Annotated in this window: 96 protein-coding genes, 3 tRNA genes and 3 pseudogenes (2 of these 102 cut by a window edge); 24 read left to right on the forward strand and 78 right to left on the reverse strand. The window is 52.8% G+C overall.

All coding sequences use genetic code 11. From position 1 onward, the window contains the following. The 6 genes from pepN to Q8W32_RS03680 form a co-directional block, all read right to left on the reverse strand. Window positions 1-1,130: the start of an aminopeptidase N gene (gene pepN, locus Q8W32_RS03655; RefSeq protein ID WP_305413746.1), read on the reverse strand. Its footprint begins 1,516 nt before the window's first position; only the first 1,130 of its 2,646 coding nucleotides appear in the window; it begins with the start codon at window positions 1,128-1,130; its stop codon lies beyond the left edge, outside the window. Between the two features lie 85 nt (window positions 1,131-1,215). Beyond that, complete coding sequence (locus Q8W32_RS03660) at window positions 1,216-2,067, reverse strand: DUF2797 domain-containing protein (protein WP_305413747.1); 852 nt, start codon at window positions 2,065-2,067, stop codon at window positions 1,216-1,218. A gap of 4 nt (window positions 2,068-2,071) precedes the next feature. Then, the gene (locus Q8W32_RS03665) at window positions 2,072-2,335 is read right to left on the reverse strand and encodes a YeaC family protein (protein ID WP_303434649.1); all 264 of its coding nucleotides are present in this window, start codon (window positions 2,333-2,335) and stop codon (window positions 2,072-2,074) included. Window positions 2,336-2,354: 19 nt separating this feature from the next. Next, window positions 2,355-3,200, reverse strand: coding sequence for a rhomboid family intramembrane serine protease (locus Q8W32_RS03670; protein WP_303434650.1), 846 nt, complete (start codon window positions 3,198-3,200; stop codon window positions 2,355-2,357). Continuing rightward, window positions 3,200-4,156 (reverse strand): metallophosphoesterase, encoded by a 957-nt coding sequence (locus tag Q8W32_RS03675; protein ID WP_303434651.1) that lies wholly within the window; start codon window positions 4,154-4,156, stop codon window positions 3,200-3,202. The genes Q8W32_RS03670 and Q8W32_RS03675 overlap by 1 nt, the downstream gene beginning before the upstream one ends. Before the next feature lie 2 nt (window positions 4,157-4,158). Beyond that, window positions 4,159-5,043, reverse strand: a complete 885-nt coding sequence (locus Q8W32_RS03680; protein ID WP_303434652.1) for an NAD(+) kinase — start codon at window positions 5,041-5,043, stop codon at window positions 4,159-4,161. A gap of 149 nt (window positions 5,044-5,192) precedes the next feature. Between Q8W32_RS03680 and Q8W32_RS03685 the strand changes: the two genes are divergently transcribed. Beyond that, complete coding sequence (locus Q8W32_RS03685; protein ID WP_305413749.1) at window positions 5,193-6,053, forward strand: DUF1853 family protein; 861 nt, start codon at window positions 5,193-5,195, stop codon at window positions 6,051-6,053. On the opposite strand, the gene Q8W32_RS03690 is transcribed toward Q8W32_RS03685, so the two are convergent. Further along, a complete protein-coding gene (locus Q8W32_RS03690) occupies window positions 6,029-7,030 on the reverse strand; it encodes a hypothetical protein (protein ID WP_305413750.1) in 1,002 nt (333 codons plus the stop codon). The two genes, Q8W32_RS03685 and Q8W32_RS03690, sit on opposite strands and share 25 nt — an antisense overlap. A 470-nt stretch (window positions 7,031-7,500) precedes the next feature. Here Q8W32_RS03690 and topA point away from each other — a divergent pair, with 470 nt between their 5' ends. Then, window positions 7,501-10,164 (forward strand): type I DNA topoisomerase, encoded by a 2,664-nt coding sequence (gene topA / locus Q8W32_RS03695; RefSeq protein ID WP_303434655.1) that lies wholly within the window; start codon window positions 7,501-7,503, stop codon window positions 10,162-10,164. Between the two features lie 115 nt (window positions 10,165-10,279). Next, on the forward strand, window positions 10,280-10,747 hold the full coding sequence (locus tag Q8W32_RS03700) for a ComEA family DNA-binding protein (protein ID WP_370693288.1): 468 nt from the start codon (window positions 10,280-10,282) through the stop codon (window positions 10,745-10,747). A 28-nt stretch (window positions 10,748-10,775) separates the two neighbouring features. Here the strand turns inward: Q8W32_RS03700 and Q8W32_RS03705 are convergent, their stop codons facing one another. From Q8W32_RS03705 to Q8W32_RS03745, 9 genes are all read right to left on the reverse strand, one after another. Further along, on the reverse strand, window positions 10,776-11,465 hold the full coding sequence (locus Q8W32_RS03705; RefSeq protein ID WP_305413753.1) for a phosphatase PAP2 family protein: 690 nt from the start codon (window positions 11,463-11,465) through the stop codon (window positions 10,776-10,778). Window positions 11,466-11,547: 82 nt separating this feature from the next. After that, complete coding sequence (locus Q8W32_RS03710; protein WP_305413754.1) at window positions 11,548-12,006, reverse strand: YbaN family protein; 459 nt, start codon at window positions 12,004-12,006, stop codon at window positions 11,548-11,550. Between the two features lie 280 nt (window positions 12,007-12,286). After that, window positions 12,287-13,648: a DUF2726 domain-containing protein gene (locus tag Q8W32_RS03715; protein WP_305413755.1), complete on the reverse strand. Its 1,362-nt coding sequence runs from the start codon at window positions 13,646-13,648 to the stop codon at window positions 12,287-12,289. A 264-nt stretch (window positions 13,649-13,912) separates the two neighbouring features. Further along, entirely contained in the window at window positions 13,913-15,052 is a 1,140-nt protein-coding gene (locus Q8W32_RS03720) for a DUF2726 domain-containing protein (protein WP_305413756.1), read from the reverse strand. A 648-nt stretch (window positions 15,053-15,700) separates the two neighbouring features. Further along, window positions 15,701-16,795 carry an iron-sulfur cluster carrier protein ApbC gene (apbC, locus tag Q8W32_RS03725; protein ID WP_303434660.1) on the reverse strand — a complete coding sequence of 365 codons (1,095 nt, stop codon included), beginning with the start codon at window positions 16,793-16,795 and terminating at the stop codon, window positions 15,701-15,703. Between the two features lie 102 nt (window positions 16,796-16,897). Then, entirely contained in the window at window positions 16,898-18,517 is a 1,620-nt protein-coding gene (locus Q8W32_RS03730; RefSeq protein WP_305413758.1) for an ABC transporter ATP-binding protein, read from the reverse strand. A gap of 5 nt (window positions 18,518-18,522) precedes the next feature. After that, entirely contained in the window at window positions 18,523-19,962 is a 1,440-nt protein-coding gene (locus Q8W32_RS03735) for an ABC transporter permease (protein WP_303434662.1), read from the reverse strand. Continuing rightward, the gene (locus tag Q8W32_RS03740) at window positions 19,962-20,939 is read right to left on the reverse strand and encodes an ABC transporter permease (RefSeq protein WP_303434663.1); all 978 of its coding nucleotides are present in this window, start codon (window positions 20,937-20,939) and stop codon (window positions 19,962-19,964) included. Before Q8W32_RS03740 ends, Q8W32_RS03735 begins: the two co-directional genes overlap by 1 nt. Continuing rightward, window positions 20,939-23,314 carry an ABC transporter substrate-binding protein gene (locus Q8W32_RS03745; RefSeq protein WP_305413759.1) on the reverse strand — a complete coding sequence of 792 codons (2,376 nt, stop codon included), beginning with the start codon at window positions 23,312-23,314 and terminating at the stop codon, window positions 20,939-20,941. The genes Q8W32_RS03740 and Q8W32_RS03745 overlap by 1 nt, the downstream gene beginning before the upstream one ends. A gap of 441 nt (window positions 23,315-23,755) precedes the next feature. Between Q8W32_RS03745 and Q8W32_RS03750 the strand changes: the two genes are divergently transcribed. The 3 genes from Q8W32_RS03750 to Q8W32_RS03760 are packed head-to-tail and all read left to right on the forward strand — an operon-like array spanning window position 23,756 to window position 28,524. After that, window positions 23,756-24,835, forward strand: a complete 1,080-nt coding sequence (locus tag Q8W32_RS03750) for a MoxR family ATPase (RefSeq protein WP_305413760.1) — start codon at window positions 23,756-23,758, stop codon at window positions 24,833-24,835. Between the two features lies 1 nt (window position 24,836). Further along, complete coding sequence (locus Q8W32_RS03755) at window positions 24,837-26,048, forward strand: DUF58 domain-containing protein (protein WP_305413761.1); 1,212 nt, start codon at window positions 24,837-24,839, stop codon at window positions 26,046-26,048. Next, window positions 26,035-28,524, forward strand: a complete 2,490-nt coding sequence (locus Q8W32_RS03760; protein ID WP_305413762.1) for a transglutaminase domain-containing protein — start codon at window positions 26,035-26,037, stop codon at window positions 28,522-28,524. The genes Q8W32_RS03755 and Q8W32_RS03760 overlap by 14 nt, the downstream gene beginning before the upstream one ends. Before the next feature lie 103 nt (window positions 28,525-28,627). On the opposite strand, the gene Q8W32_RS03765 is transcribed toward Q8W32_RS03760, so the two are convergent. Continuing rightward, window positions 28,628-29,131, reverse strand: a complete 504-nt coding sequence (locus Q8W32_RS03765) for a GNAT family N-acetyltransferase (RefSeq protein WP_303434949.1) — start codon at window positions 29,129-29,131, stop codon at window positions 28,628-28,630. A gap of 160 nt (window positions 29,132-29,291) precedes the next feature. Here Q8W32_RS03765 and Q8W32_RS03770 point away from each other — a divergent pair. Both Q8W32_RS03770 and Q8W32_RS03775 read left to right on the forward strand, forming a co-directional pair. Next, window positions 29,292-29,570: pseudogene (locus Q8W32_RS03770) on the forward strand (integrase core domain-containing protein); the annotation flags it as partial. A gap of 5 nt (window positions 29,571-29,575) precedes the next feature. After that, a pseudogene (locus Q8W32_RS03775) lies at window positions 29,576-29,746 on the forward strand (IS256 family transposase); the annotation flags it as partial. A 282-nt stretch (window positions 29,747-30,028) separates the two neighbouring features. On the opposite strand, the gene Q8W32_RS03780 reads toward Q8W32_RS03775, so the two are convergent. The 3 genes from Q8W32_RS03780 to Q8W32_RS03790 all read right to left on the reverse strand — a co-directional run bounded on the left by Q8W32_RS03780 (window position 30,029) and on the right by Q8W32_RS03790 (window position 32,147). Beyond that, window positions 30,029-30,316, reverse strand: a complete 288-nt coding sequence (locus tag Q8W32_RS03780; RefSeq protein ID WP_305413764.1) for a hypothetical protein — start codon at window positions 30,314-30,316, stop codon at window positions 30,029-30,031. A 126-nt stretch (window positions 30,317-30,442) separates the two neighbouring features. Beyond that, complete coding sequence (locus Q8W32_RS03785; protein ID WP_305413766.1) at window positions 30,443-31,288, reverse strand: abortive infection system antitoxin AbiGi family protein; 846 nt, start codon at window positions 31,286-31,288, stop codon at window positions 30,443-30,445. A 112-nt stretch (window positions 31,289-31,400) separates the two neighbouring features. After that, window positions 31,401-32,147 carry a DUF2971 domain-containing protein gene (locus Q8W32_RS03790; protein WP_305413768.1) on the reverse strand — a complete coding sequence of 249 codons (747 nt, stop codon included), beginning with the start codon at window positions 32,145-32,147 and terminating at the stop codon, window positions 31,401-31,403. A gap of 267 nt (window positions 32,148-32,414) precedes the next feature. On the opposite strand from Q8W32_RS03790, the gene Q8W32_RS16570 reads away from it, so the two are divergent. Continuing rightward, a complete protein-coding gene (locus Q8W32_RS16570) occupies window positions 32,415-32,648 on the forward strand; it encodes a hypothetical protein (protein ID WP_370693667.1) in 234 nt (77 codons plus the stop codon). Here Q8W32_RS16570 and Q8W32_RS03795 read toward each other — a convergent pair. The 13 genes and pseudogenes from Q8W32_RS03795 to thrS all read right to left on the reverse strand — a co-directional run. Next, window positions 32,556-32,836: pseudogene (locus Q8W32_RS03795) on the reverse strand (transposase); the annotation flags it as partial. The gene Q8W32_RS16570 and the pseudogene Q8W32_RS03795 sit on opposite strands and share 93 nt — an antisense overlap. Window positions 32,837-32,993: 157 nt before the next feature. After that, window positions 32,994-38,828, reverse strand: coding sequence for a DUF5017 domain-containing protein (locus Q8W32_RS03800; RefSeq protein WP_305413770.1), 5,835 nt, complete (start codon window positions 38,826-38,828; stop codon window positions 32,994-32,996). A 55-nt stretch (window positions 38,829-38,883) separates the two neighbouring features. Next, entirely contained in the window at window positions 38,884-40,659 is a 1,776-nt protein-coding gene (locus tag Q8W32_RS03805) for a hypothetical protein (protein WP_305413772.1), read from the reverse strand. A gap of 491 nt (window positions 40,660-41,150) precedes the next feature. After that, entirely contained in the window at window positions 41,151-41,765 is a 615-nt protein-coding gene (locus Q8W32_RS03810; RefSeq protein WP_305413774.1) for a hypothetical protein, read from the reverse strand. A 370-nt stretch (window positions 41,766-42,135) separates the two neighbouring features. Continuing rightward, window positions 42,136-42,212: transfer RNA gene (locus Q8W32_RS03815), tRNA-Pro, on the reverse strand. Window positions 42,213-42,280: 68 nt separating this feature from the next. Next, the gene (locus Q8W32_RS03820; RefSeq protein WP_303433709.1) at window positions 42,281-42,640 is read right to left on the reverse strand and encodes a MerR family transcriptional regulator; all 360 of its coding nucleotides are present in this window, start codon (window positions 42,638-42,640) and stop codon (window positions 42,281-42,283) included. Beyond that, window positions 42,618-42,923 carry an integration host factor subunit alpha gene (gene ihfA / locus Q8W32_RS03825; RefSeq protein ID WP_303433711.1) on the reverse strand — a complete coding sequence of 102 codons (306 nt, stop codon included), beginning with the start codon at window positions 42,921-42,923 and terminating at the stop codon, window positions 42,618-42,620. The genes Q8W32_RS03820 and ihfA overlap by 23 nt, the downstream gene beginning before the upstream one ends. Window position 42,924: 1 nt before the next feature. Continuing rightward, window positions 42,925-45,312, reverse strand: a complete 2,388-nt coding sequence (pheT, locus tag Q8W32_RS03830; protein ID WP_305413776.1) for a phenylalanine--tRNA ligase subunit beta — start codon at window positions 45,310-45,312, stop codon at window positions 42,925-42,927. Window positions 45,313-45,339: 27 nt separating this feature from the next. Next, complete coding sequence (pheS, locus tag Q8W32_RS03835) at window positions 45,340-46,344, reverse strand: phenylalanine--tRNA ligase subunit alpha (protein WP_303433715.1); 1,005 nt, start codon at window positions 46,342-46,344, stop codon at window positions 45,340-45,342. Window positions 46,345-46,512: 168 nt separating this feature from the next. Further along, on the reverse strand, window positions 46,513-46,866 hold the full coding sequence (gene rplT, locus Q8W32_RS03840) for a 50S ribosomal protein L20 (protein ID WP_303433717.1): 354 nt from the start codon (window positions 46,864-46,866) through the stop codon (window positions 46,513-46,515). 16 nt (window positions 46,867-46,882) lie between these two features. Continuing rightward, complete coding sequence (gene rpmI, locus Q8W32_RS03845; RefSeq protein ID WP_303433719.1) at window positions 46,883-47,077, reverse strand: 50S ribosomal protein L35; 195 nt, start codon at window positions 47,075-47,077, stop codon at window positions 46,883-46,885. 168 nt (window positions 47,078-47,245) lie between these two features. Further along, window positions 47,246-47,788 (reverse strand): translation initiation factor IF-3, encoded by a 543-nt coding sequence (infC, locus tag Q8W32_RS03850; RefSeq protein WP_303433845.1) that lies wholly within the window; start codon window positions 47,786-47,788, stop codon window positions 47,246-47,248. 2 nt (window positions 47,789-47,790) lie between these two features. Beyond that, the gene (gene thrS / locus Q8W32_RS03855) at window positions 47,791-49,722 is read right to left on the reverse strand and encodes a threonine--tRNA ligase (RefSeq protein ID WP_305413779.1); all 1,932 of its coding nucleotides are present in this window, start codon (window positions 49,720-49,722) and stop codon (window positions 47,791-47,793) included. Window positions 49,723-50,185: 463 nt separating this feature from the next. On the opposite strand from thrS, the gene Q8W32_RS03860 reads away from it, so the two are divergent. Beyond that, a complete protein-coding gene (locus tag Q8W32_RS03860) occupies window positions 50,186-51,208 on the forward strand; it encodes a helix-turn-helix domain-containing protein (RefSeq protein WP_305413781.1) in 1,023 nt (340 codons plus the stop codon). On the opposite strand, the gene Q8W32_RS03865 is transcribed toward Q8W32_RS03860, so the two are convergent. Both Q8W32_RS03865 and Q8W32_RS03870 read right to left on the reverse strand, forming a co-directional pair. Further along, complete coding sequence (locus Q8W32_RS03865) at window positions 51,186-51,992, reverse strand: cytochrome c oxidase assembly protein (RefSeq protein ID WP_305413783.1); 807 nt, start codon at window positions 51,990-51,992, stop codon at window positions 51,186-51,188. The two genes, Q8W32_RS03860 and Q8W32_RS03865, sit on opposite strands and share 23 nt — an antisense overlap. A 111-nt stretch (window positions 51,993-52,103) precedes the next feature. Next, window positions 52,104-54,116, reverse strand: a complete 2,013-nt coding sequence (locus tag Q8W32_RS03870; protein WP_305413785.1) for a primary-amine oxidase — start codon at window positions 54,114-54,116, stop codon at window positions 52,104-52,106. A gap of 207 nt (window positions 54,117-54,323) precedes the next feature. On the opposite strand from Q8W32_RS03870, the gene Q8W32_RS03875 reads away from it, so the two are divergent. Further along, a complete protein-coding gene (locus tag Q8W32_RS03875) occupies window positions 54,324-54,887 on the forward strand; it encodes a DJ-1 family glyoxalase III (protein ID WP_305413786.1) in 564 nt (187 codons plus the stop codon). A gap of 88 nt (window positions 54,888-54,975) precedes the next feature. Here the strand turns inward: Q8W32_RS03875 and Q8W32_RS03880 are convergent, their stop codons facing one another. From Q8W32_RS03880 to Q8W32_RS03890, 3 genes are read right to left on the reverse strand one after another with little or no spacing between them, the layout of a single operon-like run. Then, a complete protein-coding gene (locus Q8W32_RS03880) occupies window positions 54,976-55,635 on the reverse strand; it encodes a response regulator transcription factor (protein ID WP_303433729.1) in 660 nt (219 codons plus the stop codon). Between the two features lie 16 nt (window positions 55,636-55,651). Continuing rightward, complete coding sequence (locus tag Q8W32_RS03885) at window positions 55,652-56,923, reverse strand: sensor histidine kinase (protein ID WP_305413790.1); 1,272 nt, start codon at window positions 56,921-56,923, stop codon at window positions 55,652-55,654. A gap of 57 nt (window positions 56,924-56,980) precedes the next feature. Continuing rightward, window positions 56,981-59,371 carry a TonB-dependent receptor gene (locus tag Q8W32_RS03890; protein ID WP_305413792.1) on the reverse strand — a complete coding sequence of 797 codons (2,391 nt, stop codon included), beginning with the start codon at window positions 59,369-59,371 and terminating at the stop codon, window positions 56,981-56,983. Window positions 59,372-59,702: 331 nt separating this feature from the next. On the opposite strand from Q8W32_RS03890, the gene Q8W32_RS03895 reads away from it, so the two are divergent. After that, window positions 59,703-60,515: a response regulator transcription factor gene (locus tag Q8W32_RS03895; RefSeq protein ID WP_305413794.1), complete on the forward strand. Its 813-nt coding sequence runs from the start codon at window positions 59,703-59,705 to the stop codon at window positions 60,513-60,515. Window positions 60,516-60,696: 181 nt separating this feature from the next. Here Q8W32_RS03895 and Q8W32_RS03900 read toward each other — a convergent pair whose 3' ends face one another. Continuing rightward, the gene (locus tag Q8W32_RS03900) at window positions 60,697-62,958 is read right to left on the reverse strand and encodes an OsmC domain/YcaO domain-containing protein (protein WP_305413796.1); all 2,262 of its coding nucleotides are present in this window, start codon (window positions 62,956-62,958) and stop codon (window positions 60,697-60,699) included. Window positions 62,959-63,267: 309 nt separating this feature from the next. On the opposite strand from Q8W32_RS03900, the gene Q8W32_RS03905 reads away from it, so the two are divergent. Continuing rightward, window positions 63,268-63,777, forward strand: coding sequence for a TlpA disulfide reductase family protein (locus tag Q8W32_RS03905; protein WP_303433739.1), 510 nt, complete (start codon window positions 63,268-63,270; stop codon window positions 63,775-63,777). 111 nt (window positions 63,778-63,888) lie between these two features. Here Q8W32_RS03905 and zapE read toward each other — a convergent pair whose 3' ends face one another. After that, window positions 63,889-65,004 (reverse strand): cell division protein ZapE, encoded by a 1,116-nt coding sequence (zapE, locus tag Q8W32_RS03910; RefSeq protein WP_303433741.1) that lies wholly within the window; start codon window positions 65,002-65,004, stop codon window positions 63,889-63,891. A 138-nt stretch (window positions 65,005-65,142) separates the two neighbouring features. Further along, window positions 65,143-65,772, reverse strand: a complete 630-nt coding sequence (locus Q8W32_RS03915; protein ID WP_305413799.1) for an alpha/beta hydrolase — start codon at window positions 65,770-65,772, stop codon at window positions 65,143-65,145. Between the two features lie 239 nt (window positions 65,773-66,011). On the opposite strand from Q8W32_RS03915, the gene cysD reads away from it, so the two are divergent. Beyond that, window positions 66,012-66,950: a sulfate adenylyltransferase subunit CysD gene (gene cysD, locus Q8W32_RS03920; RefSeq protein WP_303433847.1), complete on the forward strand. Its 939-nt coding sequence runs from the start codon at window positions 66,012-66,014 to the stop codon at window positions 66,948-66,950. Continuing rightward, window positions 66,951-68,558 carry a sulfate adenylyltransferase subunit CysN gene (gene cysN, locus Q8W32_RS03925; RefSeq protein ID WP_303433745.1) on the forward strand — a complete coding sequence of 536 codons (1,608 nt, stop codon included), beginning with the start codon at window positions 66,951-66,953 and terminating at the stop codon, window positions 68,556-68,558. It begins immediately after the preceding gene. Window positions 68,559-68,713: 155 nt separating this feature from the next. On the opposite strand, the gene Q8W32_RS03930 is transcribed toward cysN, so the two are convergent. From Q8W32_RS03930 to Q8W32_RS03960, 7 genes are all read right to left on the reverse strand, one after another. Further along, window positions 68,714-69,460: a TIGR04219 family outer membrane beta-barrel protein gene (locus tag Q8W32_RS03930; RefSeq protein WP_305413800.1), complete on the reverse strand. Its 747-nt coding sequence runs from the start codon at window positions 69,458-69,460 to the stop codon at window positions 68,714-68,716. Window positions 69,461-69,708: 248 nt separating this feature from the next. Then, window positions 69,709-70,419, reverse strand: a complete 711-nt coding sequence (purC, locus tag Q8W32_RS03935) for a phosphoribosylaminoimidazolesuccinocarboxamide synthase (RefSeq protein ID WP_303433749.1) — start codon at window positions 70,417-70,419, stop codon at window positions 69,709-69,711. A gap of 111 nt (window positions 70,420-70,530) precedes the next feature. Next, on the reverse strand, window positions 70,531-71,289 hold the full coding sequence (locus tag Q8W32_RS03940; RefSeq protein WP_305413803.1) for an MBL fold metallo-hydrolase: 759 nt from the start codon (window positions 71,287-71,289) through the stop codon (window positions 70,531-70,533). Beyond that, a complete protein-coding gene (gene bamC / locus Q8W32_RS03945) occupies window positions 71,286-71,945 on the reverse strand; it encodes an outer membrane protein assembly factor BamC (protein ID WP_303433753.1) in 660 nt (219 codons plus the stop codon). The genes Q8W32_RS03940 and bamC overlap by 4 nt, the downstream gene beginning before the upstream one ends. A 4-nt stretch (window positions 71,946-71,949) precedes the next feature. After that, complete coding sequence (dapA, locus tag Q8W32_RS03950) at window positions 71,950-72,825, reverse strand: 4-hydroxy-tetrahydrodipicolinate synthase (RefSeq protein ID WP_303433754.1); 876 nt, start codon at window positions 72,823-72,825, stop codon at window positions 71,950-71,952. Between the two features lie 217 nt (window positions 72,826-73,042). After that, window positions 73,043-74,101, reverse strand: coding sequence for an AI-2E family transporter (locus tag Q8W32_RS03955; RefSeq protein WP_303433756.1), 1,059 nt, complete (start codon window positions 74,099-74,101; stop codon window positions 73,043-73,045). Then, on the reverse strand, window positions 74,098-74,346 hold the full coding sequence (locus Q8W32_RS03960; RefSeq protein WP_303433758.1) for a sulfurtransferase TusA family protein: 249 nt from the start codon (window positions 74,344-74,346) through the stop codon (window positions 74,098-74,100). Before Q8W32_RS03960 ends, Q8W32_RS03955 begins: the two co-directional genes overlap by 4 nt. A gap of 157 nt (window positions 74,347-74,503) precedes the next feature. Here Q8W32_RS03960 and Q8W32_RS03965 point away from each other — a divergent pair, with 157 nt between their 5' ends. Further along, a complete protein-coding gene (locus tag Q8W32_RS03965) occupies window positions 74,504-75,952 on the forward strand; it encodes a M48 family metalloprotease (protein WP_305413806.1) in 1,449 nt (482 codons plus the stop codon). A 13-nt stretch (window positions 75,953-75,965) separates the two neighbouring features. Here the strand turns inward: Q8W32_RS03965 and nadA are convergent, their stop codons facing one another. The 15 genes from nadA to clpB form a co-directional block, all read right to left on the reverse strand. Next, window positions 75,966-77,000: a quinolinate synthase NadA gene (gene nadA, locus Q8W32_RS03970; protein ID WP_303433762.1), complete on the reverse strand. Its 1,035-nt coding sequence runs from the start codon at window positions 76,998-77,000 to the stop codon at window positions 75,966-75,968. Window positions 77,001-77,135: 135 nt separating this feature from the next. Continuing rightward, window positions 77,136-77,211 (reverse strand) — tRNA-Lys (locus tag Q8W32_RS03975). 154 nt (window positions 77,212-77,365) lie between these two features. After that, window positions 77,366-77,441: transfer RNA gene (locus Q8W32_RS03980), tRNA-Lys, on the reverse strand. 59 nt (window positions 77,442-77,500) lie between these two features. Continuing rightward, complete coding sequence (ybgF, locus tag Q8W32_RS03985) at window positions 77,501-78,268, reverse strand: tol-pal system protein YbgF (protein WP_303433763.1); 768 nt, start codon at window positions 78,266-78,268, stop codon at window positions 77,501-77,503. 8 nt (window positions 78,269-78,276) lie between these two features. Beyond that, window positions 78,277-78,840, reverse strand: coding sequence for a peptidoglycan-associated lipoprotein Pal (gene pal / locus Q8W32_RS03990; RefSeq protein ID WP_303433765.1), 564 nt, complete (start codon window positions 78,838-78,840; stop codon window positions 78,277-78,279). Between the two features lie 28 nt (window positions 78,841-78,868). Then, complete coding sequence (gene tolB, locus Q8W32_RS03995; RefSeq protein ID WP_303433767.1) at window positions 78,869-80,128, reverse strand: Tol-Pal system beta propeller repeat protein TolB; 1,260 nt, start codon at window positions 80,126-80,128, stop codon at window positions 78,869-78,871. Between the two features lie 20 nt (window positions 80,129-80,148). Beyond that, the gene (gene tolA / locus Q8W32_RS04000; RefSeq protein ID WP_303433769.1) at window positions 80,149-80,994 is read right to left on the reverse strand and encodes a cell envelope integrity protein TolA; all 846 of its coding nucleotides are present in this window, start codon (window positions 80,992-80,994) and stop codon (window positions 80,149-80,151) included. Continuing rightward, complete coding sequence (gene tolR, locus Q8W32_RS04005; RefSeq protein ID WP_303433770.1) at window positions 80,991-81,440, reverse strand: protein TolR; 450 nt, start codon at window positions 81,438-81,440, stop codon at window positions 80,991-80,993. The genes tolA and tolR overlap by 4 nt, the downstream gene beginning before the upstream one ends. Further along, a complete protein-coding gene (gene tolQ, locus Q8W32_RS04010) occupies window positions 81,440-82,150 on the reverse strand; it encodes a protein TolQ (RefSeq protein ID WP_303433772.1) in 711 nt (236 codons plus the stop codon). Before tolQ ends, tolR begins: the two co-directional genes overlap by 1 nt. A 2-nt stretch (window positions 82,151-82,152) precedes the next feature. Further along, window positions 82,153-82,599 (reverse strand): YbgC/FadM family acyl-CoA thioesterase, encoded by a 447-nt coding sequence (locus tag Q8W32_RS04015; protein ID WP_303433774.1) that lies wholly within the window; start codon window positions 82,597-82,599, stop codon window positions 82,153-82,155. After that, the gene (gene ruvB, locus Q8W32_RS04020) at window positions 82,586-83,617 is read right to left on the reverse strand and encodes a Holliday junction branch migration DNA helicase RuvB (protein WP_303433776.1); all 1,032 of its coding nucleotides are present in this window, start codon (window positions 83,615-83,617) and stop codon (window positions 82,586-82,588) included. Before ruvB ends, Q8W32_RS04015 begins: the two co-directional genes overlap by 14 nt. Beyond that, a complete protein-coding gene (gene ruvA / locus Q8W32_RS04025; RefSeq protein ID WP_303433778.1) occupies window positions 83,614-84,225 on the reverse strand; it encodes a Holliday junction branch migration protein RuvA in 612 nt (203 codons plus the stop codon). Before ruvA ends, ruvB begins: the two co-directional genes overlap by 4 nt. An 81-nt stretch (window positions 84,226-84,306) precedes the next feature. Further along, on the reverse strand, window positions 84,307-84,837 hold the full coding sequence (gene ruvC, locus Q8W32_RS04030) for a crossover junction endodeoxyribonuclease RuvC (protein ID WP_303433779.1): 531 nt from the start codon (window positions 84,835-84,837) through the stop codon (window positions 84,307-84,309). 8 nt (window positions 84,838-84,845) lie between these two features. Continuing rightward, window positions 84,846-85,280, reverse strand: coding sequence for a protease complex subunit PrcB family protein (locus Q8W32_RS04035; RefSeq protein ID WP_305413810.1), 435 nt, complete (start codon window positions 85,278-85,280; stop codon window positions 84,846-84,848). Between the two features lie 200 nt (window positions 85,281-85,480). After that, on the reverse strand, window positions 85,481-88,099 hold the full coding sequence (gene clpB / locus Q8W32_RS04040; RefSeq protein WP_303433783.1) for an ATP-dependent chaperone ClpB: 2,619 nt from the start codon (window positions 88,097-88,099) through the stop codon (window positions 85,481-85,483). A gap of 333 nt (window positions 88,100-88,432) precedes the next feature. Here clpB and Q8W32_RS04045 point away from each other — a divergent pair, with 333 nt between their 5' ends. Together Q8W32_RS04045 and Q8W32_RS04050 are read left to right on the forward strand one after the other, a co-directional pair. Next, window positions 88,433-89,350: a DMT family transporter gene (locus Q8W32_RS04045; protein ID WP_305413813.1), complete on the forward strand. Its 918-nt coding sequence runs from the start codon at window positions 88,433-88,435 to the stop codon at window positions 89,348-89,350. A gap of 166 nt (window positions 89,351-89,516) precedes the next feature. Beyond that, window positions 89,517-90,434, forward strand: a complete 918-nt coding sequence (locus Q8W32_RS04050) for a LysR family transcriptional regulator (protein ID WP_303433786.1) — start codon at window positions 89,517-89,519, stop codon at window positions 90,432-90,434. A gap of 65 nt (window positions 90,435-90,499) precedes the next feature. Here the strand turns inward: Q8W32_RS04050 and Q8W32_RS04055 are convergent, their stop codons facing one another. Continuing rightward, a complete protein-coding gene (locus Q8W32_RS04055) occupies window positions 90,500-90,937 on the reverse strand; it encodes a thioesterase family protein (RefSeq protein ID WP_305413815.1) in 438 nt (145 codons plus the stop codon). A gap of 328 nt (window positions 90,938-91,265) precedes the next feature. On the opposite strand from Q8W32_RS04055, the gene Q8W32_RS04060 reads away from it, so the two are divergent. From Q8W32_RS04060 to Q8W32_RS04070, 3 genes are all read left to right on the forward strand, one after another. Next, on the forward strand, window positions 91,266-93,392 hold the full coding sequence (locus Q8W32_RS04060; RefSeq protein ID WP_305413817.1) for a carboxy terminal-processing peptidase: 2,127 nt from the start codon (window positions 91,266-91,268) through the stop codon (window positions 93,390-93,392). A 338-nt stretch (window positions 93,393-93,730) separates the two neighbouring features. After that, window positions 93,731-95,602, forward strand: coding sequence for a methanol/ethanol family PQQ-dependent dehydrogenase (locus tag Q8W32_RS04065; RefSeq protein ID WP_305413818.1), 1,872 nt, complete (start codon window positions 93,731-93,733; stop codon window positions 95,600-95,602). Between the two features lie 115 nt (window positions 95,603-95,717). Further along, a complete protein-coding gene (locus Q8W32_RS04070) occupies window positions 95,718-96,395 on the forward strand; it encodes a pentapeptide repeat-containing protein (protein WP_305413819.1) in 678 nt (225 codons plus the stop codon). 7 nt (window positions 96,396-96,402) lie between these two features. On the opposite strand, the gene Q8W32_RS04075 is transcribed toward Q8W32_RS04070, so the two are convergent. From Q8W32_RS04075 to Q8W32_RS04095, 5 genes are all read right to left on the reverse strand, one after another. After that, entirely contained in the window at window positions 96,403-97,050 is a 648-nt protein-coding gene (locus tag Q8W32_RS04075) for a response regulator transcription factor (RefSeq protein WP_303433796.1), read from the reverse strand. A 239-nt stretch (window positions 97,051-97,289) separates the two neighbouring features. Beyond that, window positions 97,290-99,068, reverse strand: a complete 1,779-nt coding sequence (locus Q8W32_RS04080; protein ID WP_303433797.1) for a PQQ-dependent methanol/ethanol family dehydrogenase — start codon at window positions 99,066-99,068, stop codon at window positions 97,290-97,292. Between the two features lie 484 nt (window positions 99,069-99,552). Next, a complete protein-coding gene (locus tag Q8W32_RS04085; protein ID WP_305413820.1) occupies window positions 99,553-101,280 on the reverse strand; it encodes a bifunctional protein-serine/threonine kinase/phosphatase in 1,728 nt (575 codons plus the stop codon). 523 nt (window positions 101,281-101,803) lie between these two features. Continuing rightward, a complete protein-coding gene (locus Q8W32_RS04090; RefSeq protein WP_303433801.1) occupies window positions 101,804-102,841 on the reverse strand; it encodes a hypothetical protein in 1,038 nt (345 codons plus the stop codon). Beyond that, window positions 102,838-103,560 carry a hypothetical protein gene (locus Q8W32_RS04095; protein WP_305413822.1) on the reverse strand — a complete coding sequence of 241 codons (723 nt, stop codon included), beginning with the start codon at window positions 103,558-103,560 and terminating at the stop codon, window positions 102,838-102,840. The genes Q8W32_RS04090 and Q8W32_RS04095 overlap by 4 nt, the downstream gene beginning before the upstream one ends. A gap of 346 nt (window positions 103,561-103,906) precedes the next feature. Between Q8W32_RS04095 and Q8W32_RS04100 the strand changes: the two genes are divergently transcribed. Next, entirely contained in the window at window positions 103,907-104,335 is a 429-nt protein-coding gene (locus Q8W32_RS04100; protein WP_303433804.1) for a hypothetical protein, read from the forward strand. Between the two features lie 102 nt (window positions 104,336-104,437). Then, window positions 104,438-105,190, forward strand: coding sequence for an enoyl-CoA hydratase/isomerase family protein (locus Q8W32_RS04105; RefSeq protein ID WP_303433806.1), 753 nt, complete (start codon window positions 104,438-104,440; stop codon window positions 105,188-105,190). A gap of 245 nt (window positions 105,191-105,435) precedes the next feature. Here Q8W32_RS04105 and Q8W32_RS04110 read toward each other — a convergent pair whose 3' ends face one another. Together Q8W32_RS04110 and Q8W32_RS04115 are read right to left on the reverse strand one after the other, a co-directional pair. Further along, entirely contained in the window at window positions 105,436-107,031 is a 1,596-nt protein-coding gene (locus Q8W32_RS04110; RefSeq protein WP_305413823.1) for an isocitrate lyase, read from the reverse strand. 269 nt (window positions 107,032-107,300) lie between these two features. Continuing rightward, window positions 107,301-108,506, reverse strand: coding sequence for an NAD(P)/FAD-dependent oxidoreductase (locus tag Q8W32_RS04115; RefSeq protein ID WP_305413824.1), 1,206 nt, complete (start codon window positions 108,504-108,506; stop codon window positions 107,301-107,303). A gap of 98 nt (window positions 108,507-108,604) precedes the next feature. On the opposite strand from Q8W32_RS04115, the gene Q8W32_RS04120 reads away from it, so the two are divergent. Further along, a complete protein-coding gene (locus tag Q8W32_RS04120; protein WP_303433812.1) occupies window positions 108,605-109,426 on the forward strand; it encodes a lysophospholipid acyltransferase family protein in 822 nt (273 codons plus the stop codon). 19 nt (window positions 109,427-109,445) lie between these two features. On the opposite strand, the gene rnhB is transcribed toward Q8W32_RS04120, so the two are convergent. The 7 genes in view from rnhB to bamA are tightly spaced (at most 41 nt apart) and all read right to left on the reverse strand, a layout consistent with a single transcriptional unit that may run on beyond the window. Next, window positions 109,446-110,045: a ribonuclease HII gene (gene rnhB, locus Q8W32_RS04125; RefSeq protein ID WP_303433814.1), complete on the reverse strand. Its 600-nt coding sequence runs from the start codon at window positions 110,043-110,045 to the stop codon at window positions 109,446-109,448. A 12-nt stretch (window positions 110,046-110,057) separates the two neighbouring features. Next, entirely contained in the window at window positions 110,058-111,239 is a 1,182-nt protein-coding gene (gene lpxB, locus Q8W32_RS04130; RefSeq protein WP_305413825.1) for a lipid-A-disaccharide synthase, read from the reverse strand. Next, the gene (gene lpxA, locus Q8W32_RS04135) at window positions 111,239-112,009 is read right to left on the reverse strand and encodes an acyl-ACP--UDP-N-acetylglucosamine O-acyltransferase (RefSeq protein WP_305413827.1); all 771 of its coding nucleotides are present in this window, start codon (window positions 112,007-112,009) and stop codon (window positions 111,239-111,241) included. The genes lpxB and lpxA overlap by 1 nt, the downstream gene beginning before the upstream one ends. Continuing rightward, window positions 112,006-112,470, reverse strand: a complete 465-nt coding sequence (gene fabZ, locus Q8W32_RS04140) for a 3-hydroxyacyl-ACP dehydratase FabZ (RefSeq protein WP_303433818.1) — start codon at window positions 112,468-112,470, stop codon at window positions 112,006-112,008. The genes lpxA and fabZ overlap by 4 nt, the downstream gene beginning before the upstream one ends. Beyond that, window positions 112,470-113,492, reverse strand: coding sequence for a UDP-3-O-(3-hydroxymyristoyl)glucosamine N-acyltransferase (lpxD, locus tag Q8W32_RS04145; protein ID WP_305413829.1), 1,023 nt, complete (start codon window positions 113,490-113,492; stop codon window positions 112,470-112,472). The genes fabZ and lpxD overlap by 1 nt, the downstream gene beginning before the upstream one ends. A 32-nt stretch (window positions 113,493-113,524) precedes the next feature. Beyond that, window positions 113,525-114,016, reverse strand: a complete 492-nt coding sequence (locus Q8W32_RS04150) for an OmpH family outer membrane protein (RefSeq protein ID WP_303433822.1) — start codon at window positions 114,014-114,016, stop codon at window positions 113,525-113,527. A gap of 41 nt (window positions 114,017-114,057) precedes the next feature. Then, window positions 114,058-115,343, reverse strand: the 3' portion of a protein-coding gene (bamA, locus tag Q8W32_RS04155) for an outer membrane protein assembly factor BamA (protein WP_305413830.1). It continues 1,276 nt past the right edge of the window; 1,286 of the gene's 2,562 nt are visible here — the last part of the coding sequence; its start codon lies beyond the right edge, outside the window — the gene reads right to left on this strand; the stop codon is at window positions 114,058-114,060.

Raw genomic sequence — 115,343 nt, forward strand, 5'->3', positions numbered from 1 at the left:
ATTTCAATAAAGGAATCCGGCTGTACCGGATGCGCCATCGGGCCGCCGTCTTCAGCAAACTGTACCGTACGCACCATACGGGCATCTTCGATACGCTTGACTGTGGCTGAGTGCATATCCGCCGAGAAGCTGGCATCCCGGAAAACAGTAAACCCTTCTTTCAGGCTGAGCTGGAACCAGTCGCGGCAGGTTACCCGGTTGCCCGACCAGTTGTGGAAGTATTCATGGGCGACAATGGCTTCGATACGTTGATAGGCGGCATCGGTGGCAGTAGCCGGGTTGGCCAGTACACAGGAGGAGTTAAAGACGTTTAAGCCCTTGTTTTCCATTGCGCCCATATTGAAGTCATCCACGGCCACAATCATAAAGATATCCAGATCGTACTCACGACCATAGACTTCTTCGTCCCAGCGCATGGAACGCTTGAGTGCGTCTAGCGCATATTCCGTCTTGTCGATATTCTGTGGTTCAACAAAAATTCTCAGGGTGACATCGCGACCACTCATGGTGGTGAAATGGTCTTCCTTGTGCAGCAGATCTCCCGCCACCAGCGCAAACAGATAGGCCGGTTTACGGTGTGGGTCAAGCCAGCTTACCTGGCGGCGACCGTCGGCCAGGGTTTCGTCCGCGATACAGTTGCCGTTCGACAGCATTACCGGGTAACGCTCGCCGTCGGCAATAATATGGGTGGTGAACACCGACATCACATCCGGGCGATCCAGATAATAGGTAATACGGCGGAACCCTTCCGCTTCACACTGGGTACAGTACATGCCACCGGAGCGGTACAGACCTTCCAGCGCGGTATTCGCTGCCGGATCAATACGCGTCACAATGCTCAGCTGGTGCTGTTGTGCCAGACCGGTGATGGTTAATGAATCGTCGGTCACAGTGTAGGCATCCGCCGCCAGCGTGGTGCCATCCAGCGTCAGTTGCAGCAGCTCCAGCTGTTGACCCTGTAATTCCAGCACACCGGACTGATTGCCGGCGTTGTTGGCTTCCAACGTCAATACCGCGGTCACAACGGTGGCATCCTCTTGCAGCTCAAACGTCAGTTCCGTCTGGTTGATCCAGTATTCCGGCTGACAATAGTCTTTCAGGTAAATACTTTGGGGTTGGGCATCACGCATGGATATTTTTCCTTCTGAAGTCGGTTCACTCCGCCGCCCTGGCCATCGAATCATGAAAGGCCTTGTGATCAGGCGGGCGTATTAATCAGATCGCATCAATATGAGTCAGAGTGACCTGATAACTGGTGTATTTGCGCAGATTGATGACGCCACTATCCAGCATCAGATACTGCCCCTTGATACCAAGTAGCCGCCCTTGCAGCTCTGGTGTCTTGTCCAGGTTGTGGCTGGTTACCTTGGTGGGGTATTCCAGCACAGGGTAATGAAAACTGTGCGACACAGTACGACTGGCGGGTAACCATTCAATGGCATCGTCGCCCAACTGGTCGGTCAGTGCGCGAATCGGGTCGTCGAGCTCGGCCAGCAAGTCATCCCGGGCGGCGCCCAGGTCGAGTAACGGGTTCTGGCCTTTCAGCATCGTCCGCCAGTTGGTTTTGTCGGCAACCCGTTGACGCAGCAGGTCTTCCAGCATTCCGGACACACGACGGCTGGCAACTCTGGCAATGGCCATGCCCTGTACGGCCCCCTGATCCAGCCAGCGGGTGGGCAGCTGACCGGCACGGGTAATACCGACCTTGATGCCGGACGAGTTGGCCAGGTAAACATAATGAGGCTGAAAACATACCTGTTCTGCCCAGTCCGGCTCGCGGCAGGTACCCAGATGAAAATGACAGGTTTCCGGGCTCATCATGCAGCGGTCGCACTGGGCCAGTTTGCTGAAACAGGGATAACAATACCCCTGGCTGAAACTTTTCCGGGTGCTGCGGCCACAGGCACAACAGTGAATGGCACCTTGCCAGCTCAATGCCACACGCTGGCCGATCAGGGCATTCATATCGATCTGGTCACGCCCCAGTGACAAGCGGTAAGCCACTTGTCCATCAGCCGCAGCCGTCGCGGCCATTTTGCTGAGCGCACCCTGGTAACGGTCGGTCATGGGCTTACTGCAGCGTCAATGGCTGAACGTCATCATCACGGCCAATGGTCTCAACGTTGCCACTGGCACAGGCGCCACCGACATAACCTACCCGTTGTTCGGCCGGTACCTGATGGGTAATTTCATAGTGCAGAATGGCTTCCATACACAGTTCGCGCTGGCCTTCCTGCAACGCGGTGCCATTGGGCCATTTGCCCAGCGCCACGGCGTTTTTGAGGTTTTCATAGACGGCCGGGGTCAGCGACTGGATCAGATCTTGTAATGTCATCGTTTTATCTCCAAACAATTTACGTATCGGGGGCAGCTGGTCGCTTGCTCGGCCACACCGTGGCCAGCAACATGCCGGCGATCAAGCCACCCAGGTGCGCACCATGAGCAATACCGGTCAGGCCCGGTATCAGACTGTCACTCATCATGGTCAGCAGCAGCCAGCCCACCATCACAGGCAGCAGCATGGCCGGGATGGAGTACGACAGCTTGCGCTGATATTGCCGCCAGCCGACCCAACCCAGCAGTCCCAGAGTGACACCGGACAGCCCACCAAAACCGGGGCCGCCATACCACCACTGCACCAGGTTGCCCACCAATCCTGTGATCAGGGTCAACAGTAGCAACATGCGCGAGCCATCATGCTGTTCGATACTGCGCCCCAGAATCCACCACCACATGCTGTTAAACACCAAATGGACCAGCGAAAAATGCACCAGTATCGGTTTAAGCCAGGCCAGCAAGCCGATGTCCAGATAGGTGGCCAGCTGCATCCGCTGCTCCGGCCACAGGCCATCTCCGGGTTGCACCCAGGCCAACCAGTCGGTCGAAATGTGCATCCAGCCAAAAATCAGTACCAGTACCAGGCTCATTGCCAGAGTCACCGGTACTTGCGCCAGGGTCAGAATAAACGCCACCAGCGGCCGGGGCTTACCGGTCTCGACCTCTGGTTTGCCCAGCTGGCCTTCCCGCCACTGCTCGACCCAGCTCCGTACCTGGGCAATATCAGCCTCATGGGCCAGGTACAGGTGTTGCTGACCCTCCACCATGATCACCCGGTGCGCGATACGATGCGCCCATAATTGTTGTGTGAGCGGCGACAGATCAACCGCCGCATCCGCCACCAGTACCAGCAAAGCTTCCATCAGCGCTCGTTCTTGTCCACTCTGACCCAGGTGAATTTATTGGGCTGTAGTTGATGTTCAGTATCCATGCGATAGGCCACCAGGCGGCCATATTTCACGGCACTATAATCGATACACGCCAGATTGGTACTCAAGGGTGACGGAATACCTGACATCCAGTAATGACCAAAAAACAGCGGTTTTTCTTCCGTGCTGTAATACAGCAGCTGACGTTTCTCTGCCTCACTCAACAGCGAATGCTGTAAATCCTCTGGTAAGGGATCGGGCTGAAACAGGACATCACTGTAGCGCTGGGGGTCATGCTCCCAGAACTTGGTGCGGAAAAATTGCCGTACAAAGCCATCGGTAGCGGTCATGGAGCGGCCTTGTGGCAGCTTCAGCGAGGTGCCACGCAGCATCCGGTCAAGGAACTTGTGCAGGAAGCTGGCAGGATCAACCGATTCCAGCAGCAGCTGGCGATCCAGCTGATTACCACCGTAGCGGGCGATATATTCGGCGATCATATCGCTGTCCCAGCAAGCGTGTACAACCCGAAAATGGTCGTATTCGGCAAACAGTGGCCGCTCCAGAAACCAGTCGAGCATATCGTTCAGCTCTTGCGGATGGTGGGCAAATTGCTCCATCGTGGCTTCAACAATATGGCTGTTGCGGCGTGTGTGTTCACGCAAAAACGGTTGCCGCATACCGGCGGGAGCCTTGGTACAGTAGGTAATCAGGTTGTACTCGTGATTCCCCATCAGCATTTCTGCTTCACCGGCCTCGACCATATTCCGCACGACTTCACAGGCCAGTCGAATATGAGGGCCACGATCCACAACATCACCCACAAACACGGCCTTGCGCGTATTATGACGATAAACGCCATGCTGCTTGCGATAACCCATTTGCTCCAGCAAGGTAACAAGGGTATCGCCACAGCCATGTATATCCCCGATCAGATCATATCCCTGGTGCATATTCAGTCTCCAAGGTTACTGCTCCAGCCCAATTTGGTGCGGCATATCTCGTAGAAGTTATGCCCTTTGGGGTGAATCAATTTAAACTTGTGCGCTTTTTTCCGGATGGTAATCACATCACCGGGCGCACATGGAAGATGGGTTTGACCATCACAGCTGAGCGTTGGATAAATATCCAGATCGCCATCAATATGGATTTTGATTTCGCTTTTGCCATCCACCACTATAGGCCGACTCGACAAGGTATGTGGAAACATCGGTACCAGTACCAGAGCATCCAGTTTGGGATGCATGATCGGCCCGCCACCGGATAACGAATACGCCGTCGAACCGGTCGGAGTGGACACAATCAAGCCGTCTGACCGCAGGTTATAAACGTACTGTCCTTCGATATACAGGTCGAAAGCAATCATGCGAGCCGACTTGCCCGGGTGTAACACCACATCATTCAGGGCCGCAGCCCCACCGATCGGATTACCATCCCGTTTGACTTCTGCATCCAGCAAAAATCGCAGTTCACTGGTGTATTCGCCATGCAAAACCGCAAGCACTTCGTCACACATGGTGTCGCCAGGGCTGATGTCGGTCAGAAAACCAAGACGGCCACGGTTAATACCCAGTACCGGAATATGGTACTTGGCCAAAGCACGAGCCGCCCCAAGCAAGCTGCCATCACCTCCGACCACAATCACCAGGTCGCAGATTTCACCCAGCAAATTGACCTTGCTGACCTGCATATTATGGCCCGGAATCACCTCAGCAATGCGATCGTCGAGAATGACGTAATATCCCTCATCGGTCAGAAAGCGGGATAATCGCTTGACGGTTTCAATGACCTTGTTACTGTTCAAGCGGCCGATAAGGCCTATATTACGAAACTCTTCCATCACCTTAACCCAAGTCGTTGTTATCGATGCAGCCTGTAACCGGCGCTGCGATGCCACCCAATCCTGCCAAATGGATACTGCCAGTGTCGGGAGAGTGAAGTGCGCGATTTATATCACAGCAACTACCAAAAGGCTTGTTGACCTGACGCATGCAAATCTCCGAAGACGCCTTTTTCCAACTGCCAGACAAACACATCCGTGATTTGACCTGGGCGCTGACATCGCCCTCATTACTGGCCTGCCCCTGGTCACCATCCCAGCCACCATGGCTGGAATCCCTCTGTCAGCAGGCCGGTTGCCCGACCCAGTGGCATCACACCAGACGCAGTGAACAGAGCCGCCTCGGGCTGGTGTTTGAGTCGCTCTGGCACGAATGGCTACAGCACAGCGGCTGGCGCTGGGATGCCAATATCCAGATCGCCGGACGCGATCGTACCCTCGGTGAACTTGATCTGCTGATCGATAACGGTCAGCAACAATGGCACCTTGAACTGGCCCTAAAGTTTTATCTTGGCATTGGCAATGACTGGATCGGTGCCAATCGCCGGGATCGACTGGCGAACAAATTGCGCCACACCTATGAACAGCAACTCCCTCTGGCCCGCCATCCACAGGCACAGCCACTGCTGGCGACACGGGGCTGGTTTCCGCGCCGGTCGGAAGCCGTCTTCCGTGGTTGCCTGTTCTACCCGGCCAATCCTGCCATCACTGCCCAGCGACCGGCGGAAGTGAATCCTCACCACTGGCAAGGTCGCTGGTGTCATGCCAGTGAGTTGCAAGAACATATCCGCACTGGCCATTGGGTCATTCTGGCCCGCGATGAATGGCTCAGCCCGGTCTTGTCTCCGGTGGCCGCCAGCGCAGCCGATATCGTGCAATTGCTGCAGTGCCATTTTCGTTATCTGGATATCCCGCTCTGCCTGGCCCGGGTCAGGCCACAGCAGCCATACTGGGCAGAGCAGCAACGCTGGATGGTTGTTGCAGATCATTGGCCCAACGAACGGACCTGAGCGACCTGGCCGCCAGCAGATACATCGACATCCAGGCCGATCCCCCGTCGGCCCTGCAACCCGCCGCCATGAATCAGCAGAACGGATTGCCCCTGCCACAACGCAGCATGCTGTAACCAGGTGTCGACCAGGGGCGCACCGTACACCGGATCGAGCGGTAACCCCTGACGGTCAAAGGCGGTGATTTGCCCTCGCAACGCATCGGATTGCGCCCCGAAACGGCGCATGCTGCTGGCAACAATCTGCCATGACCGACCGGCAAACAACCGCTGCCAGCGTTGCGCCAGAGCGCCATGATCGGCAACGGTATTCACCGCCACCAGATGTACATCAGCGGGCAGCCTTGGCAACAAGCGCTCGGCTGTTGTCCCGCTGCCGGCTGCCAGCCACACCTGATCATATCCGGCACAGACAGCCGCCAAGGCCGCAAATGCCTGCGCCCCGGGATCTTGCTGGTCATCGCCATCAAGCCCTGACAACAGCGCCATCTCTGTCGATGCCGCCCAGGCCCCACCCTCGCCGATAAAATAGCTGTCAGTCGCCGCCGACCAGTGGCGCTGCCAGTCCTGGTCATAGCGCTGGCGATAATCAACTCTGGACTGGAATACCAGCTGCATGCCCCAATCGACACAATCCTGCAAGGTTGCCGTCAACGGCACATCGTCATAACCCCGTACCAGGCCGGTTGTACGAACCCCAGCCCACTGCCCCAGAAATGCCACCGCATGCAAATGATTTGACCAGACACCTCCCGGCGTTACCCAGCCGGAACGGCCACTGCCCTGCCAGGGCTGCCAGTGACACAACAGTTTGAACAGCTTGTTACCCGACAGCACCGGATGGATACGATCCAGCCGCAACACAGACACACCGGATGTATCGATATCAGCCTGAAGCGGAAAACGTTCCACCTCCAGATCATGGCACAAAGACAGCAACTTCTGGGCAGCCCCAAAACCCGTCAAAGAAGAAAACACAGCAGTCATTCCTTATCGGCTGTTACCCCAAAAGGTCAATCAACCCGTATTGAACGCCACAGCACAGTGAATAATTTGTCGCCGCCATCATACTCCTATTAAAGAAGGCTCTGGCCAGAGTCGGATAGCTTAATTGGCAAGCTGGTCAGCAGCCCCTGAAATCAGTATTTGGCCAGCACTCACTAACCGGCAACAAGTCAGGCAGCATAAGCCTGACAGCACAGCCGCAGCATCAACCCAGAACAACAAATCCCCCTACTGGGGATACCCCGAACCATTCATAAAAGTTACTTAAAAATACTTGGTCAAAATTGATATTTTGCGTAAAAAACGACCTCGTTTTTTACTGTTCATGGCAGAGAATGTGCAGAAGTTCCTTGCTTCAGGCTTGACCAAACCCAGGGGTCTACCTATAAAGTGTCGCCACAACTGGGCTGAGTTAACACGTATTTAAGGGTAAAACGGAGAATATGGGCAGATCGCTGGTAATTGTGGAATCGCCTGCCAAGGCGAAAACCATCAATAAGTACTTGGGTAAGGACTTTATCGTCAAGTCCAGCGTCGGCCACGTGCGCGATTTGCCTACATCCGGTTCCGCGTCAACAAGCGATCCGAAGGAGCGTGCCAAACAGGCCGCCCTGACGCGCAAAATGTCGCCGGAGAAAAAAGCGATCTACAAGGCTCGCAAAGCCAAGGAACAGCTGATCAACCGCATGGGCATCGACCCGGAAAACGGTTGGGAAGCCCACTACCAGATTTTGCCGGGCAAGGAAAAGGTCGTCGACGAACTCAAACGCCTGGCCAAGGATGCCGACCAGATTTATCTGGCGACGGATTTGGACCGCGAGGGAGAAGCCATCGCCTGGCACCTTCGTGAGATTATTGGCGGCCAAGACGAGCAATATCGTCGAGTGGTATTTAACGAGATCACCAAAAAAGCCATTCAAAAAGCCTTTGAACAGCCCTCCGACCTGAATATGAACCGCGTCAATGCCCAACAGGCACGGCGCTTCCTCGATCGCGTGGTGGGCTTTATGCTGTCGCCACTGCTGTGGAGCAAAATTGCCCGCGGCCTGTCAGCCGGACGTGTGCAATCGGTAGCCGTGCGCCTGATTGTCGAGCGCGAGCGGGAAATCCGCGCCTTTATTCCAGAAGAATTCTGGGAAGCCTTTGCCAACCTCAGTACCGACAGCGGTGAAGTGTTACGGGCGCAGCTGATTCGCTATCAAGGCAAGGAATTCCGCCCCACCAATGCCGCCGATACCCATGCCCTGATCGACCAGCTGAGCAAATTGCCCTTTGCCGTCAGCAAGCGTGAAGACAAGCCCACCAGCTCCAGGCCGGCAGCGCCATTTATTACCTCCACCCTGCAACAAGCGGCCAGCACCCGCATGGGCTTCAGCGTCAAGAAAACCATGACCCTGGCCCAACGGCTGTACGAGGCCGGTTACATCACCTATATGCGTACCGACTCCACCAATCTGAGTCAGGATGCTGTCGCCAGTGTGCGTGACTACATCCAGGACAAGTTAGGGGAGCAATACCTGCCCGACCAACCACGCATTTACAGCAGCAAGGCAGGTGCACAAGAGGCGCACGAAGCCATCCGGGTTTCCGATGTCACCCTGCGGGCCGCCGACCTCAGCAGCATGGAACCGGATGCCCAGCGCCTTTACGATCTGATCTGGCGTCGTTTTGTTGCCTGTCAAACCGCCGATGCCAAATTCACCAGCTCCAGTATTACCACCAGTGCTGGCGATTTCGATTTAAAAACCCGTGGCCGGGTTATCCGCTTTGATGGTCATTTGCGCGTACTGACCTCCGGTGGTGGCAAGGACGATGACGTCTTGCTGCCCGATGTGGCCGAAGGTGATCACCTCAATCTGATTGAGCTGGAACCCAAGCAGCATTTCACCAAACCATCGCCGCGCTTCTCTGAAGCCGCCCTGGTAAAAGAGCTCGAAAAACGTGGTATTGGTCGCCCATCCACCTACGCCTCGATTATTTCCACCATTCAGGAACGTGGTTACGTCAGCCTCAAGGGCCGTCGTTTTTACGCTGAAAAAATGGGCGATATCGTCACCAGTCGTCTGGTCGAAAACTTCGATGACCTGATGGATTTTGGCTTTACCGCCAGCATGGAAGAAAAGCTCGACCATATTGCCGATGGCGACAGCAACTGGACCGAAGTACTGGACAATTTTTACGGCGGCTTCCAGAAAAAACTGGACAGTGCCGGTGAAGACGGTGGCATGCGTCCGAATACCCCGGTCGATACCGATATTCCCTGCCCGACCTGTGGTCGCCATATGCAGATCCGCACCGGCTCCACGGGTGTCTTCCTCGGCTGCTCCGGCTACTCACTGCCGCCCAAGGAACGCTGCACCCAGACGCTGAACCTGATCCCCGGCGAAGAAGCCATCTCCGCCGATGAAGACGAAGAAGCAGAAAGCCGTCGCCTGATGGAAAAACGTCGCTGCCCGATCTGCGACAACGCCATGGACAGCTACCTGCTTGATGAACAGCGCAAGGTACATATTTGCGGCAACAACCCGGATTGCGTCGGCGTTGAAGTCGAAACGGGCCAGTTCAAGATCAAGGGATACGACGGCCCGACACTGGAATGCGACAAATGCGGCAGTGAAATGCAGCTCAAATCTGGCCGCTTTGGCAAATACTTTGGCTGCACCAACAGTGAATGTAAAAACACCCGCAAGTTGCTCAAAAGCGGGGAAGCTGCGCCACCGAAAATGGACCCGGTCCCCATGCCGGAACTGAAGTGCCTGAAAGTCGACGATACCTATGTATTGCGAGACGGCGCATCGGGCCTGTTCCTGGCCGCCAGCCAGTTCCCGAAAAACCGCGAAACCCGTCCGCCACAAGTACAAGAGTTATTAGCTCATCAGGCGGAACTGCCACAAAAGTACCACTTCCTGCTGGATGCTCCGCGAACCGACAAGGACAACAACCCTTCCGTCATTCGCTACAGTCGCAAAAGCAAGGAACAGTACGTGATGTCGGAAGTTGAAGGTAAGGCTACCGGCTGGTCAGCCTGGTATAAAGACGGACAATGGGTTGAAGAAACCAAGAAAAAAGCCTCACCCAAAAAGACGACAAAAGCCGCTGACAAGTAGCGATAAATCGCCCTTTAGACTGAACCGGCGGCTCTTCGGATAAGAGTTTCGCCGGATTCAAAACCGGATAGTTGATTGCTAGTTTGACATCTCACCCCATCAAGGAGATGTCGACATGATGTCATTTAAAACCGATCCGACGACTTCATTATTCCAGCGAACCCTGCAAACCCTGCTCATGGCCCTGTTGTTGGCCACCGCCACCGCCGCCTACAGTGACGCCAGTAGCAACCCCTTCTCCACGACCTTCAGCATCCCCGGCCTTACCGACCTCAGTGGCGCACAACCACCACAACCACAGAAACAAGGGGCTGCCCTGCTCGCAGTCAACGATAGCTCTGGAAACACGCCCAGTGCCGTTGAAGCCACGACGACCACAGCCATGGCCAGTAAAATCAATATCAACACCGCCAGCGTCGATGCGCTGACGCACCTTCAAGGTATAGGCACCGTCAAGGCCGAAGCCATCGTGCGTTACCGCCAGGAAAATGGCCCGTTCAACAGCATCGAAGACCTCGCTCAGGTACGAGGCATTGGCAGTGCCACCATTGAAAAGAACCGCTGGCTGGTAACGACCCAGTGATGGCTAAACCGTCCACTGACAACGGGGATCAAGCTGTACCCCGTGTTGACTCCAGTTGGCCAATCCGGCTATGCCCCAGCAGCCAATAGCTGAACAACCGATAGATGAAGTAACAAATAAATCCGGCAAAAATCGTATCGCTGAGAAAATGCCCGCCCTGGGTAATCCTCACCACACTGACACTGACTCCCACCGCAACCCCAAGATACAGCCAGACTTTACGTCGGCTCCACCAGGCAAACACCATCAGCCAGAACCCCATCGCCGAGTGACCACTAACAAACGACCGGCATTTGCCATGGCACTGATCCGCAATCACAAAGGCAGGACTGAAACCACTTTTGCCGCCAAATTCCACTACCTGCTTTGGCCGTGGCCGCTCAAAACCTTCTTTAAATATATTGTGTACCAGAATGCCAGGGCCAATCAGCAAGGTCAGCAACAGGAACAACCAGACCTTCCTCTGGCTACGGGGCAAGCCACGAGACCAGAAGGTCAACCCCAACCCAATCATCAACAAAGGCACCAAGGCATAGGGCAAATAACGGAACAAGCCATACAAGGCCAGATTCACCGGATTGTCCCGATATGGCCAGCTGGCCGAGGCGTCATCGTAAAACCAATGGCTGACCACAAGATCCAGCTCTGGCCAAAGCAAAAAAACCAGCACCAGCAGCACAAAAAGCAACCAGTCAGCATGCTGTTTCAGAAAAAACACGTGTTACCCCTCAACCAATAAATGCGGCGCAAAGCATAGCGGCAAGCACACAGGAAAAGCCATCAAATCCCGTTGCCAGGTATTATTCCAACCTTGATTGATTGCTACCCTGGTGTGGCGCTGTCACCAGCGTCAAAGTGGGTAAACGAAGAATGTACCAACTCACTCCCAAGCCGGTCAGCGACAGTGTGATTTGTACCCAAACAGAGGGCACCAGAACCAGTGCCGTCAACAACAGCGATGCCCACATCAGCAACAGGGTATAAATCTTGGCTTTTTTGGGCATTCCCTTGCCGTCGAGGTAATACAGTACATAACTGCCCAGTTTCGGATGCCCGACCAGCCAATGATAAAAACCCGGCGAACTGCGCACAAAACAGGCGGCAGCCAGTAACAAGAAAGGTGTGGTCGGCAACACCGGCAGAAATATCCCGACAGTTCCCAACGCCACAGCCAGCCACCCCACCGCCAGCAAGCACCAACGTAATACCGGATTGGCAACCTGGCGACGACCCGGCTCTGACGATTCAGGAACAGGCATAAGTTCAACCTCGTAATACAAAACAGTCGAAGATATTGTTGTGGTAATCATGATGTGGCGGAATCCATACCACCGCAATACAACAGTACAAGCCTGGTTGACCGAGGCGGCTGACATCAGATTAAACAACCAGTCCAGCACCAGCGATAACGGCCATAGAGTCGGGCATAACCTTGCTGGAAGCCGGGCCGTCGTCTCTCAGGTCACAGTGAACTGCTTCACGACTGAAAGACAAAGGCGCCGGTGTGGCCAGGGGTTGATAACAGGTGTTACGGACGGTTTATTGCGGCGGCGAAATCGGTGCAACGTAAGGGCATTCAGGTAATTTGGTACAAATCCAGAAGTACTGGCCAGCAAATTCACCCGTTGTCGCCAATGATAGTTTCAGGGGTGACTGACAACGAGGACAGACATTTTTATGTGCTGTCTCTGTCTCTGCCGCCGGAGCCGGCGACGTGTCATTCCCGGAAGCAGCAACAGGAGACACAGGAGTCTCAGCAACAGCTTCTGTTGCAGCAGTAACCGCCACAGTCTCTTGCTCATCTTCGCCGCTGTCCACACTGGAATCAGGGGCGCTGTCCGGCTCCTCAGACACGCCGTTATCCGCCAGTGTCACGGTGATTTCTTCCTCCTCCTGATAGATATCAGGCGTATCATCAACCGCTTCATGTTCAATCGTTCCTTCATAACCACCGCTATCCCTAGGCAGCAAATAATTCACCTGTTCCCGTATCTCCCTGATGGTATAACCACGCTTCATATCCACCAGCAAGACCGGCAAATTAGCCGATTCTGCCGACTTGCGTAATATCTCGCGCTGAATCTTGCGCAGCCCTTCACGCTCGCCCATACCATCCAGTTCGATAACACCAATCACTGAAAAATCGCGGGCATCACACAAGACAAAATCGAAGCGCTGGGTCGCTAGCTGGTCGGCAGCAAAATAAGAATCTTCAAGGCTCAGGTCGGATCTGGGATTCAGAATATCGGATGCTCGAACCTTACAAAAAATCTCGGTGTTATCCGAAATCGATGTTTTGAGATCACCATAAAACAGACGTTCCAGCGGCGTCAGCAGCGGGCCGCCAGCCATATAGGGGTAGTTATCATCGTTACGACGTGCTGGTGTTGCCAGCTTGATTTCTTCCAGTGGTCGCCGCAGCGTATCCTCCGGAATAGTGGCTCGCTCCACGGGAGCAACGGGAGCCGCGGGACGTTTCTCTTCGGTACTGCGGGTGTCTGGCTGTTTGGCAGGAGCAGGACTCTCCGCTTTTGGCTCAACCTCGGCAGGCTCGTTATTCACCGGGGCCGGGCCGGCTTTCGATAACAGCTCTTCGATCGTTGGTGGTACATCAAGCTCGATCTCTTCATCCAGAATTTCATCCTCATCCTTATCCACAGGCGCGGCAGTATCGTTGGACGTGGTTACCGGCCCCACAGGAGGTGGAGAGATAAGATCCATAACCGATCCGATTGAAGCTGGCTCGGTTGCCTCAGATTCTGCAGCTGGACTGGGCTTGGCTTGGGAAGCCTTGGCGCGTTTGCTGGATGCCAGTGCCTGAACCGATACCAGCACCACTGCCACAATCAAGGCAATGAGTACCAAAGCGATCAATAACACCAATATCTCGAGTACATCCATAATCCTGAAACCTCATGACTGACAGCGGAAATGATAGTGATTGTCCAAAGAACAAGAGACCAGAATCACTGCAATCTTGCCAAACCAGGCATACCCGATAACAGTGACCGTCAATGAACAGACAGATAGCTAATTATCATAGCAGAAAGCACAATTTGTTCCTCTCTATGGCACGATTGCGCGACATTGCCAAAGAGATTACCAAAAGAGTCGCTTTCTTTACGCTGTAAAATTCCCGCCAGAGCAGTGCATGAGGCGGCCGGATCAGCCCGTGCCGCGATTCAGCTGTGGTTCATCATGGGCATCAAAAGGCGCGGCATAACGACACTCAGGAAAGGTGCTACAGATCCACAACAACTGACCCACCAATTTGCCGGATTTTGGCGTGTGTTGCACCAGGGGCGCATGGCAACGGGGACAATGTGGTTCGGTAACAGCATGCAGAGGCTTGGCAGCTGGCCGTGGTATGTGCTGATGATGAGAAGTGTCTGCCTCAACAACAGCTTCTGGTGTTGCAGCGGGTTCTGGCACCACAGGCGCCGGGGATGGTGCTGCCGCTACCGCCTCTGCCTCTGCTGCTGGTGCAGATTCTGCCGCTGCGGGTGTATCCTCGATACCGGAAGCCAACACACTGTCAGAGCTTTCTTCACTGCCCCATGAGGCAATATCGCTGTCAAAGTCCGAGCCGGTTTCTTCTGGTACCGGATCAGAGATCAGGGAAGACAAAGAGAAAGGATCTTCTTCTTCATGTTGCGGAGCCGCAGCTTCTGGCATCAAATTGGTTTCAGGCAAGACCGGAGACAGCGGCGCCTGCTCGCTATTCTGAGGCTCGGTTACCGTATGGTCATGATCGGTATTACCAACCAACGCCGGATCGGCAGCCTCGGCCGTCTCAGGAACCACTTCCGTCTGTTCAGGAAGCGGGCTTTCCAGCGCTCTCAGCTCCTCAACCGACAAGGATTGCTGAACGTCCACCAGGCGCATGTTGACAGCAGCAGACTGGCAAGCAGAGACCAGCAGCTCGTTATTTTGCCGCCGCTCTTTATCTGATTCACCATGATCCAGCCGAATGACACAACGTACAGACAAATTGTCTGGGTCACACAAGACAAAATCGAACTCATTGGGTGCGATACGTTCGAGCAGAGCCTGGCTTACGTCCTGCTTCAGCCCTTCTTCTGGCTGAATAATATCCGCGGCCCGGACTTTACATAAAATCAGTGCCGTATTGTCGTATGCAGACTGTAAAGCCCGATAAAAATCCAGCTCTACAGATGACAGAACCGGCCCTGCGGCTGCATAAGAAAAATGACTGGCTGACCCTTTTCTGGAAGAAATCATCCAGACAATCACGCCCACAGCAAGCAGAATGCCGCCTCCAAGACCAACAATCAGGTAATCCATGTGTATCTCCATATAACACCCGGTACATTAGCAACGGACTCTACAAAAAATTACCGTCAATAAATACCCGGAGCGTGACGTTCCCATGACCAAACAGCCCAAACGCCAAAACAATAATACCAATGTGCTCTGGTCTCCATGCCATCACCACCGCGTAGCACAAAGACCCTCAAAAAGCACCAAACCAGCGCATATAATACACATGAGGAACTATTACGGTTATCCCAATCCTGCAAAAAACAGTAAAAACCTGGCTGAAATCAACGCCTTTGAAGACAGTAACCGGAGGCTCTTTATCATATCGTCGTCGGCAGTCAAACCCGCCTATATCAAGAGTGATCAGTTATTAACCCGGAAGTGAGCCAGCCCTTCAGCCACAATGGGGGACATACGATACTGGTACGATCCGGTATCTATAAACTGATAGGTACAATCGTCTGGAAAAAGGTTGCTTTTTTCACACTGGTGAGGCAGCAGCCAGTAACGACAATATATGCCGTACCACGGAAATATGGCTTATCAAAATGGCCAATCGGGAGTTTGATATAACGCCGAGAGCACGACGTTATTGCGATCATGACCCGACACCTGACGTATCAGGTATCAGGTATCAGGTATCAGGTATCAGGTATCATATTTTCTGGAACCTTAATCTTCGGAGATACTGATTTCCGGCATCGCTTCCGCTGCTTCACCACCACGAGCCAGTGCTACCGCCAGACGACGGGCAGCATGACGATACATCATCGCCACTTCCGAACTCTCATCAGCGGCCACCACCGGCACACCAGCATCCGATTGTTCCCGGATATAGGTCGCCAGCGGCAAGGAACCCAGCACCTTGGTGTGGTAGGTCGTCGCCAGACGTTCGGCGCCATCCTGGCCAAAGATATGTTCTGCATGACCACAGTTGGAGCAAATGTGCATGCTCATGTTTTCGATCATGCCCAGCACCGGAATCCCCACCTTACGGAACATTTCCACGCCTTTTTTGGCATCGGCCAGGGCAATGTCTTGTGGAGTCGTAACAATTACCGAACCCGACACCGGGTATTTCTGGCTCAGGGTAAGCTGGATATCACCGGTTCCCGGTGGCATATCGATCAGTAAATAATCCAGTTCGCCCCATTGGGTCTGGGTCAGAATCTGGGTCAATGCCCCCGCTACCATAGGGCCACGCCACACCATCGGTGTTTGCTCTGTCACCAGATAGGCCATCGACATGGTTTTGATACCATGGGCTTCTACTGGCACAAACCACTTGTTATCAATGGTGTCCGGTCGTGTGCCATCGGCAACACCAAGCATGATGCCCTGGCTCGGGCCATAAATATCCGCATCCAGCAGACCGACTTTGGCACCGTCCTGAGCCAGGGCAATCGCCAGATTGACTGCCGTCGTGGATTTCCCCACACCGCCTTTGCCGGATGAAATCGCGACGATGTTTTTTACCGCAGCCAGGGATTCACCACCATCATGGCTCTTGTGAGCTTCCACATGCCAGCCCAATGTGACATTGGCGTCATCACAACCATCGAGGTTTTCCAGTGCGGTCGTTAACAGTTGCGTCACACCGCCGCTGAGAAATTCCGACGGATAATCCAGTTCCAGCACCACCGCAACGTTGCCGCCGTTAATCTGGACAGACTGCAAGGCACCGGCAGATACCAGATCCATTTCCAAATATGGGTCGATGTAGCTCGCCAGGGCTTGTTCTACCTGGGCTTGGGTCAGTTGGGACACAACAAACTCCTGAATCGGTCAGACGGTTTACACCGCAAAAAATAAAGAAATGCGTTCTGGTGCTCTAAATGGTGACAATCACACCGAGAAACAAGGTCGTGATTATAAACCCGTACATATAACCGGTGCCGCTGCCAGCAGAGCCTGAGTATAAGAGTCTTGAGGCTGGTTCATCACGCTGGCGCACTCCCCTTGCTCAACCAGGACCCCCTGACTCATCACCGCCACCCGATGAGCCAGATGTGGAATAATCGACAGGTCGTGGGTAATAAATAGATAGCTCAACCCCATTTCTTGCTGCAGCTCCTGCAGCAACGCCAATACCTGACCGCGGATACTGACATCCAGCGCACTGGTGGGTTCATCACAGATAATCAGATCAGGCTCGACTGCAATCGCCCGGGCAATGGCGATTCGCTGACGCTGGCCCCCGGAAAATTCATGGGGATAGCGGTCGAGGTGCTCCACCGCCATACCAACCCGCAGCAACAGTGTTTGCAGCTTGGCTTCACGCTGTTGATGGTCATCGGCCAGGCCCAGACTGATCATGCCTTCGGCAAGAATCTCACGAATGGTCATACGCGGATTCATGGAAGAAAACGGGTCCTGGAAAATCACTTGAATACGTTTGCGGTAAGCACGAAATTCAGCCTGGCTCAGCTGGTCAATCCGCTGGCCGTCGAAAGTGATACACCCCGCATACAGAGGTTCCAGAGCCAGAATGGCCCGACCTACCGTCGATTTGCCGGAACCGGATTCTCCCACCAGTGCCAGGGTTTCACCTTTATGAATCTGGAATGATACGCCATCCACTGCGCGGGTATGGCCTACCACCCGCTGCAGCACACCATGGCGTTGTGGAAACCAGACCTTCAACCCCTCCACCGTCAGCAACGGCTCGGGGGTGGTCAATGGCTGACGGAAGTCTCGCCGTGGCAACGAGTGAATCAGCTGGCGACTGTATTCGTGTTGCGGCGACACGAAGAACTCATCACCAGGACGGTACTCCAGAATCTCACCATGGCGCATCACCGCCACCCGGTCGGCCATTTCCGACACCACACCCATATCGTGAGTAATCAGCAAGACCCCTAGTTTCCGGGCGCGACGGATCTGGTTCAGCAAATCCAGAATCTGCTTCTGGATGGTGACATCCAGTGCAGTGGTCGGTTCATCCGCCACCAGCAGCTCCGGCTCACAGGCCAGAGCCATGGCGATCATTACTCGCTGCTTCTGACCGCCGGACAACTGATGCGGATACCAGCTCAGACGCTGGCGAGGGTCAGGAATACCAACTTCTTCCAACAGATTGATAACCGCTGTTTTTAGCGCCGCACCGGTCAGGCCCTTGTGTAAAACCAGTACTTCACCAATCTGTTGCAACAGGGTTTGGACCGGATTCAGCGCACTTTGCGGCTCCTGAAAAATCATCGCTGCGCGATAACCCCGAACCGCATTCATCTGCCGTTCGGTCCGTTCAAACAGATTATCGCCAGCCAGCTCAATCACACCGCCGGTGATACTCAGGGTATCGGGCAACAATCGTAAAATAGCCAGTGCCGTCAGCGATTTGCCGGAGCCACTTTCCCCGACCAGCGCCAGGATTTCACCGGCGGCAATGCTAAAGGAAATCCCGTTGACCAGCGGCTGCCGCTGGGCTTGCCGGGCATTGACCAAGGCAGGTAATTCGATCGTCAGATCACGTACAGTTAACAATGACATTGCCACTACCCTGCCGACCGGGGGTCAAATGCATCACGAACCTTGTCGGCGAACAGGTTAGCGGCCAAAACCAGAATAAACATCAACACAAACGCGGCTGCCACCGACCACCACACCACTGGCTCACGGGACAATTCTGCCCGGGCTTCGTTAATCATATTGCCCCAGCTGGCCATCGACGGATCAACCCCGACCCCAATATAGGACAGCACCGCTTCGGCCAGTACAAACCCGCTGAAGTCGAGCACCAACGCAATCAGAATCAGATGGGTCACATTGGGCAGGATATGACGGCCGATAATACGGCCATGCCGCACCCCGAAGGCCCGCGCCGCCTGCACATAATCCAGCTGGCTGACCTTCAGGGTTTCGGCCCGCAACAAGCGACACAGCCCGGTCCAGCTGGTCATGCCAAGAATGAAACACAACGCCAGGAACTTGAAATCTGCCCGTTCCGTGGTGAGCTGGAACTGTTCGGGATGGGTTTCGATATACACATCAATCAACAGCACCGAAGCCGCGATCAGCAAAATGCCCGGAATCGAACTCAGGGTGGTGTATACATACTGCACCAGATCATCCACCCAACCGCGGAAATAACCGGCCGAGATACCCAGCAAAATCGCCAGTGGCAAGGTCAACAGGGTAGCCAATGTACCAATCAGAACCCCAGTCCGAATGGCTTTCAACCCCTGATACAACACATCCTGGCCGACCTTGTCGGTGCCAAGAATATGGTAATACTGGCCCAGCTCCAGCACCCAGCAAGCGCCTACGACCAGCACTCCCAGGGTGATATAAATTGTTTTCCATGGCAGCACAGCCCCCATGTCGTCACTCTTTAGGCCACAGCCCTGTGCCGTGCAGCGTAAACGCCATTGCCAATGCAGGATCACCAGGGCAGCCATTATTGCCACCCCCGTCAGAACAGACTTGAGAGAGCGCTGCCATACATCGGCCGCAACACTGTCACCCTCTTGCAAGTGACTGCCCGCATGGGCCAGCCGAGGAAACGCCCGCACGACGTTGCCGTCGTCCGAGGTCTGGTTTTCACGGGCAAACGAGTAAATCGAAAACGGTTCGGAATAGGTGGTTTCATCCTGTCCGTGTAACCCTGCCAGCACCGCATCCAGGACACTTTTGACTTCCTGGCTGTAGTGCACCACTGGCTCGGTCATGGTTTCCGAGGCCGGCTCTGCAACAGACCCGGACGTAGCAATGGCGGGTAATGGCTCGCGGTAATGCAATGAATCCAGCAAGGCCATCAGGACATAAAACAAAATCACCAGAAACGCCGCCGACCCGATACGGGATACAAACACCGAACGCCAGCGCCCTCTGGCCAGAGGGTCCCTGGCCAACTGCACAAAAAACAGTATCAGTGCAGCCACCAGGGCAAAAATCAATAAATCACTCAGCAAAACAACCGGTTGAACAGCCAGCATTACGACAACCTCACGCGTGGATCAACCAGGGTATAGGAGATATCGGTCAGAATCAGACCGATGATATAAAGCACCGATCCCAGAAATACCATACTGCGCACAATGGCAAAATCCTGCGCCTGAATGGCATCCAGGGTATAGCTGCCCAGGCCGGGGATACCAAAAAACGACTCGGTCAGCAGGCTGCCCATAAACAGCGACGGAATTACCACCACCACACTGGTCAGAATCGGAATCAGGCCGTTGGGCAAAATATGCCGGAACAACACGGTCAGTTCAGGCACCCCCTTGGCTCGGGCAGTACGCACATAATCCTTGTTGGCTTCTTCCAGAAACAGGGTGCGGTACAAACGCGTACCGCCGCCGATACCACTGATCACCCCGATAATCACCGGTAATATCAGGAAACGAACAGCGTCGATGCCCGCCAGATAACCGGAGATCGGCACCAGATTCCAGGTTTTGGCAAAAAAATACTGCCCGGCAAATACGTAAAACACCCCGGAAATCGACATCAGCACCACACAGGCCACCATCGCTGCAGTATCAAACAGGCTGGCGCGAAACATCACCACAAACAGCGCAAAGGCGATATTCACCGTCAGCCCGACAATAAAGGTCGGCAACGCCACCGCCAGGCTGGGCCACATGCGCTGCTGGATATCATCACCAATGGCACGGCCTTCGTCGGATTTACCAAAATCCAGCACAAACAGGCGCATCGATTTATCAAAGAAAATGGTATCCGTCAGCAATCCCTGACTGTCGTCCCGATCGTTTATAAACAGCGGTTTGTCATACCCCCGTTGTACTTTCCACTGCTCCACCGCCTGTGGATCAATATGTTTGTCGCCCAGTTGCACCAGTGCCATCTGATCGGGAGAGTTGACCACAAAAAACAGCGCAAAGGTCAGTACGTTCACCCCAACCAGAATCGGCACGGCATACAGCAAACGGCGGATAATATAAGCCAGCATCAGTGTTGCCCTCCGGTAGTCGCCCGCGATCCGGTTATCACTCGAGCCTGTTGCCGCCGCTGATAAGCACGATAACCGGGGATCATTAACAGCACGACCAAAGCCGCCACCAGCATCAACGGCCACCACACCGGCCGGTTACGCTCTGCCCGGGCCTGTTGCCGTTCAACATTATCAATGCCGTAATATTTCAGTACCGCCTTACTGATGCCGTGAGCCTTGGTGTTCTTCACCCAGGGATTGTTCAGCACATAGGAGTGGGGATGCCAGCCTGACGCCCAGGGTGCATCGTGATGATAAATCGCCAGCATTTGCTTGATAATGGTCATACGCTCGGGAGAATCCGGCATCAGTTTCATCGCTTCAAACAAACGGTCGTAATCGGCGTTGGCATAGTTGCTGGAGTTCACCCCGGCACCGCCAGTCACTACCTGGCCATTGGCGCTGTATAACAGGAACAGGAAGTTTTCCGCATCCGGGTAATCGGCGATCCAGCCCCACTGGAACAACTGGGCATTACCCGAGCGCATTTTTTCCTTGAAGCGGTTGTAATCAGTACCGCGGATATTGAGCTGGATACCCAGTTTCTTGAACTGCTTGATCATCCAGATTTGCATGGCACTGGCACTCCCACCACCACTGGGGGTATCCAGATTCAGTACCAGCGGCTCACCGGTAACGGCATCACGACCGCCAGGATAACCGGCTTCGGCCAGCAAACGCCGGGCTTCATCCAGTGATTTGCGTACCGGTGCACCGGCCGTTTTGGAGCCAGTCAAACGAGCGTTGGCGTCCCAGTCGAAAACATAGGGATTCATCCCTTGTGGCCCCGACTGATAACCAAAAATCCCGGGAGAAATCGGGCTTTGTGCTACTTCACCACGGCCATTGGCAAAAATGGAAATGGCCTCTTCCTGGTTGTAGGCAATAGCGATGGCCTGACGTAATTTACGCGCCCGCTCCTGCTGCAGCGGATCAGGAGCCGTATTCATGTCAGCACCAGCAGTATCCGGCGAAGGCAAACCACCCACCACAGGGTCCAGCATATTAAAGGCCAGATAATAGGTACCGGGCACTACTTCGATTTCCATCCTGATACCCATATCCTGCATTTCCTGACTCAGATGGATGCCCGCAGCACCGATTGAGATGGCCTGGTCAAAACTGTCGCTGGCAATGCCAGAGCGATCGTAATAGCCCTGCAAGAATTTGGTCCATAGCGGGATCGATTCTTTTTCCAGCCGGTACACCGCCTTGTCAATCAATGGCAAGCGAGCACCGGCGGCATCCAGCAATCCGGCTGCGGCGTCACCGGGTTCACCTTCGGCGGGATAAAAGTCGTCGCGGTAATTGGGGTTACGCTGCAGGATAATGGCTTCGTTAGGATCGTTTTTGGTCATCATGAATGGCCCGGTACCCACCGGATACCAGTCCAGCACAATATTGCGGTCGGCCAGTCCGGGCTGGTGATAGAACTCGTCCACCAAGGCTGGCAGCGGCGCAAAAAAGTGCATCGCCAGCCAGTATTTGAACTGCGGGTATTTGCCATTCAGGCGCACGCTGAACTGGTAATCACCCAGCTGCTCGACGCCGGATAACGGGTAATTATCCAGATTCAGCCAGCCGGTTTGTTGATAACGCTCGTCGCTGTCGGCCAGTTGCTGCCGGGCAGCAGTCACGGTATCGGCAAAATCGGCCATACCGACAATGTACTCCGCCAGCAACCCCCGAATCGGGGATAGATTGGCAGGGTCAGCCAGCCGCTTGATCTGATAGATATAATCGGCGGCAACCAGTTCACGGCTATCGTGCTGATCAAAATCATCCAGCCCGAGAAAACCGGCGCTGTCGGCGGCCGTCTCAAACCGGTACCGCGGCGTGCCATCGGCATTCCGGGCAAACGCCGGGTGCGGCTGATAATAAATACCCGGCTTGAGGGTAAATACATAGGTACTGAACGCCAGATCCTCGGCATCTTCTGCAACCGGCTCCCCATCGGCATTGCTGTACACGATCTCAGGCAGGCCAGTCAGGGTATTGGCTTCCAGTTGGTACGGGCGCTTCAGATAATGGTATTGCAGCGGCGGATCATAGATCTGGTCGATAAAGCGGCCTTCGTCGGAGCTGTAGGAGCGGGCCGGGTCAAGGTGTTTCGGGCGTTCGGAGAAACTGGAATACAGTACGATGTCATCCGCGTCTTCACCTCCGGGATGGGGGCTGTTAATGGCACTGTCAGAGCAACCGGCCAGACTGGCCAGCATGGTGACGACCAGCATCATCGCTCCCGCAATGCGCCGATGCCGGGACCATAATCCCATTGCATCCAGTACGCTGGTCGTCTTGCCCGTCACCGACTTCAACCGATAAATCGCCATAATCATCCGCTAGAAAAAAACCTGCCACAGTGTGCCATCAAATCAGAAACAGGCAAGTATCCCCCCTGAAGCGCTCGATATTCTGTCTGAACAGTCGATCAATAAACATTCAGGGGCCATTAATGGCTTCAACCGCCACTTCACTGACCATTACTTGCGCTGCCTCACAGTACCGCCTTTGCGCCGCATGGCGTGCTTGATTAGTATTCCTGCCCGGGCGCCAGCATAAACAGGCAACAGAGGGGGCAAAATGTTTCCAGGTCATGAGAAAAAAGCCTGCAGTCGCCCCATTACCGGTTATCCCCATGCCCTGCGCTCACGTTGTCCAGCTCATGAACATGGATCACCGACCAGCACCCAGTCAGACACCCGGCTTTGCCAGGATCACGACATGTCGACTGCGTTTACATCCAACCGCTTATCCATCCAAGGAATTTGTCTGTGAGTAACCCCGCCCTCTCCCTGCAGCAACTACACAAAAACCTCGCCAAAGTCATCCATTGTCAGCCGCAGTCATTGCTGTTCACCCTTACGACTCTGCTGTGCCGCGGTCACTTGCTGATTGAAGATGTGCCGGGGTTGGGGAAGACCACACTGGCCCGGGCGCTGGCCAAATCGGTACAGGTGGATATGCGGCGTTTGCAGTGTACGCCGGACGTTATGCCCTCCGATATCACTGGGGTATCGGTGTTTAATCCGCAAGATCAATCCTTCCATTTGTCACCTGGGCCGATTTTCACCAACCTGCTGCTGGTCGACGAAATCAACCGGGCCACCCCCAGAACCCAGTCAGCCTTGCTCGAAGCCATGGCTGAAGGCACCGTCAGTATCGATCGTGAGATCCATGCCTTGCCGGCTGTCTTTATGGTGATTGCGACCCAGAACCCGGTGGAGTTCAGCGGGACTTACCCGCTGCCAGAAGCCCAGCTGGACCGCTTTTTTATGCGTATTTCACTGGGCTACCCCAGCGAAGAACAGGAACTGGGCATCCTGCAAGCACAACTGAGCGGTCATCCACTGGATACACTCGAGGCCGTGATGTCAGACAAAGCGCTGCAAGCATTACAAGCCCATTGTGAAAAAATCCCCCTCAGCGAAGCACTGCTGGGTTACATCAACCAGCTGGTACGTGCCACTCGTGAACATCCCAAGGTGCAGCTGGGAGCCAGCCCCCGGGGAGCACTGGCACTGATGCGGGCAGCCCGAGCCATGACACTGTTAACCGGCAAAAAACAGGTCACGCCCCACACCGTGCAGCTGCTGGTTGATCCGGTGCTCAGTCATCGGCTGATATTCCGCAACCCCGGCATGAACCAAGCGGAACAACGTCAGGCATTCTGGGATGACCTGCTGGCACAAATACCGGTACCAGACTTTGCCAGCACCCCCCAAACCCAGGCACCAGCCGCAGAATCATCCTCCGACCAGACCAGGGAAACGGAGAGCAAAACCACCCAAGACACCAACACCAACACCCCCAGAGGCAGAGTCAAAGCCCGCCCTGGTAGTGAGAGCCGCTGATATGTCCTTATCCAACGGCCCAGGCCGATGGTTACAACAACACCTCACCGCCCAGCATTTTTTATGGCTACTGGCGCTGGCCAGCCTGCTTATTGCCTGGAACCGGGGCCTGGCGCTGCTGTACGGCATGCTGGCACTGGTACTGGCGACCTTGTTGGTGTCCTGGTTATTACCCTGGCTGGCACTGCGGCAGATCCAGGTATCCGTACGGCAGATCGACAGTGCCAGCGCCGGGGGCGAGGTGACACTGGAGTATCAGTTCCAACTCCCCAAAACCCGCTACCTGATGCTGTTACGGGAAGATCTGGAATATATCGACCAGCCCGTCACCCACAGAATCCCGATGCTGGCCAATGGCGATCGCCTGCGCACCTATAGTCATTGCCCTTATCGTGGTGTATTTCCGATACAAAGCGTTGAGATTGGCTGTTGCTGGCCCTTCGGTTTTGTCAGTCAGTATCGACAGCTGGAGATTCCCGAACGTCAGATTATTGTCGCCCCCCAGGTCGTGGCGGTGCAGACCTTGCCCGGCGGAGCCGGTAACGATAACGCCCTGATTGAATATCAGCACACCAGCCAGCCCCACGCTCAGGAAGAATACTGTGGCTTGCGCGAATACCGGCCTCACGACTCACTCAAACACGTGCACTGGTCCGCGTCGGCCCGTCACCAGCAATTACTGGTACGAGAGTACAACAGCCATGCCCAGCCAGACTTTTTACTGGTACTGGATAACGATCGGGCTGACGACATCGGCGAAGCACCACTCTCCACCTTTGAATTTGCCGTATCGCTGGCAGCCTCGCTGATGGAATGGGCCAAACACCAGCAGCAACCCATGCGGCTGCTGGTCCACGGCAACCACGCCACCGATATCGCCATTGGTGGTCACCATCGCGGCAGCAGTGATTATTTATCGGCGCTGGCCTGGACCCAGGCAGATGACGATGAGCCTTACGGCGCACGCGTAGAACAGGCACTGATGAAATACCCCAACAGCGCCACCCTGATCACCGTGCGGAACCTCAGCCAACCGGCGGTATTACCCGATATTCATGGCGGCCATATCGACATACTTATTGCTGATCAGAGCTTTATTTACCCAATGCAATCCTGGCAAGAAGGCTGGAGCCAACCCTCAGCCAACCACTACCAGCTTCACCTTCATGCCAGCAGCAAGCTAGAGAGACAATTCCGTTATGGCGCATTCTGAACGTCGTCCCCACAGCACCGATCTGGCTTGCTCGGTACGCACCACCATTGGCTGGTTTTCGGCACAACTGGCGCTGGCCGTTGCCGGAGCAGGTATCACCCTGTTCGGACCATGGCCAGGGCTGGGGATGGGATTACTGGCGCTGGTCAGCAGCTTGCTGACCCTCGGCCTCGGCCAACTGCCCGCCAGCCTGGCCGAGGCAGCCAACCGCTCCGGAAAGAACCAACAGACCCGCAATGCAGCACCCACTCTGGATGCGGAAGCATCCACTAAAAGCAAGGCCAAGACCGTCTCTGACAGCCTCGCCATCATCGGCCTGATCACCTTTGGTGGACTGATCTTCACCGTTGCTATCCTGCCCGCACTGATGGCCTTGCTGCTATTGGCACAACTGGCCATTAACCTGGTATCCGCAGATACCTCACGGCTGTTCTATGGCTTGATGAACGGCTTTGCCTTTTTACTGATTGGGGCAGCAGAGTCCACCAGCGGTGGCTATTTACTGATCATGGTCGGATATGCCTTTTGTGTGGTAATGACCCTATCGATGCTCTGGTGCATACAGGCCATGACCACCAGCCAGGTCACCCGCCTGGCATCGTCGGCCAACGACCAACAACCCCACTTCCTTATGGCAGCCGAAGCGGACACCCCGACACCCGGTGCAACGTCCAGACGCTTCAATAAGCGTTTTTTCCAACCCGCTGCCGCGACCGGAGCCGCTCTGCTGCTGGTTGCCATTGCCGGAGCCATTTACCTGTTTATGCCACGCTTGCCCGCCGCCAACCTCGGCGGCCAGTTAGCCAGCGCCGACAGCCTCTACGACAACGCCAGCTGGCAAACACAGGCCAAACGCAGCGGCCAACCCAGCCCGACCGATCCCCAGAACCTGCAGGACGACCAGCAGAGTGATGGCCCGATCCCGTTATGGGAAGGACTCGATCCCAGCGCCCCACAGTTCGACTACCGGAGTTTTCGTGATGAGATGAACCTCAATGACAACCCCTATGGCAACCAGAGCACCACTGCCGCAGACCTGAACCAGGTTATTGCCCTGATGAAAGCCCCTCACGGCAGCTACCTGAAAGTACGCACCTTCGACCATTTTGATGGACTGCGCTGGAGTTCATCAACCACCGCCTTCCATAAACACAACACCAATCAGCAGGGCAAGGTGATACTGCCCGGAGAACAAGAAAATCGCGGCAACTTCCAACAACAAATCACCATAAAACAAGGCATGACAGCCCAATTACCTGCCGCCGGAGACCCTGTCGCCCTGTGGTTGCCTGCCACCGTCATCGCCACCGACCCATTCGGCCAACCGCTCTTGCCAGCACCGCTCAAACCCGGCACCCAATACACGGTGCTGTCGCAACAACAATGGCTTGACCAGCGCCCGGCCTCTCATGCCCCCAAACCCCGCGACAATGACCTGCAGCTCCCCTACAGCCTGGACAAACGGATTCCGACGCTGGCCCGCAGCGTAACCGCCAACGCCGACACCCCTTACGCCCAGGCCCAGGCACTGGAACAGCACCTGCGCAGCGACTATCGTTACAGCTTTGAATCGGCGCTGACCTCGCAAGGCATCACCCCATTGCCCTCCTTTCTGTTTGAGCGTCGTGAAGGCCACTGCGAATACTTTGCCAGCGCCATGGTGGTGCTGTTACGCACACTGGATATTCCGGCACGTCTGGTGACGGGCTTCTCCGCCAATCAGCAAAACCCGCTCACCGGCTATTTTGAAATACGGGGCATCGATGGCCACGCCTGGGCAGAAGCCTGGATCGACCAGCGCTGGGTAACATTTGAGCCCACGGCGTTTTACCAACTGCCCAGCACCACATCCAGCTCGCTCAGTGCCGACCAGATCAACGACTACGTCGACAGCCTCAGCCAACGGCAGCACGCGCTGCCCGGTGATTCGGCATTCTCTTTCGACCAGATTCTGACCACCCTCTGGAACGCCTTGTACCTGCTGTTGATCTTGCCCTTGAGCTACCTGCTGCGAGGCATATTCTGGCTCTGGCCCCTATGGCTGGTACTGGCGCTGGTACTGGCGATAGTTGCCGCAGTTGCCTACCCCAGCCGCCAACGTTGGTGGCGTACTCTCGTAGGACGCTGGGTGACCTTGCGCCTGCAACGTTATCGCGCCAAAGATCCGGCAACCGCACTGACCTTTTACCAGCGCCAGCTGCAACAACTCAGCGCTGCCTGTGGCATTCAACGCTCTCCCGGCCAGCCGCTGGAAGTATGGAGCCAGGCCCTGCAGGACTACCTGCTTGCCAGAGCCAATCAGGGCACTGCCGCAGACACCAGCAAGCCAGAACCAACGGCCGCCTTGCAACAACTGGTCGCCTTGCTCAACACCTGCTGGTATGGCGACCCGGAAACCAGCACCGCCATCCAGTTACCAGAAACACTGCAACCCGGCCTGATCGAATTGGCGAACAGACTGACGGCACGTGCGTAATAACCCGAGCCGGTATTCACTGGCTATTCCATACTGATTCCATACTGGCCTGTTATCCATTCGCTACAGGCCTGGGAGTACAGGGGACATATATAGATACAGATCAGTGATCCAGCATTTTCTGCCAGAACAAGGCATGGCCAGCTTGCGGGTCGAGTTCGTAACCGGCAAAGCCGTATTTCAGGTAGGCGTTTTGCGCTATCTGGTTATTGGATAATACTTCCAGCGTCACTTTACAGCAGCCCAGTGCGCGGGCTGTTTGCTCAGCTGCGGCCAGCAGTTTCTGGCTTAATCCCAGACCGCGGAAATCTGCATTTACCGCCAGATCGTGTACGTTCAGTAAGGGTTGTGCCTTGAAGGTCGAGAAACCCTCAAAAGCGTTCAGCAGCCCAGCTGGCTGGTCATCGACATAGGCTATCCAGCTGTGTGCGTGGGGTAACTCGGCCAACCGTGCCACCAGTGTTTGTCGACAGGTATCACTCAGAGGCTCAGCGCCGCCCATGGGATCGGTTGCGTAGGCGTTTAGCAGCTCAACCAGGTCAGTTGCATGACGAGGGTTTGAATAATCAACTGCGGTGATTGCAATTACGGCGTGCGCTTGGGTCATTGTCTTACTCCTTTTTACAAGCCGTACAGATTATCACATTGGTTATTCTCCCATTATTCTGGCACTGGAAAATCACTTTACCTGCTCTCATACCTCACCGGTTCCGCAGCCACCCTCCTCTCCACACAAGCCCATAGCGATAAAAAAACATAAAAATGCCAGTCGTAAGTTCCGTCAGAGGCTATGGCGTTATCGAATGACCCAAAGCATGAGCCGTCGTGGCAACTGCTGGGATAACGCACCGATGGAAAGACTGTTCCGAAGTCTGAAATCCGAGTGGATACCGGCCCTAGGCTATCGCAACCTAGCCGAGGCCAAGAAGGATGTTGGTGGTTATCTGATGGACTACTACAACCGGCAGCGACCTCATACATTCAACGACGGCATTTCGCCCGTTGCAGCTGAGGAAAACTTTAAAATACTCTCCGGGATTAGTTGACCACTACAAAGACCAAAGGTGGCTTCGCCAATGAAAACGCGTTGCTCAAGCTGCTGTACGCAGGTACGTTGAAGGCATCCGAAAAGTGGACGCATCCGGTGCAAAACTGGAACCTGACGCTGTCGCAGCTAAGCATCCACTTCGAAGGACGGATCGACGGCTACGTGGATCTGTAAGTAATGGGTGACACAGAACTATGAACACCCTCGAAGCGAAACGTAGCCAACTGTTACGTGTCCTTGTTTATTTTCTTGTTAAATATCCTTTTTCTCATCAGTAATAACCGAAGAGACTGTTAACTGACTGCCAGAAATATTAGCAAATTTATTTACGATGAACTCAGCCTATTTTAATACTTTTTCGGCTATTTTCTTCGCTTTGAATTGCCCTCGATGAACAACATTATTTCTTTCATCGTTAATATCTTTGGAGCGTTTCTTTACTTCTTTTAATGCATTTTAAGAATCGATGTTTTTGTATATAGGTAACAATAACCGACCTACTTTACCTATTAATCCATTTGCCCACATCATCAGGTTATCGACGAAGTGCTCAGGGAGTTTTCGATTGTGCTGAAATTCATGCTTCACTAACAAATTTGCAGCAAGCTCTACAGTCGTTGCAGCTCGAATAATAACAGTGGAAAACTCACCTCGTCTCATTAACTCGATGGTTTTATGCCAATTCGAATGAATTTTTTCTTCTAGCGCACGTTCATTGTACGGCTTACTAGATTTATCACCCATACTTTCCTTGGATACTTAACGCCGCCATAAGTTGCGGCTTTGGAGTTGTTTGGTTTGTGGTAGCGTAGCGTTAAGCCACAAAAAAACAGCGGAAAAGACGTCAATCTTGATGGCCTTGTTAGATGATTAGTGTTCAATAAGATCTTCCCAACATGCAATGGTGACTGTTTTAGGTAAATTCACTTCCTTCAAGAAACGCTCGTAAAAGCGTTCACCTTCTTGTTCTTTTGGTAGAACTATAATAGCGATATCATCAGTATTGAATGAATAATTTTTTGTGCTTCGCCATTCTCGTTCACAGTATATTGAATCAAATTCTGTTGTATCGAATGTTTTTATATATGCTAAAAAATTCTGAAAGCTTTCATCTATTGTTTCTTGAGCAGTTTGAATCCATTCCAGCTCGAAAATCACGCTAGATGTATCTACAGAACCATCTAGATCATTATCTTCGATGATCTTATCAATATCGTCTTGAACTGACTCCGTTTCGCTTATTGCGCTGTAGGGGTGGACATCATCAACTTTTGAATACCCCTGATAGATGCTATTAAGTAAAGCTGTATCTTCAAGTGTGTACATAACGGGATTAAAGCCAGATTTGACAATTGAATCTCTGTGAAATCCAATCGCTATTTTCCCATATCTGTTCGAATGGTATTCAATATGCTGAAGAGGAATGTCAGCGACACAACATGCTGGCATTGATTTAACAGTAACAGGGTGATTTTTTAAAACATGGATTTCTTTTGTTTTTAAATCAAATCGCCTCTTTTCAGGTACGATTACCTTAACTATTTCACGATATCGACCTACTCTTAGCTCCAGAGATTCCAAGATCGATTTGAGAGCTTCGTATCCGTTTTTCGCCGGCTTAAGCTCATTAAGTTGCTTGTTGGTGACATCGTCCCATACCGGGCCACCAGTAAAATGCCAAAGTATTTTCGATACTGTTCCTGGTCTAGATGCCATAACTTTCCCTTATCATATAACGCCCTGTTAACAGGCAAAAAATAGTTGGTTAAAATTAGCGGCGAAGGAGCAAAGCCAACTGTTTTTTGTCCTTGCCTAACAGTTTTTTAGGCTACTTTGCATCGATTATCAAGTCTTCTGGTAAAGCATACAATAATGAGCGTTTTATCGAACCTTTAAAACCAACTTTTTTAGTAATTTGTTTTTTTATTATTTCTGCTTCACTAGCATCTAGACGGGGATCTAACATTAACTGATCAATTACGTCATGAGCATCAAATTTATATTGAAATAGTTGTTCATTATATTTATTAACGTCATGTTCGAAATAAATTAATCTAACCTCATTTTCATGTTTGAAAGCAGGTCTTTTTACACATAATGAAGATGCTAAAGAGTAGGTCTTAGTACCTGCTTGCTCACTAAAAATTTCAGATGCAAATACTTTCAACTGACTACTTGGCAAATATTTTACTTTACCAATAAAACACTTTTCATCTCTTAGTCCTTTATTAGACTGCGAACCATATAAGCTATTAAATAACTTCCTTATTGTTGTTCTGATTCGTACCGACCGTTTATCTAAAGAGTAAATTCTCCACATAGCATCGGATGCTTTACTCCTTGTCCAACACTGTCCATAAAATCCATTTTGATGATTAAAACCGTATGTTTTACCATTTTTAAAGCGAACTCTAGATTTTAAAATAAAGTTCTCAAAAGGGTCTTCCCACAAACTAGGTTTAACTAAAACATTTTCTTTGTTTTCGAACAACTCATAAAGTCTCGATAAAGGCATAATTCTGTATATGTATTGTTCTCGTTCAGAATCTAGAATATTGATAAAATTATGATTCATATACACCTTGTAGCCTAACAGTTTATTAGTGCGCATGCGCGGTTTCTGGGCAAGCCGGTTCCTGGGAAATCACCGTAACTACTTGAATGATAGGAAGTAAAATCGATTTCCAGATCAGTCCATTGTGTGAAAGCGAGCATGCGCATTAACTCCTTTGTCCCTTGTGCATTAATCTGTAAACCTGCGCAACAACTTTCCGTGTATCAATGCCTTGACGATAACAACGTCCGGGAAAGCGCGCAAGGCTTCCAGATCAAGGAGTGATCCATGACTTCCAGCCCCTTTCTCAATGACATTCGCCGCTTTATGCGCACCCGCGGCTACAGCCTGCGAATCGAGAAAACCTGTGTTTACTGGATTCGGTTCTTTATTCGTTACCAAAAGCGGAGACATCCCAAAGAGATGGGCTTCATCGATGCTCAGGCCGACAAACCAGCGATAGAGCATGTTGTACTGAATCTGCTCGACCAGCTGCCGTTCGCTGCGAATACTAAATACTGAAGAGGATTTGCAGCAGCAAGGCTCTCAATAAACGCTCCGGAGGAATAGATCAGGCTGAGTTTCCAATCGATGTGGGTGAGTGCCTGATCGAACAGGGTTTTGATGGATCGTAAAGGGTGATCGTGTGGAACCCGTTCATCCAGTTTGATGGTGGCGATATTACCACCTACGTTGGTGTCCGGAATCATTGAACGACTACACGGTGCCGGAGTCATGGTGAAATAAAAAAACCGCGACCCAAGGGTCACGGCTTTTAATGTCATGCCAAGGTGCAACCACCACTGGCATTAACCGGTCATGATCGCCACAGCGATACGCTCACCATGGCATGACATCGCCGCTGGATTATTCGTCCACGGCCACGGGGATCGGCCCGAAGTAGCCAATTTCAGCTTCATTACCAGCGCTAGGGTCAACCGAGATATCACCTGGATGCTGCACAACATTGGTGATGTAGGCAAAACCGTTAATCTGGTTGAACATGTAAGGGCCGGTGTTTTCAGCGCCATTGGGAGCAGAGAAAATACGGGTCACTTGCTTGCTTTCCAGATTGTAAGACCAGACGAAGTTGTTGGCGTGCAAGCCTGTGTCTTCGGTGATAATCAGGGTGTTATAACCGACGTAGGCGACGTTGTCCGGGCCGGACAAGCCGTCAACAGAACAGGCATAACCGTCCGCTGTGCCTGCGACTTCTCCCTTGGCAGCGCCAATCACAAAGTCAGAACCAATCTCGGCATTGCTGCCCATCGACAGTTCGTAGATACCACCACACTGGTTGGCAGTCACTTGCATGTGGTTGGGTCCACCGGTCTCGCTGGAACCATTCAGCATGCCTTTGCTGACGTTGGCAATGGCGATATAGGCTTTATGGTTATGCGGGTTGTAGGTAAAACCTTCTTCTTTGGCAAACTCAACCGTGGCATCAAGATAAGCAGCATAACGACGGGTTTCCAGTCGTGAGGCCGCTTGTTCCATTCCGGGTTTCAGGCTCAGGCATTCCTGGCTACCCAGGAAGTTGATGCTTTTGTAACCCAGGGCACACGCACCACCGGTCGGTTCCACGGCATCAAAGATATCGGCAAACGACAGTGGGTTGTCACCATTTACCAGCTCTGAGATATCAGCGTTGGTGGCATGGCCGAGACTGATCCACTCGATGTCCGCCGCGCCCATAAAGGCGTTATCGTCGCTACCGGAATCGGTCTGGTTCCATTTCATGGCGTACAGAGTACCCGCACTCAGGTCTTCTGCTTCGTCGGCAATGTACATAAACAAACCGCCACCGGTTGACTGGTCGTCGGTCAGATACATGGTTTTGCGATCCGGCATGACATAAGGCACTTCCAGTGACACACGGGCCACGGAGTAGTGTTTGACGATGTCGGTCCGCACATCGGTTCCTTCAACGTTTACCACCACTTCCACCGGGTAGCCGTACCAGTACGGGTTGACCTGTAACAGGCTCAGGTCGGTGTGGTAATCGGCAATGGAGTCGTAGTAGCTGTCGATCGAGCCGGTTGCGGCCGAGCGGGCACGGGCATTGGGTTCATACTCTTCTGACGCCAGGTGGGTGTTCCATGGTGTCACAACAGCAGCACAGTGGTTGTAGCCGCCATGAATGGCAGAGAAGTCCAGCACTTCGGTGGTCATCGGCGTCAGTTCGCCCGTGATGCTGTCCTGGCTCAGTTCCAGCAGGTTCATGCCACCGGGAATATTCTCAAACTGGCTGACGGCAAAGATGCGGTCGCCAATCGGCAGAATCGACATAAACTCGTTGTAGTTGGAGACAAACAGGTCGGAGCCAGCACTGTCCCGTACCTGGGCGTAGACGTTGCCATCCACCAGCTGGCCAGACTTCACCAGGGTTTTGTAGCCCGAGTTGGCAACCGCTGCGCCATTCACACTCAAGCCGGTAGAGCCAATGGCAATGTACGAGTCGGCAGAACCTTCTACCGGCGCTGCAACAGCCTCAAACGACAAGGTGCCTTCGCTCCGCTGGTTCACTGCGTTCAGGGCCGTATAGGACGGGGCAGTCTCTGCGATCTCGGTGGTGCCCGTTGTGTTGCTGCTGTCGGTATCAACTACCGTGCTGGTTTTTTCTTGAATCAGGAAATTGGCAATTTCCCAGGTCGCGGAATTGGCCGGGTCACTGGTGTAAACAAACGCGACATAAATCGTCTGACCAACATACGCAGACAGATCGATCTCACCGGAGCTGATGGCATCGGTATAACCTGACGACGGTTGGGCCGCCCAGTTCACCAGATGACTCAGGTCATCCCAGGTCGCTGTGGCGGTATCGGAACCATCAAAGTCGGTTGAGACCATCAAAGCAATTTCAGAAGCATCCGACGGGCCATAGCTGTTGCGCAGGCTGTCGAATGTCAGCACAGGCACATTGGCACTGGTCAGATCAGCGCTTTTGATCAGCCAGTCGTTGCAGTTTTCTGCACCGTTGTAACAAGAGATTTTGGCGTATTGCAAATCACCGTAGCTGCTGGCGTACCAGTCGTTACCGTCGGCACCACCATTAATTACGGTAGCGTCATCAAGGCTGGCGAAATCATCTTCGGCATAAGGGGCAAGCTGCCCAGTCACTTTGAAATTGGCAATTTCCCAGGTCGCGGAATTGGCCGGATCACTGCTGTATACGATGGCGATATATACCGTCTGTCCTTCATACGCTGACAGGTCGATATCACCAGAGCTGATGGCATCGGTATAACCCGACGATGGTTGTGTTGCCCAGTTTACCTGGCCACTCAGGTCATCCCAGGTTGCCGTGGTGGTATCGGTGCCATCAAAGTCGGTTGAGATCATCAAAGCGATTTCAGAAGCATCCGACGGGCCATAGCTGTTGCGCAGGCTGTCAAACGTCAGTACTGGCGTATTGGCAGTGGTCAGGTCAACGCTTTTGATCAGCCAGTCGTTACAGTTTTCTGCACCGTTGTAACAAGAGATTTTGGCGTATTGCAGATCGCCGTAGCTGCTGGCGTACCAGTTATTGCTGTCGGCACCCTGATCCAGCACGATGAAGCCATCCAGGCTGTCAAAATGGTCAGCGGCCAGCTCTACACCATTGTTGCCAGTACCTGTATCACCGCCACCAATGGCTGTTGTGCCGTCGGTAAGGGTCAGATCCATCCACACCATGCGGTGGTCGGAGCTGGCAATATCGGTGCTGTCGATAGCTTCTATCAGGTAGTTCAGGTTATCGGCGCTGGATGGCCAGAAGACACCTCCCTGCGCGACTTCCAGACCAAAGGCCGATGGCAGTACATAGTCCGCCCGCATCGCCCAGCTGGCTGTATGCGTGGATGAGTAAATGCTATCCGGGGTATTTTCGGTACCGGCAACGGACGTCGGTGCCTGGAAGGTGGTGCTGTCTTCGTGCAGGTTGGGGTTAACCAACTCGGACAAGGTCAGTTGTTCAATCGCCCGGACACCGTCCTTGGTGTAAGCGTCGCCTTCTTTGGCGGAGGCGTTCTCATCACCCAGAATCACAAAACGGGTGTTTTCTGCCAGCGTGACGCTAACGCCATCATCGTCGTACAAGTAGCTGCTGGCTGGGTCGATGTAATCAGCCCACATCCGGATTTCATCGAAGTTACGCATGCCGTTGCGGTCTTCGTTGCCATCAAACGTAGGAGGCGTCGGATGCGAGGCCAACACGTGAACGGTGGTGCCATCAATGGTGACCGGCAGGTCGATATGAGTTTTGGAAGACAGACGGAATACCGTCATTTCTTCGTCGGTGTACCAGTTGCCATCGGTTACATTACCGTCGCTGTCCACGGCGGAAGGCACCAGATAGTCTGGCATATCGGCCCATTTGAATTCCTGGAAGGTGCGGATATTGGCTTCATCAATGGGGTACTTGGAGAAAATCGCCATGCAGTACTGGCCATTGTAGTTACCAAAACCGTAACGATCTTCCGGATCCAGGCTGTCGCCGTCCTTGTTGAAGTCGATTTCGATGCCTTCTTCAATCGGCGCACCGGTGTTGCAGTAGTTGGTGTTGCCGTTGTCGCCGTAATACACATAAGGGTATACCGCCGCATCCACGTCATCTGCTTGCGCGACTTGCAGGTATGCCTCATTGAATGTGTTTACTGTAGCTCCATCGTCGTTACCGTCGATTTCGTTCAGCAACAGAACATCCGGGTTGGCTCGCTGGATGATTTCGGCCACTTTCTGGGCTTTGCGGTACTCGCCGCCGCTGAAAGCAGTGTTCTGCTCGCCGACAGCGGATTGCAGATCAAAGCCGGCATTAAAAGTCGCAATACGGAAGTCACCGCTTTTCTCCGGTACGGTATACACAGAACCGGTCGCTACATCGATAAACAGGCTGCTGGTCTCGGTATCACCGTCGTTATCGCTTACGGTCAATGTCACTTCGTAGCGACCCGCTTCGGTAAAGGTGTGATTGGCGACCGCATCGGTTGCACTGGCACCATCACCAAAGTTCCAGGCATAGGTGTACGGTTCACCGGCACCGTTCACGGCAGCACCCGTAAACTTGATACTGCGTTCGGTGTAGAACTCATCGCCAGCGACACTGATTTCTGCCGCGAGCGGGAAGTCTCCGGTGCCATTACCCTTGATCAACACATCATCAATTTCCCATTTGCTGGCATCGCTGACCGGATGGGCATAGTGGAACGCCACATACACTGGCTGGCCAACAAAGTCCGACAGATCAACCGTACCGGATTCGACAAACTCAAAGCTGCCCGGGGACCAGGTCGCCCGATCAGAAATATCCGTCCAGGTGGCGGTGCTGACATCCCCATCGTAGTTGGTAGAAACCATCAACGACATCTGATCAGTACCGGTACCATAGTTCCAGGCACTGTTGAAGGTCATTTGCAGATCTTCAAAGTTGGTCACATCCAGTGCCGGTGTCATCATCCAGGCATCACACTCACCGGCGCTGCCGTAGCAGTTGGCGACGGCAAACAGGTCTCCGGCATAGCTCTCGGTGAGCCATGAGTTGCTGCCAGCAATACTGTTGATCACAGTCCATTTGGCGGTGGAAGCGGATTCGAAGTCATCTTCAAACAGTTTGATTTCGCGCGGCTCTTCCGTTTCGCCAGCATCATCAACGCGGTTAATCGCCAGCGTGAAGGTTTTTTCCAGGCTGTTAACACCATCGGAGACAGTGACTGTGGCGCTCAGCTCCGTCAGGTTGAGATCATCATCGTTGATCGCCTCAACACCTGCTTCAGACAAGGTGATCTGATTGCCTGTCAGGGTGAAATAGCTGATGTTCACACCCTCGATATGAACACTCAACGTATCCTGCTCAGGGTCTGACGCTTCCACGGTTGCCACTTGGGTATCAGTAGTGACATCGTCTTCAGTCAGGCTGCTAACCGCGTCAACGCTCAGGACTGGCGCATCGTTAACACGCGTCACATTGATCGTCAGCGTTTGCTGGGCAGACAACTGGTTGTCGCTGACCACCAGCGTGACACTCAATGCCGTCAGGCTCAGGCTGTCGTCATTGATGGCCGTCACACCGGCGCTGGTCAACACAACCGTCGAACCGGAAATCATGAAGTAACCATCGCTGTTATCGTCCAGACGATAGAACAGCTCGTCACCTTCGGCATCGGTGGCATCAAATGTCGCTACAACCGTGGTGCTGCTGACGCTGTCTTCGGTCAGGCTATTGGTCGTGGCGCTCAATTCAGGGGCGGTGTTATCGGCCACGGTATCGTCAATACGTGTAATCGCCACGGTGGCGGAGTCGGTCGCCGACAGCTCACCATCCGAGACAGTCACGGTCACAGACAATGATGAAAGGTTGAGGCTGTCATCATTAACAGCGTTAACCCCCTGGCTGTTCAGCTGGACAGTATCACCAGAAATGGTGGCGTAGGTGTTGTCGCTGAGGCTGTAGCTGAGTGTATCGCCATCGGCATCCGTGGCGGTGATGGTTGCCAATACGGCACCTGCCGAGACACTGTCTTCGACCAGCGTATCACCTGCCGTCAGAACCAGCTCGGGGGCCGTATTCACGCTGACGTCATTATCATTATCGTTATTGTTGTTGTCGTCATCAGAGCCACAACTTGCCAGTGCCAGAGAAGCAACCAGCACAGACATCGGCAATAGCCGTTTGGTCAGTGCAGGCGTTCCGGACAGCAGCAAACCGTCATCGGTTGCTTGAGTCATCGGGATTTCCTCGTTTCTTTAACGTGTGTTGGGTTTGAACGTCCTGACCTGCGGCTCAGCCGCAGGCAACCTGGCGGATACGACGCCGCAGCATCGCCACCAAAGTCAGCAACACCCCCAGGGCAGCAAAAGACCATGCACCACCATGAGCAGCACCAGCGTCATGCCTGGCCTGGCTGGCATCTGCAGCGCTTTCATTACGGTGGGAGTCGGGGGATGAAATATCTGCGGCCACCATGGCCGGACTGAGATCGGGCCATTGCAGCCGGAGGTCGTAGTGATACTGACGACTGGCTGGCAATACCGGAACATGGTCCTGATCGACCGTCGCAAACACATTGACGGGATCGCCCAACACGGCATCTCTGCCCAGATAAAAGGATTGTTCCAACACGGTGCGCTGATAGGCTTTGTTAAGCGCCAGCGCACGTTCAGAAGAAGGGATTAACAAGGTATACACATCGGCCGTTGCAACGGCGGCTTTCTTCACCGAACCATCGCCGTTAAACCAGCGCTCGATCATCTCACCGTTTTGACGAAACTCATCGCCACCACCGACCCGCTCAAAATAGCTCGCTATCTCACCGAGAGAATCACCGTAGTTCGCAACGTCATTCATACCTTTGAGGTTGATATAACCCCAGCCAGCAGCACCGGTCACTTTGCGTGGAAATGCCAGAGTGCTGTCAATATGAGTGCCTGTTGTGGTATGGCAGCCCATACAAAATGCGTTTTCTTCGTAGTTCTGCAGACGCAGATCGCCAGATTCATTTTCAATCCAACCCTGAATCTGCCAGCCCAATTTGTTGTTCATCCCTGCTTGTGGCGCGGGTTGTGCCCAGGAGTAATGCGGCAGTTTTTCTTCTGCTTTTTCCCGATGCTCCTGATTAAACGCATAACGTAGCGCCACTTCAGACAGCTGGCGATACTTGCGGCTGTAACGGAGTTCTTTCAAGCGCCGCGACGGCTCAATATCACCATGGCGACTGATATCCAGATAACGAACCGTGTGAATAAATTCGGTGCCAACCGGATATTGCTGACGTACCAGGTCGATCGTGGCTGCAGCACCCAGATATTGCTCGCGCCGCTGCATGCGTACCGCCATGCCCAGGGTATTGTCGCCATCCAGATCCAGCCCCAGCAGGGATTCATCCGTTACCGGGATCGAGATGTTATCGAGATCCTTGATTGTCATTTCCAGCAAGGACAAATTCAGTAAATACAGCGATCGACTGTCATTACCACCGGTATCCTGCCGGAACACTGGCGGCAAGCGGATCATCACATCATCAAAACTGCCATTGGTCGGCCAAAACGTACTCGGCAACGGCTTGTAATTAAAGGCTACCCAGCCAGAGCCATCGCGGGCAAACCCCTGTCCATCAAATGCCAGCCGAGGATCAGCCAGATGCGTTAAGTCCGGCGTATACCCTGCATTTGGAGTCGCCATCAGCGCGCTGTAGTTATCCTGGCGGACATAATCAAGAATATATTCATCCGACACATTGGCGATTTCTGCCAGCCGGGGTTTGAACAGATTGCTCCAGTGATTGGTCTCTCCCAGTTCAGAAAAGCTGTAATCCCCCTGGATATCACCATCATCCATATAGTTAATGCGCGTGCCTTGCGGGTGGCTTTGGTGGCAAACATAACAAGGGTTGAACTTGCCTTCTGTTTGGGTATAGCACTGCGGTGGAATCACCGCTTCGTGGTTGTGCATGGTCTCGGCAGACGCCAGCAACGGCCCACCGGCGATCACCATGCATATCAGCTGCTGCAATTGTTGCTGCTGTCCTCTGCCCCACACCTTGCTCAACACCATAACCATCCCGCTGCGCCTACTGCTCACCGGTCGCCAACAGACGAATAGTTTGACCTTGCGTGACAAAGCGCCACACAAACCTTCATAACTTGACCGGGACGTGCACTGTGAAGGTGCAAGATGAAAGGTTCGTGTGATTTATATTTCACTCAGGTTAAAATTTTTATTCTTCTTGTTAATAATATAATGAGATAAAGGGTATCGAAGACTGAAGAAGATCAGCATAAATGCCAAGGTTTTGAGTTGGGTTCAGGGGTAGAGTTGGGTATTTAAAGGGAGTGTTCAAACTGTGCGTATAGTATAAATATCATACACAAGTATTTATATAATGGGGTGTATTTATATATGGTAGTACATTCAGACAATGGCCCGTCAACCGAAGAATAATTTAACGCCAGCGCATATTAATAATATCATCAGATCAATATGGCCATTTTTATCAGTATATTATTATAATTAAATTCATGACAAAAAAGCATTAATATTTTTCTATTTTATTACCATTGTTCAACACAGTAGAGTACTTCTCGCTTACTCAATGAGACAGCGGTATATGCTATCAGATTATGATTCCAATTCTCCTGGATGTCCTCGAGGTCGGAATCAAAGAGAAAAATTCTGAAACCTTCAGGTAATTCGCTGAGCTTCCCCAGACCATTTTCTTCTGAAGATTTTTCAATCCTATAATCCGGATAACAATTTGATACAGAAATATCGCCAAAATCACTGACTTCCATTCGACCGCTTTGCTCCAGATCATTCAATAACCGGGAAATTTTCTCTTTGGGTAAACGCTGTCGCAAACCGAGTACATCATTACCCTGCAGAATACCTGGAATATGAAAAAATGCCGTGGCTTCTGCTTCAGTATCAATCACGCTTGGAAGGAATAAATAACTGGATGAGTATTTCACTTTGGTTGAAATAATTTCTTCATAATCCTCCAGGGAGACCTTTGGCTCGAGATCAGAGAGACCCCAGACCAACAGATTTGAAAGAAACAAAAAAAACCAAAAAGGAATCCATATAGATCCAGCAATCCCGAAGGTAATCAGGATTGCGATAATGGCACCAATCGACTTAACAGTACGTTTCATTTTTACAGCAAACATGAGGTGAGCTTCCCTGGTACCTTTTACATCCTGAATTCAGATAATAACCATAACACTTGAACGCTGACAGGAAAAAGAAATGATCGGACTCGTTGACAAAGCCCCGTGTCGACAGACTCTACCAGGTTCCTTGAGCTGCAGTGGGTGATCACAGTACCTCTTTGAAAACCATATCATTGACAGGGCAGATCCCGCGCGCCTTTAATCCACCAATAAACACGGTAAATCGGAGTCTATATTGTGATTGTGCAGCATCCAGACCAAGGAAAACCTGTATGGATCTACAACTGTATATTAGGAAATAATATTAGGAAGCAGCTAGTTTGGGAAAATAGCGAAAATATAAGCCACTGATTTTTAAAGGAAAAATTGGTCGGGACGGAGTGATTCGAACACTCGACCCCTTGCACCCCATGCAAGTGCGCTACCAGGCTGCGCTACGCCCCGACACTCTGAAACAGAGGCTGTTCCAGAAGCACGCATTATACTCAAGTAGTTGATAGATGGAAGTTTTTTTACCATTCCGAGAGCAGAGTCTCGATTTCCTTCAACTCGATAATCATGGATTTTATCAATGCCTGATCCATGGCGGCGGTATTCTCGCTTGCTCCGTATTCCAGGCGCTGACGTGCCCCCTGAATGGTGTAGCCTTCGCCATACAGCAGTTCACGAATTTCACGTACCAGGATCACATCCTGACGCTGGTAATAACGACGATTGCCGCGACGCTTGACCGGGCTAAGCTGTGGGAATTCCTGCTCCCAGTAGCGCAGCACATGTGGTTTGACGTCGCAGAGATCGCTGACTTCACCGATGGCAAAGTATCGTTTTGCCGGAATGGCTGGCAATTCGTTATTGTGGCTGGGTTCCAGCATAAGCTTCTACTCGAACCTTCAGTTTCTGGCCGGGTTTGAAGGTAACAACGCGGCGAGCGGAGATCGGAATCTCCTCGCCGGTTTTTGGGTTACGCCCTGGCCTTTGGCTTTTGTCGCGCAGGTCAAAATTACCGAAACCGGATAATTTGACCTGTTCGTTTCGGCGCAGACTATCGCGGATCTCATCAAAAAAGAGATCGACCATGTCCTTGGCCTCACGTTTGTTGAGACCAAGTTCCTCGAACAGTTTTTCTGCCAGTTCCGCTTTGGTCAAGGCTGTCATGCTAACCCCGCAACGTTGCTCCAAGTGTTTGCTCCAAGTGTGACAAAACAGCATCCACTGAATCGTTCACTTCTTGGTCAGTAAGAGTGCGCGATGGATGTTGCCAGGTCAAGCCCAGAGCCAGGCTTTTTCTATCTGGATCAATGCCTTTACCTTCGTATACATCAAACAGATTAAGCTTGGCGAGGTACTCTCCGGCCTGGCTGCGAATCTGCTCCAGTACGTCGTCAACGGCAAGATGCTTGTCGACCACCAAGGCGAGGTCCCGACGCATTTCCGGGTACTTGGATAACTCTTCAAAAGCCGGAATGGTGGTTTGCAGCAACAGGCTCATATCCAGCTGAACCACAAACAGGGTTTGCTTGATATCCACCTGTTTCTGGGTTTCCGGGTGTAATGCCCCCATCCAGCCCAGTTCCGTCCACTCACCATCAATCAGCTTGTCGATTCGGGCGGTTTGTCCCGGATGCAAGGCTGAGTGCTTGTCGGCCACAAAGCGGAATTCATCCAGACTGCCGGTTCTTGTCAGCAGGGCTTCGACGTCCCCTTTGACATCAAAGAAGTCGACGGGAGTTTCTGTGGCAGACCAGTTTTGTTGCAACCGATTGCCCGTCGCCAGCATGGCCAGTGTTGGCAACTGCTTCAGGCCATCTTCCGATGGCACAAACCGCAAGCCGGTTTCAAACAGACGCACTCGTGGCTGTTGGCGCTTGAGGTTGTAACCTGCGGCCGGTACCAGTCCGGCCCACAGATTGGTGCGCATGACAGACATTTCCGAAGAAATCGGGTTCAACAATGCCAGACCGGCAAGATCAGGGTCCAGCGCCTGTTGCATCGCCGGATCAACAAAGCTGTAGGTGATGGCTTCGTGATAACCCCGTGCCACCATCATGCGGCGAACATCGCTGATGGTGTAGCGGTTTTCTGGCACGATAGCCAGAGGCATCGCGGCTTCCGGTGTACGCACAGGCAAGCGGTTGTAACCGTAGATCCGGGCCAGCTCTTCGATCAGGTCAGGTTCAATGGCCATATCAAAACGGTAGCTGGGGGCGACGGCTTTCCAGCCGTCATCAGTGCGTGTCACGCTCATGCCCAGGCGCGCAAGGATATCTTCTACTTCTGCATCCTCAAACGTCAGGCCCAGAATCAGCTCGATACGGGCTTTACGCAGATGAATTTCAGCGGCTTTGGGCAGGTGCTCTGCTGCTGCAATGTCAACGACCGGGCCAGGCTGGCCGCCACAGATATCCAGAATCAACCGGGTTGCACGTTCCATGGCTTGTACAGCCAGGTCGTAGTCCACCCCACGCTCAAAGCGATGGGAAGAGTCTGTGTGTAATCCATGGGCACGGGCTTTACCGGCGATAATGATCGGATTAAAAAATGCCGCTTCCAGTAACAGGTCAACCGTTGTATTACTGACGCCGGAATGCTCACCGCCCATCACACCGGCCATGGCCAGCGGTTTGTTATGGTCGGCAATCATCAGGGTATCGGAACCGGGTTCTATTTCCTGGCCGTCGAGCAGGGTCAGTTTTTCGCCTTGTTCGGCCATGCGGACACGGATACCACCGTCGATACGGGAGTAGTCAAAGGCGTGCATGGGCTGGCCCAGTTCCAACAGAATAAAGTTGGTAATGTCGACCACTGGATCGATTGAGCGGACACCGCTACGACGTAATTTCTCGACCATCCACAATGGAGTTTCGGCTTTGACATCGACCCCTTTGATGATGCGACTCACATAACGAGGGCATGCTTCTGGCGCAACCACGTCGATAACAGGTACATCGTCAATCACGGCGGCAACCGGCTCGATCGCTGGTCCCTGCACTGCGGCCTTGAACAGCAGGCCGGTTTCACGTGCCAGGCCGGCAATGCTCAGACAATCACCCCGGTTGGGGGTCAGGTCCACATCAATAACGACGTCGTCCAGATTCATGTAGACACGGAAATCTTCACCGACAGGAGCCGATGCTGGCAGCTCCATCAGGCCATCAGAACTTTCTGACAGGCCCAGTTCGGCTTCGGCACACAACATGCCGAACGATTCGACGCCGCGTAATTTGGCTTTCTTGATTTTGAAGTTGCCGGGCAAAACGGCACCAATCTTGGCGAACGGGATTTTTAACCCTTCGCGTACATTGGGAGCACCACAGACAATCTGGAAAGTCTCGTTGCCGTCGGTCACCTGGCACAAGCTGAGCTTGTCGGCATCAGGGTGTTGTTCTCGTGTGACAACCTGGCCAACCACAACGCCAGAGAAATCACCGGCGACGGCTTCAGTGCCATCCACTTCCAGGCCCGCCATCGTGATCTGATCAACCAGTTGCTGGGTGTCTGCTTCAGGCTGCACCCATTCGCGCAACCACTGTTCGCTGAATTTCATGTGTTTACCTTTTTCGATGAGCCTGAATTAACGGAATTGCTGCAGGAAGCGCAGATCGTTCTCGAAGAACAAGCGCAGGTCGTTGACGCCATAACGCAACATCGCCAGACGCTCTACCCCCATGCCAAAGGCAAAACCGGTGTACTCATCCGGGTCAATCCCTACGTGTTTGAACACGTTCGGGTGAACCATGCCGCAGCCCCCCACTTCGAGCCAGCGACGCTTGGTGCCTTCCGGTGTTTCGATAACCCATTCGATGTCGATTTCGGCAGATGGCTCAGTAAACGGAAAATAGGAAGGCCGCAGGCGAACTACCAGTTCTTTTTCGAAAAACACGCTCAAAAACTGCTGGATCGTACCCTTCAGGTCAGCAAAGCTGACGCCCTTGTCGACCAGCAGCCCTTCCACCTGGTGGAACATCGGTGAGTGGGTCTGATCGTAGTCACAACGGTATACCCGGCCAGGGCAAATAATCCGTACCGGTGGCTGACGGGCTTCCATGGTGCGAATCTGTACCGGTGAAGTATGAGTCCGCAACAGGGTGTTCGCATCAAAGTAGAAGGTATCGTGCATCGCACGGGCCGGATGATGCGATGGAATGTTCAAGGCTTCAAAATTATGGAAATCGTCTTCAATTTCTGGCCCTTCTTCAACCTGGTATCCGGCATTACGGAAGAAGGTTTCGATACGCTCCAGGGTGCGGGTCACAGGATGCAGACTGCCTTCCTGCTGCGCTCGACCTGGCAGGGTAACGTCGATTTTTTCTGCCGCCAGCCGGGCTTCCAGGGCTGCGGATTCCAGCGCTTGCTTGCGGCTGTTGATCGCGTCCTGAACCTGGCTTTTGGCTTCATTGATCACCGCACCGATTTTGGGGCGATCTTCCGCAGACACTTTGCCCAGGTTTTTCATCAGGGAAGTAATTTCCCCTTTTTTACCCAGAAACTGAACTCGAACCTGATCCAGCGCGGCCACATCCTGCGCATCGGATACAGCGGCCAGGGCTTGCTGAGTCAGGGCCTCAAGGTTTTCCATCGCTGATTCCATCGTTGTCTTGAATTTGGACAAAAAAATAGGGGAATCGCCTTGGCTATTCCCCTATTTTCGTTGCTTCCAACCATAACAGAAGTTATCGCCAGAAGCTGAATTTGGCATTACCTTGCTGTCTGGATTATATCCATCAGGCAAGGCAACCCAGAGAAATTACAGGCTAACTTTGGCTTTCTCAACCAGAGCTGCAAATGCTGCTTTCTCGTTTACTGCCAGGTCGGCCAGTACTTTACGGTCAATTTCAACAGAGGCTTTTTTCAGGCCGTTGATGAATTTGCTGTAAGACAGTCCGTTCTGACGAGCACCCGCATTGATACGAGCAATCCACAGTTGACGGAACTGACGCTTCCTTTGACGACGGTCACGGTAAGCATACTGACCAGCTTTGATCACGGCTTGTTTGGCAACACGGAATACACGTGAACGTGCACCGTAATAACCTTTGGCCAGTTTCAGAATTTTTTTGTGACGACGACGAGCGACTACACCACGTTTTACGCGAGCCATATTCTATCTCCTGGACTTAAAGGTTAGGCAACATGCGGATAACAAGCTTTTTATCTGAGGCATTGACTTGATTCATGCCGCGCAGATGACGCTTACGCTTGGTGCTCTTTTTGGTCAGGATGTGGCTGCGGAATGCATTACGGTGTTTGAAGCCGTTTGCAGTCTTTTTAAAACGCTTGGCTGCCGCGCGCTTAGTTTTGATTTTAGGCATTTTGGTACTCCAATAGTAATGGCGCGCACAGAAACTAAGACCCTGTACTACACCTGCCGTTACACCCGCTCTGGCCCTTGGGCACGGACGGGATCTGTTCAGTAGTCGGTAGAAAAACAGAAACCCCGGCTAACGCAGGGGTTTCTGGATGTCGTTTGCAGAACCGGACTACTTCTTCTTACCTGGTGCGATCACCATAACCATCTGGCGACCTTCCATTTTGGGATGTTGCTCAACAACACCCATCTCAGCAAGATCAGCTTCGATGCGTCTCATCAGCTCCATACCGATATTCTGGTGGGCCATTTCTCGGCCACGGAAACGCAGGGAGACTTTCGCCTTGTCGCCGCCTTCCAGGAATCGAGTGAGGTTACGCAGCTTGATCTGGTAATCCCCTTCTTCAGTACCAGGGCGGAATTTCATTTCCTTGATCTGAACCTGGTGCTGTTTTTTCTTGGCTTCGGCTTTCTGCTTTTTCTCTTCGTAAAGCTTCTTGCCAAAGTCCATGACTTTACAAACAATCGGGTCACCGTCTGAGATCTGAACAAGATCCAGCTCGGATTCTTCCGCTATTTGCAGAGCTTCCTGGATGCTAACTACCCCGACCTGATTGCCATCGGCGCCGATCAGTCGGACTTCGGTTGCACGTATCTGATCGTTAATAGCAGCCCGATCGTCGTTGCGGCTGCCTCTTCTATTGTCGCGTCTGATATTCAGTTCTCCATTCCAAACCGTCCGCGCTGTTCTATAGCACTATCGAGGAGGGCTTGGAATGCGTCAATAGTCATTACGCCTAGATCATCTCCCTTACGAGTGCGCACAGCTACGGTGTTTGCTTCAACTTCTTTATCCCCTACCACAAGCAGATAGGGTACCTTGTGCAAAGTGTGCTCACGAATTTTAAAGCCGATCTTCTCGTTTCTCAAGTCCGCATTCGCCCGATAGCCTCTTGATTTGAGTGTTTTTGCCAAATTCTGGCAATATTCACCCTGATTATCGGTAATATTCAGAACGGCAACCTGCTGCGGAGCCAACCAGGGTGGCATGGCACCGGCATAATGCTCGATCAGAATACCAACAAAGCGCTCAAACGAGCCAAGAATCGCCCGGTGCAACATCACTGGTGTTTTGCGTTCGTTGTCTTCATCGACATATTGCGCGCCCAGTCGTTCTGGCAGCATAAAGTCGAGCTGGACGGTACCACACTGCCAAACCCGACCAATACAATCCCGCAATGAGAATTCGATTTTCGGTCCGTAGAAGGCTCCTTCGCCAGGCTGCAGTTCCCAGTCCAGGCCGGCATCATTCAAGGCATCTTCCAATGCCGATTCTGCCTGATCCCACAATGTATCATCACCGATACGGCCTTCAGGTCGGGTCGACAGCTTCATCTCAACCACGTCAAAGCCGAAATCTTTGTAAACATCCAGCGTCAGACGGATAAAGTCGGCCGCTTCCTGGCGAATCTGGCTTTCGGTAACAAAGATATGGGCGTCATCCTGGGTAAAACCACGTACACGCATAATGCCGTGCAAGGCACCGGATGGTTCGTTGCGGTGACAGGAACCAAATTCGGCCAGACGCAGCGGCAGGTCACGATAGCTTTTCAGCCCCTGGTTAAAGACCTGGATATGACACGGGCAGTTCATCGGCTTGACCGCGTAAGTGCGTTTTTCCGATTCAGTGGTAAACATCGCGTCGGCGTAGTGTTCCCAGTGCCCGGATTTTTCCCACAGCGTGCGGTCAACAACTTGCGGGGTTTTAATTTCCAGATAACCGGCATCGTTCTGCACTTTGCGCATGTACTGTTCCAGCACCTGATAAATGGTCCAGCCATTCGGATGCCAGAACACCATACCCGGTGCTTCTTCCTGCAGGTGGAACAAGTCCAGTTGTTTGGCCAGTTTACGGTGATCCCGTTTTTCCGCTTCTTCCAGGCGCACGAGATATTCTTTCATCGCCTTCTTGTCGTTCCAGGCGGTACCGTAAATACGCTGCAACTGCTTGTTGTTGGAATCGCCACGCCAGTAGGCACCGGACACACGCTGCAACTTGAAGATGCGCATGACTCGGGTATTCGGCACGTGAGGGCCAACACACATATCAATGTATTCTTCGTGGTGGTAGAGGCCGACGCTGGTTTCACCTTTTTCAATCAGGCCATCAACCAGTTCAACCTTGTACTCTTCGCCACGTTCAACAAACACCTGCCGAGCCTGCTCGATAGGTGTCATTTCCTTGATCACGGGATAGTCTTTTTTGACCAGCTCCTTGATACGCTTTTCGATCGCTGCCACGTCTTCCGGTGTAAATGGACGCTCATAATCGATGTCGTAATAGAAGCCGTTCTCGATCACTGGACCAATCGCCATTTTGGCGGTTGGGTACAGTTGCTTGACCGCATGGCCAACCAGGTGAGCAAAGGAGTGACGAATCACTTCCAGACCTTCCGTATCCCGGCCGGTAATCAGCGTGACATCCGCATCATCGGTAATCAGTTCACAAGCATCCACCAGCGTGCCGTTGATACGGCCGCAAACGGTGGCCTTCGCCAGACCCGGGCCAATATCTTCGGCCACTTGCATCAGAGTTACCGGTTGCTCGAACGTACGTTGAGAACCATCGGGAAGGGTAATAACAGGCATAGTATTTCCTTGGTCAGTGGTGGCCCCTACGACAGGCCACGTGCGATCACAAAATTCAGGCGGGGTACTCTAACGCCACACTGGCGGGCTGTAAACCGGACAGCGGCCCTCACGCCCTCAGACAGGGCATTATCCTGTATCCGTAACATTACAGTGCAGCGACAATAACCAGTGAAAAGTCATATATCTGTCTTTGAATAGTCTCTGAACTGTCTTTCATCTGCCATCGAAGGGTATCAACACTAAAAATCGAACCACTGTCATTGCTTTTGCAGGCAGACAAGCAGTGACAATTCGCCGCATCCCAATCAAATGATGAGAAGGCCGGATTATGCTAGCCACTCCGACCTTATTCTTGCTCTCCTGTCACCTCTGGCAGCCATCAAGGTGATCAAGACCAGCCGGTATTTGTGGCGTGGCTCTTGCTGTTTGAAGCAGATACTCTTTTATTGGCAGTTGCGGCATGACAAGTGTTCAGCCTCGTATCGAAAACACGGTTTGTAACGAAGTCAATTCCTTCGCCCATTCACTTTCTTCCTGGCCGCAGCAATACGACCAGGTAGTGCCAGGGCATTTCCATGGCCGCTTGCAGGATGTCGAACTGCCATCGGTCCGGCTGTTCCGGGAAACCATGAATCTGTCGGTGGCCCAGCACACCCACACTCCAACAGGCAAGATCAGTGTCCTGATTCCGATCTCGTTCCATAATGCCAAAACCTCGGATCAGGCGCGTAATATCGCCAGTGACGGCGTCACCCTGCTGCCCTATCAGAATGAGTTCTTTTTTGTTGGCCCGGCCAATACCGACTACATCGTGATTTCACTGGATCAACAGGAACTGACCGCGTTATTGACAGAAGAGGATATGAACCAGCTGCTGTCGGCCCAACGCAGTTACGAAGTACCCGTAAATACGCGCCATCTGGCCAGACTGCAAAGCCAGGCAATCTCTTTGCTGAACCAGCTGCTGGCGCTGCAATCCGAAGACGACGAGCACACGGTTGTCTTTCCGGACGAGGCCGAACTCTCGCATCAGGAGGAACGCAAGGCCACGCGCCGGGCGGCACTCGAGCACACCATCCAGCACCAGCTGATCAGTATGACGCTGGATCTGTTTATACCGTCAACTGACCATAACCGGCCGATGCGCCCCTTGGGCAACCAGCATCATTATCTGGTGCGCAGCTGCCATCAGCATGTACTCTCGGAACAAGGTGCCGACGACAGTATTCTGGATATCTGCAAGACGCTGAACGTACCTCGGCGGACGCTGAATTACAGTTTTGAACGGGTGGCAGGTTGTTCTCCGGCGCAGTATCTGCGCGCCGTCAAACTGAATGCGGCACGGCGGGAATTATTATCCAGTGAGTTACCGATTGGTTCGGTTGCCGCCAATTACGGGTTTTACCATGGCGGCTATTTTGGGCAGGAATATCGACGTCTGTTTGGTGAAACGCCCAGCGCTACCCGCACAGGACGCCCGTAGTCTTCGGCGGCATGATTCCACTGCTCACCGGCTCTGAGCCAGACCCCGAAGGATCTGACAAAGGACCATGCACGACCCGACTCATTAACCAATAACTGAATGCGCCGCTCAGTAACACGGCCCCTCCCAGCCATTGGTCGACAATGCCAGGCAGTGCCAGGGGTAGCCATGCCAGCAACGGAGCAGCCTCGGGATAGGCCGTGATTGCCGTCGTCATACGATACATCAACGGGTTAAACACCATCGCCAGACCCAGCCCTACCAAGGGTAGCAACATCACCAGGGCAACCGGCAAGGCATGCTGTTGCAGGCGTTGAGGATTCAGACACAGCCATACCCCCCCCAGCGCCATGGCCCATTTTCCCAGGGCATACAGCACCGGACTGTCCATCAAGGGTTGATGCCAGGCTGGCAACATGCCGATCCAGGATAGCAGCCCCGCCAGAGTCAATCCGAGCCAGAATGGCAGTGATGTCTCTTTATGCTGCTGGCAATCACCTTTGCTGTCCGCTTCCTCAGCACGCTTGGCTGAGAGACCAGCCTCGGCAAAAACCGCCAGCCAAAGCATGGGAACCAGATGGTGGACAACCACACTTTGCCAGCTGTGCAACCAAATGGAATGACGTGCCAGGGTGTCCAGCCAAGGGTTCATGGCCACCACAAACAGTGCCACGGCGAACCAGAACAAGGGCTGCTTCCAGCCACCGGATTGCCGGGCGATCCAGACCACAACCAGCAAAATAAACCCACACTCCAGCCAGAACTGATTATTCAGTGCAAACATGGCGCTCTCCATCATATTTGGCGCAAAGGCCAACCCGCCGCTTTCCCGGTTGGCTGGCCTTCGGTCAGGACATCGTCTCAATCATGTATTGATCGTTTCGATGCTCATGTCCTAGCTGGCACAGCAATCACCACCATCTCCACCATCACTGTCGTCATCGGCGACGCCGACACTGCGATGATCCTTGCCGGCTGGCAGGTCCATGGCCGGGTTGGCGTCGAAGAAATTGTTGGGCTTGAGCTTGAAGCCAACGTATTCCACCGGCATCACCGGGAAATCTTCCGGCTTGCAGATATGGGTATGGCCGTAGGTGTGCCACAACACAATATCGGTATTTTCGACATTCCGGTCTTGTTGGGTATACACCGGCAAGCCATCCCCCTTGTTCTGGTTCGGGTAGTTGCCGGTGCCGTAACGCTCCGATGGCTCGTAAGGGGTTACCCATACGTGTTTGGCGGCAAAACCGGCACGCTGACCAATATAACTGTCGGCCTGGGCCAGCATGACGGGGTTATGCTCCGCCATCAGTTTGTAACCAGGATGATTGCCCACGGCATTGGTTTTGTTGGGGTTGATCACCTTCCAGAAGCGGCCGCTCTGGCCATTGGCTTCCCGGGCAGCTTGCTGTTCGGTGGTCAAGGTCGTGACATCGGTATTGAAAGCATTCCCCCAAGGGTTGTCTTCCCCCGCAGGCTTGGCGCTGAAATTGGTTTCCAGAACCGAGTTTTGTTCCCCATCCAGCATCATATGCAAACGGGCATTAAAGAAATGCTGGTGTGAAGGGCCATAAATTTCCGGAGTCACCAGGCCACCACCACATGCCGGTTTGGTGCCAGGAACCATACCGGCCGTCTGGATAATACCGGTCAGTTTGGTTTCCATTTCAATGGTGCCATCCTGGTACAGATACCAGTAAAAACCATAATCATAGTTGCCAACGGTACAGAAAAAGCTGATCACCAGACGACGTGAACGGCGGACTTCAAATACATCGGTACGGAATTCGTAATGCTTCCACAAGGTGCCGTAATCTTCTTCATGCATACATACGGCGTTCTTCATGGTGAAGGGTTCGCCCTTGTCATCGACCGCCGGAATATCAAAATAATGGATCGCACCCAGGCAATCACAGCCCAGCTCCAGCTGGTTGGCCAGTCGCCCCAGGCCATACTCGCCGCCGTCGAAGGCGCATTTCCAGTAATGGTTCAACGCCGTGTCGGAATAAGGTACCGCCATGTCCGTGACACTGGCGCGGTAGATGATGGGACGGGTTTCGCCCTTGTCGTTATAACCCAATTGATGCAATACCAGGCCTTCCCGTGGCGTAAAGCCGACCCGGAATTCCCAGTTTTGCCAGTTAACTTTCCAGCCATCCACTTCAAAGCTCACGCCTTCCGGTTGCACAATATGCAGCGGTTTGACATCGCTACGAGGCTCCCCCAACGATGGTGTGTCGTAGTTACGCTTGGTTTTCGGAATCGGGGTATCACGGCCATCGTCAAGCAGCTCGATAACCTTGCCTTCGTTCAAATCAATAATGGCTACCAGACCTTCAATCGGATGGGCATAGCCGTTATCGGTAAACTGGTCACGATAAAACGCCACGCCACGCATCAGGCGCTTGCCTTTGTATTTGGGGTCATCCCCAAAGTACCCGAACGACCAGGGATCAATCTGGATGTTTTCAATATCGGCATCGGTCAGGCCACGACGTTTGACCGCAGCGCGCCAGTCAGCATCGTTCTGGACGATATCCACACAGGTAAAGAATTCTTCGATCATGATCGGGGCTTGCCCGGTCACTTCAGGGTCCAGTTGCTGCCAGTCGGTGACGGTTTCTGCAACCAGATCCACCATGGCTTCAAACATCGCACCGTTGCTTTTATCCAGCACGGTGGCAAAGACACGACGGGAAAAGGCCTTTCCTGCTTCAAATGCCAGCACTTCGGCTTTGGGCGGCTCTTCCAGTTGTAAATACGGAAACCGGCAGCTATCGCCAAGCTGCTGCGTTTGTTTCAGAATCGCCGCGGCCTGTGCCAGTTCGTCCTGGGTCAAGGGATCCAGTGGATGAACCGGGGTTGGTATCGTGGTAGATGCCTTGGATGCGCAACAGGTCTCGCTCATGATGTATTCCTCGTGATTCAGTGAATACAGCCATGCTAAGCAGAAGCACCGGGGACGTTATCGCAAAGTGGCAAAATAACCCGTGTCAGAAAAAACCAGCGGATAACACCGACAAACCATGACATTTGCCCCCGTAACTCTCACACTGCGCCCGTTACTTGTTTGTCTTGATCGTATCTCTTGCTATTTCAATATGAGGACTCTGCCATGAACGCCCTGATTGCTATTGCCAATGGTAACGAAGAACTGGAAGTCATTACCCTGGTAAACGTACTGCGCCGAGCTGGAATCACCGTCACACTGGCGTCGACTGGCCCGGAACGCAGCGTACGTTGCGCTCGCGCCACCGTGATTGAAGCCGATTGCGTACTGGGCAAGCTGGCGATTGATCACCCATTTGATCTGATTGCCATACCGGGCGGTATGCCGGGGGCTGCCAATCTGGCTACGTCGCTGGGGTTGTTACACCGTTTGCAGCAACAAAACCGGGCCGGAAAGTGGATCGCTGCGATTTGTGCCGCACCGGCGGTGGTATTGGGTGCTGCCGGTATTACCGCAGGCCGGGTTATGACCGGTTATCCCAGCTTTGATCCGCTGCTGACCCAGGCAGGAGCCTGCATCAATCATGATGATGACGTGGTCGTGGATGGCAATCTGATTACCAGCCGCGGGCCAGCAACCGCCCTGCCCCTGGCACTGACTCTGGTGGAGTTATTGTGTGGCAAGCTGGTGCGCGACGATGTCGCTGCTGCCATGCTGTATCAAGGCTGATACCTCACGTCCTGAGACCTTGTGCCCTGCTGGCTGATGACGTTTCTTGCTAACGCGGGGCAATCTGTCGTCATCCAGCAATGATCCGTCAGCCCAGAATCTTGCGCATCAGCTCGGCGGTGCTGCCAACGCCAAACTTCTGCCGGATCACCGTAGCGCGATTGGCAACGGTTTTGGCACTGATGCCAAGCTCGGTGGCAATAACCTGATTGTTTTTGCCTTCCAAGAGTCGCTCGGCAATTTCACGTTCCCGGGTTGCCAGCGACGCCAGCGGGTCAATCACTGCAGCACCACAGTTAGTCGGGTCGGCCATACGCTTGCGCTCGGTAGAGCGACAGCCCACTGCCAACAATGATTCAAATCTCGGTTCCATAAAGGACTGTCCAGCAGCCACCTGAGTAACCGCCTGCAACATCACTGCCGGTGGGCTCGACTTGGATAAGTACCCCAATGCACCCGCGTTTAATGCTTCCCGAATCACCGTCGCTTCTTCATACATACTGAAGATAAGAATACGGGCATCCGGCTTGGCGCCTATCAACTGGCGACACACTTCGATGCCCGACATATCTGCCATATTCACATCCAGAATCAGAATATCGGGGGCATGCTGAAAAAACAGCAAGGCGGCATCCGTCCCCGAACCCGCCTCGATAAACTGCACCTCATCAATCATGGCCGCCAACAGGGAGCCATAACCTTGCCGTACCACGGCGTGATCATCTGCCAGTAAAATTGTCAGAGCCATCCAGCCACTTCCTTTGTTAAGTACCCTGCGGGCAAGGGTCTTTGTCCTCGGCATCTTGAGGATAAGGCAAATGCGCGCTGACCTTCGTTCCCTCAGCGGCAAAGTCGACCGTCAGGGTACCACCCAGCAATCGGGCACGCTCAGCCATGGAGCGCATACCAAACCCGGCCACTGCCTCCGTTGCACCATTACCGTTATCCTGGATCTGCAGCGTCACGGTTTTCTGGCTGTCCAAGGTTAACGATACCCGGATCTCATCCGCTGCCGCATGCCGCACGGCATTGTTAACCGCTTCCTGTACCAGCCGATAGATCTGCGCGGCGTCCTCTTCATTCCAGCCTGGCCAGGTATCACCCGACAACACACAATCCAGCCCTGTCGTTTGCCCGGTCGTGCGTAACAACTCATCGACGGCGGACTGCAAACCCAGCCGCTCCAGCACCACGGGATACAGGTTGTTGATGATACGACGAAAACCCAGATTGATGGCATCGCAGCCTGCCTGGATACACTCACTGGTTTCCAGTAACTGGGCTGGCTTGTCCAACTGGAAAGGTAATACGCAGGAATGCACTCGAACACCCGTTAGCTGCTGACCAAGGTCATCGTGTAATTCCCGGGCTAACGCCGAGCGCTCTTGCTCCTGAATTTCCATCAGGGTGCGGGTCAGGTAGCGGTTTTCGTTACGGGCGCTTTCCAGTGATTCTGTCATGGCGTTGAAATGCCAGGCCAGGTTATTGGCTTCGCGTAAACTGTAATGCCCGAGACGGGCGTTCAGGTGCCCTTGCTGCACCTGGTCAAAAGCGGCCAGCACATCCGCCAAAGGCCGCAGTCCGGCCCGTACCCCCAGATAAATAGCGAGGTTGGAAACCAGAGCACAACCACAAAACAACCAGAACAGCCAGCTGGAGGAATGCCAGACTTCTTCGATTTCATCACGATCATCCGACATCAGGATCACTTTTTGGCCGTGACTGTCGGTCAGTGCCAGCTGATAACCGCGCCCGGGGTGATCGAACAAGGCCTCAAACCAGGCTGGCACCGAGTGTTCGTCCGGGCGTTCGGTATAGGTACCGGCAACCCGTACATGCCGCAAACTGCTACCAACCAGCGCCAGTATCTGTTGCGGCTGACCGGAACGGATCAATGCTTCCACTACCGGTTTCATCGCCTGCTGCTCGCGCAGCACATCGTCCCGCCCTTGCACCAGCAACGTGGCCAGGCTGACCAGCAGCGCCAGTGCAAAGGCGCTGTTGACCATCAGCAGGATACGGGTCATGACGTTCATACACGTGCCCCGGTTGTGCCCCGGGGCAATGGCCGTAATGGCCATCGCATCGGCTGATCAGAAGCCGATTTTGATACCTGCCTTGACGGTTCGTGGTGCACCTGGGCCAACAAAGCTGTCTTCTTCAAATCCGGGATAGGCTTCATCCAGCACTTCATCCGATTCACCATAAACACCAAAGGTTTCGTATTCGCGATCGAATACATTAACGACACGACCATAGATTTCAATGGCATCGGTTGGCGCGTAGCTGGCCCGGACATTCACCAGGGTATAACCAGCCAGTTGCTCATTTTCATTGGCCTCATCACCACGGAAGTACTGGCTGCTGCGATACTGAATATCGCCACCCACTGACACTTGTGGCAACAGGTTCCAGTCGGCCGCCATTTTCAGATTGTGCTGTGGCAGCCCGGGAATCTGGTCGCCCGCTTCAACCTGTCGATCAGAACCTTGCGGATTATTGGGGCTGAACGATACAAACGGCGTTTCAAAGGTGGCTCGCATCCAGGTATAAGAAACGGCTACCTGAACATCGCTCCAGTGGCCTGTCATCCCCAGCTCGGTTCCCAGTCGGCGGGTTTTCCCGACATTGGCAAAATACCCTTCAGACGGCAAACCACCCGCCTGCTGAAACAGAATATCATCGTGGCTGGTAGAGCGGAAAACACCGGCGGTCCAGCGGATATTGCGGCTGGCAGTGCCTTTCAGACCCGCTTCCACAGAACGCGTAACCACTTGCTCCAGCGGCGGATCTGACACAAAACCATTGGGCAGTTTGCATGGATCATTTTCATCCGCACAGCTGAGCTCGGCCGGGCTTGGTGCTCGTGATGATTCGCTGTAGCTGGCGTATACGTTCAAGCCATTATCCATGACATAGGCTGCTCCCAGCATTGGATTGACCCGGGTAAAGGTGTGGTCGCCATCCAGCGATCCCGGCCCGGATTCCAATTGATCCTGCATCTTGATATGGACGTGATTGTATCGGGCACCAACGGTCACACTGAGCTGGTCATCCACGGCCAGCGTGTTGCTAAAAAACACCCCCATGGTCTGGGTATCGGTTTGCAGGCTGACTTCAGACTCACTGTCGTAGAGGCCAATGGCTGTGACGTCTCGGGCATCCCCTGGCTCATCGTTATTGAGAATGGCAAAGCCGGTACGTGAGCGAAAGTGAATATCAGCCTGATCCAGTGTCACACCAGCGGTAAACAGATTGTCCCGACCGGCAACTGGTGCCGAAGACGCCAACTGCAGACTGAAGCCCTGACTGTTTTGTTCGGTGCGGGAGGTGTTCAGAGTACCGTCAACGTCGTCGGCATCAATATCCAGCCCCAGCTCGGCAGCAATGGCTTCCAGTGTGTCATCGTCATCGTAACCCACAAAGGTGACTGGCTCTTCATCGCCACCGTCTTCGTCTTCTTCACACAGGGTTTCAGCACCATTAAGCAAGCATTCTTCGTAATCCGAGTCGTCGCCATTTACTGTGGTGGTGAGGTTACGGCGCAGATAAATATTACCGGCCAGCTGCAAGGTATCCGAGAACCAGTGATCACCATCCAGGGCAAAATAATTCAGTCGGTTGCGAGTGATATCCGGGTTGGTATAAATAGCGCTGCGGCCTTCGATATCCATCAATGCCTGGGGCACGGCACCATTACCGATCATTTCGTTGTCGTCCAGCAAGACTGTCAGATTCAACGAGCTGTTCAGCGAGCGCCAGCTCAGTACCGACATGGCCTGGCGGATATCGCTGCCAGAGGCATCACGCCAGCCATCTTCTTCTTCACGATTGAGTAATACGTAATAGCCAACGTCTTGATTACCCAACTGGCCATTGCCACCGCTCTGGAACTGCGCTTGACGAAAACCAAACTGACCCGCCCCCAGCTCCAACTCATTGTATTCGGTGTTGAAGCCGTTTTTGGTGGTCATCGCAATGGCGCCGCCCTGGGTATTCTGGCCAAACAGCGGATTGGAGCCAGAATACAGCGTCATATTACTGACGGCATCCGTTGGTAACAGATCCCAGTTTACCGTGTCCCCAAAAGGCTCGTTAAAACGCACACCGTTCATATACACGGATACGCCTTGCGGTAATCCCAGCAACGGCGATGCCGTAAAACCACGATATTGAACATCCGGTTGATAGGGGTTGCTGACCGCTTCGTTAATGCTTACCGAACCCAGCTGATAGCGCAGATGTTCAGCAATATTTTGTGCCTGAATACGCTCCAGGTCATCACTGCCCAGACTTTGTACCGGGCTGACCAGTTGGTCTTCCCGCACACCGGTACCCATTACAGGAGTTGGCGCTATGACAACGATTTCGTCCGTAACCGGACTAGCCTCTGCCCAGGCGGCCAGGGGTACCAGACACCCCGCCAGACTGCCAAAGACAGTCCATGTCGAACCACTGTTAGAGGGAGAATTTAGAAATGCCATCCACATCTGCCTTATCGTTATTATTAGATGCAGCTATTCTGGACGACCGCCGGTCTGCTGACTCTGCCTCTGCCGTTGCTGATCGCGTCTGCTTTGGCACTAGGTAAACAGGATAGGGAAATCTTCCCGATTAATGCCCTGGATTCATAAAATATACAATTTTTACCAAGAACCATGCTAAAGAAAGCAAAAATACGGTGCCAAAGAAGGCGATTTCGACTAACTTTACTACTTTAGACCCCCATACAAAACGCCAAGGTAGGATACCTGACAGTAGCAACACGGGGTGTAATGCAGAGATTACAAAAATAAATAAACAGGTGTAGCTATCATGTTGACACTCCAGACCGGCCACAGCGCATCCTCAAGCGCCAGTGATGACTCCCCCAGCCAGAGCGCACAGCCAGATATGACTGATACAATCACTACGGCAGAATTGCCGACCAGCCCGCTGACGGAAAACGACACGCCTGTTTACAAGCTGCTGATTGCGGATGATCACCCGCTGTTCCGGGAAGCCATTGCCGATGTCATTCGTAACCGCTACCCCAATTCCGATATTCTCGAGGCAGAAAATCTTGAGTCTGCCGCGGCGATGGCCGGTACCCAGGATGACCTCGACCTGATTCTGCTCGATCTGAACATGCCTGGCATGAACGGCTTGAACGGCCTGATTCAGTTACGCAACGAGTCCCCGACAATCCCGGTGGTTATCATCTCTGCCGAGGAAGAAAAAAGCGTGGTGCTGCAAGCCATGACCTATGGCGCTGTGGGCTTTATTATCAAGTCACTGCCACGGGAAAAAATGACCCAGGCACTCGAACAGGTGTTAGCTGGACAGGTGTATCTGCCATCCGATGTCATCCGTGCCACGGATGATGGCCGTTCCCGTCAGCGCCGTATCCAGGATGAAAACCTGATTCCTCCGGAAATGCTTAACAGTCTGACTCGTCGCCAATTGCTGGTATTGGAACGTATGGCCAGTGGCGAATCCAACAAGCAGATTGCCTACAATCTGTCGATTGCTGAAACCACCGTCAAAGCGCACGTCTCGGCGATTTTGCGTAAACTCAGTGTACACAATCGTATTCAGGCGGTATTGGCTGCCAGCAATGTCGATTTTAACCAGTATCTGCGCCGCTAACTTCGCGAGTGCGCCTGATTACTGACAATAAAAAACCGGGCAGCGCCCGGTTTTTTATTGCTTGCCCCGATCATCGTCTTTTTACAGACCAGTCCTGTCAGGCCATCGAATCCATCACTGGAGCAGACAGCTCAACTCTCAACGATCCCGGCCCACCAAACCGGCCCACTAACACCCGGTATCAAGACAAGGCTGCCTTGGCTGCCCGGGCCTTATGCAATTTTTTATAGCTGTCGATCAGGCGTAAATGCTTGTCGAGACCGTCCAGCTGCAGGCTGGTCGGGGTCAGGCCATAAAAGCGCACGGAACCATCCACCATGCCGATGGCGGCGGCCAGTCGTTCAGCTCCAAACATACGACCAAAATTAAGCCGGTAATCGTCCAGTTCCATATCATCGTCCAGGGTAACTTCCAGCACGGCATTGACGACTTGAAAGAACAAGCCACGTTCCACCGTGTTGTCGTTAAATTGCAGCAGGGTTTCAACCTGCTCCTTGGCGTCATCCAGACGCTGAAGCGCCAGACAAATCATGAACTTCAGCTCCAGAATGGTGAGCTGGCCCCAAACGGTATTATCGTCAAACTCAATGCCAATCAGAGTGGTGATATCGGTGTAGTCATCCAGCTCGCTGTCTTCCAGTCCGTCCAGCAGCGCCTCCAGCTGTTGCTCACTGAGACGGTGCAGGTTGAGTATATCTTCGCGGAAAAACAGTGCCTTGTTAGTGTTGTCCCAGATCAGATCATCCACCGGGTACACTTCGGAATATCCCGGCACCAGGATTCGGCAAGCCGGTACTCCCAGGTCGTTGTATTCAGCACAATAAACCTCCAGCCCCATATCTGCGAGAATGGCAAACAGGCTGTCGGCTTCTGCCTGACTGGCCTGCTGGCGTTCTTCCGGGCTGGGGTTGGCTGACAAGGGGGCGCGGAAATCCCATTCGCTGAATTCCACATCCGCTTTGCTACTGAAGAAGCGCCAGCTCACTACCCCGGTCGAATCAATAAAGTGTTCAACAAAGTTATTGGGCTCCGTCAGCGCATTGCTTTCAAAGGTTGGCTGCGGCAAGTCGTTCAGGCCTTCGAAGCTGCGCCCTTGCAACAACTCGGTCAGCGACCGCTCCAGGGCAACTTCAAAACTGGGATGCGCTCCGAATGAGGCAAAGACACCACCGGTCCGTGGATTCATCAGCGTGACGCACATCACCGGATACAAACCACCCAGAGACGCATCCTTCACCAGCACAGGGAAGCCCTGCTCTTCCAGCCCTTTAATCCCTGCAACAATACCCGGGTAACGTGCCAGTACCGCATCCGGCACATCGGGCAACGCCAGCTCTTGCTCCAGAATCTGACGTTTGACTGCCCGTTCGAAAATTTCCGACAAACACTGCACCTGCGCTTCCGCCAGGGTATTACCGGCGCTCATGCCATTACTGAGAAACAGGTTTTCGATCAGGTTGGAAGGGAAATACACCGTCTCACCATCGGACTGGCGTGTAAAAGGCAAGGAAACAATACCACGGTCAATGTTGCCGCCATGGTTCACCAGCCGCGAATTGGTATCGAACAGGTGCGAGGCGCATAACTCGCCGTCGGCGTTATAAATTGACAGGCAATGCTCATCCAGGATTTCAGGCGGCAGCGCATCATCAGGGCCAGGCTGGAACCAGCGCTCATTGGGGTAAAATACAAAATCAGCGTCAGCAATATCAGTACCAAAGAACTGGTCATTGTAGAAAAAATTACAGTTCAGCCGCTCCAGAAATTCCCCCAGCGCCGATGCCAAGGCACTCTCTTTGGTGGCGCCTTTACCATTGGTAAAACACATCGGTGAGGCCGCATCCCGAATATGTAACGACCAGACATTCGGCACGATATTACGCCAGGAGGCGATCTCGATTTTCATCCCCAGATCCGCCAGCAGGCCGGTCATTTTGGCGATGGTTTGTTCCAGCGGCAGATCTTTACCGGCAATATAGGTGGCTGCCGGTGTGTCTTCTCCCGCTACCGCCGAGCCTGCCAGCAACAGCGCCTGGGTATCGTCATCCAGGTTATCGACCACTTCAATATCAAACTCGATCCCGGTCTGAATCGCCCGTTTGACGGTGCAACGTTCCATGGAGCGCAATATTCCCTGGCGGTCTTTTTCGGCAATACCTTCCGGTAATTCCAGCTGGATTTTCAGCAGTTGTTTATAGCGGTTCTCCGGATCAACAATATTGTTTTGCACCAGCCGCAGGTTTTCGGTCGGTATATCCCGGGCAATACAGTACATCTTGGCAAAATACGCGGCACACATGGCCGACGACGCCAGAAAATAATCAAACGGCCCCGGTGCGGAACCATCGCCTTTATAACGAATGGGCTGATCCGAGATAACGTTAAAATCATCGAACTTGCCTTCGAGGCGAAGGTTATCGAGAAAGTTGACCTTGATTTCCATGGGGATACCGGATTAAAAATTGGAGAGTGACGCGGCGGCGTTAAGCGCAACAGTGCAAGCAAAGCCGAGAGCAATGTAAGGGAAGGTATTATCCAGATTTTGAAGCTGGCGTCTTGGGCCGTGTCGATTCCGCAAGTGAACAACCCTGTCAACAGATGGTCATTCCCTGCAGCGGTAAGAACCCCTGCCTGAAGCCCTGGCCTTGCGTATCGAGCCAGGCTGCTGACCCAAGACACCGCCCGGGTTTTGCCCAACCCCGGCCAATCCCTGTATCGTAGCCGTTTGCTACCCAACCGAACGGGCTTTTTTATGAATCGTTTTACCGCCTTATGCCTCACCAGCCTGATGAGTCTGTGCTGGTCACTGTCCGCCAGTGCGTTACAGGCCGGGGAACCGGGGTTCGACTTTAACCTGCCGTCGTTATCCCGGGATGGCTCTCATCAGCGTCTGAGTGACTTTCGGGGCAAGGTGGTGTATCTGGATTTCTGGGCTTCCTGGTGCGGCCCCTGCCGTAAGTCCTTGCCGCAACTGGCGCATTTACAGCAGCAGCTCAGCGACCAAGCGTTTGTGGTATTGGGGGTGAACCTGGATGATGACCCGGCATTGGGTCGCCGCTTCCTGGACGAACTGGGTGTGTCTTTCCCCAATGTCTCGGATACCTCTGGCAGCAGCTACGACACCTTTGGCCTGGTGGGTATGCCGACCTCCTATCTGATTGATCAGCAAGGTATGGTGCGCTGGGTACATCAGGGATTTGCCGACGGTGATATCGCAGTGATTCGCCAGCATGTTGATGCCCTGTTGCAGTCAAATCCATAACCCATAACCCATAACCCATAACCCATAACCCGAGGCAGGTCTGGTTTTGCCCTGTTCCGTCGGAACCGGCGCCATCCGTGTCCGAACCGGCGCCGTATCCGTTGCACCGGCTCAGTCGATCTTGCACTCTCGAGTCAGGTATTCATGGGATTGCATTTCCAGCATCCGGGAGGTGGTACGCTGGAATTCAAATTCCAATTTGCCACCTTCGTAAATATCAGGAATCGCTGCACCCGCAGACATAATCACCTTGACGCCACGATCGTAAAACTCATCAATCAGGTTGATAAAACGGCGGGCCAGGTCGTCATTTTTAACGCTCATCACCGGCACATTGGAAATCAACAAGGCGTGGAACTGTTTGCCCAGCTCAATATAATCATTCTGTGAACGAGGGCCGTCACACAAAGCGTCAAATTCAAACCAGCCAACATCATTACAGACAGCCTTGGCCGGAATTTCCCGCCCAAGCACCTCAACGCCAACGTTAAATTCAACCTGGCTCATATCCGGTGCCAGGCTGTCAAAACTTTTCTGAAGGCTGGCTTCAGCGCTGTCGTCCAACGGGTAATGATATAGCTCGGCCTGCTCCAGTGTACGCAAACGATAATCCACCCCGCTGTCCACGTTGACCACATCGGTGTATTTGTTCAGCAGTTTGATGGCTGGAATAAAACGGTCGCGTTGCAATCCGTTTTTATACAAACCATCCGGCACAATATTGGAGGTCGATACCAGCGTCACACCACGATCAAACAGCTCTTGCATCAGGCTGCCCAGAATCATGGCGTCACCAATATCGGAGACAAAAAATTCGTCGAAACAAATAACCACGGCTTCTTCAGCGATACGATCAGCAACGACGGTTAACGGGTTTTTGGTGCCCGCCAGCTTGGTCAGATCCTGATGCACACGCTGCATAAAGCGGTGGAAGTGGGTCCGCATCTTGCGTTCAAACGGCAGCGCTTCATAGAAGGTATCAACCAGATAGGTTTTCCCTCGACCAACGCCTCCCCAGAAGTACAGCCCTTGCACCGGTTCCGGCTTTTTGCGGCTGAACTTGCTACCCAGCTTGCCAACAAAACCTTTGTTGGCCCGTCGTGCTTCGGCAGCCACCAGATCGTCAAACAGGCGCTGTAAATGTTTGACCGCCATTTCCTGGGCGGCATCATAAGAAAAGTCATCTCGCTGAAGGTCAGCTTGATAAAGCTCCCAAGGGGTCGACACGGGCGTACTCCATCGTAGGAATCGGGGGGCGAAATGTATCCGACCATGCCGAAAACATCAAACCGACTAATGGCTGCAATCCGGGAAAGATGGGTAGGTTTGACAGAAAATTTGCCAATTGACCGCTTCCGTGCCGGCTCAATCGGGTTTAAACGCGGCCATATCCCGAACCAGGGACTTTTTCAGCTCTCCCAAACGACCATGGAAGAAGTGGCCACCACCGGCAAAAACCTGCCAATGGGGTACAGGAACAACCAGATTGGTCCAGTGTTCTACCTCATCAAAAGGCACCACTTCATCGGCATCTCCCATATAGACAAAGGTTTCAAATTCATGGGGCAAGGTATTGGGGGCATCAAAATGATGTACTGCCGGTGCCATCAGGTACAGGGCGGCAATTTGCTCCGGCCTGTCTACCGCAGCCAGACAAGCCATTCCGGCACCAAATGAGAAACCACCCAGCAGAATGGTTTCCCAGCCCAAGGTATCACGGGCATAGTCCAATGCCGCCAGCACATCCTGTTGTTCACCACGACCGTGATCGTGTTCGCCGTCACTCTCACCAACACCCCGGAAGTTGAAGCGCAAGGTCGACATCCCCAAGCCCAGCGCCGTTCTCAGCGTGGTGGTCACAACCTTGTTATCCATGGTGCCATCAAACAACGGATGCGGGTGGCACATCAGCATTCCCACGTTACCTTGCTGGATCGTACGGCCGTCCAGTACTCCGGCTGACCCTTTGATCTGTACTACTTGCTCTTGCGCCATGTCTGCTCCTGCTGGTTTTGTTGACGCTTCCCGGGACTGGCAGGAAGGCTATAAATGACCATGAGGATACCATAGCCTGATACGGCATTTAGGGCATAAGCAAGACCATATTATTAGAACCAAACGATCTTAATACTGCCTTTTTATATACCACAAGCCTTGTTATAGTCCCTGCAAATCGTAACAATCAGAGCCTAGACAACACGATTGCAACGCGGTCGTGATGCCTCTGAATCAGCATCCCTACTTCCGAGAATAATTGTCCCATGATCAGTGACTACCATCTCACCCACCTCAAGCAACTGGAGGCGGAGAGCATTCATATTATCCGTGAGGTTGCGGCGGAGTTCGACAACCCGGTAATGATGTATTCCATCGGCAAGGACTCTGCGGTCATGCTGCACCTCGCCCGCAAAGCCTTTTATCCGGGCAAACCGCCCTTCCCGCTATTACACGTCGATACCACCTGGAAGTTTCGTGAAATGATCGAATTTCGGGACAAGGTAGCCAAAGATATTGGTATGGATCTGCTGGTTCATATTAATCAGGACGGCGTCGACCAGGGAATTGGTCCTTTTACCCATGGCTCATCCAAGCATACCGACGTGATGAAAACCGCCGGTCTAAAACAAGCGTTAGACAAGTATGGCTTTGATGCTGCCTTTGGTGGTGCCCGCCGTGATGAAGAAAAATCCCGCGCCAAGGAACGGGTTTACTCCTTCCGCGACAGCAAGCACCGCTGGGACCCCAAAAACCAGCGTCCCGAGCTGTGGAATATTTACAACGGCAAGGTCAACAAAGGCGAAAGCATCCGGGTTTTTCCTCTGTCCAACTGGACCGAGCTGGATATCTGGCAATACATCTATCTGGAAAACATCGACATTGTGCCGCTGTATTATGCCGCCAAGCGTCCGGTGGTTGAGCGCGACGGTATGCTGATTATGGTCGACGATGACCGTATGCCATTGAAGGATGGCGAGGTACCAGAAATGAAATCCGTGCGTTTCCGTACGCTGGGCTGCTACCCACTGACCGGTGCGGTAGAGTCTGAAGCCACCACGCTGCCTGAAATCATTCAGGAAATGCTGCTGACCACGACATCCGAACGTCAAGGCCGGGCCATTGACCATGATTCATCCGGATCGATGGAAAAGAAAAAACAAGAGGGGTATTTCTAAATGTCTCACCAGTCCGATTTGATTGCTTCCGACATTCTGGAATACCTGGAGCAACACGAAAACAAGGAAATGATGCGTTTCCTGACCTGCGGTAACGTTGATGATGGCAAATCCACCCTGATCGGCCGCCTGCTGTACGATTCCAAGATGATCTACGAAGATCAGCTGGCATCCGTCACCAAAGACAGTGCCAAAGTGGGTACCACCGGCGACCGTCCCGACCTGGCGCTGCTGGTTGATGGTCTGGCTGCCGAGCGTGAACAAGGCATTACCATCGATGTTGCCTACCGCTATTTCAGTACTGCCAAGCGCAAGTTCATTATTGCTGATACTCCCGGACACGAGCAGTACACACGAAATATGGCCACCGGGGCATCGACCTGTGATCTGGCGATTATCCTGATCGACGCCCGTTACGGGGTTCAGACCCAAACCCGGCGTCACAGCTTTATTGCTTCCTTGCTGGGTATCAAACACGTCATTGTTGCCGTCAACAAGATGGATTTGATGGACTTTGACCAGGAGCGCTTTGAACAAATTCGTACCGACTATCTGGCCTTCGCCAAAGACCTGAATATCAGTGACATTCAGTGTGTGCCTATTTCTGCCCTCGATGGTGACAACGTCGTTGATCGCTCCAGCCGTTCACCCTGGTACGATGGCCAGACGCTGATGGAAATTCTGGAAACCGTTGAAATTGCCGCTGACAAAAACATCGATAATTTCCGCTTGCCAGTACAATACGTCAACCGTCCGAACCTCGATTTCCGTGGTTTCTGCGGCACCATCTCTGCGGGCGTGGTCAAACCGGGCGACACGGTGATGGCATTACCTTCGCAGAAAACCAGCAAGGTTGACCGTATTGTCACCTGGGACGGTGATCAGGAAAAAGCCTTTGTCGGCCAATCCATCACCCTGACACTGGAAGACGAAATCGATATCAGCCGTGGCGATGTCATCGTCAAGGTGAATGACCAGCCGATCGTTGGTAATCGCTTTAATGCTGATCTGGTCTGGATGACCGAGCAATCCATGGTGCCAGGCCGTCCGTATGACCTGAAATTTGCTACCGGTGCCAGCGCTGGCACCATCAGCAAGATCCATAATCTGGTCGATATCAATACCATGGAAAAGCGCGAAGCCGATGAGGTAAAACTCAACGAAATCGCGCTGGTCGAGGTCAGCCTCGACAAAGCCGTTCCTTTTGACGCTTACGCCAAGGTTCATGGTACTGGCTGCTTTATCGTGATCGACCGTTTGACCAATGTGACCATTGGTGCCGGTATGATTGTGGGTGAAGCCATCGGCTCAGGTAGCTTCGAAGCCGTTGCGGCAGAAGAAAAAGCCCGCCGTTTTAATCAGAAACCGGCGATCGTCACCATCAATGCAGTCAATGCCGAAACCCTGGTTAATGGCCTTGATCGCCGCCTGTTTGAAATGGGTCGTCTTGCAGCTATTGGCGCTGCCGAAACCGCTCAGGTGTTAAAGGATGCTGGTCTGGTCGCTCTGGTCGCCGGTGGTGCGGACGGTGCTGATATCAGTATTGCTGCCGATGGCGACAACATCGACACTCTGATTGCGGCACTGCAGGATCAAGGCATTATCTGATGTCATGATCGGGCTACCCTGTCTATTGGTGCTTGTTAGCCAATGGACAGCACACACAAAAAGCGGCTTGAAAGCCGCTTTTTTTGTGTCAGGTGCTACGATTGGCTAGCCAATGACTCTGCTACTGTTATGCATATTCATACGGTCATCGTAATTTACAAACCAATAGACAAGGACAGTCCGTAATACACACCTGACACATCCAGATCAGTTTCAATATCGATGTCATCCGGATCGGTTTCCAGCGTCATTTGACGGTAACCGGCTTCCAGACCAAGATCGACCACAGGAATTGGCAAGAGGTATCCAACGCCATAACTGATATCCGACAGTTTGTTATCGCCATAACCCACATAATTGATATCGGCACTGGCGTACAAGCCAAACGGCGTATCAATTTTCAATTCGCCATACACCATCGGCAATACCAGATCCAGATCCACGGTTTCAGTATTGCTGTCGCTCTTGACTTCAGCGTAACCATCAAACTGACGGCCACTAACACCGAAGTTGATATCAACAAACGGGATCGGCAATGGCAAGCCCCAGTAAAGGGTCAGATCGGTATGGGTCAGATCAATCGTGCTATTCACGTCGCCATCAAATGCTTCATCGGCAAAGGTAATATCTACCGTACCATTGCCACTGACTTCCAGACTGGTTCTCTTGATTTTAACGTTGGGAATAAAAGGTACTGGATGCTCAAAAAAAACGGTCAGCTGTTGACCATTTTCTTCTTCCATATTTAATCCATCTTCTTCAACCGATACGTCAGAATCGATCTGTCCAGTAGGATCGGCATTCCAGACACTGGCCTTGGCGCCAACGGTAAACAGAAGATCAGCCTGTGCTGACAAGGGAGCCAGTGCAACCAGTGCGACGGCCATTACGGTCTTTTTCATTGGTGTCATCCCGTTTCAATCTCGATAAAATATAATTGTGCAAACAAACCTGATAACGCCAGTCTGCCTATAAACCAGCAGAATGCCAATATTATGTGTCGACCATCTGACAAAACGGCAATACCATTTATTTATTGCTTGCTATCTTTTGTCACGACAATCCAAACTGGTCAATCCGCTCGTCACAGACCCGGATACAAAAACAGGCCCTACGGCCTGTTCTGATCAATCAGTCATGCTGTCACGTATCAAAACGTAATACCGATACGGCGTCCAACTTCCTCATAACCTTCAACCACATCACCCAACCCCTGGCGGAAACGGTCTTTATCAAGTTTTTCCCGCGTCGCCTTGTCCCACAAACGGCAGCCATCCGGCGAGAACTCATCCCCCAGCACAACCTCACCCTTATACAAACCAAACTCCAGTTTGTAGTCGACCAGAATCAGGCCACCGTCATCAAACAGGGTTTTGAGGACCTTGTTGACAGCAAAGGTCAGCTCTTTCATACGATCGAGGTGAGCGTCTTCGGCCCAGCCAAAAGAGCGAACGTGATATTCATTCACCATGGGATCGCCCAGCGCATCGTTTTTCAGAAACAATTCGAAGGTGACAGGATCCAGTTCGATACCTTCATCAACTCCCAAACGACGACACAGGCTGCCAGAAGACACGTTGCGTACAACGCATTCCAGCGGAATCATATCCAGCCGCTTGACCAGTGAGTCGGTATCCGACAACAAGGATTCAAAATGGGTAGGAATACCGGCTTCTTCCAGTTTGGCCATAATGAACGCATTAAACTTGTTGTTCACCATACCTTTACGATCCAGCTGCTCGACTTTTTTGCCGTCAAAAGCAGACGTATCGTTGCGGAATTCCAGTATCATCAGATCCTGATCATCTGTGCTGTATACCGATTTGGCTTTACCTGAGTAAAGCAGTTCGCGTTTTTCCATGGGAATCTCCGCCATTAAACAATAAATAATGAAGTATCCGCCTCATCGGCAGATAGCATCCTAATTCACAATATGAACGTATTAAACGGCTATAGAATGAACCTGCTGACGTTAAAACTCACACCAGTCAGCAACCCGGTTTTGCGCTAACAGGCGCACCGGCCTGTCGCTTAGCCCTGGTATAACTGCCAGTGCCTGCCCGACCAGGTCGGGGTGATTGTTTTTTTCACTGATATGCCCTGCCGCCAGGTGTTGCACTCCAGGCCAGTCGATACGTTGAATCAATTCCGCACACTGGGCATTACTCAGGTGTCCGTAAGGCCCGGCGACACGCGCCTGCAATCTTGGTGGGTATGGCCCTTTGCGCAGCATATCCGGATCGTGATTTGCTTCCAGCTGCAAACCATGGCATCCCTGATAAGCAGCGACAACATGCGGCGTCAAACTACCAAGATCTGACAACACGCCTACTTTCAGACCCGCGGCTTCCACCACAAATTGCAGTGGCTCCCGGGCATCATGAGGAACCGTCACCGCCGCAACGGACATACCGGCTACCGAAGCGAGGTCTCCACCCGTGAGTGGCTGCCAGCGAGGGTGATCGATCCAACCCATATGAATCGCCGTTCCCTGAGAGCAGTACAAGGGAATATCCAGCAACTCGCACACCGCCATCACGCCTTTGGCATGATCACCGTGCTCGTGTGTCACCAGTACGGCTTCCAACTGACCCGCATCGGCCTGGGCCGATTCGATCCGCTGCAACAACGTCTTGCGGCTGAAACCACAGTCGATCAGCAGGCTTCTGCCCTGGTGTTCCAGCAGTGTTGCATTGCCCTTGCTACCGCTGCCGAGAGAAATGTACCTCACTTCTCCAGCTGTTGTTTGATCGTATTCAGAACCGGTAAAGCGTAATCGTCTCCCGCCAGCTTATCGACATCTTCCAACAAGGACAGATACACACCGTGTCGTGCCCGGTTCATTTTCAACAAATAGGTGCCCGCAATCACTTCTGGCTCGGAACCCCAGAGTCTTGCCCACCAGCCACGCTCGTCATCCCGTTGCGGGCGGCTGATTTCCAGATAATAAGTACCCACACTGCGATTGAGATCGGTCATATTCAGATCAGAGGCAGCAATGGCTTCTGTTACCGCAGCCCAGGCGTAAGCAAACTGACCATCCAGACGTAATATCTGACTACCGGAGCCGTCTTTTTCGATACGCGGATTAAGATCCAGCGAGCGATATTCATTCAACGACGTGGCCTGCTCTGACGAGCTGTCGTTGTCATCGATTATCAACGCTTGTGGTACGGGTAACTCAAAACTGTTTGGCCGGTCAGGAATCACGGCCAATTCAGGAATAGGTAAAGCATTCCGGCGCGCCAGTGGCTGTCCATCCGGGGTTGTTGCCTCGTCATTCTCTGTCGTGGTCAGATAATCATCAGCGCGATCGCGAAAACGATCACCAAAGATGGTACTGCAACCACTGACAGCAACCACAAGCACTACCAGCAAATACTTCATGAGATCAGATCAACCCCAAAGCTGTCATCGCCAACTCAACCTTGGGTGCATAACGACGGTCCATTTCGACCAGCGGTAAGCGGATACCGGATTCCATGCGGCCCATGCGAGCCAGAGCCCATTTCACCGGAACCGGGTTCGCTTCATAAAACATGGCGTCATGCAGTGGCATCAGCGTTTGTTGCAACGCCCGGGCTTCTTCCGCCTTGCCATCCAGAGCCAGCATGCACAAGTCGTGCATCAATTTGGGCGCCACGTTGGCAGTGACTGAGATATTGCCTTTGCCTCCGGCCAGAATCAGCTCATGGGCCGTTGGATCATCACCGGAGTAAACCGCCATACGATCACCAACCAGTTCGATCAACTTGCGTGCCCGGTCGATATCGCCGGTCGCTTCCTTGATCGCCACAATCTGCTCAACATCCGCCAGAGCCGCCACGGTTTCCGGCAACATATCGCAGCCAGTACGACCAGGAACGTTATACAGCCACTGCGGCACATCCACCGCCGCCGCGATGGTTTCATAGTGCTTGATCAGGCCACGCTGGGGTGGTTTGTTGTAATAAGGAGTGACCAGCAAGCAGGCATCGGCACCGAGGTTTTTGGCTTCCTGGGTCAACTCAATTGCTTCGGTGGTGCTGTTGGCACCGGTGCCGGCAATAACCGGACGACGTCCGTTAACCAGTTTGACGACCCGATCAATAACAGCGCAATGCTCTGTCGTGCTCAGCGTTGCTGATTCTCCTGTTGTTCCAACAGGCAAAATCGCATCGGTTCCCTGCTTGATGTGGAATTCCACCAGGCCATCAAGAGCTTCCCAATCGAGAGAGCCGTCGGGATGCATTGGCGTAACCAGTGCCACAATACTGCCGGTGATCATGAAATTGTACTCCACAAAACGAACTTCCCCTGCCATTTTGATGGAAAAGCAGGGATCCAAAAAACAAGAGCGTAATACTACTGGTGCGGCGTTATCGAGACAAGAGAGTCAAGCCGCTTGCGAGTGATTAGCGCCGCGCAAACGCTGATTATCCGCGCCCGGGCTGCCATTTTGCCACTGCCACCCAGTCATTGTTCAACTACCGCTCAATTACCGCTCAATCATGACCGGTATGGCCAGGCCAGGACTGGATCACCGCCTTGAGCAAGGTCGCCAGTGGAATCGCAAAAAACACGCCCCAGAACCCCCACACTCCCCCGAATACCAGTACCGCAACAATAATGGCCACCGGGTGCAGGTTTACCACCTCTGAAAACAACAGTGGCACCAGCACATTACCATCCAGTGCCTGAATAATGCCGTAAACCGTCATCAGGTAAAAAAAGTCATTATTCCAGCCCCACTGCATATAGCCCACCAGAGCGATCGGGATTGTGACTACCGCTGCACCTATATAAGGCACCAGCACCGACAATCCGACCGCAATCGCCAGCAAAGCAGCGTAATTTACTCCCAACAGCAAAAAGGCTACGTAGGTAACCCCGCCCACAATAACAATCTCGACCACCTTGCCGCGAATGTAATTGGCGATTTGCAGATCCATTTCGACCCAGACTTCGTTCAACAAAGCACGCTGACGTGGCAGAAAATTCAGACACCAGGACAAAATATCGTCCCCGTCTTTCAACAGAAAAAACACCAGGATAGGTACCAAAACGCAATAAATCAGCATCGCCATCAGCACGGTAATGCCGGAAAGGGAAAAGCTCAGCGCCCATTGCCCCATCGACGCCAGTTCTTCCCGCGCCTGATGTACCCACTCCTGCACCTGAACCGTGGTAATCAGGTCAGGATATTGTTCTGGCAACAACATCAGCAGCGCCTGACCTTTACTGGCCATTCGTGGCAGCTCATAAAAAAACTGTGACAATTGCGCCCAGGTGGCAGGCAGAATAAACAGCAACAGGGTCAACATCACCCCGACAAACATAAGAAACACCGCCACCGTCGCCGTCATATGCCCAACCCCGCGCCGTTTGAGGAACTGCATACTGCCCTGTAACAGATAGGCCACCACCACCGCGGTCAGGAATGGCGCCAGGACATTGCCCATAAAACCGATTACCAGCAAAAAAGTGCCGATCAGCAGCAACAGCAATAACGCTTCTTCATTAGAGAGATAGCGGTCGATCCAGCGCCCGAAAACCTTGATCATCGTTTGACTCCCTTGACAATCCAGTAGTGATATTCATTTCCTTCCCGGGAAGCCGACATAAGCTGGTGTTCCGACAATTCCAGATAGCGTGGTATATCACGCCACGAGCCGGCATCACAGGCACGTACCAGCAAGACATCCCCCACTGCCAGGCTTTTTAATGCCAGCTTGGTTTTAAGCAAGGGGAGCGGACAGCTCAATGCCGTTACATCGAGTAGTTGAGTATAATCATTCGGGTTAGACACACATTCCGCCATTTGCCACACTGCGAACCAAAAGAGATCTGGATGATCTCAGACACATGGGCCATTAAGCAATAATCTTGCGCACCACAGCACCTTGTAACAGTGAGTCAGCCAGACCATGTACTTTTCATTGACATCAAGATCCGGGACACACCGATTGAAACTCCGAAAAGCCTTGCTTGCGACTACCTTGCTGTTTGCTTTCAACACCAGTATTCATGCCGCCAGCAACGATTTGCCCGCACTGGGAGACGCAGCCTCATCGATTGTTTCCCTGCAAGAGGAATACGAACTCGGCCGCGCCTGGTTACGTCAGCTGCATGCACATGCCCGCACCATCGACGACCCGCTGTCCATCGAGTTTATCGAAAACCTGGTGTTCCGGATGATTCCTCACAGCGGTGCGCCACAGCAGGATTTTGACTTTGTCATTATCGACAAAAAAGAACTCAATGCCTTTGCAGTACCGGGCGGTGTGATAGGCATCAATCTGGGGCTATTACTGTACACCCGGGACGAAGATGAAATTGCTGCCGTACTGGCTCACGAACTGGCTCACTTGAGTCAGCGTCATTTTGCCCGCCAGGTCGAACGGGCAGAACAGCAGCAACCCATGGCCATTGCGACCCTGCTGGCCTCCATCCTGCTGATTGCAACCAATAACGCCGATGCCGGTTTTGCCGGACTAATGGCCAGTCAGGCTGCATCCATCCAGTCACAACTGGCCTATAGCCGCGACTGGGAACGGGAAGCAGACCGTATTGGTATTAACACCCTGGCAGAATCCGGCTTCGATCCACAAGCCATGCCATCCATGTTTAACCAGATGATGGCGGCCGGGCGCCTTGGTAAAAAGCCACCGGAATTTCTGCTGACTCACCCGTTAACACTGAATCGGGTATCCGATGCCGCCGCACGAGCTGAAGGTTATTCCTCCCAACCGCGCCACCTGAGTTTTGACTTTGCCATTCTGAAAAATCGCGCCCGTATCCGTTATCAGCTCAGCGACAAACAGGTAGCGGCTACTTTTACTCCGGAAGCCGAAGCCACCGATAATTCATCGCTGACCCGGAATGCCGCCCGCTACTCTCTGGCCGAATACGCCTTGCAACATCAGGACAATGCAACCGCCCTACAGCAATTAAACCAATTGGATGCAAGCTACCAACAGTCCCCAGCTGCCCTGGCACTGTTGGCCAAGGCGCTAACCGCCACCAACCAGGCCCCCAAAGCGCTGGAGATGCTGACTCTGGCACTGACCTATCATCCCGGCAGTTATTTATTGATCAGCACCCGGGCCAATGTGCTTGCCGCACTCGGACGTGCAGAAGAAGCGGTCAACAGTTTGCGGCCACTGACCGAGCAACGTCCAACCACCCCGGCGCTATGGTTTCAACTGAGCCAGCTGGCGGCCCAGGCGAGCCATACGGTACTGACGTATCAGGCCAGTGCTGAATACTGGTATTTGAACGGGGATTACACCAAAGCCAGCCGGCAAATGGATCTGGCTATCGCAGAAGCGGCCAAAAAGAAAGATTTCCAGCGCCAGGAGGCGCTGAAAGAGCGGCTAAAAGGCATGGCCGCCAGTCAAAAACAATTAGGGTAAAACAAACAGCCAATCAAGCCTTGAAGTCCAACATTCGTTGCAGACTCCGAATCGCACCGACCCGCAGGGGTTCGGCAACAAATATTTCCTGATCGCCATTATCCAACACACTGGCAATATTGCGCAGACCGTTCATCGCCATCCAGGGACAGTGGGCACAACTGCGGCAAGTAGCGCCATTACCGGAGGTTGGCGCCTCTACCAGTAACTTGTCGGGTACCGCTTGCTGCATTTTGTAAAAAATGGCTTTGTCAGTAGCCACAATCAGCACAGGGTTAGGCAACTCTACCGCCGCCTTGATCAACTGACTGGTCGAGCCAACCGCATCGGCCAGCTCAACCACGGACTGAGGAGATTCCGGGTGCACCAGAATCGCGGCATCCGGATATACCAGCCGCAAATCCTGCAAGCCCTTGGCCTTGAATTCATCATGGACGATGCATTCGCTGTCCCAGAGAATCATATCCGCACCGGTCTCCCGGCACACATAATCCCCAAGATGACGATCAGGTGCCCAGATCAGTTTTTCACCCTTGCCGTGTAAATAGTTCACCACATCCAGCGCAATACTGGAGGTCACCACCCAATCGGCACGGGCTTTCACCGCCGCCGAGGTATTGGCGTACACCACCACGGTACGATCCGGGTGCTGATCACAAAACTCAGTAAATTCATCCACCGGACAACCAAGATCCAGTGAACAGGTCGCTTCCAGCGTCGGCATCAAGACCCGTTTTTCCGGGCTGAGTACCTTGGCGGTCTCACCCATAAAACGCACCCCGGCCACCACCAGGGTACTGGCTGGATGATTGGCACCAAAGCGAGCCATTTCAAGAGAATCGGCAACACAGCCGCCGGTTTCTTCCGCCAGCGCCTGAATAGCAGGATCGGTGTAATAATGCGCTACCAGGACGGCATCTTCGCGCTGCAGCAGCGTACGAATCTGTTCCTTGTAGTGAGTAATCTGGTCAGCGTCCAGTGGGGCTTCAGGAGTTGCCCAGAAATCCTGGACGATATGTCGTTGTTCTTGTTCAGCGGCCTGGGACATAGGGTTCTCGGATACCAGTCGAAATGCAAACAGGGCCAAGTGTAACACAGTAGAAAAGCAGGCAATGGCCACTGCGTTTAAGCGAATCGCAAATAAAAAAGGGAGAAAGCAATGCTTTCTCCCTTTTTTAGGAATTGGTGGGTCGTGCTGGATTCGAACCAGCGACCAATTGGTTAAAAGCCAACTGCTCTACCAGCTGAGCTAACGACCCGATACCTTCGTATTCTACTGACAAGGAATAAATTGTCAACCTTTTCAGTAAGTTACCCCATCCTTAAATCTGCGTCCGAACAAATCTCCGAAAGATTTTTGTTCATTTCGATCTGTAATTACTTGAGTAACTACAAACCAACACCAGATTTTAATGGTGGGTCGTGCTGGATTCGAACCAGCGACCAATTGGTTAAAAGCCAACTGCTCTACCAGCTGAGCTAACGACCCGAAGGAGGCGCATATAATACTTAATTTTGGGGGAGTGACAAGTCTTTTTTAATAAAAATTTATTGTGCCGGTGTTATTTTTTCCAAATAACCCTCAGCCTGACGCACCGTTACAGGAGAAGACGTTGCATAACGTTCCTGGATAGTCTCCAACCAGTGTTGAGCTGCCGCGGTATCACCGGATTTGTGCAGGGTCACTGCATATTTGTAAGTCGCATCGGCCGCCTTGCTGTGATCAGGAAAATCATCAATCACCGTGCGGAAACTTTCCAATGCTGACGGATACTCACCCCGTACCAGATACACTTCACCGTTCCAGTACCAGGCATTGGCCACCAGTTCATCCTCGGGATATTGCTCAACAAAGCGTCCGAATGCCTGATTGGCCTGTTCAAATTTTTTGTCTCTCACCAGCATCATTGCCTGGTTATACACGTCCTGCGCAGAGGCTTCTGCTGATGCAGCAACAGCAACCGGTTTTTTATCGGCTTCTGTCGTCAGATACACAATACGCCGATCCAGATCCAGATAGCGATTGTCACCGTCCCGCTTGAGTTGCCGTAATTCGTTACTCTGCCGCTCAATCTGACCACGCAGTTCAGCAATTTCCTGCTGCATTTGCTCAACCTGCATCAACAACTCGTTGACCAACTCTGGAGAGGCACCGGACTGGGTCGTACTGGGAGAGGGAGAAGTAACAGCAGGCTGACTAACGGAAGCAGTCGATGACGCAGGAGTTACCACGGGGGCAGCTCCTACCGAAACCCACTCTTCCGCTTGCAGGCTGGCAGATAATGCCAGCGAACAAAGGAAGTACAATGATTTCATTAACGACTCTAGTATTTCACTTCAACGCGACGGTTTTTGGACCAGCTGGATTCGCTGTGACCCATGGCAACCGGACGTTCTTCACCAAAGCTGACAACTTCCAGCTGACTGGCACTGGCACCATTGGCCAGCAAGAAACGACGGACAGCCATACCGCGACGCTCACCCAAAGCCAGGTTGTACTCTACAGTACCACGCTCATCGGCATGACCTTCCAGAACAACGCTAGCCGAGCTGTTTGCAGCCAGGTAAGCGGCGTGTGCTTTCAGGGCAGCCAGGCTGCTGCTTTTGATTGAGCTCTGATCAAAGTCAAAGTAGAAGACAGTCTGTTCAAGCAATGCTGCTTCAGCTTCTGTCATCCGGGATTCCAGAGTCTCGCCACTGACTGCAGAGGTATCAACCGCAGTCGTGCTTGCGTCTTCAACCGTTTCTTCAACTTCGGTAACCACTTCTTCAACTTCAGTTACAGTCTCAGATTCGCCTTCGTTGATTTCACCAGTGCTTGAACATGCAGCAACCAGCAGTGCTCCCAGTGTTAACCCCAAGGCTTTATACAATGCATTTATTTGCATAACTGTCTTCCCACTCCACTTGATGTTTTTAGTTTTTAAAAATCGGGGACCACGCTGGCTCCCTTACATCGCCATATTTGGATGGCAATCGAAATTTGACGTCACCATCCACAGAGACTGCGGCTAATATGCTGCGATCTGCTTCACTGGCTGCATAAATTACCATACTTCCATTAGGTGCAACACTCGGTGACTCATCAAGGTCGGTATCTGTTGTAAGAATATGAACTTGTCCCGAATGCAGGTCCTGAGAGGCAATATGAAAGTTCTTGCCTTCCCGGTGCACATAAATCAATTTGCGCCCATCATCCGTGACTCTGGCTCGGGCATTATAGCTACCCTCATATGTTATTCGTTTGACAGCTTTGCTACTGACATCCAACTGATATATCTGTGGCCCACCCGCCCGGCTGGAAGTAAATACCAAATGACGATTATCCATCATCCACTGTGGCTCAGTGTCAATAGCGTAATGATTTGTCAGCCGCTCGGTTTTGCGACTGGCAAGATCCATTACATAAATATCCGGATTCCCCAAATAAGACCGAACAAAGGCCAACCGCGTACCGTCTGGTGAAAATGCCGGTGCACTGGTCGATCCTTCCATTTGTAACACCAGCTCACGCTTGCCAGTCGCCAGTTCCTGAAAATAAATAGCACTGCGGCCACTTTCAAATGACACATACGCTACCTTCTTGCCATCCGGTGCCCAGGCAGGGGAAATAATCGGATCCTTGGAAGTAAATACAAGCTGTTCCCTGGCACCATCGGCATCGGCATAATTCAAATTAAAGCGCGTACGTTCACGATTGGTCGTCACATAAATAAGCCGGGTTGAAAATACTCCAGGAATACCCGTCAGTTTTTCAAAAACATAATCACTGATGTAATGGGCGATATCCCGTAATTGACTGGCTTTGCCTTTAACCCTGTGCCGTAGTAACTCTACTTTCTGATGAACATCCAGAACATGGAATTCCATAGCATATCCGCTATCATCGATCGAAATACGGCCAATTACGACAAAATCCTGGCGCAAATTGCGCCAATCACTATAAGTAACCGCTTCAAGGGCCGTTGGCTGACTGATCATATTCGCAACCGGCAATACCTTGAAATAACCACTGCTACCTAAATCGTTGGCAATAATACCGCTGATATCTTCAGGCAGCTGACCTTCTCCTTGCCATTCGAATGGCACAACCGCGATAGGAATCGCGGATTGCTTGCCTTGAGTCACTTCGATAACCAGTTCAGCCTGAGCCATGCCAGTCATCATTAACAGCATCAGTATGCTAATCCATTGTTTTACCACGTTGCATTCTCCGGTCTGAAAACCATGGTGAGTGTACGGAAACTGCGCTCGAATACCCGCACGTCTTTGGGAACCGGCAAGGGTGATGCCTTGAGCACCGCCTGTTCAACCGAGCGATCCAGCGCCGTGTTGCCACTGCCTTTGATAACCACAACACTGATGACTTCCCCGGTCGGAACCAGATTGATACGCACCGTTACCTGCTGGTCGGGCTTGACTGCTGGCGGGTACAGCCAGCTGCGCTCAACTTTTTCTCGCACCTGGGAAACAAAGTCTGCCTCCAGCTCCGCTTCGACTTTGGCGCGCCGTTCATTCTCTTGCTGTTGTTGCATTTCCTGAGCGGCCTGCTCGGTTGCCAGTTGCTCCAGCAGTTGCTGTTCTTCTTCGCGTAACTGCTGCTCACGCTCGGCAGCGGCTGCCGCTTCTTCGGCTTCAGCTTTTGCCTTGGCATCCGCCGCGGCTTGTGCCTCAGCTTCCGCTTGCTGTTGTGCTTGCTGTTTTTTCTGTTGGGCCTCAGCCTGCTGCTTTTTCTTTAGTGCCAAAGCATCGGCTTCACGCTGCTTTCTGGCTTTCTCGGCCGCCTGTTTTTTCTTCAGCGCATCAGCGGCCTGTTGTTTTTGTTGTTGGGCATGTTGTTGCTGTGCCTGTTGTTGACGCTGCTGCACGGCACGATTTTCTGTTGCGACCACATTCGCAATAATATGTTTGGGCACCGGGGGCTTGATGATGCGCTCTGCCGCAGGCCATTGCAGCAAGAATAAGCCAGCAACACCGCCATGCAGCAAAATGGCCAGCATCACTGGTATCGAGTAAGACGACGGCTTAAACCACTGTTTCACTCGCCTGCTTCCGCATCCGGGGCTTCAGTAATCAGACCTACATCCGATATACCCGCCACTTGCAAACCTCCCATCAGGCGCACGACCTTGCCGTAGGCAACCTGCTCATCCCCTCGAATCATGACCCGGGTAGCCGGAACCTCGGCTTTTACCTTGGCCATATAATCCTGTACTTGCATCAGAGTCATCGCCGCGGGCTGGCCTTCTTCACGCTCGATAAAATACACACCCTGCTGATTCACAGAGATAACCAGGGTATGGTCATCAGGTTCAATTTCAACCGGCGTCGAGTCAACCCGGGGCAAGTTCACCTGGATACTTTGTACCAGCATGGGAGCTGTCACCATAAAAATCACCAGGAGCACCAACATTACATCGATGTAGGGCACAACGTTGATTTCTGCAACAGGCCGTCGTTTGGCCGCCGGTGGCTGCATTGACTCCATTATTTTTCCCCGCTTGCCGCAGGCTTGGCCCCTTGTTTCAACCGTAATGCCTGTCGGTACAGCAATGAAGAAAATTCATCGGCAAACGTATTCATGCCTGTCGTCAAGTGATCCACCCGCGAAACAAACCGGTTATAAAAAATAACCGCAGGAATGGCTGCCAACAGACCCATGGCGGTCGCTACCAGTGCTTCGGAAATACCCGGGGCCACGGTTGCAATGGTGGCCTGCTTGACCGAAGCCAAACCATGGAACGAATTCATAATGCCCCACACCGTACCAAACAGGCCGATATAAGGACTGGTGGAGCCGACGGTGGCCAGCATAGGCAAGTGAGCATCCAGCGCTTCCGATTCCCGGGTAATCGCAATCCGCATTGCCCGCTGGCAGCCCTGGATCATGGCATCCGGGTCATGCGTACTCTGCTGCCGCATCTTGCCAAATTCTTTCAGCCCCGCCATAAAGACGTTTTCGATCATGCTGGTTGTTTCTTTGGCCTGACACTCTCGATACAGATCATTGAGGTCGGCACCGGACCAGAAGCGATCTTCAAAATCCAGCAATTGGGCACGGCTGGCAGATAACACCCGGCTGCGCTGGAAGATCACAACCCAGCTACTCACCGACGCCAGCAACAGCATCAGCATCACCAGCTGTACAACAATACTGGCATTGAGCACCAGGCTGAAAATGGACATGGACTCGTTCACTGCTACTCCCTGACATCCGTTGAGTTCCCCGCGGCGGACAACTGATCCTGCATACGGGTGGTAATAATGGCAGGCAAAGCCATCGGCTTGCCTTCAAAGTTCATGGTGGCGATAACAACATTCGCAGTCACCAGCCGTTCATGCTCACCGCTGTTATTGATGCGACTGACCAGGTGCGATATGTGCAAGCGGGCTTTGCCGACCTTATCGACCTGCACTGAAACATTCAGTTCATCATCCAGCCGGGCCGGTTTGCGGTATTTGACGTCAATGGCAGTTACGACAAGCAGAATACCCTGCTGTCGCAGTATTTCCTGGCCAATATCCATGGACCGCAACCACTCGGTTCGGGCGCGCTCCATGTAGCGTAAATAATTGGCATGATAAACGATGCCACCGGCATCGGTGTCTTCAATATAAATACGGACCGGCCAGTCAAACAGATTCATCTTGAGGCCCCAGTCGTGCCGGCAATGGCAAACCAAAATGCAGGTAGGCCAACCGGGTTGCCATGCGGCCTCGTGGCGTGCGGGTAATATAACCCTGTTGCATCAGATAAGGCTCCAGTACATCTTCGATGGTATCCCGTTCTTCACCAATGGATGCTGCCAGGCTGTCGACCCCGGCGGGGCCACCATCGTATTTTTCCATCAGGGTTAATAACAGGCGACGGTCCATATGATCAAAGCCCTGGGCATCCACATTCAACATGTTCAGTGCTGCATCGGCACAGGCCAGATCAACGCTGCCATCCCCCTTGACCTGGGCATAATCCCGTACCCGCCGTAACAGGCGGTTGGCAATCCGCGGCGTTCCGCGCGCACGACGAGCAATTTCCCTGGCCCCGGCGTGATCGACTTCCAGCTCCAGTAGTGAGCCTGAGCGACTGACAATGGTGCTGAGGTCGTCCTCATTATAAAACTCCAGTCGCTGTACAATGCCAAACCGGTCTCGTAATGGCGAAGTCAACAACCCCGCCCGCGTGGTCGCACCCACCAGGGTAAAAGGTGGCAGTTCTATCTTGATGGAGCGGGCTGCTGGCCCTTCTCCCACCATGATATCGAGCTGATAATCTTCCATCGCCGGATACAGTACTTCTTCTACCGCGGGATTCAGGCGATGGATTTCGTCAATAAACAGTACATCACCCGCTTCGAGGTTGGTCAGCATGGCGGCCAGATCACCGGCTTTTTCCAGTACCGGGCCAGACGTGGACTTGATCGATGCGCCCATTTCGACAGCAATGATATTGGCCAGCGTGGTTTTCCCCAGTCCGGGTGGACCAAACACCAGCGTGTGGTCCAGAGCCTCCTGGCGGGCACGAGCAGCACCAATAAAGATTTCCATCTGCTCCCGCACCACGGGCTGGCCAATATAGTCGTCAAGGGTTTTGGGGCGAATAGCACGATCTTGATGCTCTTCACCCGGAGCCGACACAGGACTGATAAAACGATCAGTTTCTATCATGCGTTACCCAGACTGTTTTTGAGGGCCAACCGAATCAGTTCTTCCGCGGTGGTCGCCTGATCCACAAACTTGTTCAGCATCCGGGCTGCCTCTGCTGGCTTGTAGCCCAGAGACACCAGTGCCGACTCGGCTTCCAACAGAATCATATCTGCAGACGCCTGCTCAGCATGATCCGCGGCTTGCCACAGCGGAGCCGGTGTCTGCCATTCTTTCAGGCGATCACGCATCTCCACGACCAGCCGCTCAGCCGTTTTTTTGCCAACGCCAGGCAAGCGGGTCAAGGCGGTAATGTCTTCATTATGCACACACATGGCAAAGGCATTAACATCCATACCAGACAAGATAGCCAATGCCAGTTTGGGTCCGACGCCGCTGACCTTGATCAGGGTCCGAAACAAGGAGCGCTGGCTTTTATCACTGAAACCATACAACTGGTGAGCATCTTCACGAATCGCCAGATGGGTATACAGCACCACAGGGGAGCCGGTATTCCCCAGGACGGCAAAGGTCGTCAGCGGGGCCTGCACCTCGTAGCCAACGCCATTGACATCAACCAGCAAATCCGGGGCGGATTTTTCGAGCACAACGCCCTGTAAACGACCAATCATAGCGATACCTGCACAAAAAGCGGCTTAGCCTACCAGCAAAGCCAAGCATGGCTCAACTGCCCGGACAAAGCACAGTTGGAGTCAAGAAGGAAAGTTAACCGGACGTCCCCGGCGGCTGCCTTTGGCACCGGCCCGGGCAACCAGGCTGGCAGCAGTAAAGGCATGACAAAGCGCAATCGCCAGCGCATCCGCCGCGTCTGCCTGCGGCCGGCCGGGCAATTTCAGCAAGGTTTGCACCATATGCTGAACCTGTTCTTTTTCCGCTCCGCCGGTACCCGTCACCGCCATTTTAATCGCTCGCGGAGCATACTCCGCCACCGGCAGTTGCTGTAATGCCGCGACAACCATAGCGACACCACGTGCCTGACCGAGTTTCAGCGCCGAGGCGGCATTTTTTCCCATAAAGGCCTGCTCAATCGCAAATTGTTGCGGCGACCAGGTTTCGATCACTTCATTAACCGAGGTGAAAATAGTCTGTAGCCGCTGTGGCATGTCGCCATCACCGCAGCGGATACAGCCGCTGGTGATGTACTCCACGCGCTGACCGACGGCATTAATCACACCAAAGCCGGTCACTCGTGAGCCGGGGTCAATACCCAGAATAATTGCCAAACCAGCTCCTAACGGGGGTTAGCCGGATTAAAGAATTGCCAGACGGCACCAGAATCACTGCTACTGACCCGCAACGATTGCCATGTTTCTGGCAAGGTCAGCATGATACAGGGGGATGTCATGACTTGCGCGGCTATACTGCCTTGTTGTGGCAGCTGCTCATGGAAGGTCACTGACACCATACTGTCTCTCATTTCACTTTGCTCCAGTACCACCTGGTAACCGGGGGTTGGACGCGGACCCAGTGCAATAACGACCTGACTACCATCCTCTTTCAGCGTAACGCCGGCATCCATGCCGCAGTGAAGCTGGTTTTCAGCATGATCGCCCAGATCCACCACGGACCCTGCAACCGATGCACAGGCGGTCAACACCAGTGCCGTACTGATTGTTAGCAACTGGCTGGCTTGCACCAGCCATGAATTCTCCATATGCCGAGCCATCACCATATCCTCCAGATTCCGGGCTGCACGTATTATTCCGTTGTCACAGCGGCAACAACCATTCAAATACCGCGCTTGGCAACAGATTCTGCAGCCATCATACAGGCAGCCAGAGCAACTCGTCGGATTCACCACAAAAAAACGGCCCTCTCGGGCCGCTTGATGAAGTCAATAATCAAATAACATCACAATGCTTACGATTACATGGCCACAACAGGATGCCGAGAACTGAATACCAGAGTGGAACCACCCTCTTCCTGTTCTGCCACATCAGCCATGATGGTATCCCCCGGCATGAATTTGCCCGAGAGAATATCCTGCGCCAGTGGGTTTTCGACCCAGCGCTGAATTGCCCGTTTTAATGGCCGAGCGCCAAAGACCGGGTCGTAACCCACATCCACCAGCTTGCCAATCGCAGCGTCACTGAATTCCAATGACAGATCACGTTCCGCCAGGCGGTCACGTAACATCTGCAACTGAATATCAGCGATCCCCCGGATCTGGTCTTTCATCAGCGGATGGAATACCACCGCTTCATCGATACGGTTGATAAATTCTGGCCGGAAGTGATTACCCACAATCTCCATAACAGCATCACGCATGTTTTCATACGGCTGATCGGCAAACAGGTTCTGGATCACATCAGAGCCCAGATTCGAGGTCATCACCAGCACAGTGTTCTTGAAGTTCACCCGACGACCATGACCATCGGTCAATTGGCCATCATCCAACACCTGCAGCAGGATGTTAAACACATCCGGATGGGCTTTCTCGACCTCATCCAGCAAGATCACAGAATAAGGCTTGCGTCGTACCGCTTCGGTCAGGTGACCACCTTCTTCGTAACCCACATAACCTGGAGGCGCACCAATCAAACGGGACACCGAGTGTTTCTCCATATATTCCGACATATCAATCCGTACCATGGCGTCCTTGCTGTCAAACAGGAAGTTGGCCAACGCCTTGCACAGCTCGGTTTTACCCACCCCGGTCGGGCCAAGGAACAGGAAAGAACCATGAGGTCGATTCGGGTCCGACAACCCGGCGCGGGAACGTCGTACCGCGTTGGCCACGGCCTTGATGGCCTGATCCTGTCCCACCACGGACTCATGTAATACATCTTCCATACGCAGCAGTTTTTCCCGTTCACCTTCCAGCATCCGGCTCACCGGAACGCCGGTCCAGCGAGAAACCACTTCAGCGATTTCATCTTCCGTCACCTTGTTACGTAACAGGGTAAATTCCTGCGAGCCATTGGACTCGGCTTCATTGGCACTGGCCAGTTGTTTTTCCAGCTCAGGAATACGGCCATATTGCAGTTCCGACATTCGTTGCAAATCACCACTGCGACGGGCAGCGTCCATCTCGATTCGAGCCTGCTCGAGCAATTCCTTCGATTTGGAAGCACCTTCCAGCAGGGCTTTTTCCTGCTTCCAGACATCTTCCAGCTCGACATAAGCACCGCTGGCTTTATTGATGTCGTCGTTCAGGTCACTCAGACGTTTTTTCGCTGCTTCGTCTTTTTCTTTTTTCAGCGCTTCGCGCTCAATTTTCAGCTGAATCAGGCGACGTTCCAGCTTGTCCATTTCCTGTGGCTTGGAATCGATTTCCATACGAATCACCGAAGCGGCTTCATCAATCAGGTCGATTGCTTTATCCGGCAACTGGCGATCAGCGATATAGCGCGTGGACAGTTTTGCCGCCGCAATAATGGCGCTGTCGGTAATCTGTACGCCGTGGTGAACCTCGTAACGCTCTTTCAGACCACGCAAAATGGCGATCGTATCTTCGACCGACGGCTCATCCACCATGATTTTCTGGAAACGACGCTCCAGCGCTGCGTCTTTCTCGATAAATTCCCGGTATTCGTCCAGGGTGGTAGCCCCCACACAGTGCAACTCGCCACGCGCCAATGCCGGTTTCAGCATATTGCCCGCATCCATCGAGCCTTCGCCCTTACCCGCCCCTACCATGGTGTGCAGCTCATCAATAAAGAGCACGATGCGGCCTTCTTCTTTAGCGACGTCTTTTAATACGGCTTTCAGTCGTTCTTCAAACTCACCCCGATATTTGGCACCGGCCACCAGCGAGCCCATATCCAGCGACAGAATACGTTTATCCTTGAGGGTATCCGGCACTTCACCATTGACGATACGCTGGGCCAGACCTTCTACGACTGCGGTTTTACCCACCCCGGGAGCACCAATCAGAACCGGGTTGTTTTTGGTTCGGCGTTGCAGTACCTGAATCGTGCGGCGGATTTCATCATCTCGACCAATCACTGGATCCAGCTTGCCCGCTTCGGCCCGTTCGGTCAGGTCGATACAGTATTTTTCCAGCCCCTGGCGGCTGTCTTCCGCATTGGCATCGCTCACAGTTTCACCACCACGCATATCCTCTATCGCCTGTTTCACTTTGGTGGCATCAAGACCGGCCGCTTTTAGCGCCTGGCCTGCAGCCCCTTTGTCTTCCAGTGCCACCAGTAGAAAAATCTCGCTGGAAACGTATTGATCGCCCTGCTGTTTGGCCGCTTTTTCGGTGAGGTTCAATAACCGTCCCAGCTCCGCCGACACCTGGATTTGCCCATCAGGGTTGCTGACCCGAGGTTGATCTTGCAGTACCTTCTGCAGGGCTTGCTCCAGCTGCGGCACATTGCTGCCAATACGACGAATTACATCTTTGACCGAACTATTGGCCTGCTGTAACAACGCCAATAACAAATGGACGGTATCAATCTGATTGTGATCCTGGCTCAAAGCCAGGCTTTGGCTTTCGGCCAGGGCGTTTTGCAAACTGGTGGTTAAACGATCCATACGCATACAGAGCTTCTCCTCTGGTAATACCGGCAAACACCAGCCAAGGAAGGCCGGTACTCGCAGCGTTGTACAAAATAAAGTCGGGCAAACTGAAGTTGTGCTAAACAGTGACTGCCTTAATGGTAAATGGAGACTTGATGAATATTTTTCAAGTAAAAAACTTCAAAAACAAGAAAATCTAATAGTTGTTTATTGATCCTGAGCAATATTCATCATCCATCCGTATACTGATGCCCAAACCAGCAAATCAGCCAACACCGTCAATACTACGCCGACACAACACTGCTGATATTGAGTCATTTCAATGAATTTAAAGACCAGAGGAATTACACCACTGTGAGTCGCGAACTGCGTATCGGGGCGTTATACCTGATGTTGGGAGAAGCGCTATTAGCCATCATGGGCGCCCTGATCAAACATTTGTCAGACGATCTGTCGACAGAGCAAGTGGTGTTTTTCCGCAATATCCTTGGGCTGATCGTACTGGCCCCCCTGATCATGAACAGTGGCATTGGCAGCCTCAAAACCAGCGTCTGGCATTGGCACCTCATGCGTGGACTGGTAGGGGTTGCAGCGATGTACTGTTATTTCTGGGCGCTTGGCAATATGCCACTGACCGAAGCCTTTCTGGTCAAGCTGTCGAGTCCTTTTTTTATGCCGTTACTGGCCTGGTGGTGGCTAAAAGAACCCACGGGCAAGTTCAGTGGCCTGGCCCTGCTGATCGGATTTTCAGGTGTCGCGATTATTCTGCGCCCCGGAGCCGATAGCACCTTTACCCTCGCAGCCTTGATCGGTTTGCTCGGGGCTGCCCTGGCAGCTCTGGCCAAGGTCACCATCCGGCGTATGTCGGTGACGGAATCCAGCCAGTGTATTGTATTTTACTTTGGCCTGATTGCCAGCCTGGTCTCTTTTCCCGCCGCCCTGATGAACTGGCGACCGGTTCCGGATGATGCCTGGTGGTGGCTCGCAGCGATGGGCCTGGTGGCAACAGTCGGCCAGCTGGCATTAACCAAAGCGTATCGCACCGCACCGACCGGCAAGGTCGGCGTCTACGTTTACAGCGCGGTTATTTATGGCGCCTTGATGGGTTGGTGGTTCTGGGATGAAATCCCGGGCTGGACCACCATTGCCGGAGCAGTGCTGATTATTCTCGCCGGTATCGTTAATCTGTGGCAGCCTCGTAGCCGTGGCACTCCAGACGCCACGACTGCCACGGCCACCAGCGCGACGACGGCGACAGACAACAGCCGATGACCATGCGCCAACGGATATCACGACTTTACTGACAATTAGCCCAATACGGGCCAAAGGGCATTGAATCCACGCCATTTCGGCGTAAAAGGCATCGAATGTAAGCTGATTATTTCCTCAGGATTAATTATACTCCGGCACTAACCTGTTTTCGGCAAGAATCGTACCCATGTCCCGCATAGACACCCTGCAAACATTTGTTTCTGTTGTACGCGCACGCAACTTCACTTCTGCTGCTGATTCGCTAGGCGTTACGCCATCCGCGGTCAGCAAACAAATCAGTGGTCTGGAAGAGCGTCTGGGAGTGAGATTGTTGAACCGCACGACCCGCTCGGTCAGTCCGACGGAAGCGGGGCAGATGTTTTACCAGCACTGTGAAAACATCCTCGAGTCCATTTCCGAAGCCGAAAAACTGGTCACCGATTTTGATGTGACGCCGCGCGGACGTTTGCGCATCACTGCCATGTCCAATTTTGGCCGCCGCGAACTTGCGCGGATGTTCAATGATTTTTCCGAGAAGTACCCAGATATCAGCTTCGACCTGCATATTTCGGATCGGCCGCTGGACATCGTCAAGGAAGGCTACGATTTTGCGCTCCGCATTGGCACTCTGGAAGATTCCCGACTGATTGCCAAACCGGTAGCGCGCCAGAATATTGTGATTTGTGCCTCGCCTCAGTACCTCAAGACCTGGGGCACCCCAACATCACTGGAAGACCTCGACAAGCACCGTATTCTGATGGTCACCAACGCCGAGTTTGCCCGTATTAACTGGCTGCGCCAGTTTGAAAAAGATCACGGCTTCACCTTGTCCAGCGTCGAACGCAAGCTGTCTGTCAACGACATTGATATGGTCTATGAAGCCTGTCTGGCCGGTATGGGTATCACGGCCATCCCGACATATATTGCCGATCATCACTTGCAGAATGGCGAGCTTGTGCGCTTGTTCAGTAACGTTGAGATCCCGGTTCGTACGATCAAGGTGGTATTCCCACAAAATCGCTACCTGGCCACCAAAAGCCGGGCGTTTCTCGACTTTATCAGCGAATATTTCGACGACCTTGGAATTAACAGCGACGACAGCTGATACCACAAGACAAGGCTCCGGCTCCCCTCTGACAGCGGCTTGATCCTTCGTGGCTCAAGCGTTGCTCAGTCGGCACTTTTCCCCTGGCAACGCTGTCTGAATATCTCTGGCACCCGCGCCAGTTTACGTTCCGTATAATCAAAAAATACAATGCCGGTCTTGGCTTCCGCCACCAGTTTAGCGCTGGACTGGTTACTGACCCGGTAAATCACATCACAACCGTATTTGTTAAAATCCATCACCCCGACGGCAAAGGTCAATACTTCGCCAATAAAGGCTTCGGCCCGGAAACTAACCACCAGGTCGGCGACCATAATCCCCAGGCCATCAATATCCAGTTCCGAAAAGTCCAGAGAACGCAAATAACGCAGCCGCGCCTCGTGTAGCAGCGTCACCATCCGGTCATTGCCCAGATGGTTGCCATAGTTGATTTCTGAAATCCGGACATCAAGATCAACCGAAAAATCGATCGTCGATGGCAATGCAAGCGTGACTCTGGCCATATTGGCTCCTGTATTTTGTCTATTAATGTCAGGATAAAACGTACTGCGAATAACATCATTGGCCGTGATTGGCCGCCGGTAGTTTATTCCCTCTGATTAAGCACCAGCAGCAAGGAATTATTTTTGTTCTTTGTTATCAAATATGGTCTCTGGCACCATTTACGCGCCAAACGGCCCGAAAGGCAGTCTATAATGGATAACTTGGCATCCATATCGGCCTGAATTATGGTGCCTTGGTATCACAGTAGCGGCCAAACGGCGGCGATCATCATCCCATGCCCCGTGGTTGTACAAATTTGACTCAACGAGTAGACGCCTGGCTGTAACTATGTATTTGAGACTATCAAAAGCGCTTTCGTCATTACTGTTGCTAACAGTAATCTTCACTTCAACCGCAGCCCTGGCAGCCATCAAGGATATCCGTCCCGGCACGCCTTTTACACCGCTGGAACCGACTCGGGAACAGGCTGTCACGACCCAGCAGATTCTCAATAACCTGCTGCGTGGCCATTATGAGCTCCAGCGTCTTGATGACCGCTTGTCGAGCAAGATTTTTGACCTGTACCTCGACGATCTCGACAGCACCCGAAGTTACCTGTTGGCCAGTGATGTCCAGTCTTTCGAACGATATCGCAAACAGTTCGATGACGCCTTGATGCGTGGCGACCTGACCATTCCCTTTTTTATCTACAACCGCTTGCAACAACGGGTCAACGAACGCCTGACCTTTATGCTGGCAGAGCTGGAAGAGCGGGCCCCGGACTATACTTTCGACACCGACGAGCGCCTGAAAATCGATCGTGACAATACGCCGTGGGCCACCAACAATGTCGAACTGGACAACCTCTGGCGCAAACGTCTGAAGAACTCCATCCTGAGCCTGACCATGAGTGGCAAGGATCATCAGGCTGCCATCGAGTTACTCCACAAGCGTTACCAGAACCAGCTCAACCGGATTCACCAGAGCAAGCCTGAAGACGCCTATCAAACTGTCATGAATGCTGTCACACGGGCATTTGACCCTCACACCCAATACTTTTCCCCGCGTAATAGCGAAAACTTCAACATCAATATGAGCCTGTCATTACAAGGCATTGGTGCGGTACTCCAAGGGGAAGACGAATACACCAAGGTGGTGCGCCTGGTACCTGCAGGCCCTGCCGACAAAGCCAAGAATCTCCATCCTGCCGACAAAATCGTTGGTGTTGGCCAAGACCCCAAAGGCGCCATCACCGATGTCATCGGCTGGCGGCTGGATGAAGTGGTTGACCTGATCCGAGGCCCCAAAGGCACCACGGTGCGCCTGGAAATCATTCCTTCCAACAGTGTTGGCAACGAAACCAAGATCATTTCCATTGTTCGCGACGAAGTGAAGCTGGAAGAGCAATCCGCACAAAAAGACTTGCTGACCATCAAGGGGGATGACAACAAGGAACATCGTATCGGGGTGATTGAGATTCCGACCTTCTACATCGATTTCCAGGGCCGGATGGAAAAACGCCCGGATTACAAAAGCACCACCCGCGACGTGGCACGCCTGATCAAGGAATTGCGCCAGGAAGGCATCGAAGGCCTGATCATCGACTTGCGTAATAACGGTGGCGGTTCACTGGAAGAATCCATCAGCCTGACCGGCCTGTTTATTCCCCAAGGCCCGGTTGTACAGGTGCGCAGTACTCGCGGTAATGTCGAAGTCTTGCCGGATGATGACCCAACCGTTCTGTATGACGGCCCACTGGTTGTACTCGTCAATCGCCTCAGCGCCTCAGCCTCGGAAATTTTTGCGGGTGCCATTCAGGATTATGGCCGTGGCGTAGTGGTTGGTGGACAAACCTTCGGCAAGGGCACAGTACAGTCATTACGTCCTTTGCGTCATGGCCAGCTAAAAATCACCCAGGCAAAATTCTACCGCGTCTCGGGGCAAAGTACCCAGCATCAGGGAGTGATTCCCGACGTGCTGTACCCGTCGTTATTTGATACCGACAAAATTGGTGAAAGCGCCCTTGATGAAGCCCTGCCATGGGATGAAATCCGCCCGGCCAAATACGCTGCCGATTCCCAAATCCACAACAGCGTTGCCCTGTTGCGGAAAAAACATCAGCAACGTGCCAAGACCGATCCCGACTTTATTTTCCTGCGCGAACAAAAGCAGCTGATCGAGGAAATGCGCCAGCAGAACGATATTTCCCTGAACGAAAAAATCCGTACTGCAGAGCGTAAAGCCAATGACCAGAAACGCCTGGACCTGGAAAACAAACGCCGCAAGGCCAAGGGGATGGAACTGCTGACCCAGCTGGAAGATGAGCCTGAGCCAGAGGAAATAGTAACCGTCGAGTCCGAAGAAGAAGCACCATCAGCCACACACGACCAGAAAGAAGATGATGCCCTGCTGACGGAATCCGGACATATTCTGCTCGACCTGACCCAGCTTCAGCAACAGCATGCCGCACGTTAGTAACTGACCATGGCGACGACAACCCTCAACAGCATCATGCTTTGCTGCTGGGGTTGTCATCGCCATACTCGTAAACCCCGTAACCACTTGCCTCTTTCCAGACACCTCGTCCACCACTCAATCGCACCAGCAGATAACCATTCCCCCTTAACCTCCAGTCTCTCTGTCAGTCCTGCTGATCGATTCCCGCCCACGGCAGGAAATTTTCCCGTTTCCTCCCATCAGTTTTCCTATATTCATCAGGAAATCCGCTGTATTCCGTTAACCCGGCAAACAGACAGAATAGTGTCCTCAGCCTTTGCTGATCATCCATCTACAACAACAATCAGGATGCAGACATGAAACAGCGATCAATCTCCTTGCCCAACGGCTTTCGGCCCCTCAAGCGTTCGCTCATCCACTCCGCTCTGGTCACTGCGGCTATTCTGGCCACCCCTGCTGCGGTTGCCAGCAGCAACGTCAGCTGGGAAGACATCGCCAATGATGCCAACACCCCAAAAGACGTACTGGCTTATGGTATTGGCCCCAAAGCGCAGCGTTACAGCCCTCTGACAGACCTCAACAAAGACAACGTCCACAAGCTCACACCCGCCTGGTCGTTTTCTTTTGGTGATGAAAAACAGCGCGGCCAGGAAAGCCAGGCGCTGATGCACGATGGCACGATTTACGTTACCGGGTCGTATTCCCGTGTATTTGCCATTGATGCCCGTACCGGCAAAAAGAAGTGGAGCTACACCGCTCGACTGCCAGAAGGGATTCGTCCTTGCTGTGACGTCGTCAACCGTGGTGCTGCCATCTACGGCGACAAGATTTATTTCGGTACCCTGGATGCCCAGGTGGTTGCCTTAAACAAAGACACCGGCAAGCTGGCCTGGAAAAAACGTTTTGGTGACTACGAAGCAGGCTACACCATGACCGGCGCACCGACCTTTGTTAAAGACAAGAAAACCGGCAAGGTACTTTTGATTCATGGTTCCTCCGGTGACGAATTTGGTATCGTCGGCAAACTGTTTGCCCGTGACCCGGACACCGGTGAAGAAATCTGGATGCGGCCCTTTGTCGAAGGTCACTATGGCCGTCTGAATGGCAAGAAAAGCACGCCGACCGGTGATGTCAAGGCACCATCCTGGCCGGACGATCCCAACTCCCCTACCGGTAAAGTGGAAGCCTGGAGTCATGGCGGTGGTGCACCGTGGCAAAGCGCCAGCTTTGATACCGAAACCAACACCATTATCGTTGGTGCCGGTAACCCGGCCCCCTGGAATGGCTGGGCACGTACCGGCAAAGATGGCAAACCGGAAAAATACGACAGCCTGTATACCTCTGGCCAGGTTGGCGTAGACCCAACGACCGGTGAGGTGAAATGGTTCTATCAGCACACCCCTAACGATGCCTGGGATTTTTCCGGCAACAACGAGCTGGTACTGTTCGAATACAAGGACAAAGGCAAAACCGTCAAGGCTACCGGTCACGCCGACCGTAACGGTTTTTTCTACGTGGTTAACCGGGAAAACGGCAAGTTCATTCGTGCTTTCCCTTTTGTTGACAACATCACCTGGGCCAAGGGAATCGACCCGAAAAGTGGTCGCCCGATTGAGGTCGAAGGCCAACGGCCTCCCAAACCCAAGGAAGGTGAAAATCGTGGTGAGAGCGTAGAAGTATCACCGCCGTTCCTCGGTGGCAAAAACTGGAACCCGATGGCTTACAGCCAGGACACCGGTTTGTTCTACGTTCCAGGCAACCACTGGAAAGAAGATTACTGGGCCGAACATCCAATCTACAAAAAAGGTTCGGCGTACCTCGGCATGGGTTTCCGCATCAAGCAGATGTATGACGACCATGTCGGTATTCTCCGCGCCATTGACCCCAAAAACGGCAAAATCGCCTGGGAACACAAGGAAAAATTACCACTCTGGGCCGGAGTACTGGCCACCAAGGGCGGGCTGATTTTCACCGGCACCGGCGATGGTTACCTGAAGGCCTTTGATGCCGACACTGGCAAGGTGCTGTGGCAGTTCCAGACTGGCTCCGGAATCATTGCACCGCCGATTACCTGGGAAATGGACGGCGAGCAATACGTCGGCATCACCTCTGGTTATGGCGGTGCTGTACCACTCTGGGGTGGCGATATGGCGGTGCTGACCAAACCAGTACCACAAGGTGGGTCGTTCTGGGCCTTCAAGCTGCCATCATGGGCTGACAAGAAATAATGCCCCTCAGGCTGCCATCCAATTGGCAGCCTCGGATGCCTGGGCTGCCATGCGCCTAGGACATCCTGTCAGCATTCAGCGCAACCCCATATCTGATGCCACCGAGGATTTTGTTATGAAGCTTACTCTCAACCAACCGGCACTCTGGCTACTGGCCAGCAGCCTGTTGATCAATACCAGTGCCGCCGCCAACAGCAACGACTTCAGCGATGAACTGGATTATCGGACCATCAACGGCTGTGTGATCAAACCGGAAACCCAATGCCCCGGTGCTGATTTCTCCGGCCAGGATCTTTCCAATCAGGACCTCAGTCACGCCAACCTGAAAGGGGCCAACTTCAGTGGCGCACAGCTGAATCACACCCGCTTCAATGATACCAATCTGGAAAAAGCCAACTTCAGCGATGCCATGATGCTGCGCGCCGATTTGCGCCACGCCAATTTGCGTGGTGCCCGGTTAGTCAATGCCAACCTGACCGGAGCCAATCTCTACACCACGTTCGCTCAGACGGCTGATTTTTCCGGTGCCAATATGACCGCCGCCAATATGGAATTTTCCCGTATCAGCAAGGCCCGGTTTGTCGGTACCACGATGACTGCTGTCAATCTGGAAATGAGTTGGGCAACCAAGATCAATCTGGAAGAGGCCGATCTTACCGGCGCCAATCTGCAGGAAGCCAAGCTGTCTGGCAGTAATATGGTCAGAACCAACCTTAGCCAGACGCGCAAGCATTACGCCAATTTTCTTGATATCAATATGGAAGACTGTCAGGGCTGCCCACTTGATTGGTAATACCAGCCTACGCCGGCAAGGATGCAGCAATACGGATAACGCCCAGTTCGATGGCCTTGTGCACCAGCTCGGCATCGGTACGAACCCCCAGCTTCGACTTGATAGCAGTCACGTAATTGGAAATCGTTTTGCTGCTCAGGCTCAGGCTGACGGCAACATCTTGCACCCGCTTGCCAGCTGCCATCATTACCAGCACCTCAAATTCTCTGGGGGTCATCACATCATAGATGGAGGGGTTCAGATTGGTACCACGGAACACCAGATTAATCGACAGTTCGTGCTCGACAAAGGGTCGTCCAAGCATGACCGAGCGAGCGGCATCCACCAGCAACGAGGAACTGCTGCTTTTGCAGACATAACCCAACGCGCCAACACTGATGGCCTGACGCACCACTTCCGCTTCCCGGAACATGGAAAAAAACAGAATCCGCAGAGAGTCATCATGTTGCAGCAAGCGGCGACAAGTCTCGATACCGGAAATCCCCGGCAGACAATAATCAACAACAACCAGATCAAAATGTTGTTTACGACACGCCTGACACGCAGCTTCACCACTGTCGACTTCGACAATCTCGGCCTGGCGAAAATGCTGGGAAAGCAGTGCAGCACATCCCTGACGCACAATGCCATGATCATCCACTACCAGGATGTTCATCTGCCTACTCCTGATCAATTTAACAGACCTGTAGCTTAACGGCTGGCCTGACCAGTAAAGTATTGAACCTGAGCAGCACTCGTACGGCTAAAAGCGATCGCGACTTAAGAAGGAGGAATTCATCATCATCGGGCACTATCCATAAAAAAGACCGCCACCTGGAGCAGGTAGCAGTCTTAAAAACCAGACCAATAGTCTGGCTATTGGCCGTTGATTTTATAACCGTCGTTCAGTCGTCTTCAGCGAGCTGCAACTTCATGACGTTTTGGCAGTTTGAAGGTCCAGACCGAACCACCCTGGTTCAGGTTTTTCACACGTTTGGCCACTTCACCGCCCCACAATGGAACCGCACCACCCCAGCCGGAAACAACCGCGATGTACTGCTCGCCATCTTGCTCCCAGGTCACCGGAGTACCGACAATACCGGAACCGGTGTTGAACTTGTAAACCATCTCGCCGGTTTTGGCATCAAACGCCATCAGATAACCTTCCGGATTGCCGGTAAATACCAGGCCACCAGCGGTTGTCATCACACCACCCCAGAGCGGCGCGTTGTTTTCATAACGCCAGACTTCTTTTCCGGTTTTAGGATCGATGGCACGCAGAACACCAATATATTCTTCGTTGATCGGCTTGATGGTGAAGCCTGCACCCAGGTAAGCAGCGCCTTTTTTATAGGCCGTTGGCTCGTTCCAGATATCCATCTCCCACTCGTTAGAGGGAACATAAAACAGGCCAGTATCCTGGGAGTACGCCATTGGCATCCAGTTTTTGCCCCCCAGGAACGCAGGAGAGGCGACGACGGAACTGCCTTTATGACCATCGGCGCTTTCGGATGGATTACCAGGACGGAAAGCATCGTTAAAGATCGGACGACCGTTTTTATCCAGCCCCTTGGCCCAGGAAATCTTGTCGACAAACGGGAAGCCTTTGATGAAGTCGCCGTTTTCACGATTCAAGACATAGAAAAAACCGTTACGGTCTGCTGTTGCAGCTGCCTTGACGGTTTTCTTGCCATCCTTATAGTCAAAAGAAATCAGCTCGTTCACACCATCGTAATCCCAGCCATCGTGTGGCGTGGTCTGGAAGTGCCACTTGATTTCACCGGTATCCGGGTCGATAGCCAAACGGGAGGAAGAGTACAGGTTGTCCCCGGGACGCAAGTGCGAGTTCCAGGGTGCCGGGTTACCGGTACCAAAAAACAGCAGGTCAACATCGGGATCGTAAGTACCACCCAGCCAGGTTGCAGCACCGCCTGATTTCCACAAATCCCCAGGCCAGGTTTTACCCGCCTTGCCACCGGTAATGCCGTTTTCCTTGCCTTTCAGGTAGCCCATATGACCTTCAACGGTCGGACGGGTCCAGACCACTTCACCGGTCTTGGCGTCGTACGCTTCCACTTTACCGACGATACCAAACTCACCACCAGAGACACCGGTAATGACCTTGCCCTTGACCACGATAGGCGCCGCAGAGATGGAATAACCGCCTTTGTAGTCTGCTACTTTTTTCTTCCAGACGGTTTTGCCGGTGTCTTTATCCAGCGCCACCAGCTTGGCATCCAGCGTTCCGAAGATCACCAGGTTATCGAACAGTGCCACGCCCCGGTTGATCACGTCACAGCAAGGCATGATGTTTTCTGGCAAACGGGCATCGTATTGCCACAGCTCATCACCGGTAGCGATATCAATCGCAAACACCCGTGAATAAGAGGCGGTGACGTACATAACGCCGTCTTTGATCATTGGCTGGGATTCTTGACCCCGTTGTTTTTCACCGCCAAACGAGAAGCCCCACACCGGGGTCAGGTCCTGTACTGATTGGGAATTCACTTTGGATAAAGGACTGTAACGCTGACCACGCAAACCCATACCATAGCTGACGACGTCACCAGTCGTTGCCTGGTCGTTGAGAATATCGTTATCCGTCACACCAGCCTGAACAGAGCTGGCCAAAGAGACGGCGGCTACCAGAGTCGATAACGCCAGTCCCTTCAAGCCGATAGAAGTTGTTTTCATTGTGTTCTCTCCCTAAAAGGATTTTCTTATTCGTGTAGGAGCCTCTGTGTCCGCTCAGGGTGGACAGCAGCCACAGGATGCACTGGCACGCATGCCCAGATACAACACCATTGTTGGTTTTGGCAGAGCATCATCCAATCCGACCAGAGGCGTGATTTCCTAGTGCCTTGGTAGCAGTCCCGATACGGGAGTAGTAGGTACCAGAGTGGTGATTTGAACGGGTATTAGAGAAAGAACAGAGACAAAGAGAGGTAAGGAAAGACAAACAGGGCATGGAAGATATGTATTCCCTGGCCATTGCCCCAGCCGACATTCCAGCCGCCAGCCTGACCAGTTTGGTTAATAACGGGAGAGAGAATCTGATCACAGGGTGGCCAGCATGAACGACCGGGGTTTCAAACAAGCAACCAGCACACGCCATCGACGCGTACTGGTTGCAGGGTCGATCCATTGATGCCCGGAGAATACCAGGCACTAACGAGTGTCAGTCGTTCAATAACAAAGCCAGGGCTTCAATAATGGCCACCGCGGCCAAGGCCACAGCACTCCAGCGCCAGAAGCCCACCGGGTCACGAGCCAGCCAAGAACGTCCCCGGTGCACCCTGACCAGCTGTTCATTTGGCCTATACAAATCTTCCCGCAGCTCTGAAAATGCCTGATAACGGTCATCAGGGTTTGGAGCAGTAGCCTTTTTCAGCACCAGATCCAGCCACAGGGGGATATCGGAGCGATACATCCGAATGCTCTGGTAACGCCACTCAGAGTCCGAGCGCGCTCCACGTTCCTGTATGCGCTCCAGCGGGAAAGGAGGACTTCCAACCAGCATTTCATAAATCACCACCCCCAGAGCAAACAGATCACTCTGGGCGCCATATTCCTGCTTCAGTATCGCTTCCGGGGCCTGATAGTCCATGGAATCAATCACAGGCCACTCTTTTAGCGCTGGAATGTCTCGTCCAATGACAGTCCCCAGATCCACCAGTTTGACGCCCCCACCCTGAACAATGATCACGTTGTCCGGAGTCAGGTTACGGTAGGTCAAGCCGGCCCGTTGCAAGGCTCGTAAACCATGAATAATCTGCTCAACAATAAAGCGTACCTGGTTAACCTCGGCATCCGGATTATCGAATATCCACTGGCGTAACGACACCCCGTCGATCCATTCAAACACATGATAGTTATAACGCGAGTCTTCCTGTGGCACGGCACTGATGACATTACGGTGATTGATGCGTTCTGCCACCCACTGCTCACGGGCAAAACATTCCAGATAATCCCGGTTTTCCTGTAACCCAATCGCCGGAGCCTTCAGCAGATAAAGACGCCCATTACGCTTGTTCACCACCTGATAGGTAATACTGGAAATACTGGACTCGATAATGTGGTTGATCTGGTAATGATCGATGCTGTCACCAGCAGACAAAACCGCGGGCACCTGACGCTCGGACACTTGCGGGCCAGATTCCTGCAGGCTTTCATCCGGTACTTGCCGGACCTGCAAGATCACACACGTGCCATTACCATCGCTGCCGGCTTCTATCGCCTGCTTGACCAGGGTTGAGCACACCGCCTCAATCTCGGCCTGACTGCTTTCTGACGTTACCGCATTCATGGCATCTACCATGTTCTTGCGGGATACAAAGGCGTGAACACCATCGGTCGTCAGCAGAAAAATATCGCCCTGCTGTACATCACGCTGGAAATAATCCACCTCGATATGGCTGTCCATACCCAGTGATCGGGACAAATAGGTATTGCCGCCACCTTCATGTACATGATCACGGGTGACTTGTTCCAGGCTATTGGCACTCCACAAATACACCCGGCTGTCACCAACATGAAAAAAGTGGGCCGTAGAACCATGCACCACAGCACAACTGAAAGTTGTTACCAATCCGTTGTTATGGGAAGAAGCCTGCTTGCCATGATGGTACAACCAGCTGTTCAGAGAGGTGAGAACCTTGCCGGCGGAACGCTTGACGTCCCAACTGTCTGGTGTGCTGTAATAGTCGTTGAGAAAGTCGGTGACACTGGTCGAGCTGGCCTGTTGGGCATTGGCACTGCTGCTGGCCCCATCGGCGACACAGGCTCCAATTCCCTTGAATCGAACGACCTCAGGATCTGGTCGATATACCGCAAATGCATCCTGGTTATCTTCTTTTCCACCTGCTGCGGAAAAGCCCCCAAACTGAATATCTAGAGCTATTGTCATTGTTAGGTATCTTTGTTTGATCGCTGATCGTTACACTATCCGGGTGTGCGCAAAGCATACATGGACAATAATATTCCTCGCTACCGCCAAACATCAGATTCGTCAATTAATGCGATAAATAAGACATTAGCGCTGCATTGACTACTGGCTTGTTATGACAAAAACTGACAAAGCGCAATCGCTGTTTCTAACACCTGTGCCAGGTAGCTGAGTGGTGATCAATAAATGACCACCAATAAACTGGCTCATTGTCTTAAACGACATGGGCGGGAAGCATTCTCAGCCAGTAATCCGAGGCCGCCATCGGCTCTGCCCGGTCTGTTGCTGGGAGACTGAATTGGCGGAGATGATAAGATTATCAGTTTTAATTGCAACCGGCGGTTCACTCGTAATAGCGACAAGAGCCGCCAGGTTCTGAATCCCATTCAGAGTAACGCGGATGAGTAAATCCAGAATAACGCCGACCAGCGAGCTTGTCTTGTGTGCAAAGGCAGGAACGCCTTCCCTGGCTGTCCCCAACACATTAGCTCACTCGTAGGTACACCATGGTCTGGTTGACCAGTTGGTAGGCTATTTCGCCAAAGGTGATGGGGCCATGCATGCGATCGGTTTTTTTCCCTTCCAGCTCACCATACAGATAATTGAGAATACAATTGCAGCAGAAAGCGATTTCCCCGTCATCGTGAGGCACTTGTTGCGCAAACGCTTCAGCATACGGCGGGATCGCGCCCGCCAGGCGATATGCTTGTCCAGCGTATACCGGAGCGTAAAAGGTGACTTCTCCGGTTGTGGCATTCACATTCTGAAAACTGACATTGATATAAGCACCACAATAGTCAGCCACCAATGGCAAGCGGGTGTCCGCTCCACTGGAATGCAGGTAATTGGCCAGATTAGTACTTACACCGTCGATATCAACTTCCGTGGCACTCAAACCGGATTCAGGGAAGCGGATAACCGGGCCGTTGCCGGGTTGGAACAGGTTGATGATTTCAATCCCGGCGGCCTTATCACCATCGATCGCAACATGCATCGCTACGGCAAGGTTGTCGTGAAATTCGCCAGTCGGGCCAAACACAACTTTGGGGCTAACCTTATCGCTGTTCAGGTCATCCAGGTGTATACCCGCGACCCAGCCAACCAACGGTTGCAAGTACATATTGTCAAATTCCGGGGCATCCTTGGCAAAACGTTGGTGCACTTCAGAAAACGCAGGAACAATCAGAACCGTAAAGCCGTTATCAGGTGCATCATTGCAAACCCCTTCTATACTGCGCTCGTCGTAAGTACAAAGATCCGGCGCGCCGCTGGCCGCTGGCAGTTCATTTACGAACACCAGCTCCCGGCTACACAGACCCCCGTCTTCGCTCATAAAGTACGGAATGGTGCCACCAATCCAGAAGCCTTTTGGCAGTTGGCGTAATGCCGCTTCATCACCCGCGATGCTGACTCCCCGCCCGCTCTGGATAATCCGGGCGGCTGCCGCAACGGTCATCAGGTGGCCAGGGACATTCCCGCTACCAGGTCGGCTATCCGGATGGTTGGATATGGCCAGATTCATTGTACTGCCTCCCGGATCTGTTCAATCTCCCGGCCAGCGGTCGCCGGATTCTTTTCGAAGTAACGGCGTAATTGCTGTATTTTCAGCATGCGTACTTCTTCATCGTGAGCCATGGCATATTGCTGCCGCAAACGCATCAGCAACAGACGTAACCCCAGATTACGCATGTCCAGATCCCGTTCCCCCGTGAGCAACTCTCGCCAGATGGCAATGTCTGCTGCAGGCAGTGCTGATTTTTGTTGATCACGAGTCAGCACCGACATCATATCTGGCGATATGTCCGGGCTGGTAGTCTGGTTGAGGTTCGACCCTAACTTGCCAGTATCCAGGCCATGCTTGAATTGCCACAACATGTCAGCATCCAGTTCCAGCAGGCGTGCAATGGTGCCTAATGACATGCCTTCGGTGAGCATGGCAATCACTTGCTGACCCAGTGCATTGCTGAAAGGAGCACGGGCATCACCACTCCAGGGAGCATTCGGCAATTCATCTCCTTCCGGGTAGTCGATACGTATGGTGCACTTCAAGACACCCAGGTTGGTGTGTCGCCATGTTTTATGATGACCAAAATGCTGGATCGCCCGGCGTGAGCCAAACCAGCCAGAACGTGCCTGGCCAATACAGACTTCAACGCGACGGTGATTCTGATTAATGCGGATATCGTGAATAATCCAGGGAGAGACGACCCCCATCAGCTGTTCGACAGATTCATGGTTCATCTGGTGTCCTCTTGTTTTTATTATGCGTCCCGGCTTTATACCTTCTTGTACCCGTCATATGGACGGGCTGCTGGATAAGTCACTGGTTATTGACCATCCTTGCCCAAACCAGGGGCTAGTCCCAGGTTCTGACAGTATTCACCATAGTATGCCCACGACCGTACAGACATATCGATCCAACCGTGCCAATTCTTTACTCCTTTGGGAGTAGTACTCTCCACCATGACAGCTTCGGCACTGCTGTTGTGCGTCTGCGCTAAAATCTTGCGATATCTTGACATAGGCCATTCGGCAACAGCGCTATTTCCGTTTAACTGTCGCGCTTCACACGACACGGATGCTAATTATGACGACTCCAGAAGATACCAGGCCCGTTCAGCCCAATACGATCTGGCAACGACCTCCTTTTACGCCTCTTCAGCGTCTGCAGGATAATTTCCAGATTACTCCCCATGGTTCAAACATCCCCATTGCCAGAAGCCAGAGTCTGTTTCTTGCACATCACCCGAGCACCAGTACTGACACCGGCCAGTCGGACTCGCCGTTATCCGCCTGGTATTTGCCGCTGATTGATTTTCTTCCCCCTGATGCACTGCTGCCCTCAGGCAAGATTTTCAACTGCCCAACGTTGGGAAATTGCTGGGTATTCAACCTCGATATCAATGGCCACTCTGTACCTGAAAGTGCCTGGGTGTATGTCGAGAGTGATATCGGCACAGGGACTACCGGATTGGTCGGTCTGGATGCCAGGTTGTTTAATCTGTCCACCTGTTAGACCTCACCGAACCTTGCTGGGAATGCCAGGATCGGGCACAATAAATGTGAATAAAAATAAACAGTGAATATCTTGTTGTTCACAAATAAAGGAATCACATCGATGTTTGAGGATCTTCTCTATCGCCAGAGTCAGGGCGTTGCCTTACTGCAGCTGAATCGGCCCCAGGTACTGAATGCCATTCGTGTACAAACCTACCGTGACCTGATTGCCGCCTTGACACTGGCCGACCAGGATGACCAGGTGAACGTTATTGTTCTCAGTGGTTCTGCCACTACATTCTCGGCTGGTAACGATCTCAGTGATTTGCTGCCCGGCGGCAACCTGCTGGATGTAAAAGAAGGTGTTGCGGGTATTTTTCATACTCTGGCGGCCCTGTGCAAACCGTTGATCATTGCCCAGGAAGGTGTCGCCATTGGTATTGGCGCTAATCTTTTGCTCCATGCCGATCTTGCTTATGCCGGTAAAAGTACCCGTTATTCCTTGCCTTTCGCCAAAATCGGCGTGACGTCCGAAGGAGCTTGCTCGGTATTACTGGCTGAAACGGTTGGGCCAAAGATCGCCGCCGAACTGTTATTGAGTGGACGTTTCTTCAGTGCTGCAGAAGCGCAGCAATGGGGCTTGCTCAACCAGGTTACGGAAGATGGTCAGGCACAGGAACAGGCGATGGCCATGGCACATACCATCAGTAAAAACTCTCAGGGGTCGATTCGGGCCATCAAGCAGCTGGCCAGAGAAGAAGGGCATGTCGAACGGGTCGACCGGGCCGTTGATATCGAAATGCAGCGATTTGCCGAACTGCTGCACACCCAGGAAACCCAGTTGCGTATCCAGCAAGTGCTGAGTAAGCAATAACCACGTCTCTCCAGCAGTCCAGCATCGGTTTACCGGCTTCTCTTGTCACGACTTTCGCCATCCTCCTGAAGCCAGTTCAGGGGGATGGTGTTCCTTGCTTTGCCTTGCCTGTCTGTCTCTCAACGCCCCTCTCCCACTCCTGTAATAGCAGCGAGTGAAGAAGAACCGGGCCATTTGTAATCAGGCACAAAAAAGGCGGCCCGAAGGCCGCCCTGGATACAACACCCGAGGGGGTGTACCAGCTCTTAGCTGAACTGGTTCATGGTGTTGTCTTTACCAGAAGCTTTCAGTGCGTTGTCGCCTGAGAAGTATTCTTTGTGTGCATCACCCATATCAGAACCAGACATGTTCTGGTGTTTAACACAGGCAATTCCTTGACGGATTTCTTTACGCTGTACGCCTTCAACGTAACCCAGCATACCTTTTTCACCGAAGTATTCTTTCGCCAGGTTGTCAGTAGACAGCGCAGCAGTGTGGTAAGTCGGCAGAGTGATCAGGTGGTGGAAAATACCTGCTTCACGGGATGCATCCGCCTGGAAGCTCTGGATACGACGATCGGCTTCAATAGACAGATCGGTTGCGTCGTATTCAGCAGACATCAGAGCATCGCGGTTGTAAGCCGATACGTCTTTGCCTTCTTCAGCCCAGGCATCAAATACTTGTTGACGGAAGTTCAGCGTCCAGTTGAATGACGGGCTGTTGTTGTAAACCAGTTTTGCGTTAGGCGTTTCTTTGCGAATTTCGTCCATCATCGCTTTAATCTGGCCAACGTGTGGTTTTTCAGTTTCGATCCACAACAGATCCGCACCGGCTTTCAGGGCTTCGATACAGTCGAAGACACAACGTTCTTCACCAGTACCACGACGGAACTGGAACAGGCCGGATGGCAGGCGTTTTGGACGCAGGATTTTATCACCACGCTTGATAACCACATCGCCTTGCTGCATATCTTCAACGGTGATTTCTTCGCAATCCAGGAAGCTGTTGTAGATGTCACCAGAATCACCTGGTTCTTTCACAACGGCGATCTGTTTGGTCAGACCAGCACCCTGGGAGTCAGTACGGGCAACGATGACACCATCATCAACACCCAGCTCCAGGAAGGCATAACGCAAAGCGCGCAGTTTGGAGTGGAAGTCAGCATGGGGAACGGTCACTTTACCGTCCTGGTGACCACATTGTTTCTCGTCAGCTACCTGGTTTTCGATCTGCAAGCAGCAAGCACCGGCTTCGATCATTTGTTTAGCCATCAGGTAAGTGGCTTCTTCGTTACCAAAACCGGCATCGATGTCGGCAATGATAGGCACAACGTGTGTTTCGTAGTTGTCGATCTGCGCTTGGATGTCAGCAGCTTTGGCGGTGTCGCCCGCTTCGTTGGCAGCATCCAGAGCACGGAACAGCAGGTCCAGTTCGCGAGCATCCGCTTGACGCAGGAAGGTGTACAGCTCTTCAATCAGGCTGGCAACCACTGTTTTTTCATGCATGGACTGGTCAGGCAGAGGACCGAATTGTGAACGCAGAGCGGCAACCATCCAGCCAGACAGGTACAAATAGCGACGATTGGTGTTACCGAAGTGTTTCTTGATAGAAATCATCTTCTGCTGACCAATAAAACCGTGCCAGCAACCCAGTGACTGGGTGTACTTGGAGCTGTCTGCATCATAGGCAGCCATGTCTTCACGCATGATTTTGGCAGTGTACTTCGCAATATCCAGACCAGTCTTGAATTTGTTCTGGGCACGCATACGTGCAACAGACTCTTCAGAGATACCTGACCAAGCAGCACCGGCGGCTTCTTTAAGGGCAGCAACAGCTTTGATATCGTTTTGGTAAGCAGACATGGGTTCGTCCTTTGTCATATGCATTTTTGGGTAGTCAGCAGATGGCTCCTGGTCTGTTGCCGGATGCTCATCGCCGCTTGCCAATGAATACTATGGACATCGGAACCATAATTGAAATCAATAGGATGTATTCTTGCTATTCACCAAGGAAATATAGAACCAAGGTATTAGACGGCGCTACTCAAGTATCAGACCCTGCTGATTCCAGCACTGACCTTTGCTCCACTCCTCAACTCAGCGCGGTTGCTGACCCAGCCACAACCCAGTAATCAAGCATATTCTGCTATCAGATGCGTAGCCGCCGCCGCCGCGCTGGACCAGGCCCATTGAAAATTGAAGCCTCCCAGGTGGCCGGTGACATCCACCACCTCCCCTATAAAGTACAAACCCTTGTGCTGTTTGCTGGCCATGGTGCGAGACGACAAGGCATCGGTATCCACGCCTCCCAGCGCGACCTCAGCGGTACGATAGCCTTCCGTACCCGCCGGTTTGACTTGCCAGTGATGAAGCTGGTGCGCCAAGGCATCCATTTGCGCTCCATTAAGGGCAGACAAGGGTTGATCCGCCAAACTTCCAGTCGCTGCCAGCCAGCATTCCGCAATTTTTTGGGTCAGCCGCTGCCCCAACCAGGTTTTGAGCAGCTGTTTCGGGCTACTGTGCTGGGACGCCCGCAGGGCTGCAGCGGCATCCATTGTGGGTAACAGGTTGATCGTCAGGCTATCGCCTGGTTGCCAGTAGCTGGAAATCTGCAACATCGCCGGGCCACTTAAGCCGCGGTGGGTAAACAGCATATCGTCCTGAAAAGACTGGCCACGGCAGCTCACGTCGACGTGACAGGCATTCCCTGCCAGCTCGCTGCTCAGTTGCTTGAGTTGGCTGGTCAGGGTAAACGGCACCAGAGCCGCCACCGGTTCATATACCGCCAGACCAAACTGGCGAGCCAGCTGATACCCAAACCCACTGGCACCCAAGGTGGGGATCGATGGTCCTCCGGTCGCAACCACCAACGCATCACACTGGTAGGACTGGTCACCCGCCTGCACCAGATACCCCCCCGATGTATTGGCCGTTACCGCATGAATGCCGGTATCCAGCTGGATCGTGACCCCTCCTTGCTCGCATTCATCCAGCAGCAGATTAAGAATGTCACTCGCTTTATGGTCGCAAAACAGCTGGCCATCCTTTTTCTCGTGCCAGGCCACGCTGTGTTTATCAACCAGAGCAATAAAATCCCATTGGGTATAACGGCTCAGGGCAGATTTGCAGAAGTGAGGATTGTGGCTGAGATAACGGTCGGGCTGGATATCGTAATTGGTAAAATTACAACGACCGCCACCCGACATCAGAATCTTTTTACCGGCTTTGTTGGCATGATCCAATAGCCGTACAGAACAGCCGCCGGCCGCCGCTTGAGCAGCACACATCAGCCCGGCAGCACCGGCCCCGATAATGATGACATTTGTGTGATTTTTCATTTATTTATCCAAATATTAACCAGCCCAACAAGCGCTTGCCGCCAAGGGATTGACTGGTATTATGCGATCGATTCATTACAGACCACGGGAATTACACTATGGAGTTATTTGATCGCAAGGGTTTACTGGAAGCGACCAAACTCTCCCCGCGCAAACTGGATCTATTGCTACGCTTGTTAAAAGCGCCCACGCTGACCCGTATTTACAACAAGCTGACGGCCAGGCAAGGCATCGATATGATCGAAGAGACGCTTCACCACCTGCATATCGAGCTGGATTACGACGAAAAGGCATTACAGCAGGCAATTCCTGCCAACGGGCCTTTTATTACGGTATCCAACCATCCTTTCGGTTTTCTCGATGGCGTGATTCTGTTGCTGCTGGTGTGCCGTATTCGCCCGGATTTCCGCGTTGTGGCGAATTACCTGCTGAGTTATTTTGCCCCTATCGCCAACCTGTTTATCACCGTCAATCCATTTGAAAACCGCGGCCCCAAAGGTATGGGAGGCATGCGCAAATCCTTGACGCAACTAAAGCAGGGGAATGGGCTGGGCCTGTTTCCTGCCGGTGAAGTATCCACCTGGTACAAGGGCCAACGCGGCATCAGCGATAAAACCTGGCCCATTGCCAGCATGCGGCTGATTCGTAAAGCCAACGTACCGGTTATTCCAGTGTATTTTCACGGCCGCAACAGTGCCAGTTTCCATCTTCTTGGCAAAATCCATCCAGCCTTGCGAACTCTGCGCATTCCCGCAGAATTTCTTAAAAAACGTCGCTCCACAATTTATCTCGGCATTGGCGAAGCCATTACTCCCGCACAAATTGCGGCTTGCGAAACGGATGAAGCCCTGCGGGATTTTTTGCGCCAGCGCACCTATAGCCAGCACGAGATATGTCAGACAGCGGCGACCCGGCGTTGAGTCAATCTGGCGGATAACCTCAGCAGCCCAGCAAGGCCTTGACCGGCGCGTAACTGCGCCGGTGAATGGCACACGGCCCCAGCTCTTGTAACGCTTGCAGATGCGCCTGGGTGCCATACCCTTTGTGTTTGGCAAAGCCATAACCAGGATACACACGATCGAGTGCCACCATTTCCCGATCACGGCTGACTTTGGCCAACACAGAAGCCGCAGCAATGGATTGCACCAGGCTATCGCCCTTGATCACCGCCGTGGCAGCGATATCCAGTTTGGGCAAGCGGTTGCCATCCACCAGGGCATATTCAACATCCCCCGATAAACCGGCCACTGCCCGAGACATCGCCAGCAAGCGGGCATTCAGAATATTGATGTCGTCAATTTCGGCCACCGTTGCCCGGGCAATGGCGAAGTCTACGGCGGATTCCATAATCAGCTCGTAAAGTGCTTCGCGACGTTTTTCCGTCAGTTTTTTGGAATCATCCAGACCAGGAATGGGTTTGGCCGGGTCCAGTACCACCGCAGCGGCCAACACATCGCCACACAAAGGCCCGGCGCCAGCTTCATCAATGCCACAGTAGACGCGTCCCTGTGCCAGCAGAGACTGTTCAATATCAATCATGGGATAAGTAATTCAGTGAGTGAGTCCGTTCCGCAAACGTTCGTTAGCGGCAGCTTGCTCTGGTTCCAGTAATTCAATAATCGCTTTGGCGGCTTCCTGATTAGCATTTCGTCGCAATTGCCGATGAATAAACTGGAAGGTTTCATGCAGTTGGTGGCGGATATTCTGGTCTTCCAGACAACGCACCAACGCCTCCGCCAAATGTATTGGAGTCGCTTGCTCTTGCAGGATTTCAGGTACCAGCTCACGCCCGGCCAACAGGTTGGGCAGGGATATAAAAGGCTGTTTCAGCATGCGCCGTAACAGAAATGCGGTGATTTTATTGACCTTGTAACTTACCACCATCGGCCGCTTCAGCAGCATGGCTTCCAGTGTTGCTGTACCGGATGCCAATAGAATGACATCCGCTGCCGCCATGCAGATATGGGATTGCCCGAGAACAATCGTCACCGGCAGTGTCAATGATAGCTCCGACAGCTGCGCTTCCAGCTGGTTACGGCGCTCGATGCTGGCTGCCGGAATCACAAATTGCAGGTCTGCCCGTAATTGCAACATTCGCTGGGCAGTCTCAAAAAACAACGGACCCAGACGCTCGACTTCCCCTGCTCGACTACCGGGCATCAAACATATCAGAGGTTTGCTGACGTCCAGCTCCAGGTTTTCGCGTGCCGGGGTTTTGGGCGTTTCAAAGGGGATTTTATCGGCCAGGTGATGGCCTACAAAGTGCACCGGAATCTGGTGTTCTTCGTAAAAACGCGCTTCAAACGGAAACAGAGTGAGCATCAGGTCAACAGCCCGCCCCACTTTTAGCACCCGTTTCTGACGCCAGGCCCAAACAGAGGGACTGACATAATGCACGGTTTTGATGCCTTTGGCCTTGAGCTTTTCTTCCAGCGTCAGGTTGAAGTCGGGCGCGTCGATACCGATAAAAACATCCGGCGGGTTGTTGCTCCAGTGCTTGATCAGGGAGGCGCGTATTTTCAGCAGCTCAAACAATCGGCCTAGCACTTCAACCAGCCCCATCACCGATAATCGTTCCATCGGGTACAGACTGGTAAACCCCTGAGCCAGCATCAGTGGACCACCAATACCTTCAAAAACCGCATCCGGATAACGCTCTCGCAGTGCTTGCAGCAAACCTGCGCCGAGCATATCCCCCGAGGTTTCACCAACGACGATTGCAATCCGCTTCACTAACGAATAATCCCACGACTGGAGTCTTTCAGACTATCAAACAACACCCCGACGGCAGCTTCCGTCACCGCTTCCTGTTCCAGCTTGGCCAACGCTTCTGTCAGGGTCAGGCCCTGCCGATATACTGTTTTGTAGGCATTACGCACCGCACTGATAGCGTCAGCAGAATAACCCCGACGGCGCAAACCTTCGGAATTGATACCATGTGGCTCAGCCGGATACCCCAGTGCCATAACGTAAGCAGGAATATCTTTTAATACCACAGTCCCGGCACCAGCCATAACATGGGCTCCGATCTTGCAAAACTGGTGTACCTGGGTGGCACCGCCCAGAATAGCCCAGTCACCCAGCTGAACGTGGCCAGCCAGGTTCGTATCATTGGCCAGAATACAATGATCGCCCACAATACAATCATGGGCCACATGCACATTCACCATAAACAGATTATGGCTGCCAATACGCGTCTCGCTATTATCCTGCACGGTGCCGCGATGGAAAGTACAGCTTTCACGAATGACATTATGGTCGCCAATCACCAACCGGGTTGGTTCACCGGCGTATTTTTTGTCCTGGCAGTCTTCCCCCAGCGTGGCAAACTGAAACACCCGATTGTGCTTGCCGATACGTGTTGGTCCCTTGATCACAACATGAGGGCCAATCACAGTACCGGTATCGATCTCTACGTCGGCGCCAATGATGCTGTACGGACCGACGTCAACGTCATCAGCCAGCTGGGCAGACGGGTCTATGATGGCCGTAGGATGGATCATGCGGACTCCATTTCTCGTTCGGCACAGGTAATCAGTGCTGAACAGGCAACTTCGCCATCCACCAGCGCCCGGCAGTCAAATTTCCAGATACCACGGCGGGTACCGGTAAAGCGGGCTTCCAGAACAACCTGGTCTCCCGGCACAATCGGACGTTTGAAACGTACATGATCGGCACCGGCAAAATAGTACAGCATGTTGGGATTTCGCTTTTCTCCCATCATGGTCATACCAAGCAAGCCGGCTGACTGAGCCATGGCTTCCAGAATCAGGACACCAGGCATGACCGGGTGACCTGGAAAATGGCCACCAAAAAACGGTTCGTTGATGGTGACGTTCTTGATGGCACGAATCACAGGAGCCTCTTCGGACTCCAGATCAACCTCATTGATTCGGTCAACCAACAGGAATGGATAACGGTGTGGCAAAAATTCCTGGATCGTTTGGACTGGTTGCGGGTACATCAAGCGTTACCTTCTTGGCTTTTCTCTAATTTCTGCAGCCGTTTGGCTATCGAATCGAGCTGTTTAAATCGTGCGGCGCTACGACGCCACTGTTTAGCTGGCATATGTGATGTACCCGATGCGTATACGCCGGGTTCATCAATCGAATTTGTAATCAGCGTCATTCCCAATGCATGTACACCATCCGCCAGCGTCAGATGTCCAGCAATACCGACGCCACCCGCCAGGGTACATCCCTTGCCTATATGCGTGCTGCCGGCAATACCGACACAGCCAGCCATGGCAGCTCCCTGCCCGACATGGACGTTATGCGCAATCTGGATCAGGTTATCGAGAATGACATCATCCTCGATCACGGTGTCTTCCAGCGCACCACGATCAATACAGGTATTGGCTCCAATCTCGACATTATTACCGATACGAACATTACCCAGCTGGGCAATGCGTTCCCATTTGCCCTTGTTCGGAGCAAATCCAAAACCGTCGGAACCAATCACGGCGCCGGATTGTACCCGAACCCGGTCGCCAATGCTTACCCGATAATAAAGAGTAACGTTGGCAAACAGCAGGCAATCTCTGCCAATCCGGCAGTCACTGCCTATCACACAACCCGCGCCCACTTCGGTACCATCACCGATATGTGTGTTACGACCAATCACAGCACCCGGGCCGATTCTGACACCTGCACCGAGTACCACACCGTCTTCCACAATGGCACGAGGGTGAACGCCTTCGGGCTGACGTGGACGGCGATCAAACAACTGGGTCGTTTTGGCAAATGCCAGATAGGCATCCTCCACCACCAATGCCACGCTGGCAACGTCATCGGCCAGGTTGGTACCAACAATCACAGCCGCAGCCGCAGTAGAATCAAGTTGCTTGCGATAAGCCGGATCTGCAATAAAAGTTACATCGCTGCTGCCTGCCGACGACAGTGGTGCCACACCGTCAACTCGTGCCGAACCGTCGCCACGAATCTCTGCACCAAGATATGTGGCCAGCTCGGATAAACTCAGATCCATCGATATGCCCTTACTAGTGTATTGATAAAGTATTACTTACCGTTTAACCGTTCCAGTAATGGTTTGGTCAGGTCAATGGCTGGTGAGCTGTATACTGCTGCCCCTGCCTGCAAGACCAGATCGTACTTGCCATCATCAATCAACGCTTTCAGCAACTCTTCCAGTTCTGGCAGTTTTGAACGGAAAAACGACTGACGCCACTGTTGATCTTGCTGCTGCAGCTTTTCCAGATAGAACTGGCGTTCTTTGGCTTTGGCTTCGTATTCAGTCACCAGCTTGGCCAGTTCCGCCTGGCTCATGATCGCACCATCGGTTTCGCGTTTTTCCTTCAGCGCCAGCATGGATTTTTCAATGTCGCGCACCTTGCCGATGGAATCACTATTTTCTTGTTCAAACTTTTTCGCCGCAGACTTGGCTTCGTCAGACAAAAACAGGGCTCGCTCCATATCCACGACACCAACCTTCAGCTCCGCAGCCGCCAGTGGTGACAGTAAGGCAACGACCAAAAACAGAAAAACACGCATCCAAATGCTCCTTTAAATTGCAGTTGTGCTGGATGTCAGCATTAAAAAACCTGACCAAGTGAAAATTCAAAGCCTTCTGTATCATCACCATCCTGGTCATTCAGTGGGATTGAGTACACAAACGTCAGCGGGCCAATGGCGGTAACCCAGGTCAAGCCAACACCGGTACTCATACGGAAATCGGAAAAACTAAAGCCTTCAGTACAATACGGGTGCGTTGTTAACGTTGGAATATCCGCATCATTCGGAACATAACAGTTATCGGTAAAGGTGTTACCGCTATCCAGGAAGAGCACACTACGCAATGAGCTGCGATCTTCAACAAACGGGAATGGGAAAATCAGTTCCAATGACGCCTCGGCCAGCATATTACCACCCAGCGAGCTGGGGGACTCAGAATAAGCCGGAGCCGTCACAACCGAGCCATCCGAGTCGGTTTCATAAATCGGTTTGTACTGACTGGAGTTACTGACCGCAACCGCAGCGCCATCATCATCGGTTTTATACACCACGGTTGGCGCTGAGGAATCCACCACAGGCTGGCCCAGTTCATCCAGTTCATACAGCACGTTATCATCGCTGTCAGTTTGTACCACGGGAACTGCTGTGTATTCCGGCAAGCCCCGTGGCCCCAGGCTGTTGCTGCTATAACCCCGAACGGATCCCAGACCACCAGAACGGAAATTTTTGTAGAACGGCAAACTGTCTTCATCGCCGTAACCGTTAGCGTAGCCCAATTCTGTTCGAATCCGGAACGACCAGTCCTCAAACAGCGGGAAATAATAGTTGGCGGTGTAACCCAGTTTATAGGTCGTCAGATCACTGCCAGGCACACCCACATCAAGCGACAGTTTTTGCTCAATACCAGCCGTCGGGAACATGCCTCGGTTCAAACCGTTGTAACGCCAGTTCAACCCCAGGGTATATTCATCGAAGTTGTCTCCCTTGACTTCCAGGAATTCCAGAATTTCTGCCGGCACAGTCGAGCCTTCAAACATCTCGGTGTTGTTGTAGCCAGCACTCATCGACAAACGTTGACGGCGGGAGATGGGATAGCCAAAGGTAACGCTGCCCCCTCGACTATTGGTCTGATAATCACTGACAGAGCTCAGGCTGTCGTAGTCAGTTTCCCGGTAATAAAGGTTAAACCCGCGACTGACACCATCAATGGTGTAGTAAGGGTCGGAAAAAGAGAAGTTGTACGATTTGACTGTATTGGTTTTTTGCAGACCCAGACTCATACGGTTACCGGATCCCATAAAGTTATTCTGACTGATACTGGCACCCAGAATCATACCGCTGCCACCGGCGTAACCGATGTTGAAGT

This window comes from Oceanobacter sp. 3_MG-2023 (genome assembly GCF_030688925.1).
Lineage (GTDB): Bacteria > Pseudomonadota > Gammaproteobacteria > Pseudomonadales > Oceanobacteraceae > Oceanobacter.

Coding starts and splice junctions, on each gene's coding strand:
- Q8W32_RS04120 (WP_303433812.1), top strand. CDS start 108,605: ATGGAGTTATTTGATCGCAAGGGTTTACTGGAAGCGACCAAACTCTCC.
- ruvA (WP_303433778.1), bottom strand. CDS start 84,225: ATGATTGGTCGTTTACAGGGCGTTGTGCTCGAAAAATCCGCCCCGGAT.
- dapA (WP_303433754.1), bottom strand. CDS start 72,825: ATGATCACCGGCAGTATTGTGGCACTGGTTACGCCAATGCATCCCGAC.
- Q8W32_RS03905 (WP_303433739.1), top strand. CDS start 63,268: ATGAATCGTTTTACCGCCTTATGCCTCACCAGCCTGATGAGTCTGTGC.
- Q8W32_RS03810 (WP_305413774.1), bottom strand. CDS start 41,765: ATGTTTGCTGTAAAAATGAAACGTACTGTTAAGTCGATTGGTGCCATT.
- Q8W32_RS03790 (WP_305413768.1), bottom strand. CDS start 32,147: ATGAATCATAATTTTATCAATATTCTAGATTCTGAACGAGAACAATAC.
- pheS (WP_303433715.1), bottom strand. CDS start 46,344: ATGGAAAACCTTGAGGCCCTGACTCAGCAAGCCCTGGCCGCTGTATCC.
- Q8W32_RS03735 (WP_303434662.1), bottom strand. CDS start 19,962: ATGCTGGCTGTTCAACCGGTTGTTTTGCTGAGTGATTTATTGATTTTT.
- Q8W32_RS04015 (WP_303433774.1), bottom strand. CDS start 82,599: ATGAATCTGTTTGACTGGCCGGTCCGTATTTATATTGAAGACACCGAT.
- Q8W32_RS03660 (WP_305413747.1), bottom strand. CDS start 2,067: ATGACCGACCGTTACCAGGGTGCGCTCAGCAAAATGGCCGCGACGGCT.
- Q8W32_RS03875 (WP_305413786.1), top strand. CDS start 54,324: ATGAACGCCCTGATTGCTATTGCCAATGGTAACGAAGAACTGGAAGTC.
- bamC (WP_303433753.1), bottom strand. CDS start 71,945: ATGAAGTATTTGCTGGTAGTGCTTGTGGTTGCTGTCAGTGGTTGCAGT.
- Q8W32_RS04075 (WP_303433796.1), bottom strand. CDS start 97,050: ATGAACATCCTGGTAGTGGATGATCATGGCATTGTGCGTCAGGGATGT.
- purC (WP_303433749.1), bottom strand. CDS start 70,419: ATGGAAAAACGCGAACTGCTTTACTCAGGTAAAGCCAAATCGGTATAC.
- Q8W32_RS03760 (WP_305413762.1), top strand. CDS start 26,035: ATGGCGCATTCTGAACGTCGTCCCCACAGCACCGATCTGGCTTGCTCG.
- Q8W32_RS04035 (WP_305413810.1), bottom strand. CDS start 85,280: ATGGCTCGGCATATGGAGAATTCATGGCTGGTGCAAGCCAGCCAGTTG.
- tolR (WP_303433770.1), bottom strand. CDS start 81,440: ATGGAGTCAATGCAGCCACCGGCGGCCAAACGACGGCCTGTTGCAGAA.
- fabZ (WP_303433818.1), bottom strand. CDS start 112,470: ATGTACCCGCAACCAGTCCAAACGATCCAGGAATTTTTGCCACACCGT.
- clpB (WP_303433783.1), bottom strand. CDS start 88,099: ATGCGTATGGATCGTTTAACCACCAGTTTGCAAAACGCCCTGGCCGAA.
- Q8W32_RS03860 (WP_305413781.1), top strand. CDS start 50,186: ATGACAAGTGTTCAGCCTCGTATCGAAAACACGGTTTGTAACGAAGTC.
- rnhB (WP_303433814.1), bottom strand. CDS start 110,045: ATGATTGATATTGAACAGTCTCTGCTGGCACAGGGACGCGTCTACTGT.
- Q8W32_RS04095 (WP_305413822.1), bottom strand. CDS start 103,560: ATGAACCATGAATCTGTCGAACAGCTGATGGGGGTCGTCTCTCCCTGG.
- Q8W32_RS04070 (WP_305413819.1), top strand. CDS start 95,718: ATGAAGCTTACTCTCAACCAACCGGCACTCTGGCTACTGGCCAGCAGC.
- Q8W32_RS03685 (WP_305413749.1), top strand. CDS start 5,193: ATGCAAATCTCCGAAGACGCCTTTTTCCAACTGCCAGACAAACACATC.
- Q8W32_RS03930 (WP_305413800.1), bottom strand. CDS start 69,460: ATGAAAAAGACCGTAATGGCCGTCGCACTGGTTGCACTGGCTCCCTTG.
- Q8W32_RS04105 (WP_303433806.1), top strand. CDS start 104,438: ATGTTTGAGGATCTTCTCTATCGCCAGAGTCAGGGCGTTGCCTTACTG.
- Q8W32_RS04150 (WP_303433822.1), bottom strand. CDS start 114,016: ATGCGTGTTTTTCTGTTTTTGGTCGTTGCCTTACTGTCACCACTGGCG.
- Q8W32_RS03865 (WP_305413783.1), bottom strand. CDS start 51,992: ATGTTTGCACTGAATAATCAGTTCTGGCTGGAGTGTGGGTTTATTTTG.
- Q8W32_RS03800 (WP_305413770.1), bottom strand. CDS start 38,828: ATGACTCAAGCAACCGATGACGGTTTGCTGCTGTCCGGAACGCCTGCA.
- topA (WP_303434655.1), top strand. CDS start 7,501: ATGGGCAGATCGCTGGTAATTGTGGAATCGCCTGCCAAGGCGAAAACC.
- Q8W32_RS03710 (WP_305413754.1), bottom strand. CDS start 12,006: ATGCCTGTTCCTGAATCGTCAGAGCCGGGTCGTCGCCAGGTTGCCAAT.
- Q8W32_RS03890 (WP_305413792.1), bottom strand. CDS start 59,371: ATGGCATTTCTAAATTCTCCCTCTAACAGTGGTTCGACATGGACTGTC.
- nadA (WP_303433762.1), bottom strand. CDS start 77,000: ATGTCCCAGGCCGCTGAACAAGAACAACGACATATCGTCCAGGATTTC.
- cysN (WP_303433745.1), top strand. CDS start 66,951: ATGTCTCACCAGTCCGATTTGATTGCTTCCGACATTCTGGAATACCTG.
- Q8W32_RS04085 (WP_305413820.1), bottom strand. CDS start 101,280: ATGACAATAGCTCTAGATATTCAGTTTGGGGGCTTTTCCGCAGCAGGT.
- Q8W32_RS03955 (WP_303433756.1), bottom strand. CDS start 74,101: ATGATCAAGGTTTTCGGGCGCTGGATCGACCGCTATCTCTCTAATGAA.
- Q8W32_RS03755 (WP_305413761.1), top strand. CDS start 24,837: ATGTCCTTATCCAACGGCCCAGGCCGATGGTTACAACAACACCTCACC.
- ybgF (WP_303433763.1), bottom strand. CDS start 78,268: ATGAAATCATTGTACTTCCTTTGTTCGCTGGCATTATCTGCCAGCCTG.
- Q8W32_RS04050 (WP_303433786.1), top strand. CDS start 89,517: ATGTCCCGCATAGACACCCTGCAAACATTTGTTTCTGTTGTACGCGCA.
- Q8W32_RS04065 (WP_305413818.1), top strand. CDS start 93,731: ATGAAACAGCGATCAATCTCCTTGCCCAACGGCTTTCGGCCCCTCAAG.
- Q8W32_RS04110 (WP_305413823.1), bottom strand. CDS start 107,031: ATGTCTGCTTACCAAAACGATATCAAAGCTGTTGCTGCCCTTAAAGAA.
- Q8W32_RS03670 (WP_303434650.1), bottom strand. CDS start 3,200: ATGGAAGCTTTGCTGGTACTGGTGGCGGATGCGGCGGTTGATCTGTCG.
- rpmI (WP_303433719.1), bottom strand. CDS start 47,077: ATGCCTAAAATCAAAACTAAGCGCGCGGCAGCCAAGCGTTTTAAAAAG.
- Q8W32_RS03895 (WP_305413794.1), top strand. CDS start 59,703: ATGTTGACACTCCAGACCGGCCACAGCGCATCCTCAAGCGCCAGTGAT.
- Q8W32_RS03780 (WP_305413764.1), bottom strand. CDS start 30,316: ATGGGTGATAAATCTAGTAAGCCGTACAATGAACGTGCGCTAGAAGAA.
- Q8W32_RS03715 (WP_305413755.1), bottom strand. CDS start 13,648: ATGGATGTACTCGAGATATTGGTGTTATTGATCGCTTTGGTACTCATT.
- Q8W32_RS04100 (WP_303433804.1), top strand. CDS start 103,907: ATGACGACTCCAGAAGATACCAGGCCCGTTCAGCCCAATACGATCTGG.
- Q8W32_RS04055 (WP_305413815.1), bottom strand. CDS start 90,937: ATGGCCAGAGTCACGCTTGCATTGCCATCGACGATCGATTTTTCGGTT.
- Q8W32_RS03805 (WP_305413772.1), bottom strand. CDS start 40,659: ATGGTTATGGTGTTGAGCAAGGTGTGGGGCAGAGGACAGCAGCAACAA.
- Q8W32_RS03700 (WP_370693288.1), top strand. CDS start 10,280: ATGATGTCATTTAAAACCGATCCGACGACTTCATTATTCCAGCGAACC.
- Q8W32_RS03765 (WP_303434949.1), bottom strand. CDS start 29,131: ATGACCCAAGCGCACGCCGTAATTGCAATCACCGCAGTTGATTATTCA.
- Q8W32_RS16570 (WP_370693667.1), top strand. CDS start 32,415: ATGACTTCCAGCCCCTTTCTCAATGACATTCGCCGCTTTATGCGCACC.
- Q8W32_RS03915 (WP_305413799.1), bottom strand. CDS start 65,772: ATGGCGCAAGAGCAAGTAGTACAGATCAAAGGGTCAGCCGGAGTACTG.
- Q8W32_RS03665 (WP_303434649.1), bottom strand. CDS start 2,335: ATGACATTACAAGATCTGATCCAGTCGCTGACCCCGGCCGTCTATGAA.
- Q8W32_RS03745 (WP_305413759.1), bottom strand. CDS start 23,314: ATGGCGATTTATCGGTTGAAGTCGGTGACGGGCAAGACGACCAGCGTA.
- Q8W32_RS03870 (WP_305413785.1), bottom strand. CDS start 54,116: ATGAGCGAGACCTGTTGCGCATCCAAGGCATCTACCACGATACCAACC.
- Q8W32_RS04060 (WP_305413817.1), top strand. CDS start 91,266: ATGTATTTGAGACTATCAAAAGCGCTTTCGTCATTACTGTTGCTAACA.
- Q8W32_RS03785 (WP_305413766.1), bottom strand. CDS start 31,288: ATGGCATCTAGACCAGGAACAGTATCGAAAATACTTTGGCATTTTACT.
- Q8W32_RS04080 (WP_303433797.1), bottom strand. CDS start 99,068: ATGAAAACAACTTCTATCGGCTTGAAGGGACTGGCGTTATCGACTCTG.
- pal (WP_303433765.1), bottom strand. CDS start 78,840: ATGCAAATAAATGCATTGTATAAAGCCTTGGGGTTAACACTGGGAGCA.
- Q8W32_RS03885 (WP_305413790.1), bottom strand. CDS start 56,923: ATGAACGTCATGACCCGTATCCTGCTGATGGTCAACAGCGCCTTTGCA.
- Q8W32_RS03675 (WP_303434651.1), bottom strand. CDS start 4,156: ATGCACCAGGGATATGATCTGATCGGGGATATACATGGCTGTGGCGAT.
- ihfA (WP_303433711.1), bottom strand. CDS start 42,923: ATGACAGCCTTGACCAAAGCGGAACTGGCAGAAAAACTGTTCGAGGAA.
- Q8W32_RS03680 (WP_303434652.1), bottom strand. CDS start 5,043: ATGGAAGAGTTTCGTAATATAGGCCTTATCGGCCGCTTGAACAGTAAC.
- Q8W32_RS03720 (WP_305413756.1), bottom strand. CDS start 15,052: ATGGATTACCTGATTGTTGGTCTTGGAGGCGGCATTCTGCTTGCTGTG.
- Q8W32_RS03880 (WP_303433729.1), bottom strand. CDS start 55,635: ATGGCTCTGACAATTTTACTGGCAGATGATCACGCCGTGGTACGGCAA.
- Q8W32_RS03730 (WP_305413758.1), bottom strand. CDS start 18,517: ATGTCATTGTTAACTGTACGTGATCTGACGATCGAATTACCTGCCTTG.
- pheT (WP_305413776.1), bottom strand. CDS start 45,312: ATGAAATTCAGCGAACAGTGGTTGCGCGAATGGGTGCAGCCTGAAGCA.
- rplT (WP_303433717.1), bottom strand. CDS start 46,866: ATGGCTCGCGTAAAACGTGGTGTAGTCGCTCGTCGTCGTCACAAAAAA.
- Q8W32_RS03820 (WP_303433709.1), bottom strand. CDS start 42,640: ATGCTGGAACCCAGCCACAATAACGAATTGCCAGCCATTCCGGCAAAA.
- tolB (WP_303433767.1), bottom strand. CDS start 80,128: ATGCTGTTAATGATGACTGGCATGGCTCAGGCTGAACTGGTTATCGAA.
- Q8W32_RS04115 (WP_305413824.1), bottom strand. CDS start 108,506: ATGAAAAATCACACAAATGTCATCATTATCGGGGCCGGTGCTGCCGGG.
- Q8W32_RS04090 (WP_303433801.1), bottom strand. CDS start 102,841: ATGAATCTGGCCATATCCAACCATCCGGATAGCCGACCTGGTAGCGGG.
- Q8W32_RS03740 (WP_303434663.1), bottom strand. CDS start 20,939: ATGCTGGCTTATATTATCCGCCGTTTGCTGTATGCCGTGCCGATTCTG.
- lpxA (WP_305413827.1), bottom strand. CDS start 112,009: ATGATCCATCCTACGGCCATCATAGACCCGTCTGCCCAGCTGGCTGAT.
- Q8W32_RS03900 (WP_305413796.1), bottom strand. CDS start 62,958: ATGGAAATCAAGGTCAACTTTCTCGATAACCTTCGCCTCGAAGGCAAG.
- ruvB (WP_303433776.1), bottom strand. CDS start 83,617: ATGATAGAAACTGATCGTTTTATCAGTCCTGTGTCGGCTCCGGGTGAA.
- thrS (WP_305413779.1), bottom strand. CDS start 49,722: ATGCCTGTTATTACCCTTCCCGATGGTTCTCAACGTACGTTCGAGCAA.
- lpxD (WP_305413829.1), bottom strand. CDS start 113,492: ATGGATCTGAGTTTATCCGAGCTGGCCACATATCTTGGTGCAGAGATT.